The organism is Cellulomonas sp. Root485 (assembly GCF_001426705.1).
In the GTDB taxonomy this organism is placed as follows: domain Bacteria; phylum Actinomycetota; class Actinomycetes; order Actinomycetales; family Cellulomonadaceae; genus Cellulomonas.
The window spans coordinates 282,503-393,274 of the sequence record NZ_LMFC01000003.1; the positions used below are offsets into that span (position 1 = coordinate 282,503).

111 protein-coding genes, 1 tRNA gene, 2 pseudogenes and 1 other annotated feature (2 of these 115 only partly in view) are annotated in these 110,772 nt (G+C 72.0%); of the genes and pseudogenes, 64 read left to right on the forward strand and 50 right to left on the reverse strand.

Annotation, left to right across the window (positions count from 1 at the left end):
- From ASD16_RS15050 to ASD16_RS21500, 3 genes and pseudogenes are all read right to left on the reverse strand, one after another.
- Positions 1 to 2,378 carry the 5' portion of a DEAD/DEAH box helicase gene (locus ASD16_RS15050; protein WP_055920566.1) on the reverse strand. Its footprint begins 2,905 nt before the window's first position, so the window shows 2,378 of its 5,283 coding nt (coding positions 1–2,378); the start codon lies at positions 2,376 to 2,378; its stop codon lies beyond the left edge, outside the window.
- Between the two features lie 9 nt (positions 2,379 to 2,387).
- Positions 2,388 to 5,423 (reverse strand): hypothetical protein, encoded by a 3,036-nt coding sequence (locus ASD16_RS15055; protein ID WP_055919104.1) that lies wholly within the window; start codon positions 5,421 to 5,423, stop codon positions 2,388 to 2,390.
- A 366-nt stretch (positions 5,424 to 5,789) separates the two neighbouring features.
- Positions 5,790 to 6,970: pseudogene (locus ASD16_RS21500) on the reverse strand (IS3 family transposase); the annotation flags it as partial.
- Positions 6,578 to 6,691: a sequence feature (AL1L pseudoknot), on the reverse strand. Its footprint overlaps the pseudogene before it by 114 nt.
- Here ASD16_RS21500 and ASD16_RS21505 point away from each other — a divergent pair.
- On the forward strand, positions 6,969 to 7,523 hold the full coding sequence (locus ASD16_RS21505) for a site-specific integrase (protein ID WP_082570902.1): 555 nt from the start codon (positions 6,969 to 6,971) through the stop codon (positions 7,521 to 7,523). The pseudogene ASD16_RS21500 and the gene ASD16_RS21505 sit on opposite strands and share 2 nt — an antisense overlap.
- Positions 7,524 to 7,604: 81 nt before the next feature.
- On the opposite strand, the gene ASD16_RS15070 is transcribed toward ASD16_RS21505, so the two are convergent.
- A tRNA-Ser gene (locus ASD16_RS15070) sits at positions 7,605 to 7,694 on the reverse strand.
- A gap of 59 nt (positions 7,695 to 7,753) precedes the next feature.
- Here ASD16_RS15070 and ASD16_RS15075 point away from each other — a divergent pair.
- Positions 7,754 to 8,605: an NAD-dependent protein deacetylase gene (locus ASD16_RS15075; protein WP_055919110.1), complete on the forward strand. Its 852-nt coding sequence runs from the start codon at positions 7,754 to 7,756 to the stop codon at positions 8,603 to 8,605.
- Here the strand turns inward: ASD16_RS15075 and tadA are convergent.
- Positions 8,593 to 9,066 (reverse strand): tRNA adenosine(34) deaminase TadA, encoded by a 474-nt coding sequence (tadA, locus tag ASD16_RS15080; RefSeq protein ID WP_055919113.1) that lies wholly within the window; start codon positions 9,064 to 9,066, stop codon positions 8,593 to 8,595. The two genes, ASD16_RS15075 and tadA, sit on opposite strands and share 13 nt — an antisense overlap.
- A gap of 41 nt (positions 9,067 to 9,107) precedes the next feature.
- Between tadA and upp the strand changes: the two genes are divergently transcribed.
- The 3 genes from upp (at position 9,108) to ASD16_RS15095 (ending at position 10,995) form a co-directional block, all read left to right on the forward strand.
- Positions 9,108 to 9,743, forward strand: coding sequence for a uracil phosphoribosyltransferase (gene upp, locus ASD16_RS15085; RefSeq protein ID WP_055919117.1), 636 nt, complete (start codon positions 9,108 to 9,110; stop codon positions 9,741 to 9,743).
- Positions 9,744 to 10,011: 268 nt separating this feature from the next.
- Complete coding sequence (locus ASD16_RS15090) at positions 10,012 to 10,278, forward strand: hypothetical protein (protein WP_055919120.1); 267 nt, start codon at positions 10,012 to 10,014, stop codon at positions 10,276 to 10,278.
- A gap of 51 nt (positions 10,279 to 10,329) precedes the next feature.
- On the forward strand, positions 10,330 to 10,995 hold the full coding sequence (locus ASD16_RS15095; RefSeq protein ID WP_055919123.1) for an SDR family oxidoreductase: 666 nt from the start codon (positions 10,330 to 10,332) through the stop codon (positions 10,993 to 10,995).
- A 3-nt stretch (positions 10,996 to 10,998) separates the two neighbouring features.
- Here ASD16_RS15095 and ASD16_RS15100 read toward each other — a convergent pair whose 3' ends face one another.
- Positions 10,999 to 14,883 (reverse strand): sigma-70 family RNA polymerase sigma factor, encoded by a 3,885-nt coding sequence (locus ASD16_RS15100; protein ID WP_055919127.1) that lies wholly within the window; start codon positions 14,881 to 14,883, stop codon positions 10,999 to 11,001.
- A 146-nt stretch (positions 14,884 to 15,029) separates the two neighbouring features.
- On the opposite strand from ASD16_RS15100, the gene ASD16_RS15105 reads away from it, so the two are divergent.
- Positions 15,030 to 15,827: a hypothetical protein gene (locus ASD16_RS15105; protein WP_055919129.1), complete on the forward strand. Its 798-nt coding sequence runs from the start codon at positions 15,030 to 15,032 to the stop codon at positions 15,825 to 15,827.
- A gap of 98 nt (positions 15,828 to 15,925) precedes the next feature.
- On the forward strand, positions 15,926 to 16,804 hold the full coding sequence (locus ASD16_RS15110; protein WP_055919132.1) for an aminoglycoside phosphotransferase family protein: 879 nt from the start codon (positions 15,926 to 15,928) through the stop codon (positions 16,802 to 16,804).
- Between the two features lie 69 nt (positions 16,805 to 16,873).
- On the opposite strand, the gene ASD16_RS15115 is transcribed toward ASD16_RS15110, so the two are convergent.
- From ASD16_RS15115 to nrdH, 6 genes are all read right to left on the reverse strand, one after another.
- Complete coding sequence (locus ASD16_RS15115; protein WP_055919135.1) at positions 16,874 to 17,173, reverse strand: DUF1540 domain-containing protein; 300 nt, start codon at positions 17,171 to 17,173, stop codon at positions 16,874 to 16,876.
- A 148-nt stretch (positions 17,174 to 17,321) separates the two neighbouring features.
- Positions 17,322 to 18,191: a DUF3592 domain-containing protein gene (locus tag ASD16_RS21795; RefSeq protein ID WP_157453961.1), complete on the reverse strand. Its 870-nt coding sequence runs from the start codon at positions 18,189 to 18,191 to the stop codon at positions 17,322 to 17,324.
- Between the two features lie 157 nt (positions 18,192 to 18,348).
- The gene (nrdF, locus tag ASD16_RS15125; RefSeq protein WP_055919140.1) at positions 18,349 to 19,323 is read right to left on the reverse strand and encodes a class 1b ribonucleoside-diphosphate reductase subunit beta; all 975 of its coding nucleotides are present in this window, start codon (positions 19,321 to 19,323) and stop codon (positions 18,349 to 18,351) included.
- A gap of 40 nt (positions 19,324 to 19,363) precedes the next feature.
- The gene (gene nrdE, locus ASD16_RS15130; protein ID WP_055919144.1) at positions 19,364 to 21,511 is read right to left on the reverse strand and encodes a class 1b ribonucleoside-diphosphate reductase subunit alpha; all 2,148 of its coding nucleotides are present in this window, start codon (positions 21,509 to 21,511) and stop codon (positions 19,364 to 19,366) included.
- On the reverse strand, positions 21,481 to 21,897 hold the full coding sequence (gene nrdI / locus ASD16_RS15135; RefSeq protein WP_055919146.1) for a class Ib ribonucleoside-diphosphate reductase assembly flavoprotein NrdI: 417 nt from the start codon (positions 21,895 to 21,897) through the stop codon (positions 21,481 to 21,483). Before nrdI ends, nrdE begins: the two co-directional genes overlap by 31 nt.
- Before the next feature lie 104 nt (positions 21,898 to 22,001).
- Positions 22,002 to 22,247: a glutaredoxin-like protein NrdH gene (nrdH, locus tag ASD16_RS15140; protein WP_055919150.1), complete on the reverse strand. Its 246-nt coding sequence runs from the start codon at positions 22,245 to 22,247 to the stop codon at positions 22,002 to 22,004.
- A 489-nt stretch (positions 22,248 to 22,736) separates the two neighbouring features.
- Between nrdH and ASD16_RS15145 the strand changes: the two genes are divergently transcribed.
- Entirely contained in the window at positions 22,737 to 25,916 is a 3,180-nt protein-coding gene (locus ASD16_RS15145; RefSeq protein ID WP_055919167.1) for a BTAD domain-containing putative transcriptional regulator, read from the forward strand.
- 33 nt (positions 25,917 to 25,949) lie between these two features.
- Here the strand turns inward: ASD16_RS15145 and ASD16_RS15150 are convergent, their stop codons facing one another.
- The 7 genes from ASD16_RS15150 to dnaK all read right to left on the reverse strand — a co-directional run bounded on the left by ASD16_RS15150 (position 25,950) and on the right by dnaK (position 33,204).
- A complete protein-coding gene (locus ASD16_RS15150) occupies positions 25,950 to 26,777 on the reverse strand; it encodes an ABC transporter permease (RefSeq protein ID WP_055919169.1) in 828 nt (275 codons plus the stop codon).
- A complete protein-coding gene (locus tag ASD16_RS15155) occupies positions 26,777 to 27,763 on the reverse strand; it encodes an ATP-binding cassette domain-containing protein (protein ID WP_055919174.1) in 987 nt (328 codons plus the stop codon). The genes ASD16_RS15150 and ASD16_RS15155 overlap by 1 nt, the downstream gene beginning before the upstream one ends.
- Before the next feature lie 194 nt (positions 27,764 to 27,957).
- On the reverse strand, positions 27,958 to 29,124 hold the full coding sequence (locus tag ASD16_RS15160) for an aminotransferase class V-fold PLP-dependent enzyme (protein WP_055919176.1): 1,167 nt from the start codon (positions 29,122 to 29,124) through the stop codon (positions 27,958 to 27,960).
- Between the two features lie 189 nt (positions 29,125 to 29,313).
- Entirely contained in the window at positions 29,314 to 29,736 is a 423-nt protein-coding gene (locus ASD16_RS15165; protein ID WP_055919179.1) for a heat shock protein transcriptional repressor HspR, read from the reverse strand.
- A 2-nt stretch (positions 29,737 to 29,738) separates the two neighbouring features.
- Entirely contained in the window at positions 29,739 to 30,707 is a 969-nt protein-coding gene (locus tag ASD16_RS15170) for a DnaJ C-terminal domain-containing protein (protein WP_055919190.1), read from the reverse strand.
- Positions 30,708 to 30,784: 77 nt separating this feature from the next.
- Positions 30,785 to 31,345 carry a nucleotide exchange factor GrpE gene (gene grpE, locus ASD16_RS15175; protein ID WP_082570904.1) on the reverse strand — a complete coding sequence of 187 codons (561 nt, stop codon included), beginning with the start codon at positions 31,343 to 31,345 and terminating at the stop codon, positions 30,785 to 30,787.
- Positions 31,342 to 33,204 carry a molecular chaperone DnaK gene (gene dnaK, locus ASD16_RS15180; protein WP_055919199.1) on the reverse strand — a complete coding sequence of 621 codons (1,863 nt, stop codon included), beginning with the start codon at positions 33,202 to 33,204 and terminating at the stop codon, positions 31,342 to 31,344. Before dnaK ends, grpE begins: the two co-directional genes overlap by 4 nt.
- A 246-nt stretch (positions 33,205 to 33,450) precedes the next feature.
- Here dnaK and ASD16_RS15185 point away from each other — a divergent pair, with 246 nt between their 5' ends.
- The 6 genes from ASD16_RS15185 to ASD16_RS15205 all read left to right on the forward strand — a co-directional run bounded on the left by ASD16_RS15185 (position 33,451) and on the right by ASD16_RS15205 (position 37,851).
- Positions 33,451 to 33,849, forward strand: a complete 399-nt coding sequence (locus ASD16_RS15185) for an MmcQ/YjbR family DNA-binding protein (RefSeq protein ID WP_055920569.1) — start codon at positions 33,451 to 33,453, stop codon at positions 33,847 to 33,849.
- Between the two features lie 195 nt (positions 33,850 to 34,044).
- Complete coding sequence (locus tag ASD16_RS15190) at positions 34,045 to 34,719, forward strand: ATP-binding cassette domain-containing protein (protein WP_055919201.1); 675 nt, start codon at positions 34,045 to 34,047, stop codon at positions 34,717 to 34,719.
- Positions 34,719 to 35,405, forward strand: coding sequence for a hypothetical protein (locus tag ASD16_RS15195; RefSeq protein ID WP_055919204.1), 687 nt, complete (start codon positions 34,719 to 34,721; stop codon positions 35,403 to 35,405). The genes ASD16_RS15190 and ASD16_RS15195 overlap by 1 nt, the downstream gene beginning before the upstream one ends.
- 55 nt (positions 35,406 to 35,460) lie before the next feature.
- On the forward strand, positions 35,461 to 35,607 hold the full coding sequence (locus ASD16_RS21800; RefSeq protein WP_157453962.1) for a hypothetical protein: 147 nt from the start codon (positions 35,461 to 35,463) through the stop codon (positions 35,605 to 35,607).
- A 48-nt stretch (positions 35,608 to 35,655) separates the two neighbouring features.
- Complete coding sequence (locus ASD16_RS15200; RefSeq protein WP_200942966.1) at positions 35,656 to 36,216, forward strand: GNAT family N-acetyltransferase; 561 nt, start codon at positions 35,656 to 35,658, stop codon at positions 36,214 to 36,216.
- A 462-nt stretch (positions 36,217 to 36,678) separates the two neighbouring features.
- Positions 36,679 to 37,851: an RICIN domain-containing protein gene (locus ASD16_RS15205; RefSeq protein ID WP_055919207.1), complete on the forward strand. Its 1,173-nt coding sequence runs from the start codon at positions 36,679 to 36,681 to the stop codon at positions 37,849 to 37,851.
- A gap of 48 nt (positions 37,852 to 37,899) precedes the next feature.
- On the opposite strand, the gene ASD16_RS15210 is transcribed toward ASD16_RS15205, so the two are convergent.
- Positions 37,900 to 38,637 (reverse strand): SDR family NAD(P)-dependent oxidoreductase, encoded by a 738-nt coding sequence (locus ASD16_RS15210; protein ID WP_055919210.1) that lies wholly within the window; start codon positions 38,635 to 38,637, stop codon positions 37,900 to 37,902.
- Positions 38,638 to 38,738: 101 nt separating this feature from the next.
- On the opposite strand from ASD16_RS15210, the gene ASD16_RS15215 reads away from it, so the two are divergent.
- From ASD16_RS15215 to ASD16_RS15230, 4 genes are all read left to right on the forward strand, one after another.
- Positions 38,739 to 39,641 carry a LysR family transcriptional regulator gene (locus ASD16_RS15215; RefSeq protein WP_055919214.1) on the forward strand — a complete coding sequence of 301 codons (903 nt, stop codon included), beginning with the start codon at positions 38,739 to 38,741 and terminating at the stop codon, positions 39,639 to 39,641.
- A gap of 265 nt (positions 39,642 to 39,906) precedes the next feature.
- Positions 39,907 to 42,660, forward strand: coding sequence for a glycoside hydrolase family 9 protein (locus tag ASD16_RS15220; RefSeq protein WP_055919217.1), 2,754 nt, complete (start codon positions 39,907 to 39,909; stop codon positions 42,658 to 42,660).
- An 82-nt stretch (positions 42,661 to 42,742) separates the two neighbouring features.
- On the forward strand, positions 42,743 to 43,345 hold the full coding sequence (locus ASD16_RS15225) for an N-acetyltransferase (protein WP_235523337.1): 603 nt from the start codon (positions 42,743 to 42,745) through the stop codon (positions 43,343 to 43,345).
- Positions 43,346 to 43,486: 141 nt separating this feature from the next.
- Positions 43,487 to 45,094: a cellulase family glycosylhydrolase gene (locus ASD16_RS15230; RefSeq protein WP_235523338.1), complete on the forward strand. Its 1,608-nt coding sequence runs from the start codon at positions 43,487 to 43,489 to the stop codon at positions 45,092 to 45,094.
- Between the two features lie 25 nt (positions 45,095 to 45,119).
- Here the strand turns inward: ASD16_RS15230 and ASD16_RS15235 are convergent, their stop codons facing one another.
- Together ASD16_RS15235 and ASD16_RS15240 are read right to left on the reverse strand one after the other, a co-directional pair.
- The gene (locus ASD16_RS15235; RefSeq protein WP_055919220.1) at positions 45,120 to 46,040 is read right to left on the reverse strand and encodes a cold-shock protein; all 921 of its coding nucleotides are present in this window, start codon (positions 46,038 to 46,040) and stop codon (positions 45,120 to 45,122) included.
- A 130-nt stretch (positions 46,041 to 46,170) separates the two neighbouring features.
- Complete coding sequence (locus tag ASD16_RS15240; RefSeq protein WP_055919225.1) at positions 46,171 to 47,007, reverse strand: alpha/beta fold hydrolase; 837 nt, start codon at positions 47,005 to 47,007, stop codon at positions 46,171 to 46,173.
- A 130-nt stretch (positions 47,008 to 47,137) separates the two neighbouring features.
- Here ASD16_RS15240 and ASD16_RS15245 point away from each other — a divergent pair, with 130 nt between their 5' ends.
- From ASD16_RS15245 to ASD16_RS15255, 3 genes are all read left to right on the forward strand, one after another.
- A complete protein-coding gene (locus ASD16_RS15245; protein WP_055919231.1) occupies positions 47,138 to 47,707 on the forward strand; it encodes a TetR/AcrR family transcriptional regulator in 570 nt (189 codons plus the stop codon).
- Between the two features lie 106 nt (positions 47,708 to 47,813).
- A complete protein-coding gene (locus ASD16_RS15250) occupies positions 47,814 to 48,353 on the forward strand; it encodes an AAA family ATPase (RefSeq protein WP_055919235.1) in 540 nt (179 codons plus the stop codon).
- A 152-nt stretch (positions 48,354 to 48,505) separates the two neighbouring features.
- A complete protein-coding gene (locus ASD16_RS15255; protein ID WP_055919241.1) occupies positions 48,506 to 49,774 on the forward strand; it encodes a cellulose binding domain-containing protein in 1,269 nt (422 codons plus the stop codon).
- A gap of 66 nt (positions 49,775 to 49,840) precedes the next feature.
- On the opposite strand, the gene ASD16_RS15260 is transcribed toward ASD16_RS15255, so the two are convergent.
- Entirely contained in the window at positions 49,841 to 50,215 is a 375-nt protein-coding gene (locus ASD16_RS15260) for a PH domain-containing protein (RefSeq protein WP_055919246.1), read from the reverse strand.
- Between the two features lie 215 nt (positions 50,216 to 50,430).
- Between ASD16_RS15260 and ASD16_RS15265 the strand changes: the two genes are divergently transcribed.
- Positions 50,431 to 50,991 (forward strand): DUF2510 domain-containing protein, encoded by a 561-nt coding sequence (locus tag ASD16_RS15265; protein ID WP_055919249.1) that lies wholly within the window; start codon positions 50,431 to 50,433, stop codon positions 50,989 to 50,991.
- Here the strand turns inward: ASD16_RS15265 and ASD16_RS15270 are convergent.
- Complete coding sequence (locus ASD16_RS15270) at positions 50,988 to 51,872, reverse strand: AraC family transcriptional regulator (protein WP_055919250.1); 885 nt, start codon at positions 51,870 to 51,872, stop codon at positions 50,988 to 50,990. The two genes, ASD16_RS15265 and ASD16_RS15270, sit on opposite strands and share 4 nt — an antisense overlap.
- 94 nt (positions 51,873 to 51,966) lie before the next feature.
- Positions 51,967 to 54,429, reverse strand: coding sequence for a hypothetical protein (locus tag ASD16_RS15275; RefSeq protein ID WP_055919252.1), 2,463 nt, complete (start codon positions 54,427 to 54,429; stop codon positions 51,967 to 51,969).
- A 233-nt stretch (positions 54,430 to 54,662) separates the two neighbouring features.
- Between ASD16_RS15275 and ASD16_RS15280 the strand changes: the two genes are divergently transcribed.
- The gene (locus tag ASD16_RS15280; protein WP_055919256.1) at positions 54,663 to 55,100 is read left to right on the forward strand and encodes a hypothetical protein; all 438 of its coding nucleotides are present in this window, start codon (positions 54,663 to 54,665) and stop codon (positions 55,098 to 55,100) included.
- Positions 55,101 to 55,125: 25 nt separating this feature from the next.
- On the opposite strand, the gene yiaA is transcribed toward ASD16_RS15280, so the two are convergent.
- Positions 55,126 to 55,590, reverse strand: coding sequence for an inner membrane protein YiaA (gene yiaA, locus ASD16_RS15285; protein ID WP_055919258.1), 465 nt, complete (start codon positions 55,588 to 55,590; stop codon positions 55,126 to 55,128).
- Between the two features lie 231 nt (positions 55,591 to 55,821).
- On the opposite strand from yiaA, the gene ASD16_RS15290 reads away from it, so the two are divergent.
- A complete protein-coding gene (locus ASD16_RS15290; RefSeq protein ID WP_055919264.1) occupies positions 55,822 to 57,351 on the forward strand; it encodes a hypothetical protein in 1,530 nt (509 codons plus the stop codon).
- Between the two features lie 11 nt (positions 57,352 to 57,362).
- Complete coding sequence (locus ASD16_RS15295) at positions 57,363 to 57,767, forward strand: GNAT family N-acetyltransferase (protein WP_055919266.1); 405 nt, start codon at positions 57,363 to 57,365, stop codon at positions 57,765 to 57,767.
- Between the two features lie 6 nt (positions 57,768 to 57,773).
- On the opposite strand, the gene ASD16_RS15300 is transcribed toward ASD16_RS15295, so the two are convergent.
- Positions 57,774 to 58,268 (reverse strand): putative immunity protein, encoded by a 495-nt coding sequence (locus tag ASD16_RS15300; RefSeq protein ID WP_055919268.1) that lies wholly within the window; start codon positions 58,266 to 58,268, stop codon positions 57,774 to 57,776.
- Positions 58,269 to 58,350: 82 nt separating this feature from the next.
- On the opposite strand from ASD16_RS15300, the gene ASD16_RS22265 reads away from it, so the two are divergent.
- The 8 genes and pseudogenes from ASD16_RS22265 to ASD16_RS15340 all read left to right on the forward strand — a co-directional run bounded on the left by ASD16_RS22265 (position 58,351) and on the right by ASD16_RS15340 (position 65,760).
- On the forward strand, positions 58,351 to 59,385 hold the full coding sequence (locus tag ASD16_RS22265) for an LLM class flavin-dependent oxidoreductase (protein ID WP_055919270.1): 1,035 nt from the start codon (positions 58,351 to 58,353) through the stop codon (positions 59,383 to 59,385).
- Positions 59,367 to 60,026 (forward strand): annotated as a pseudogene (locus ASD16_RS15310) (NADPH-dependent F420 reductase); the annotation flags it as partial. The gene ASD16_RS22265 and the pseudogene ASD16_RS15310, both read left to right, overlap by 19 nt.
- 159 nt (positions 60,027 to 60,185) lie before the next feature.
- Positions 60,186 to 61,010, forward strand: a complete 825-nt coding sequence (locus tag ASD16_RS15315; protein WP_055919274.1) for an alpha/beta hydrolase — start codon at positions 60,186 to 60,188, stop codon at positions 61,008 to 61,010.
- 2 nt (positions 61,011 to 61,012) lie between these two features.
- Positions 61,013 to 61,795: an MBL fold metallo-hydrolase gene (locus ASD16_RS15320; protein WP_055919276.1), complete on the forward strand. Its 783-nt coding sequence runs from the start codon at positions 61,013 to 61,015 to the stop codon at positions 61,793 to 61,795.
- A 41-nt stretch (positions 61,796 to 61,836) separates the two neighbouring features.
- Positions 61,837 to 62,379, forward strand: coding sequence for a hypothetical protein (locus tag ASD16_RS15325; protein WP_157453963.1), 543 nt, complete (start codon positions 61,837 to 61,839; stop codon positions 62,377 to 62,379).
- Entirely contained in the window at positions 62,376 to 63,080 is a 705-nt protein-coding gene (locus ASD16_RS15330; protein ID WP_055919282.1) for a hypothetical protein, read from the forward strand. The genes ASD16_RS15325 and ASD16_RS15330 overlap by 4 nt, the downstream gene beginning before the upstream one ends.
- On the forward strand, positions 63,077 to 64,300 hold the full coding sequence (locus ASD16_RS15335) for a hypothetical protein (RefSeq protein ID WP_055919285.1): 1,224 nt from the start codon (positions 63,077 to 63,079) through the stop codon (positions 64,298 to 64,300). The genes ASD16_RS15330 and ASD16_RS15335 overlap by 4 nt, the downstream gene beginning before the upstream one ends.
- Positions 64,261 to 65,760: a hypothetical protein gene (locus ASD16_RS15340; protein WP_055919287.1), complete on the forward strand. Its 1,500-nt coding sequence runs from the start codon at positions 64,261 to 64,263 to the stop codon at positions 65,758 to 65,760. The genes ASD16_RS15335 and ASD16_RS15340 overlap by 40 nt, the downstream gene beginning before the upstream one ends.
- A gap of 8 nt (positions 65,761 to 65,768) precedes the next feature.
- Here ASD16_RS15340 and ASD16_RS15345 read toward each other — a convergent pair whose 3' ends face one another.
- Together ASD16_RS15345 and ASD16_RS15350 are read right to left on the reverse strand one after the other, a co-directional pair.
- Entirely contained in the window at positions 65,769 to 66,386 is a 618-nt protein-coding gene (locus ASD16_RS15345) for a uridine kinase (RefSeq protein ID WP_055919289.1), read from the reverse strand.
- The gene (locus ASD16_RS15350) at positions 66,383 to 66,733 is read right to left on the reverse strand and encodes a hypothetical protein (RefSeq protein ID WP_055919291.1); all 351 of its coding nucleotides are present in this window, start codon (positions 66,731 to 66,733) and stop codon (positions 66,383 to 66,385) included. Before ASD16_RS15350 ends, ASD16_RS15345 begins: the two co-directional genes overlap by 4 nt.
- Positions 66,734 to 66,831: 98 nt before the next feature.
- Here ASD16_RS15350 and ASD16_RS15355 point away from each other — a divergent pair, with 98 nt between their 5' ends.
- Genes ASD16_RS15355 through ASD16_RS15365 form a run of 3 tightly spaced genes read left to right on the forward strand, consistent with a single transcriptional unit; the run spans position 66,832 to position 70,081 of the window.
- Positions 66,832 to 67,272, forward strand: a complete 441-nt coding sequence (locus tag ASD16_RS15355) for a YciI family protein (RefSeq protein ID WP_055919294.1) — start codon at positions 66,832 to 66,834, stop codon at positions 67,270 to 67,272.
- Positions 67,269 to 68,453 carry an RNA polymerase sigma factor gene (locus tag ASD16_RS15360; RefSeq protein ID WP_055920578.1) on the forward strand — a complete coding sequence of 395 codons (1,185 nt, stop codon included), beginning with the start codon at positions 67,269 to 67,271 and terminating at the stop codon, positions 68,451 to 68,453. Before ASD16_RS15355 ends, ASD16_RS15360 begins: the two co-directional genes overlap by 4 nt.
- Positions 68,450 to 70,081, forward strand: a complete 1,632-nt coding sequence (locus tag ASD16_RS15365) for a glycoside hydrolase family 9 protein (RefSeq protein WP_055919299.1) — start codon at positions 68,450 to 68,452, stop codon at positions 70,079 to 70,081. Before ASD16_RS15360 ends, ASD16_RS15365 begins: the two co-directional genes overlap by 4 nt.
- Here the strand turns inward: ASD16_RS15365 and ASD16_RS15370 are convergent.
- Positions 70,071 to 70,883, reverse strand: a complete 813-nt coding sequence (locus ASD16_RS15370) for an SDR family oxidoreductase (protein WP_055919302.1) — start codon at positions 70,881 to 70,883, stop codon at positions 70,071 to 70,073. The genes ASD16_RS15365 and ASD16_RS15370 overlap by 11 nt on opposite strands.
- A gap of 213 nt (positions 70,884 to 71,096) precedes the next feature.
- Here ASD16_RS15370 and ASD16_RS15375 point away from each other — a divergent pair, with 213 nt between their 5' ends.
- The 3 genes from ASD16_RS15375 (at position 71,097) to ASD16_RS15385 (ending at position 72,704) form a co-directional block, all read left to right on the forward strand.
- Positions 71,097 to 71,927 (forward strand): CPBP family intramembrane glutamic endopeptidase, encoded by an 831-nt coding sequence (locus tag ASD16_RS15375; protein WP_055919305.1) that lies wholly within the window; start codon positions 71,097 to 71,099, stop codon positions 71,925 to 71,927.
- Positions 71,928 to 72,003: 76 nt separating this feature from the next.
- Positions 72,004 to 72,501, forward strand: a complete 498-nt coding sequence (locus tag ASD16_RS15380; protein WP_055919308.1) for a DUF2975 domain-containing protein — start codon at positions 72,004 to 72,006, stop codon at positions 72,499 to 72,501.
- Complete coding sequence (locus tag ASD16_RS15385; protein ID WP_055919313.1) at positions 72,501 to 72,704, forward strand: helix-turn-helix transcriptional regulator; 204 nt, start codon at positions 72,501 to 72,503, stop codon at positions 72,702 to 72,704. The genes ASD16_RS15380 and ASD16_RS15385 overlap by 1 nt, the downstream gene beginning before the upstream one ends.
- A 20-nt stretch (positions 72,705 to 72,724) precedes the next feature.
- Here ASD16_RS15385 and ASD16_RS15390 read toward each other — a convergent pair whose 3' ends face one another.
- The gene (locus tag ASD16_RS15390) at positions 72,725 to 73,246 is read right to left on the reverse strand and encodes a hypothetical protein (protein WP_055919316.1); all 522 of its coding nucleotides are present in this window, start codon (positions 73,244 to 73,246) and stop codon (positions 72,725 to 72,727) included.
- A gap of 181 nt (positions 73,247 to 73,427) precedes the next feature.
- Between ASD16_RS15390 and ASD16_RS15395 the strand changes: the two genes are divergently transcribed.
- The 3 genes from ASD16_RS15395 (at position 73,428) to ASD16_RS22390 (ending at position 78,303) form a co-directional block, all read left to right on the forward strand.
- A complete protein-coding gene (locus tag ASD16_RS15395; RefSeq protein ID WP_055919319.1) occupies positions 73,428 to 75,116 on the forward strand; it encodes a cellulase family glycosylhydrolase in 1,689 nt (562 codons plus the stop codon).
- A gap of 93 nt (positions 75,117 to 75,209) precedes the next feature.
- Positions 75,210 to 76,187 carry an NAD(P)-dependent alcohol dehydrogenase gene (locus ASD16_RS15400; protein ID WP_055919322.1) on the forward strand — a complete coding sequence of 326 codons (978 nt, stop codon included), beginning with the start codon at positions 75,210 to 75,212 and terminating at the stop codon, positions 76,185 to 76,187.
- A 190-nt stretch (positions 76,188 to 76,377) separates the two neighbouring features.
- A complete protein-coding gene (locus ASD16_RS22390; protein ID WP_055919325.1) occupies positions 76,378 to 78,303 on the forward strand; it encodes a glycoside hydrolase family 11 protein in 1,926 nt (641 codons plus the stop codon).
- A 95-nt stretch (positions 78,304 to 78,398) separates the two neighbouring features.
- Here ASD16_RS22390 and ASD16_RS15410 read toward each other — a convergent pair whose 3' ends face one another.
- Together ASD16_RS15410 and ASD16_RS15415 are read right to left on the reverse strand one after the other, a co-directional pair.
- A complete protein-coding gene (locus tag ASD16_RS15410; protein WP_055919328.1) occupies positions 78,399 to 78,659 on the reverse strand; it encodes a GlsB/YeaQ/YmgE family stress response membrane protein in 261 nt (86 codons plus the stop codon).
- 61 nt (positions 78,660 to 78,720) lie between these two features.
- Positions 78,721 to 79,491, reverse strand: a complete 771-nt coding sequence (locus ASD16_RS15415) for a TetR/AcrR family transcriptional regulator (protein ID WP_055919331.1) — start codon at positions 79,489 to 79,491, stop codon at positions 78,721 to 78,723.
- An 86-nt stretch (positions 79,492 to 79,577) separates the two neighbouring features.
- Here ASD16_RS15415 and ASD16_RS15420 point away from each other — a divergent pair, with 86 nt between their 5' ends.
- From ASD16_RS15420 to ASD16_RS15430, 3 genes are read left to right on the forward strand one after another with little or no spacing between them, the layout of a single operon-like run.
- Complete coding sequence (locus tag ASD16_RS15420) at positions 79,578 to 80,516, forward strand: ATP-binding cassette domain-containing protein (RefSeq protein WP_055919335.1); 939 nt, start codon at positions 79,578 to 79,580, stop codon at positions 80,514 to 80,516.
- Positions 80,513 to 81,289 carry an ABC transporter permease gene (locus tag ASD16_RS15425; protein WP_055919339.1) on the forward strand — a complete coding sequence of 259 codons (777 nt, stop codon included), beginning with the start codon at positions 80,513 to 80,515 and terminating at the stop codon, positions 81,287 to 81,289. Before ASD16_RS15420 ends, ASD16_RS15425 begins: the two co-directional genes overlap by 4 nt.
- Positions 81,286 to 83,589, forward strand: coding sequence for an excinuclease ABC subunit UvrA (locus ASD16_RS15430; protein ID WP_055919342.1), 2,304 nt, complete (start codon positions 81,286 to 81,288; stop codon positions 83,587 to 83,589). Before ASD16_RS15425 ends, ASD16_RS15430 begins: the two co-directional genes overlap by 4 nt.
- Positions 83,590 to 83,676: 87 nt before the next feature.
- On the opposite strand, the gene ASD16_RS15435 is transcribed toward ASD16_RS15430, so the two are convergent.
- The 5 genes from ASD16_RS15435 to ASD16_RS15455 form a co-directional block, all read right to left on the reverse strand.
- Entirely contained in the window at positions 83,677 to 84,672 is a 996-nt protein-coding gene (locus tag ASD16_RS15435; RefSeq protein WP_055919345.1) for an ABC transporter permease, read from the reverse strand.
- Positions 84,669 to 85,655 carry an ABC transporter ATP-binding protein gene (locus ASD16_RS15440; RefSeq protein WP_055919348.1) on the reverse strand — a complete coding sequence of 329 codons (987 nt, stop codon included), beginning with the start codon at positions 85,653 to 85,655 and terminating at the stop codon, positions 84,669 to 84,671. The genes ASD16_RS15435 and ASD16_RS15440 overlap by 4 nt, the downstream gene beginning before the upstream one ends.
- 99 nt (positions 85,656 to 85,754) lie before the next feature.
- Positions 85,755 to 86,399, reverse strand: coding sequence for a class I SAM-dependent methyltransferase (locus ASD16_RS15445; RefSeq protein WP_235523339.1), 645 nt, complete (start codon positions 86,397 to 86,399; stop codon positions 85,755 to 85,757).
- A gap of 34 nt (positions 86,400 to 86,433) precedes the next feature.
- The gene (locus ASD16_RS15450; protein ID WP_055919352.1) at positions 86,434 to 87,543 is read right to left on the reverse strand and encodes an AAA family ATPase; all 1,110 of its coding nucleotides are present in this window, start codon (positions 87,541 to 87,543) and stop codon (positions 86,434 to 86,436) included.
- Positions 87,544 to 87,572: 29 nt separating this feature from the next.
- A complete protein-coding gene (locus ASD16_RS15455; protein WP_055919355.1) occupies positions 87,573 to 88,001 on the reverse strand; it encodes a nitroreductase/quinone reductase family protein in 429 nt (142 codons plus the stop codon).
- A gap of 45 nt (positions 88,002 to 88,046) precedes the next feature.
- On the opposite strand from ASD16_RS15455, the gene ASD16_RS15460 reads away from it, so the two are divergent.
- Genes ASD16_RS15460 through ASD16_RS15470 form a run of 3 tightly spaced genes read left to right on the forward strand, consistent with a single transcriptional unit; the run spans position 88,047 to position 89,621 of the window.
- Positions 88,047 to 88,454: a type II toxin-antitoxin system VapC family toxin gene (locus tag ASD16_RS15460; RefSeq protein ID WP_055919358.1), complete on the forward strand. Its 408-nt coding sequence runs from the start codon at positions 88,047 to 88,049 to the stop codon at positions 88,452 to 88,454.
- A 9-nt stretch (positions 88,455 to 88,463) separates the two neighbouring features.
- Entirely contained in the window at positions 88,464 to 89,042 is a 579-nt protein-coding gene (locus ASD16_RS15465) for a DUF664 domain-containing protein (RefSeq protein ID WP_055919361.1), read from the forward strand.
- Between the two features lie 24 nt (positions 89,043 to 89,066).
- On the forward strand, positions 89,067 to 89,621 hold the full coding sequence (locus tag ASD16_RS15470) for a GNAT family N-acetyltransferase (protein WP_055919364.1): 555 nt from the start codon (positions 89,067 to 89,069) through the stop codon (positions 89,619 to 89,621).
- A 58-nt stretch (positions 89,622 to 89,679) separates the two neighbouring features.
- Here ASD16_RS15470 and ASD16_RS15475 read toward each other — a convergent pair whose 3' ends face one another.
- Positions 89,680 to 90,249, reverse strand: coding sequence for a hypothetical protein (locus tag ASD16_RS15475; protein ID WP_369817986.1), 570 nt, complete (start codon positions 90,247 to 90,249; stop codon positions 89,680 to 89,682).
- A 121-nt stretch (positions 90,250 to 90,370) separates the two neighbouring features.
- On the opposite strand from ASD16_RS15475, the gene ASD16_RS15480 reads away from it, so the two are divergent.
- From ASD16_RS15480 to ASD16_RS15515, 8 genes are all read left to right on the forward strand, one after another.
- Positions 90,371 to 91,147 (forward strand): SDR family oxidoreductase, encoded by a 777-nt coding sequence (locus ASD16_RS15480; protein WP_055919370.1) that lies wholly within the window; start codon positions 90,371 to 90,373, stop codon positions 91,145 to 91,147.
- 17 nt (positions 91,148 to 91,164) lie between these two features.
- On the forward strand, positions 91,165 to 91,584 hold the full coding sequence (locus tag ASD16_RS15485; RefSeq protein ID WP_235523340.1) for a type II toxin-antitoxin system PemK/MazF family toxin: 420 nt from the start codon (positions 91,165 to 91,167) through the stop codon (positions 91,582 to 91,584).
- 34 nt (positions 91,585 to 91,618) lie between these two features.
- A complete protein-coding gene (locus ASD16_RS15490) occupies positions 91,619 to 92,863 on the forward strand; it encodes an MFS transporter (RefSeq protein WP_055919373.1) in 1,245 nt (414 codons plus the stop codon).
- 46 nt (positions 92,864 to 92,909) lie between these two features.
- Positions 92,910 to 93,827, forward strand: a complete 918-nt coding sequence (locus tag ASD16_RS15495) for a metalloregulator ArsR/SmtB family transcription factor (RefSeq protein WP_235523387.1) — start codon at positions 92,910 to 92,912, stop codon at positions 93,825 to 93,827.
- Positions 93,824 to 94,237: an arsenate reductase ArsC gene (locus ASD16_RS15500; RefSeq protein WP_055919379.1), complete on the forward strand. Its 414-nt coding sequence runs from the start codon at positions 93,824 to 93,826 to the stop codon at positions 94,235 to 94,237. Before ASD16_RS15495 ends, ASD16_RS15500 begins: the two co-directional genes overlap by 4 nt.
- Entirely contained in the window at positions 94,234 to 95,463 is a 1,230-nt protein-coding gene (locus ASD16_RS15505) for an APC family permease (RefSeq protein ID WP_055919383.1), read from the forward strand. Before ASD16_RS15500 ends, ASD16_RS15505 begins: the two co-directional genes overlap by 4 nt.
- Before the next feature lie 175 nt (positions 95,464 to 95,638).
- Positions 95,639 to 95,818, forward strand: coding sequence for a hypothetical protein (locus tag ASD16_RS15510; protein WP_055920587.1), 180 nt, complete (start codon positions 95,639 to 95,641; stop codon positions 95,816 to 95,818).
- 110 nt (positions 95,819 to 95,928) lie between these two features.
- A complete protein-coding gene (locus ASD16_RS15515; RefSeq protein ID WP_055919386.1) occupies positions 95,929 to 96,270 on the forward strand; it encodes a YciI family protein in 342 nt (113 codons plus the stop codon).
- Positions 96,271 to 96,304: 34 nt separating this feature from the next.
- On the opposite strand, the gene ASD16_RS15520 is transcribed toward ASD16_RS15515, so the two are convergent.
- The 5 genes from ASD16_RS15520 to ASD16_RS15540 form a co-directional block, all read right to left on the reverse strand.
- A complete protein-coding gene (locus tag ASD16_RS15520) occupies positions 96,305 to 97,117 on the reverse strand; it encodes an alpha/beta fold hydrolase (protein WP_162250312.1) in 813 nt (270 codons plus the stop codon).
- A 75-nt stretch (positions 97,118 to 97,192) separates the two neighbouring features.
- Entirely contained in the window at positions 97,193 to 97,777 is a 585-nt protein-coding gene (locus ASD16_RS15525; RefSeq protein WP_055919392.1) for a TetR/AcrR family transcriptional regulator, read from the reverse strand.
- 25 nt (positions 97,778 to 97,802) lie between these two features.
- Positions 97,803 to 98,168, reverse strand: a complete 366-nt coding sequence (gene crcB / locus ASD16_RS15530) for a fluoride efflux transporter CrcB (protein ID WP_055919395.1) — start codon at positions 98,166 to 98,168, stop codon at positions 97,803 to 97,805.
- On the reverse strand, positions 98,165 to 98,587 hold the full coding sequence (locus ASD16_RS15535; protein ID WP_055919398.1) for a CrcB family protein: 423 nt from the start codon (positions 98,585 to 98,587) through the stop codon (positions 98,165 to 98,167). Before ASD16_RS15535 ends, crcB begins: the two co-directional genes overlap by 4 nt.
- On the reverse strand, positions 98,584 to 99,108 hold the full coding sequence (locus tag ASD16_RS15540) for a universal stress protein (RefSeq protein ID WP_055919402.1): 525 nt from the start codon (positions 99,106 to 99,108) through the stop codon (positions 98,584 to 98,586). Before ASD16_RS15540 ends, ASD16_RS15535 begins: the two co-directional genes overlap by 4 nt.
- A gap of 52 nt (positions 99,109 to 99,160) precedes the next feature.
- On the opposite strand from ASD16_RS15540, the gene ASD16_RS15545 reads away from it, so the two are divergent.
- Positions 99,161 to 99,808, forward strand: a complete 648-nt coding sequence (locus ASD16_RS15545) for an NADPH-dependent F420 reductase (protein WP_055919405.1) — start codon at positions 99,161 to 99,163, stop codon at positions 99,806 to 99,808.
- A 50-nt stretch (positions 99,809 to 99,858) separates the two neighbouring features.
- Here ASD16_RS15545 and ASD16_RS15550 read toward each other — a convergent pair whose 3' ends face one another.
- Both ASD16_RS15550 and ASD16_RS15555 read right to left on the reverse strand, forming a co-directional pair.
- Positions 99,859 to 100,653, reverse strand: coding sequence for a hypothetical protein (locus ASD16_RS15550; protein WP_055919408.1), 795 nt, complete (start codon positions 100,651 to 100,653; stop codon positions 99,859 to 99,861).
- Between the two features lie 29 nt (positions 100,654 to 100,682).
- The gene (locus ASD16_RS15555; RefSeq protein ID WP_055919411.1) at positions 100,683 to 101,471 is read right to left on the reverse strand and encodes a DUF6345 domain-containing protein; all 789 of its coding nucleotides are present in this window, start codon (positions 101,469 to 101,471) and stop codon (positions 100,683 to 100,685) included.
- Positions 101,472 to 101,593: 122 nt separating this feature from the next.
- On the opposite strand from ASD16_RS15555, the gene ASD16_RS15560 reads away from it, so the two are divergent.
- Positions 101,594 to 102,316: a cyclopropane-fatty-acyl-phospholipid synthase family protein gene (locus tag ASD16_RS15560; RefSeq protein WP_055919413.1), complete on the forward strand. Its 723-nt coding sequence runs from the start codon at positions 101,594 to 101,596 to the stop codon at positions 102,314 to 102,316.
- The gene (locus ASD16_RS15565; RefSeq protein WP_055919415.1) at positions 102,316 to 103,152 is read left to right on the forward strand and encodes a bifunctional 2-polyprenyl-6-hydroxyphenol methylase/3-demethylubiquinol 3-O-methyltransferase UbiG; all 837 of its coding nucleotides are present in this window, start codon (positions 102,316 to 102,318) and stop codon (positions 103,150 to 103,152) included. The genes ASD16_RS15560 and ASD16_RS15565 overlap by 1 nt, the downstream gene beginning before the upstream one ends.
- Here the strand turns inward: ASD16_RS15565 and ASD16_RS15570 are convergent.
- Together ASD16_RS15570 and ASD16_RS15575 are read right to left on the reverse strand one after the other, a co-directional pair.
- Positions 103,125 to 103,772 carry a response regulator transcription factor gene (locus ASD16_RS15570; RefSeq protein WP_055919417.1) on the reverse strand — a complete coding sequence of 216 codons (648 nt, stop codon included), beginning with the start codon at positions 103,770 to 103,772 and terminating at the stop codon, positions 103,125 to 103,127. The two genes, ASD16_RS15565 and ASD16_RS15570, sit on opposite strands and share 28 nt — an antisense overlap.
- Entirely contained in the window at positions 103,769 to 104,986 is a 1,218-nt protein-coding gene (locus ASD16_RS15575) for a sensor histidine kinase (RefSeq protein ID WP_055919420.1), read from the reverse strand. Before ASD16_RS15575 ends, ASD16_RS15570 begins: the two co-directional genes overlap by 4 nt.
- A 157-nt stretch (positions 104,987 to 105,143) precedes the next feature.
- On the opposite strand from ASD16_RS15575, the gene ASD16_RS15580 reads away from it, so the two are divergent.
- Together ASD16_RS15580 and ASD16_RS15585 are read left to right on the forward strand one after the other, a co-directional pair.
- The gene (locus ASD16_RS15580; protein ID WP_055919423.1) at positions 105,144 to 105,965 is read left to right on the forward strand and encodes an SDR family NAD(P)-dependent oxidoreductase; all 822 of its coding nucleotides are present in this window, start codon (positions 105,144 to 105,146) and stop codon (positions 105,963 to 105,965) included.
- Positions 105,966 to 106,004: 39 nt separating this feature from the next.
- On the forward strand, positions 106,005 to 107,057 hold the full coding sequence (locus ASD16_RS15585) for an NAD(P)-dependent alcohol dehydrogenase (protein WP_055919426.1): 1,053 nt from the start codon (positions 106,005 to 106,007) through the stop codon (positions 107,055 to 107,057).
- 160 nt (positions 107,058 to 107,217) lie between these two features.
- Here the strand turns inward: ASD16_RS15585 and ASD16_RS15590 are convergent, their stop codons facing one another.
- Positions 107,218 to 107,940 carry a TetR/AcrR family transcriptional regulator gene (locus tag ASD16_RS15590; protein ID WP_055919429.1) on the reverse strand — a complete coding sequence of 241 codons (723 nt, stop codon included), beginning with the start codon at positions 107,938 to 107,940 and terminating at the stop codon, positions 107,218 to 107,220.
- Positions 107,941 to 108,047: 107 nt separating this feature from the next.
- On the opposite strand from ASD16_RS15590, the gene ASD16_RS15595 reads away from it, so the two are divergent.
- The 3 genes from ASD16_RS15595 to ASD16_RS15605 all read left to right on the forward strand — a co-directional run bounded on the left by ASD16_RS15595 (position 108,048) and on the right by ASD16_RS15605 (position 110,450).
- Positions 108,048 to 108,782 (forward strand): DUF4386 family protein, encoded by a 735-nt coding sequence (locus ASD16_RS15595; RefSeq protein ID WP_055919432.1) that lies wholly within the window; start codon positions 108,048 to 108,050, stop codon positions 108,780 to 108,782.
- Positions 108,783 to 108,895: 113 nt separating this feature from the next.
- The gene (locus ASD16_RS15600; protein ID WP_200942967.1) at positions 108,896 to 109,612 is read left to right on the forward strand and encodes a YqjF family protein; all 717 of its coding nucleotides are present in this window, start codon (positions 108,896 to 108,898) and stop codon (positions 109,610 to 109,612) included.
- Positions 109,613 to 109,676: 64 nt separating this feature from the next.
- On the forward strand, positions 109,677 to 110,450 hold the full coding sequence (locus tag ASD16_RS15605; RefSeq protein ID WP_055919435.1) for a DivIVA domain-containing protein: 774 nt from the start codon (positions 109,677 to 109,679) through the stop codon (positions 110,448 to 110,450).
- A 57-nt stretch (positions 110,451 to 110,507) separates the two neighbouring features.
- Here ASD16_RS15605 and ASD16_RS15610 read toward each other — a convergent pair whose 3' ends face one another.
- Positions 110,508 to 110,772 carry the final stretch of a PadR family transcriptional regulator gene (locus ASD16_RS15610; protein WP_082570908.1) on the reverse strand. Its footprint extends 452 nt past the window's final position, so the window shows 265 of its 717 coding nt (coding positions 453–717); the start codon falls outside the window, past its right edge; its stop codon occupies positions 110,508 to 110,510.

Sequence of the window (110,772 nt, forward strand, 5' to 3'; positions counted from 1 at the left end):
TGGCGCTGCTCTTCACTGAGGTCTTGGCCGTACTCCTGGCTGGCTCTGGCGAGTTTCGCCAGTCCAAGGCCAGCGGCCTTCGCAACTTCTGGCGTCATAGCGTCGAGGAGGGCGGCCGGGTCAGGCGCGCGCCCCACCTCGCGGCGTAGGACCTGGCGGACGAGGTCCCGGTGATGGTTTCGGCTCACACCGGCGGCCGTCCGCGCTGCGTCGTCGCGACTGTCGGTGAAGACGATGGTCTTCGCATCGACGATCGCGTCGCGCCCTTCCCTTCCTTGCGCGAGCGACCGGATTAGTTGCGACAGGTACAGCTCCGTGGCGGCGGCGAGCCCCGACGTGTGCGCACGGATGGGCGAGCGCACCCTGCCCGAACGGAAGGCGGCGCCGTCCTGCTGCTTGGCGTCGAACCCGCAGGAGGGACAGCGCGTTGGCAGGGCGGGGACTCGGTCTCCTTCTCCGGCGTTGGCGACCGTGACGGCTACCCCACTGGGCGCTCCGCCGGCGGCGGCGTCGAGACAGCCGAGCGCGGGGTCCCACCCGACCGCTTGGAAGGCGAACTTCAGTCCCTGTGCGGTCCACTGCGTGCCCAACGGCAGGACGCCGGGGCGGTACCACGTGTAGTGCTCCCGAGGGCGGAGGAATACCGGCTTACCGCTCTGCCACTCATCGATCGGCCCAGGTCCGAGCAGCGTCTGCTGTCCTTGGCGATCGAGAACGTAGCCGCCGAGGCTGGCGTCTCCGCACTCGTAGCAGTAGAGCAGCTCGAGCACGCGACTGCCGCATGCCGAGCATGTGTTGACGGGTGCCGTGTAGAGCTTGCCGACGGTGCGGGTTCCGGATGCGCCCTCGACGCCGCTGCAGTGACGATTCGAGCAGGCCCACATGCCTCGGGGTGTGCGGACGAACGCGTGTGACCGGATGGGGACGAACGGGCCGGCCGTCGCCGTCGCGGCTGGGACGTGGGTCGCGAGCCCTTCCAAGACCTTGCGCATAAGCGCGTCCTTGTCGAGCTCGGCTGGAAAGAGCCGCTGAGCGAGGTCGCCGACTGGTGTGGCGCGGAGGCGCCCAGATGCGGGGTCGGCGCATGCTCGTGCAACGAGCTGTGAGACTTCTTCAGGGATACGTGTCCAGTGTTCGACCTCGTCGCGGGCGAGCGGCTTGGGCTCGGGTAGGTGAGCGGGCTCGCCGGGCTCGATCTGGAACCTCTCTCGGCGGACGCCGAAGAACTGCTCGAGGTACTCGAGGCCACCCTGCGAAACGTCGAGGGACGCTGACGTGCCGATGATCCGCAGTTGCGGGGAGTCGGGGTCAAGGCCGAGGCGGCGTAGCAGCGAGCGAACGACCATGGCCACTTCGCTTCCCTGCGTGCCGCGGTACAGGTGCAGCTCATCGACGACGAGTGTGAACACGTTGCCGGAGTCCGACTCGAGCCACTGACGCGTCTTGTCGAAGATGGGGGCCTCGAACGAGCGCATCATGATTGTGTTGAGCATCGAGTAGTTCGTAATCAGCACGTCCGGTGGACTCGCGATCATGTCCCAGCGGGTCAGCATCTCTCCACCGCGGGGATCTTGGAACTGACTGAGGTCGATGAGGTGGTCCGACCCCGTGCCCCCAGCGACCGCCTTATCGTTTGCCTCCTGCAGCGCCTCATACTCCTTCTCGAGGCCGCGCACACCGGCGGCGACCTCAGCCGCTGCACTCTTCGACGGTTTGACACCGGATCCTTCCGTGATCCCTGTGTATCGCCCAAACCAGACCGGCGCGTGAGGCGACTGCTCGCGTAGTATCCGCACAGCTCGTCGTAGGCGCGTCATCTGGTCCTCGACCAGTGCGTTTGTCGGATAGAGCACCAGCGTGCGGACGGCCGCTGGACGGCTCTCCGCGTGACGGATCGGTGTCCACTGAGGGTCCGCTGCAGACCACCACCAGTTCGCGCCGGCCTGGTGACCCCAGGACCGCGACTCCTCCACCAACCTGAGGAGGACAGGGAGCAGGAACGACTCCGTCTTGCCCGAGCCGGTTCCCGAGGTAACGACGACGTCGTGAGCGCCCAGGGCATGGCGGATTGCTTGGGCCTGGTGCTTCCGAAGCTTCAGGTCTGCCGGGTCAACGGCCGGGAAGACGGCCTTCGCCACGCGGCGCGCGGTGTCGGGGCTGACACCGACTTCTGGCGCCAGGTCCAGGAGAGGGACGACGTTCGGATACGGCAGCACGGGCTCGAGCAGCACCTCGCCCACGAGCGCGCCGGGCTCCTCCAGGAGCGCCCGCCGCTCGCGCATCAACGACTCGTCTGCGAGCCAGAACGCCGTGTCGAAGTACTTGAGGTACGCCTCGCGGAGGTCGTCCGCGAGGTGCAACGGGTTCGTCGGTTCCATGAAGGACACCTATCGCGAGAGGAGCGTGGTGAGCAGGTCGGCCTGCTCCGAGGTGATCTCTGGGTAGATGAGACAGCGGCGCTTGATGCCGCCTCCTGCGAGCGTGGTTACTCTCGGGAGGACACCGCTCGCCAGTACTGCGGCCCGCTCGTAGAGCCCTGGTAGGTCGGAGCCGAGCGGGACGGCGAGGTACCCGTGCTTGGACAGGTGCATGGCGAGCGATCGTCCGAGCGCGTTGGCTGCGAGGTGCTTGACGAGGTAGACGGAGGCTTGCAACGCTTCGCCGGCGGCGACATCGTCGTCGGAGCGGAAGACGTGCAGCCTCTCGAAGCCGCGGGCCAGTCGGTACGCGCCAGGCAGCGAGACATCGCTCGTTTCGACCCAGGACGCAGAGTCAACGACGAATCGCTCCGCCTGGCTAAAGCCAGGCATTGGCCGTCGAGGCAGTTCCGAGGCGACGGCGGACAGTGGCGGCAGTGCCCGGAGCATGTCGTCCGTTGCGTCCCAGACCACGCGCGCGACACCGGACTCCTCCGCGGCCGCAGTGACGGCCATCGCGTCGGCGCCGTCGACCAGGCGACGAGAGGGCTGGCCGTCAGCAGGTTCACGCCGGAGGCGATCTCGGCCCAGGCCGGCGGAGTCGAGCAGGTCGTCAATCAAGGAGTCGGGCCAGAACCCGACTAACTCGACGGAGTCGGAGCCTCGCGGCACGAGGCAGGAGGGCGAGACCTCCCATCGTTCGGGTGCGCCGTCTGCGGCACGCTCGATGGCGACGTGGCTCAGTGCCTCGAGGCGGCCCGGAAAGCCGTTCGTAAAGAGCGCGCTGCCGTCGATCTGGGATGCGATGGATGTCAAGCCAGCGGCTGTCCCCCCGCCGAGGTGCATGATCGCGTCGAGCGCGGCGTCCCAAAGGCGCGCCGGCGCGTGTTCGACGGGCGGCAGGTCGGCGACCTCGATGTGTCCGCCATCGGGTGCGGCAAGTCTCTTCTGGGCATGCCTAGGGATCCAGCCCGGCGATCGCTTGACCAGTCCGCAGTACTTGCAGACGCCGTCGATGTACTTCGGCTGCCAGCCGCCCATGAACGTCGGGTATTCGAGGTGGTGGGCGCCGGTCACGACGCACGACTTAGGGTCTGGCGTGCCGATGCGTACGACAGGGGCGGGCGACGACTCGCCCTTCGCCTTCCAAACCAACGACTTCGACGCCTTCAGAAGGGCAGCTGGACGCGCCGGGTTGTCGCCCTCGGCGGCAGCCCCGTCGATGAACACGTCAGGCACGACTCCGTCGAGTTCGCGTGCCGTCAGCATTGCTACGGGTCCGCCAGGGGTTGTCAGCCCGTAGACCAAGCGCGGGGCCAACTCCCAGCCCGGATCTGTCTCGTCCGCCGAGCGGAGCCTGACCGTTGCCTGCTGGAGTGGAGACTTCGCCTCTCCCGCGAACAGTGCGACTCCGTAGTCGCCAACCGGTAGGTCCGCATCAGCCAGAGCTACGACCAGTGCACCGCCCTCGGTCGTCCAACGGTGCAGTTCCTTCTTGCGGTCATCGCCATCACTGAGAACGATCGATAGGTGCGCTGCCGATTCCACGGACGCTCTGAGTTCTGGTGGTGCGACAGCAGACCACTTGCGGATCCGCGAAGGGATCCTCATGCCGCCCGCGATGGTGAGCTGGTCGCGGGCGAGCGGCACGAGCTCGTTGTACGGGGTCGCTGCGCCGGGTGAGCTGAACAGCTGGACGTCCGATACGAGCGTCCATCCCTCAGGTAGGCCGGCGAGATGCTCATGGACAACGAATCCAGGACGTGCGCACGTCTCAAGGATCTTGACGACACTCGCGGCGAGCGGTCGACCTCGCGCTGACGTGCGCACGAGCACCATGGTGTCGACGTTCAGCTGCAGACGCTCCGCCTCGACATATGCGGCCTGGAGCTCGTCGAGCACAAGTGGCACAACGCTCCGAGGGTGATGCAGCATCGGCCTGTCAACGGCGGCCGCAGTTCGGAGCCTGACTACGCCCTCAAGCACCGAGCTGACGTCGATGTCGCCTGAATAGCTCGTCCGCCAGACGTTCGCCGCTGCTGGCACGAAGCCCACGGGCATCCAATGGCCCTCGGCTGACTCCACCTCCACACCGGAGGCGATGTCGTCGTCGGCGGCCGCGCGGACTGTGAGCGCAAGGTCGAGGCTCTCTCCCATGAAGCCCCGCCGTAGCTGCGCCATCAGGGCAGTCCGTTGGACGGACGAGGCTTGCGGCGTCTGCCCGGCCTCGACCGTGCCGTCCCATCCAGCAAGCTCGACTGCGGCGACCGTGGCGATGCGTTCCCGAGCTGATCCCCTACCCCAGAGCTTCTTCAGCAACGCCGAGATGGGGCACGACTCGCTCGCGAACCAAGCGTCGAGATACCGCTCCAGCGCCTCCGGAGCCATCTCGCTCCCCGCGGGAAGGCCGTACTGCGCGAAGAAGACGGGGAACCTTCTTCGGTCCCCTTCGCGTACCAACGCCTGCGAGACCGGGAGACCCACGTAGCGGTAGGACAGGGAATACGCGGTGGGCGTCCCCCGCCGGCCTTCGAGTCGCTCCAACCACCGGTTGAGGTCGCCCCAGAGCTGCTCGGCACGAGCCATGTACTGCGAGCGGACGTCGTGCGAGTCGGCGGGCAGTCCGAGCAAGGTGCTCAACCGCGCATAGTACGCATTCTGGCTGAATCCGTCGTCAGCGGCGCCCATCTCCTCCGCTGCGAGCACGGTGACGGCGAGGAAGCCGAGGCCGGGTGGGGGGTCCTCGACCCCCCGCGCTTGGCGCCAAGCGTCCTCGTGCTGCATAAGGGGAGCCAGGGAGAACGAGCCGCCGGCAGACGTTACGCCGAGGACGGCGTCCCGAAGCCCATCTCGCGCGGCGCCTTGAAAGCCCACCTTGGCGGCTATCGCCGTAAGCACGTCCGCTTCGAGATCGAGGTACGCAGGCACCGCGTCGGCTGTCTCGGTATACACAACATCGGCGATTGCCTCCGTCCAACGTCCGTACTGCCGCCACGTCGCGTCCACTGCTACTCCTGCCTCATTGGCCTCCGATGTCAGGATGGTGGACCCGACCGCTGACACGGAAGGCCTCCAAACTGCCCTTTCATGGCCTACGTCCTCTCGTAAGCCTGCAAAGTCACCCGTTGCGCGTAGCGCTCGGGGCCGAGGACACGCTTGACTCTTGCGGGCCGGCATCGGAATCGATGCAGGCTCCGGTGTTCATCTCAGTGCGTACGCCACTGGGTGCGACGCCGGACCAGGACGGCGTGGCGACCGGACTGCCCGAGGACCTCGGTTTAGTCGGAGTCGGTACCCCTTCTCGCTGTCCCGCTCCGGGCTTAGTGGAGGCTCGGAACTGACGCGTCGACGGTAGTCGGCGGGGTTGTGTGCGTAGTTGTTCGTCTCGAGCTCGACGGGTGGGATGGTGCCGATCTCGCCGTGCAGGCGTCGGTGGTTGAACCAGTCGACATACTCGGCCGTCGCGATCTCGAGGTCGTCGATGGTCTTCCAGGGTCCGCGGTTGCGGACCAGTTCGGCCTTGAACAGTGAGTTGAAGCCCTCGGCGAGGGCGTTGTCGTAGGAGTCGCCGGTCGAGCCGACGGACGCGACCACGCCGGCCTCGGCGAGGCGCTGGGTGTAGCGGATGGCGAGGTACTGGACTCCCTTGTCGCTGTGGTGGACCAACCCGGTGACGTCGCGGCCCTCGCGCTGCCGGGTCCAGATGCCCATCTCGAGGGCGTCCAGGGCGACGTCGGTGCGCAAGCTCTTGGACAGCTGCCAGCCGACCACTCGTCGGGAGTGGACGTCGGTGACGAACGCCGCGTAGACCCAGCCGGAGAACGTTCGGCAGTAGGTGATGTCAGCGACCCACAGCTGGTCCGGTCCGGTCGCGGTGAACTGCCGCTCGACCAGGTCCGGGCGCAGGTCAGGGCCGGTTCCCGGGATCGTGGCGCTTGGCCCCTTGGCTCGGCTGATGCCGCGCAGCCCGGCCGCCCGCATCAACCGTTCGATCGTGCAACGGGCGACCTGGTGCCCGTCGCGGTGCGGCTGGGGTGTACCTTGCGGACCCCGTAGACGCCGTAGCTCTCGGCGCGGACTCGCTCGATCAGCGCGCCGGTCACCGCATCGCTGCGCATGCGTCGTGACGTTGCACGCGACTTGGCCGCGTAGTACGTGCCCGGGGCGACCTGCAGGTCTTGGCAGATCGGCTCGACCCCGAACTCCTCGCGGTGGGTGTCGATGAACGCGACTACCTGCTGTGTGGGCGGTCGGGCTCCGCCGCGAAGAAAGTCGACGCCGCCCGCAAGATCGCATTCGACCGACGCAGCTCACGGTTCTCCCGCTCCAGCTCAGCCAACCGCTGCGCGTCACTGCTCGACGTGCCGGATCACTCGCCGCCGTCGATCTCGGCCTGCATGACCCAGATCCGCAAACGTCTCGGGATTGATCCCCAACTGTTCACCGACCCGCCGCAACGCCCCCACACGCGTAGCCGGGTCACGCCGCAGATCGACCGCCATCCGGATCGCTCGCTCCCGAAGTTCCTCGGGGTACTTCCTCGGTGCCGCCATGACTCTCATCCTTCCGGCGAATAAGAGCCTCCATCAGACCCGGAGCGGGACAGAGTGCTTGGCGCTGCGCGTGGAGGACCTCGACCTCGATGCCATATCCCACGCTCACCGTGACCGGAACGGTCGAGAGGGCGGACGGCCGGCTGACGAGACAGCCCAAGCCCAAGTCGGACTCCTCCCGGCGCACCATCACGCTGCCGACGTTCATCGTGAGAGAGATCCGGACGGCGCTGGACCTTGGGCTCGACGGTGGCCGGACGATCTGGTCTTTCCCTCCACCAAGGGCTCGCCACGGTCACCGGGTCGAGTGCGCGACCAGCTGCGTGCGGCGCAGGAGAACCTTGGCACCGACGTCACACCGCACGACTTCCGCCGCACCGTTGCGACGCAAGTAGCCAGGGGCAGCACTCTCGCCCACGCGACAGCCCTGCTCGGCCATGCGGACGAGAGCACTACGGCACGGCACTACGTGCAGCGAATCCACCTCGCCCCGGACCTGCGCGTTGTCCCCGCCCAGCTCGTCGCTCAGGCGTCGGATGAGGCCTCGATTTGAGGCACTGTGGAGCCAAAGTCGAGCAGCGGGAACGACGAAGGACCCCACAGCCGCATGTTCATGCGGGTGGGGCCCTTCGACTGGCGGTAGCGGTGGGATTTGAACCCACGGTGGACTTTCACCCACACACGCTTTCGAGGCGTGCTCCTTAGGCCGCTCGGACACGCTACCTCGGCGAGAAGGGTACCTGGTCGGGACCCCGACTCACGAATCCGCCGTACCGTGGACGGATGGAGGCGCGCCCGATGACCGCAGGCTCGCTGGCGGACGTCGTCGAGGTGCTCGCCGGCCATCGCCTCGCGGCGCTCACGGGGGCGGGTGTCTCGACGGACTCCGGCATCCCCGACTACCGCGGGCCCGACTCGCCGCCACGCACGCCGATGACGTTCCAGCAGTTCACGGCCGACGAGGGGTTCCGCCGCCACTACTGGGCGCGCAACCACGTCGGGTGGCGGCACGTGCACCGGACGATGCCGAACGCGGGGCACCGCGCGCTGGCCGCCCTGGAGCACCGCGGGGTGGTCACGGGCCTGATCACGCAGAACGTCGACCTCCTGCACGAGGCGGCGGGCTCCCGGCACGTCATCGACCTGCACGGTCGCTACGACCGGGTGCGGTGCCTGTCCTGCGGGATCGTCATCTCCCGCGCCGAGCTGGCCGACCGCCTCGACACGCTGAACCCCGGGTTCAGCGCTGCGGTGGCGGACATCGAGATCGCGCCGGACGCCGACGCGGTCATCGAGCAGACCAGCCACTTCGTCGTCGCGGACTGCAGCGCGTGCGGCGGGATGCTCAAGCCGGACATCGTGTACTTCGGGGAGAACGTGCCGCGGGAGCGCGTGGAGCGGGCGTTCGCGATGGTCGACGCGGCGGATGCTGTGCTGGTCGCGGGGTCGTCGCTGACCGTCCAGTCGGGGTTGCGGTTCGTGCGGCACGCGGCCCAGACGGGCAAGCCGGTGGTCGTCGTGAACCGGGGTGCCACGCGTGGCGACAGGTACGCGGCGGTGACGCTGGACGCGGGGACGTCGGAGACGCTGACCGACCTGGCCGAGACCCTTCCGGCGGCCCGTCAGTCGCGCTGAGCCTCGAAGAACCTCTGCAGCAGCAGCCCGCACTCCTCCGCACGCACGCCGCCGACGACCTCGACGCGGTGGTTCAGCCGCCGGTCCCGCACGACGTCCCACTGCGACCCGCAGGCCCCCGCCTTCGGGTCCCATGCGCCGAGCACGAGGCGCGGGATGCGGGCCAGCACGGTGGCGCCGGCGCACATGAGACACGGCTCCAGGGTCACCACGAGGGTGCAGTCGTCCAGCCGCCACCGCCCGAGCCTGTCGGCGGCGGACCTCAGCGCCAGGATCTCCGCGTGACCGGTGGGATCGTCGTCGACCTCCCGACGGTTCCGCCCGCGGCCGACGACGTCACCGGTCGGGCCGACGACCACCGCGCCCACCGGGACGTCGCCCGTGAGCACCGCGCGACGGGCCTCGTCGAGCGCGAGCCCCATCGCCCACGCGTCGGCCGCCTGCCACGGACGGAGAGTCATGGGGGCATCATGGCGCACCCAGTGCCCGGTAGGTTGAGGCCATGCGCCTGCACGTCGCGGACCACCCCCTGGTCGCCCACAAGCTCACCGTCCTGCGCGACCAGAACACTGCGTCGCCGACCTTCCGGCTCCTGGTCGACGAGCTGGTCACGCTGCTCGCCTACGAGGCGACCCGGCACGTCCACGTCGAGTCCGTCGACATCGTCACCCCCGTCACCGCGACGACCGGCGTCAAGCTGGCCGACCCGCGCCCGCTCGTCGTGCCGATCCTGCGCGCCGGCCTCGGGATGCTGGACGGGATGACGCGCCTGCTGCCGACGGCCGAGGTCGGCTTCCTCGGGATGCAGCGCGACGAGGAGACCCTCGAGGCCATCACGTACGCGAACCGGCTCCCCGACGACCTGTCGGGCCGTCAGTGCTTCCTGCTGGACCCCATGCTGGCCACCGGCGGCACCCTGGTCGCCGCGATCGACTTCCTGCTGGCCCGCGGCGCTCGCGACGTCACCGCGGTCTGCCTCCTGGCCGCGCCCGAGGGCCTCGCGGTCGTCGAGCAGGCCGTGGGCGACCGGGCCGACGTGTCTGTCGTGGTCGCCGCCGTCGACGAGCGCCTCAACGACAAGGCGTACATCGTGCCGGGGCTCGGGGACGCCGGAGACCGGCTGTACGGGGTCGTCTGATCCTGCTTTCCGCCACGGGCGGGAGCAGCGCTTCGCGGCGCTCCCGCCCTTCGCTGCACCCCGGATCCGCTCGTCCCACGCCCTGGGACAGCGCCGATTCCCCCTTGGTCCGGGCGAGCTTGCGTGCGACAGTCGCCTCATGTCCACGTCTGCGCTGCGCCTCGCCGCCGCGTATCCGTGCGCGTGTCATCGGTCCTGATCCACCAGGCCCCGACCACACCGCCGCCCGTCCACCGGGCCCGCGGACCGCGCACACCCCGGAGACGTCATGGCACTTCCTGCACCGTTACCCGCCCCGCAGCCGGGCCTGCTCCTGTACGTGAGCCTGCCTGAGGGGACTGCCCGAGCGCCCGGCGACCTGGCCGAGGTCGCCGAGGTGCTGCGCGAGTTCGCCACCGAGATGCTGCCCGGCGCCGAGACGTACACCGCGCTGTCGCTCGCACCGGCCGGGTCCGACGACGTGCACCGGCTCGGCGACCGCATGAGCCATCTGCGGCTCCTCGACGTGCTCGCCGACCCGGGTGACGCCGGCTGACCCCCGCTCCCCCGCTCGCAGGTCCCGGTCGGCGTGCTTACCGTGGGTGCCATGCGCATCGCGATCGCCGGGGGCCACGGTCAGGTAGCGCGACACCTGTCCCGGGCGCTGACCGCGCGCGGTGACGTCCCCGTCGCGCTGGTGCGTCAGCTCCGGCACGTCGACGACGTCGTCGCGGACGGCGCCGAGGGGGTGGTCCTCGACCTGGAGCGCGCGAACGCGCGGGACGTCGCCGAGGCGATCGCCGGCGCCGACGCCGTCGTGTTCGCCGCGGGCGCCGGTCCGGGCAGCGGGATCGACCGCAAGGACACCGTGGACCGGGCGGCGGCAGGGTTGCTGGCCGACGGCGCCGAGCAGGCCGGGGTCCGGCGGTACGTGCTCGTCTCGTCGATGGGCGCCGGTGCACCCCCGCCCCCGGGGACCGACGAGGTGTTCGCCGCCTACCTCGTCGCCAAGCGCGCCGCGGAGCTCGACCTGCGGACCCGCGACCTCGACTGGACGATCCTGCGTCCCGGTGGCCTCACCGACGACGACCCGACGGGCTCGGTCCGGCTCGACGACTCGGTGCCGCGCGGCTCGATCCCCCGGGCCGACGTCGCCGCGGTCCTCGTCGCGCTGCTGCACGAGCCGCGCACGGCGGGGCTGGCCCTCGAGCTGATCGGCGGGGTCGTCCCCACCGACGCGGCGGTCGCCGCCGTCACGGAACGATCCGACTGACCGTCAGCCGCGCGGGGACTCGACCTCGGGGACCGGCTCGGACCGGAGCGTGATGGCTCCGATGAGGAACTGGTCCCCGGCGGTCACCGCGGTCAGCGAGCTCACGTCGCACGCGAGCCTGACCGGGCGGAAGCCCTTCGCGTCGGTGCCGAGGGAGTTGGTGGCCCGCCAGCCGGTCGCGGTGGAGTCGAAGGCGTTCGACGCGGAGCCGTCCGTCCCGCCCCATCGCGTCGGCACCAGCGCGCGCTGCACGGGGGCGGTCGGGGTGCCGAGGCACGTGTCGCCCAGCACGAGGCTGTCACCGGTCCCGGTGCGGTCACCCTCCCAGGCCACCACACCGATCCGGGCGAGCGTGCCCGCGTCGGCGGCGAACTCGAACGCGAGCGGCAGCACCGCGTGGCCGATCCACTGCCCGCCGTCGTAGACGGTCACGGACGCGTCCGACGTCGGGTCGGAGAACACGACGACGAGCGACCAGCCGGCGTAGTACGTCCGCTCCGAGTCGGTGGACGTGGCGCTCACTGCGATGTCGGCGACCGACCAGTCCCCAGCACCACCCGCAGCCACGAGCTCCGTGACGTCGGAGAAGGACTGGTAGTACCGCCGGCTGGCGTTGTCGGTGGGCTGCGCGAGCGTCGTGCCGGTCACCTCGGTGAAGGCGCCGCCGGGAGCCCGCAGCCGCGCCGTCGTGAGGGGCGCGCTCCACGTGTCCTTGGCTCCCGCGTTCGCCGACCAGTACAGCCCCGCGAACAGGATCTCGCGGCCGGCGGGGACGGCGAGCCGCGCCGTCGACGACACGGGGACCGAGCTGCGCGGCGCCTTCGGTGCCGGCGACGCCTCGTCGAGCGGCACCATGGCGAACGAGTTGTTGTCCCGGTCGCCCTTCTCGATCGCCGGGGCACAGGTGGTGACGGTCAGCGAGCAGGACAGCAGCGGAGCGCCGATCTCGGTGACGTCCGCCGCGGTGAAGCTGTCGCGCACGTCCAGGCCGGCCGACGACGTCTGCACCGAGCTCTGGCTCTGCGTCGTCGCGCCCACGGCCTCCACGGCGACGGAGGCGACACCCTTCGCGCTCCCGACCGACCGGACGCCCACCAGCACCTGCACGGTCGCGCCCGCGGTCACCGTCTTGAGGTCGCAGGTGACGGTGCGCAGGTCCGGCGACGCGGTGCACGCGTTCAGGGGCGACGCTCCGGCGTCGAGGTCGGCGCGCAGGTTGATGGGCAGGCTCAGCGTGGCGCGCGTGCTCTCCGCGTCGGCGCCGCTCGCGCGCAGGGTGAACGACGCGGTCCCCGTGCCGCCGGTGCCGATCCACACCTGCGGGTCGCCCTTGTCGAGGGTCAGCACGGGTGCCAGGGCGTCGACCACGATGCGGAGCTCGGTGGCGGGGTCGGCGTCGGGTGCCGCTGCGGTCGCGGTCACCGTGCCGACGGCACCGAAGGAGCCGGTGACGGCCTGCAGGGTGACGGGCAGGTCCAGCGTGGCGCCGGGGTCGATCACTCCGGTGGTGCACTCCACGGTCGACGCCGAGCCGTCGGAGCAGGTCCAGGCACCCGGGACGACCGCCGGCGACCCGAAGCCCACCCCCGCGGGCCGACCGAGCGTGACGGTGACACCCTGCGCGGGCAGGTCCCCGGTGTTCGAGACGCGCAGCTGCACGGTCGCGGGCGACCCGAGGGCGACGGTCGCGGCGTCCGGCCCGGTGACGGCCAGCGCGGCGGGGCGCTGCACGGTGAACGGGAAGGTGACGGTCTCCGAGGCGTTCCGTCCGCTCGGCGCCATCTCCACCGCCAGCAGACCGGCGGTCGGCACCCCGGTCGGTGCCGCGGACAGCACCAACGAGAGCGGGACGTCGGACCGGGCCGCGACGGCACCCGGGTTGCAGATCAGGGGGCTCGGTCCGGTACAGGTCCACGGCGAGCCCGCCACGGTGACGCCGGTGACGCCCGCCGGCAGGTGCACCGACACGGCCCCGGCTCCGGCGGGGAGCCCCGTCCCGCCCATGTTGGCGACGGGGAGGTCCAGCTGGCGCGTCCGTCCGTTGACCAGCGAGAGGCCGGTCGGCACGCTGCGCAGCCCGAGGCGGGCCGGCGACGGTGCGATCGCGACCCGGATGGGCGGCGCGACGTAGTTGATGCCGGTACCCGTGACGCGCAGGCCGATCTCGCCGTCCGCCCGGTCGAAGGACTCGTCGATCGAGACCCGCAGCACCAGCGTCGACGTCGACAGGGCAGGCAGGCGGTCGAGCGTGCACCGGGCGACGGTGACGCCGGTCCCAGCACCGTCGACGCAGATCCAGCCGGCAGAGCCCATGACCGCGAAGCGCCCAGCGGCGAGCCCTTCGATGGCGGCCGCCGCGACGCCGTCGAGCGCGACACCCTCCGGCAGAGTCACCTCCGCGACCAGGTTCGTCGCTGCGGTGCCGCCGCTGTTGAGCAACCCGACGACGAGCTCCTGGCCGCCCAGCCCCGCTTCGAGGGTGAGCCCGCCGGGGGGCACGTCGACCGACACCGAGGCGGGAGCCGGCGCAGGGGGCTCGGGCGGCACGACGGGGACTGCCGGGGTCGTCGCGGTGTCCGTGGGCCCGTCGGCCGTCACGTCACCGGTGACGTCGGCGTCGGCGTCCTCGTCGTCCAGGATCAGGCCGTCCGCCAGGAGGTCGCTGGGCTCGGGCGTCGGGACGTCGGTGGGCTGCGGCGTCGGGACCACCACCGCCGCGCTGGCCGTCGGCTCGGGCGAGGCACTCGGGGACTCGCTGACCGTCGGTTCGGGCTCGGCGGTCGCGTCGTCGGGAGAGCCCAGGAGGTTGACGATGGCGACCGCGGCCACCGCGGCGAGCGCCACGCCGCCCACGACCGCCGCGGCGACGCCGAGCGGGATCGCGGCCAGGAACGCCGCCACGCCGCCGGCGGCTGCCGCACCACCTGCGGCTCCGGCGCCGACGGCAGTGACCGTTCCGGTCGTCGCCGCGGCACCCGCTGCCGTCCCGCTCCCTGCTGCCACACCACCCGCACCGGCGCCGGCCCCCGCTGCACCCGCGGCTCCGGCCGCTGCTGCACCGGCCGCGAGCCCGCCGCCCACCGGCAGCGCGACGCCGAGTGCGCCGAGGCCGAGCAGACCGAGCACGAGGGGCGCGATGACGGCGCGCATGCCGTGGTTCACGTCGCCGAGCTCCAGCAGGAGGCCGCGGCACGTGCCGCAGTCCTCGAGGTGCGCCTCGACCTGCGCGGTCTCGCGGCTGCCCAGCCCACCGCGCACGTAGGCACCGAGCTTGCCGGCGACGCTGCGGCACGCGTCGTCGAGGGGGTCCTGCAGGTGCTGCTGGAGGTACGCCTGCCGCAGACCCTCGCGCGCCCGGTAGGCCAGGGCGGCCACGCCGTTGGCGGTGAGCCCGAGGATGGGCGCGATCTCGGCCGGCGTCAGACCCTCCACCTCGGTGTGCCACAGCACGGCCTGCCACCGCTCGGGCAGGGAGTGGAACGCGCGCGCGACGACCCCGCGCTCGAAGCCGGCGAGCGCTGGCTCCTCCGCGGTACCGGCCAGGGCGGTTCCCGCCTCGAGCACGGCGATGTCGTCCGTCGGCTGGACGCGTCGGTTCTTCTCACGCCGCAGCCCGGCCACCCGGCGCACGACGGTGAACAGGTACGCACGGAACGCCGACTCGGGTCCGTTCCCCCGCTCGATGGCACCGAAGACGGCGGTGAACGAGTCCGCGACGACGTCGTCGGCGTCCTCCGGGGAGTCCGAGTACTGCCGGGCGACCACCCAGGCAGCGCCCGCGTGCCGCTCGTAGAGCGCGCCGATGGCAGCAGTGTCTCCGGAGCGCGCGGAGCTGATCAGCTCCGCGTCCCCTGTGACACCGCCCTCCAGCTGCGTGCTTGCTGACACGAACGGCTCCCGTCGGCATTCCTCGTCCGACGGCACAGCCTGCCATATGCGGCGTTTCCATATAAGCAGGGTGAAAGTTCGCCGGGTGAAAAGCCGGCCGAGTGGCGTCACACCCGACAGGTGTTGGCCTCTCATCCAGCGTGACGATGAACTCAGGGTCAAACAGCGCGCCCGTCCCCACCGACGCGATGCCCGCGGCGCTCCGGGAGCGCTGGCGTGACGAGAGCGTCGGCTCGGTCTGGCTGCGCCCCTCGGACTGGTACCACCCGGCCGTCGACGCGCTGGCCGCCGCGCTGCTCTCCGCGGGCGACGCGACGGGTGCCGCCACGGAGCTGGGCCACGCCCGGGGCTACGACGGCGTCGGGATCGGCGAGACCTTGGACGACCTGGCCTGCCTGTACCGGACCCTCGGTGCCGCCGAGCCGCCGATGGCCGTCACCCGCGCGCTGTGCGAGGGCTGGGCCGACGCCCAGGCGGGCGCCGTCGTCATCGGTGCCGCGCTCGACCCCGAGTCGGGCCTGCCGAGCCGCCAGTACCTGGCGCTGCGGCTCGCGGAGACCTACCGCGACGCGATGCTGCCCACGCAGCGCGCACGCACCGTCGCCGAGCTCGGGCACCACCTGGTGGTCATCGACGTCGCCACCGGGGACGTCGACCCGTTCACCCGGGCCGCCCGGTCCGCCGCGGTGGGCGCCGCCATGACGCAGACCTACGGCGACGGGCACCCGATGGCGACCCTCGGCGGTGGCGTCTTCGCCGTCCTCGCGCGCGCCGACGAGGACCCGCACCCGCCGCTCGAGGCACTCCACCGGGAGATCGCCCGCCGGTGCGAGCTGCTCAAGGTCCGCGCGTCCACACGGCAGCCGGTCCGCGTCTGGATCGAGCCGCTGCCGACCACCCACGAGCAGGCGCTGCGCATGCTCGATCGCGTCGCGCGCGCCTGATCCCGTCGCCGACAGGTGTCCGGGAGGTAAAGCGCAGGTCAGGGACTTCTTGGTAGCCGGCGGGGGACATCTCGGGCGAATGCGTCTACCGTCGATCCATGAACACCGCCGGACTTGCTCCGAGCGACCCCACGACGCCTTCAGAACGAAGGGCCGCTGAGGTCGCTGAGTCGTACCCGCCCGACCTCCCGACCCAGCCCGACCGCCGGTCCTCGATCCCCGTCGACCAGCCCCTGCCTCCCGTCGACGAGGCCCTGGCCGCCTCCGCCGAACCCGGCCCGATCCTCGCCTCCGGGGCGACCGCCGACGTGTTCGCCCTCGATGACCTCCACGTCCTGCGCCGCTACCGCTCCGGAGCCGACGCGTCTCCTGAGGTCCACCTGCTGCGGCACGTCGTCGCGCACGGCTACCCCGCCCCGGCCGTCCACGAGGCCAGCGGGTCCGACCTGGTCATGGAACGCATGCACGGCCCGACCCTCCTGCAGGCGCTCGGCGCCGGCGAGGTCTCGCTGCCGGACGCGGCCGGCATCCTGCACGACCTGCACACCCGGCTGCACGCGATCCCGGCACCCGAGGGGTGGGGACCGTCCGAGCCCGCCGCCTGGCCCCTGGTCACGTCCGGCCCGTCGGTCGTCCACCTGGACCTGCACCCCGGCAACGTCATCCTCACCGAGAACCACGGGCCGGCCCTGGTGGACTGGGCGAACGCCCGCACCGGCACCGCAGAGCTCGACGTCTCGCTCACGGCGCTGATCATCGCCGAGGTCGCCGTCGACGCCGGCGGTGTGTACTCGCAGGCCGCCCGTGCGCTCCTCGCGGCGTTCCTGGCGGCCACCGACACCGACCCGCTCGCCGAGCTGGACGTCGCGGCCGCACTGCGCGCCCAGGATCCCTCGTTGGTCCCCGGCGAGCGCGAGCTGGTCCCGGCGGCGGCCGTGCTGGTCCGGGACCTGGTCCAGGTCGCAGCGCACCCCTGAGATCACCCTGCGCTGGTGACACGGCGACGGCCGCCCCGGTCAGCGGGGCGGCCGTCGTCGTGTCTGAGGTCAGCGGGCGCTGAACGTGAGGCAGTCCGCCTCTTCGTGGCCGGCGCCGACACGGATCGACTCCGCGGTGCACTCGAGCGACGTGTTGTGCACGCACTCGGCGCGCTGGCACGCCCCGACGTGGGTGATCACCTTGTCGAGACCGCCCTTGGTGCCGAGCGGGAAGAACGTGGTGCACTGCGCGTCGCCGGTCGCGCCACCGATGTTCACGGCGGCCGCGTGGCAGTGCGAGTGGTCGTTGTACGAGCAGCCGGCGACCGAACACTCGGCGACGGCGGGCATGTCCATCAGGGTGCTCATGTCGACCTCCGTTGGGGGCGGGGCGTGCGCTTCTCTCGACGGTAGACCCGTCCCGCACACCCTGCATAGGCAGCCAGGCCTGACTTACCCGCAGGTCAGAGCGGCAATTCAGGTGAGGCTAGCCTCACCAGCCACTCGCTGCGGGAGGTCACGAGCGCAGCCGTCGCAGGCCCGACGTGATCGACGACGAGCCCACGACGAGCCCACGGATCCCGAGGACGAGCAGCGCGACACCGATCACCGGGAAGATGCCCAGCAGCAGGAGGAACCCGACGGAGGTCGGGATGCGGGCGTCGGTCGGGTCCGCCGTCGGGTAGATGACGGTGATCGACGAGCCGATCGACGGGCAGCTGCTCGACGAGTACCCCGCCTGCGCGCCGTACGTCGCACCGTCCACCGAGAACGTCGCCTCCGGCGAGCACAGTCGTGAGCCCTCGTCGTCGGTCGACTCGTGGAGGTCGACCACCGTCCCGGAGATCGTCGTCTCGCCCGCACCTGCGCGTGCGCTCGTGATCTGGGGGACGACGAAGAAGCCGCTCAGGGCGAAGACGAGCCCGATGACGATCAGCTTGAGCCCGTTGCCGACACCGGCACCACGCCGGCCCCCGGCGATCCCCTCGAACACCTCGGCCATGCCCTGCACCTGGTCAGGGGCGCCGTCCGGGGACTCGACCACGGATCCGTAGGGCTGCAGCGTGCCTGCCGGGTCCGCCGCGGCGTGCGGCTGCGGGACGACACCGCCCCCGGCGTGCGTCGCGGGGGTCGCCTGCGCCAGCGCCGTCGAGAGGAACTGCTGCCCGAGCCCGCCGATCGCCCCCGCGAGCCCGCCGCGCTGCTGCAGGACGGCGGTCGCCTCGAATGCCGCCGCGTACTCCGACGGCATCGCCACGGTCGGCACGGGGGCGGGCGCGTCCGACATCGCGGTTCGCACGTGAGCCGTCCACCGCGTGCCGTCCCACCAGCGACGCATCCCGGCGGCGTCGGGGCTCGGGTACCAGCCAGGCGGTGGTGTGGTCACGTCGGCTCCCGTCGCACGAAGGTGGCGCAGGCACGACCGGCCCGCCCCGCGACCCAGATCGGCGGGTCGGTGCGCCGGGTTGAGCGGATGGGGCCCGGAACGACCGAACGGCCGACCCCGGAGAGGGCCGGCCGTTCGTGTGCGCTGGGCGACGGGGTCAGAAGTCCCAGTCGTCGTCCTCGGTGTTGACGGCCTTGCCGATCACGTACGAGGAGCCCGAGCCGGAGAAGAAGTCGTGGTTCTCGTCGGCGTTCGGGGACAGGGCCGACAGGATCGCCGGGTTGACGTCGGTCTCGTCGCGCGGGAAGAGCGACTCGTAGCCGAGGTTCATCAGGGCCTTGTTGGCGTTGTAGCGCAGGAACTTCTTGACGTCCTCGGTCAGGCCGACGCCGTCGTAGAGGTCCTGCGTGTACTCGACCTCGTTGTCGTACAGCTCGAAGAGGAGCTCGAACGTGTAGTCCTTGAGCTCCGCCTTCTCGGCCGCGGACAGCTTCTCCAGGCCCTTCTGGTACTTGTAACCGATGTAGTACCCGTGCACGGCCTCGTCGCGGATGATCAGGCGGATCAGGTCGGCCGTGTTGGTGAGCTTGGCGCGGCTGGACCAGTACATCGGCAGGTAGAAGCCCGAGTAGAAGAGGAACGACTCCAGCAGGGTGCTGGCGACCTTCCGCTTCAGGGGCGAGTCGCCGCGGTAGTAGTCCATGACGATCTCGGCCTTGCGCTGCAGGTTCGGGTTCTCCTCCGACCAGCGGAACGCCTCGTCGATCTCCTTGGTGGAGCACAGCGTCGAGAAGATCGAGCTGTAGGACTTGGCGTGCACCGACTCCATGAACGCGATGTTCGTGTAGACGGCCTCCTCGTGCGGCGTGATCGCGTCCGGGATCAGCGACACGGCGCCGACGGTGCCCTGGATGGTGTCCAGCAGCGTCAGGCCGGTGAAGACGCGCATCGTGAGCGTCTTCTCCTGCTCCGTCAGCGTGGCCCAGGACTGCACGTCGTTGGACACCGGGACCTTCTCCGGCAGCCAGAAGTTGCCGACGAGCCGGTCCCAGACGTCGGCGTCCTTGTCGTCCTCGAGCCGGTTCCAGTTGATCGCGGAGACGCGGCTGACGAGCTTGAGCTTCTCGCTCATCGGAGTGCTTCCTTCGTGTCGTTCAGGGTCGGCGGGGAGGTCAGAGCATGCACGAGACGCAGCCCTCGACCTCGGTGCCCTCGAGTGCCAGCTGGCGGAGGCGGATGTAGTAGATCGTCTTGATGCCCTTGCGCCAGGCGTAGATCTGCGCCTTGTTCAGGTCACGGGTGGTGGCCGTGTCCTTGAAGAACAGGGTCAGCGACAGGCCCTGGTCGACGTGCTGCGTCGCCTCGGCGTAGGTGTCGATGACCTTCTCGTAGCCGATCTCGTACGCGTCCTGGTAGTACTCCAGGTTGTCGTTCGTCATGAACGGCGCCGGGTAGTAGACGCGGCCGATCTTGCCTTCCTTGCGGATCTCGATCTTCGACGCGATCGGGTGGATCGAGCTCGTCGAGTGGTTGATGTACGAGATCGAGCCGGTCGGCGGCACGGCCTGGAGGTTCTGGTTGTAGATGCCGTGCTCCTTCACCAGCGCGGCCAGCTCGGCCCAGTCGTCCTGGGTCGGGATGTGCACGCCGGCGTCGGCGAACAGGGCCGCGATGCGTTCGGTCTTGGGCACCCACGGCTTCGACGTGTACTTCTCGAAGTACTCGCCCGTCGCGTACTTCGAGTCCGCGAAGCCGTCGAACGCGCGACCGCGCTCCTGGGCCAGCAGGTTCGAGGCACGGATCGCGTGGTACGCCACCGTGTAGAAGTAGATGTTGGTGAAGTCGAGGCCCTCGTCGGACCCGTAGAAGATGCGCTCGCGGGCCAGGTAGCCGTGCAGGTTCATCTGGCCGAGGCCGATGGCGTGGCCGCCGGCGTTCGCCTTCTTGATGGACGGGACGGACTCGATGTCGGTCTGGTCGGAGACGCCGGTCAGGGCACGGATGGCCACCTCGACGGACTTGCCGAAGTCGGGCGAGTCCATCGACAGCGCGATGTTCATCGACCCGAGGTTGCAGGAGATGTCGCGGCCGACCGTCTTGTACGAGAGGTCCTCGTTGTACTCCGACGGGGTCGAGACCTGCAGGATCTCCGAGCACAGGTTCGAGTGCGTGATCTTGCCGGCGATCGGGTTGGCCCGGTTCACCGTGTCCTCGAACATGACGTACGGGTAGCCGGACTCGAACTGCAGCTCGGCGAGCGTCTGGAAGAACTCGCGGGCGCTGATCCTGGTCTTCTTGATCCGCGCGTCGTCGACCATCTCGTAGTACTTCTCGGTGACGTTGATGTCCGCGAACGGCACCCCGTACACGCGCTCGACGTCGTACGGCGAGAACAGGTACATCGGCTCGTTCTTCTTCGCCAGCTCGAACGTGATGTCCGGGATGACGACGCCGAGCGAGAGCGTCTTGATGCGGATCTTCTCGTCGGCGTTCTCGCGCTTGGTGTCGAGGAACCGGTAGATGTCCGGGTGGTGCGCGTGCAGGTACACCGCACCGGCACCCTGGCGGGCACCCAGCTGGTTGGCGTACGAGAAGGAGTCTTCGAGCAGCTTCATCACAGGGATGACGCCGGAGCTCTGGTTCTCGATGTGCTTGATGGGCGCACCGTGCTCGCGGATGTTGCTCAGGAGCAGGGCCACGCCGCCGCCACGCTTGGACAGCTGCAGGGCGGAGTTGATGCCGCGCGCGATGGACTCCATGTTGTCCTCGATGCGCAGCAGGAAGCAGGAGACCGGCTCACCGCGCTGCGCCTTGCCGAGGTTGAGGAACGTGGGCGTCGCCGGCTGGAAGCGGCCGGAGACGATCTCGTCGACCAGGGAGATCGCGAAGTCCTGGTTCCCCTCCGCCAGCGCGAGGGCGACCATGCAGACGCGGTCCTCGAAGCGCTCCAGGTACCGCTTCCCGTCGAACGTCTTCAGCGTGTACGACGTGTAGTACTTGAACGCGCCGAGGAACGTCTGGAAGCGGAACTTCTTGGAGTACGCGTACTCGAAGAGCGTCTTGATGAACGCGCGGTCGTACTGCCCGAGGATCTCGGGGTCGTAGTACTTGTTCTCGACGAGGTAGTCGAGCTTCTCGTTGAGGTCGTGGAAGAAGACCGTGTTCTGGTTGACGTGCTGCAGGAAGTACGCGCGCGCCGCCTCACGGTCCTTGTCGAACTGGATCTCACCGTCCGCGCCATACAGGTTCAGCATGGCGTTGAGGGCGTGGTAATCCAGGCCCGACGTCTCTACGCGGGTATCTGCGACTGTCGTTGCCAAAATCTTCCCAATCCCTCGCGGACGTTGTGCACGTCCTCTGTCGTACCCATGAGCTCGAACCCGTACAGGAAGGGGACGCGACACTTGGTCGCGATGATGTCCCCTGCGATGCAGTAGGCCTCGCCGAAGTTCGTGTTGCCTGCCGCGATCACGCCGCGGATCAGCGCACGGTTGTCCTCGTCGTTGAGGAACTTGATGACCTGCTTCGGTACTGCGCCACCCTCGTTGCCCCCGCCGTACGTCGGCAGGACCAGCACGTACGGCTCGGAGGCGTGCAGGAACGGGTCTGTCGGACGCAACGGGATGCGCTGCGCCGGCAGACCGAGCTTCTGCACGAAGCGGTGGGTGTTGTCCGAGGCGGAGGAGAAGTAGACCAGGGAGCTCATCGACCAGATCCCCTCACCTCGGGTCGTGCGGTGGTGCTGGAGAGCGCAGAGAAGCCCGCCGGATCGGCGCGGTGTCGAGACCAGCGCCGATCCGGGGAGTTTCGTCAGGCGACTGCGGCGGCCAGTCGGTCGGCCAGCGCCTTGATGCGGTCCGGGCGGTAGCCCGACCAGTGCTCGCCGTCGACGATCACGACGGGGGCCTGCAGGTGACCGAGCGACATGACGTAGTCACGTGCGTCGGCGTCCTCGCTGATGTCCACCACGGTGTAGTCGGTGTCGAGCTTGTCGAGCGCGCGGTAGGTCGCGGTGCACTGCACGCACGCCGGCTTGCTGTAGACCGTGATCGTCATGGTGGCTCCCCGTGTCCTGTCTGCGGCACGCTCCCCCCGGAGCGTTCGCGAAGCTGTGTTTCTCTGAAGCTGAAGGGCCCGTCCTGCGGGCCTGGTTCACGCTGCGACTGCGCTGAGACCCTGATGAGCTCTCTGCACTGCGTCGTGACTAGACACTACACCTAGGGGTCCGGCTCGCAATGGACCACTAGGGGTTGTAGTGACAAGCGTGTCATTCTTCACCCTGTGGAGAAGTTCCAGGCTACCGCCGACCACTGACACAGCCCCCGACCAGCACCGATGCACGGCCGTGCACAGGCATCCACAGGGGGCCATCCGGCGCCCACAACGTGCTCCACAGGCAGTCCACACCCGCACTGTCCGGTTCGTCGCGAATGCCGCGCACGACACGCCAGAACGGATGTTCGCGACACGCCAGGACGGTGTCACGACGAGCACCCGAACGGCTGACGGGAGCCCCGTGTCACCCCGGTGCGGGATGCTGTCCCCGTGCAGATCACCACGCTCGGGGCGCTCGCCGTCGACGGCCGCCCCGTCCGCGGCGACCGCCTGGTGGCACTCGTGGGGGCGCTCCTCGACGCACGGGGGCGCGGCGTGTCGTCGGCTGCCCTCGTCGAGGACGTGTGGGAGGGCATCCCGCCCGACGACGCGGCCGGCGCCGTGCAGGCGCTCGTCTCGCGGGCGCGACGGCTGGGGTTCGCGATCGAGACCGCCCCGGGCGGGTACCGGCTCCCGACCGACGGCCTGCGGATCGACGTGGTCGACGCCGAGGCGCTGCTCTCCGACGGGCGGGACGCGCTGCGCTCGGGCGAGGCGGCCCGCGCCCAGGACCTCGGCCGCCAGGCCCGTGGGCTGCTGCCGGCCGTTCCCGACCTGGACCACCCGGCCACCGCGCACCTGCTCGCCGACGTCGTGACGCTGCAGGCCGAGGCCGGGCTCGCGCTCGGCCGGGTCGACGACCTCGTGGAGGACCTGCGACGTTTCGCGCTGCGGACGCCGCCGGACGAGCCGTTGGTCGCCCTGCTCGTCCGCGTTCTCGCCGCGCAGGGCAGGGACGCCGAGGCGCTCGAGGTCGTCGAGAAGCTGCGCGCCGAGCTCGCCGACCGGTACGGCACCGACCCGTCACCCGTCGTCGCCCAGGCCCACCTCGCCCTGCTGCGCGGGGAGCTGGCCACCGAGCACGCCGCCCCCGGCCGCGCCGTCGTCGCGCTGCCCGCCCCGTGGCGGAGGCCCGCGACCGCGCTGGTCGGCCGCGACGACGACGTCGCACGGGTCGAGTCGGCGCTCGGGCAGGACGCACTGGTGACGATCGTCGCGACGGGCGGCGCAGGCAAGACCCGGCTGGCCGGTGAGGTCGCCCGCCGCGCGGTCGCTGAGGGCCGCTCGGTGCGGGTCGTCGAGCTGGCCGGTCTGCGCGCCGCCACCGAGGTGCTGCCGACGGTGCTGGCCGCGATCGGCGGGTCGGACGTGTCCGCCGCACGCGCGGACCTGACGACCGAGCGCCGGCTGCTGACCCCCGAGGACCGGTTGCGGCTCGCCGCGCAGGACCTCGACGGGCTCCTGGTCCTGGACAACTGCGAGCACGTCCTCGACGCCGCCGCCGTGGTCGTCGGCGACCTGCTCTCCGTCGTCTCCCCCGACCTCGTCGTGCTGGCGACGAGCCGGGCACCGCTCGGCCTCGTCGGCGAGCACGTGCACCGGCTGCGCGCCCTGCCCGACGCCGACGCCCTCGAGCTGCTGGAGACGCGGGCCCGCGCCGGGCGGGCGAGCCTGGGCTGGCACCCGGAGCGGGCGCTCGAGCTGTGCCACCGCCTGGACAACCTTCCCCTCGCCCTCGAGCTCGCGGCCGCACGCCTGCGGTCCATGACCGTCGAGGACGTGCTGGAGGGCCTGTCCGACCGGTTCGCGCTGCTCGACGACGCGCTGCGCGGGCTGCCCGAGAGGCACGCCAGCCTGTGGGCGATGGTCGACTGGAGCCGGGAGCTGCTGGACCCGTCCGACCGCGCGCTGGTCCAGCGGCTGGCCGTCGTGCCCACGTCGTTCACCGCCGAGACGGCGGTCGCGGTGTCGGGCGCGCACCCCGCCACGGTCCGACGCGGGCTCGCCACCCTGGTCGAGCAGTCGCTGCTCACGCTCGACGAGGACGACGGCGGGCTGGCGCGCTACCGGATGCTCGAGACGGTCCGGGAGTACGGCGAGGTGCGGCTCGACGTCGCCGGTGAACGGCCGGCGGCCATGGCCGGGCTGGTCCGCTGGGCGGCGGAGACCGCCGTCCGGGTCGGTGCGGACTTCGTCGGAGCAGGGCAGCTGGTCGCGTTCGACCGCTGCGCCGCGGAGCAGGAGACGCTCGTCGCCGCCCTGCGCTGGGCCGTCGACCACGGGGACGAGGCGAGCGCCGTCGACATCGCGAGCGCCCTGTTCCACCTCTGGAGCATCCGCGGGCTGCACGTCGAGTGCGTCGAGTGGGCGATGCGGCTCCTGCACGCCGACGACCCGGCCGCACGACGGGTGTCGACTCTGTTCCAAGGCTCCGTACCCGGGCGGGCACTCCCCGACGCCGACCGCGTGACCACCGCGGGCGTCTTCGCGGCCGTCAACGCCGGCGTCGCCACCTCGCAGCGCCCCGTCGCGCTCGCGTGGCGCGCGATCCGTCGGGTGCTCGCCGACCGGCCGGCGGAGGTGTCGCCGCGGATGCGCGCGCTCGCCGCGACGCTGCCCGCGCTGGGCTCCCCCGACGTCGACGAGAGCCTGGCCGCGGCGGAGCGGATGATCGAGGCGGACGACGACTTCCTCCAGGGCCTCGGACTGTTCATGCGTGCCGCGGTCCGGGAGAACGCCGGCGACCCGTCGATGTCCAGCTCGGACGCGCGCGAGGCGTACCGCCGGTTCCAGGCCATCGGTGACCACTGGGGCATGGGGATGGCCGCGCAGGGCATCGGCCAGTGGGAGAGCGCGCGCAGCGGCAGCGACTCCGAGAGGTGGCTGAGCGAGAGCCTCGAGCACCTGGAGCTGGTCGGGGCCATGCAGGACGTGCGCAGCCTCCGGGTCCAGCTGGACATGCAGCGCGCCCTGGCAGGCGACGAACGGGCCACCGCACAGCTCCGGGAGGTGACGACCTCGACGCAGGCGGACGACGTGGACGCCGCCCAGGCCCACCTCGGCCTGGCGCAGGTCGCGTCGCAGGCGGGACGGGTGCAGGAGGCGCTCGACCACGCCGAGGCCGCGGCCGCGCTGGTCACCGCCACGCGCGTCCCCATGCACCAGGCACGCGTCGTGTTCCTCGTCGCCGTCGCGGTCACCCACCTGCACGTCGCGGCGCTGCCCGGCGAGCACACGACGGCCTCGGCGGAGCGGGCCGTCGAGGTGCTCCGGGCGGCGGCGGCCGATGCTGCCGTGACCAGCGACATGCCCGTGCTCGGGACCTACGCGCTGGGCTACGCGGAGCTGGCCGCGTACCGGGGCGAGGTCGACCGCGCACACGAGCTGTGGGCTCTCGGCACGCGGCTCGGCGCCAACCTGGTGCCGTACTTCCAGCTGGGCCTCGGCGGGTCGAAGGCCGAGCCGGTGGGCGACGGGACCGTCCGGGCGGCGCTGCTCGCGCGGTGGCAGGCTCAGCGCCCCGCGCAGGCCGCGGCACGGGTGCGAGAGCTGACGGCCGACGCCGGCTGAGACGGTCTCCCGTCCCAGCCGGCGACGTCGTCGTCAGACCTTGCGGCGGTACGCCCGCATGGCCAGCGGCAGGAACACCGCGACCAGCCCGACGCACCAGGCCAGCGTCCAGTAGACGCTGTCGCCCATCGGCGTGCCGAGGAACAGCCCGCGCATCGCGGCGACCAGGTGGGTGAGGGGGTTCCACTCCACGAAGGTCTGCATCCAGCTGGGCAGCGTGGTCGCCGGGACGAACACGTTCGACGCGAAGCTCAGCGGCATGATGATCAGGAACATGATCCCCTGCACGGCACCGGACGTCCGGACCTTCATCCCGACGAACACCGACACCCAGGACAGCGACAGGGCGAACACGACGGCGAGCAGGCAGCCGGCGAGCGCGCTGAACGGGTCCGTGAGGATCCGGAAGCCCATCAGGTAGCCGATGCCGAGCGTCATCACCGTGACGATGACGTAGCGGACGACGTCGCCGAGCACCGCACCGATCAGGGGTGACGATCGCGGGATGGGCAGCGACTTGAACCTGTCGAAGATGCCCTTCTCCAGGTCGGTGTTGAGGTTCACACCGATCGCGATGGCGCCCGTCGCGATGGTTTGCGCGAGGATGCCGGGGAGCAGGAACTGCAGGTAGGTGTGGGTGTCACCCGCCACCGCACCGCCGAAGATGTAGACGAAGATCACGAGGAAGATCGCCGGCTGCAGCGTGACGTCGATGAGCGCCTCAGGCGTGCGCCAGGTCTTGATCAGGCTGCGCTTGGCCAGCGACAGCGAGTGCCGGACCAGCGGAAACGGTTTGCGGGTGACCGCGGCGGCCGACGTGGGGACGGCGCGCGGGGAACGCTGCTCGGTGAGCGTGGTCATCAGGCCACCTCCTTCTGGGTCGTGACGGTGGTGTCGTCCTCCGAGGCCGTGCGGCCCGTGAGCGAGAAGAACACCTCGTCGAGGCTGGGCAGGTGCAGGGACAGCTCGGTGACGCCGATCCCGGCGCTCGCGAGGCGGGACACGGTCGCGGTGAGCGCGGAGTCGTCGGCGACGGGGACCGCGAGGACGCCCTTGCGGATCTCCTCCGGCCCGCCGGTGCCCGAGGACACCTGGCCGAGGATCGTCGCCGCCTCCTCCATGCGCGTCAGGTCCGACGGGCGGACCTCGAGCGTCTGACCGCCGACCACGCGCTTGAGGCCCTCGGGGGTGTCGTGCGCGATGACGCGACCGTGGTCGATGACCGTGATCTCGTCGGCCAGCGCGTCCGCCTCCTCCAGGTACTGCGTGGTGAGCAGGACGGTCGAGCCGTCCGTGACGAGCGAGCGGACGACGTCCCACATGTCCTCGCGCTTGGCGGGGTCCAGTCCGGTGGTCGGCTCGTCGAGGAAGATCACGTCGGGGCGGCCGACGAGGCTGGCCGCCAGGTCGAGCCGGCGGCGCATGCCGCCCGAGTACGTCTTGGCGGGGCGGTCGGCCGCCGCGGTCAGGTCGAACCACTCCAGCAGCTCGGCGGCGCGGGTGCGGGCGCCAGCCCTGCCGAGGTCCAGCAGCGTGCCGAACAGCACGAGGTTCTGCCGGCCGGAGAGGTCCTCGTCGACGGAGGCGTACTGGCCCGTGAGGCCGATCGACTGGCGGACGCGCTCGGCGTCCTTGACCACGTCGAACCCGCCGATGCGGGCGTGGCCGGCGTCGGGGACGAGGAGGGTGGACAGGATGCGGACGGCCGTCGTCTTGCCGGCTCCGTTGGGGCCGAGCACACCGAGGACGGTGCCGCGAGCGACGGCGAGGTCGACGCCCTGGAGGGCCTTCGTCTCGCCGAAGTGCTTGACGAGGCCGTGCGCCTCGATCACCAGGTCTTGTGTCATGGCTCCAGGCTGGGGGGACGCGCTGACAGCCCACCGACACGCGGCTGACACGGCCGGTGTCAGCGGATCCGACACCGATCACGCGGACGTCCGAGGAAGTGCGCGCTCGGGCAGCCACTTCCTCGGACGTTGCGCGCGCTCGACCTGGACGTCCGAGGAAGTGAGCGCTGGAGCGACTCCTTCCTCGGACGTCGTCAGCGCAGCGCGGCCAGCAGTCGGTCCAGCTCGTCGTCCGACGTGTAGTAGTGCGGGCTCGCGCGGACGACCTCCGTCAGGCCGCGCGCGCCGAAGTCGAGCTGGGCCGACGAGATGCGGGTGACGCTGACGTTGACGCCCGCGGCGGCGACCCGGGCGCGGACCTCGTCGGCACGCATCCCGTCGACCGTGAAGGTGACGATGCCCGACCTCCGGACACCCTTGTCGCGCACGGTGACGCCGAGGGTCTGCGACAGGTCCTCGCGCAGCCGTTCCGCGAGCCCGGTGACGCGCTCCTCGATCGCCGGCAGCCCGAACGACAGCGCGTAGTCGACGGCCGCGCCGAGGCCGAGGTTGTCCGCGATCGACCGCTCCCACGTCTCGAACCGCAGCGCGCCGGGGACCACCTGATACGTGGTCGGCGACGTCCAGGTGGCCGCGCCGAGCCCGAGGACCGGCGGGACCAGGGCGTCGGTGATCGCGCGGCTCGCATAGAGGAAGCCGGTGCCGCGGGGGCCACGCAGGAACTTGCGGCCCGTCGCGGCCAGCAGGTCGCAGCCGAGCGTCTCGACGTCCACGTCGAGCTGGCCGACCGACTGGCACGCGTCCAGCAGGAAAGGGACCCCGGCTCTGCGGGTCAGCACGCCGACCTCGGCCGCCGGGTTGACGACGCCTCCCCCGGTCGGGACGTGCGTGAGCGCGACGACGGCGACATCGCTGTCGAGCCGGCGTTCCAGCGCGTCGAGGTCGACCTGGCCGTGCTCGTCGTCCTCGATCACCTCGAGGCTGGCGCCGGAGCGCTCGCACGCCTGCAGGAGCGCGATCGCGTTGCTGATGTACTCGGTGCGGGCCGTGAGGATGCGCTGACCCGGCTTGAGCGGGATCGACGAGAACGCCACGTTCCAGGCGGCGGTCGCGCTCTGCACCAGCGCGATCTCGTCCGGCTGTGCACCGATCAGCCGCGCGACCGAGCCGTACACGTCGGCCACGCGCGCCTCGGACTCGGCCTCCGCCTCGTACGGACCGATCTCCGCCTCCCGGCGCAGGTGCGCGACGACCGTGTCGGTGACCACCTGCGGCCGCAGTGCTCCCCCGGCGTTGTTCAGGTGGGCGACATGCTCGATGCCGGGCGTGTCCCGGCGGGCGCGGTCAAGATCGATCGTCACGATCCCGGAGTCTAGGCAGGACCCCGCACCGGACGTCCGCACATCCGAGCGTCAGGACGACCGAACGCGCGGACGTCCGCACTCGTGCGGGGCTGAGCCCCATCGAGTGCGGACGTTGCAGAGGGTGGATACAGGACGTCCGCATTCGTGCGGGGCCCAGCCCCATCGAGTGCGGACGTTGCGGGGGGGTCAGCGGTTGCTCGGGTGCCAGAGGACGACGGCGGCGCGGTCGGCGGTGGTCGTCGGGCGGCGGCTGCGGCTGGCTGTGCGGTTGACCGCGACGACGTCGCCGCGGGGGTCGGCCGTGAAGATGCGGCGGCCCGGATCGACGAACGCGCGCAGGTACTCGACCTGCCGCTTGAGCTGCTCCAGCTCCGCCTCGAGCTCGAGGATCCGCTTGATGCCGGCCAGGTTGACGCCCTCGTCCTGCGACAGCCGCTGCACCTCGCGCAGGGTCGCGATGTCCCGCAGCGAGTACCGCCGGCCGCGGCCGCTCGCGCGGCTGGGGGTGACCAGGCCCAGGCGGTCGTACTGGCGCAGGGTCTGCGGGTGCATCCCGGCCAGCTCGGCGGCGACCGAGATGACGTAGACCTTGGCGTCCTCGCCCGGCACGGCTACTTCTTCGCCGCGTCGAGCAGGTCTGCGCGCACGTCCTGTCCGGACGTCGCGATGCCGAAGGCCTGGACAGCCTCCCGGGCGGCGGAGCTGAGGCGCTGCGGGACGACGACCTGGACGGTGATGAGCAGGTCGCCCTTGCCACCGGGGACGCCCTTGCCCTTGACGCGCAGGACACGGCCCGACGGGGTGCCCTCGGGCACCCGGACGCGGACGGTGGACCCGTCGAGCGTCGGCACCTCGATGGTGGCGCCCAGGGCGGCCTCGTCGAAGGCGACCGGGACCGTCATCCGCAGGTTGTCGCCGTCGATCGTGAACACGGGGTGCGGGGTGACGCGGACGGTGATGACGAGGTCGCCCGCAGGCCCGCCGGCGGCACCGGGCCGGCCCTTGCCGCGCAGCCGGATCTTCTGGCCGTCGCGGACCCCCGCGGGGATGCGCGCGTTGACGGTGCGGCCCTCGACGCTGAGCGAGACCGTCGACCCCTCGACCGCCTGCCGGAAGGGCAGGGTCGCGCTGGTGGCCAGGTCGGCACCCTGCTGCGGACCGAACCCGCCGGCACCGCCGCCGTTGCCGAACAGCCCGCCGAGCAGGTCCTCGAAGCCGGCCGCGCCACCGGGGGCGTTGGTGTACCGGACGCGACCGCCGCCGGGCTGTCCGCCGCCGAACATGCCGCCGAAGACGTCCTCGAACCCCGCGCCGCCGCGGCCGCCGGAGGTGAACCTCGGACCGCCCGCCATGGCGCGCAGCTGGTCGTACTGGCCGCGCTGCTCCGGGTCGGACAGGACCGCGTAGGCCTCGCCGACGTCCTTGAACCGCGCCTCCGCCTTGGCGTCCCCCGGGTTGTGGTCCGGGTGCTCCTGGCGCGCGAGCTTGCGGTACGCCTTCTTGATGGTGGCGGCGTCGGCATCCTTGGGGACGCCGAGGACCGAGTAGAAGTCCTTCTCGAGCCAGTCCTGACCGGTCACGCCGCTCCTTCCTTGATCTTCGTCCGAGGCCCCACGGGTCTGACAGACCCGCGGGACCTCGGACGCTACTGCGGTTCTTACGCCTCGGGGTCCACGACCGCGACGCGGGCCGCCCGGATGACCCGGTCGGGCGTGCGGTACCCCGGCTGGAGCACCATCTGCACGGTCGACTCCGTGACGTCCGCGGAGTGCGAGTGCATGAGCGCCTCGTGCACGGCGGGGTCGAACGTCTCCCCCGCCTCGCCGTAGCGGACCACGCCGAACCGCCCGAGGGTGCCCTCGAGCTTCTCCGCGATCGAGACGAACGGCCCGGTGAGGTCACCGTGCTGGCGGGCCAGCTCGATGTCGTCCAGCACCGGGATGAGCGCCTCCACGATGGTGTGGACCCCGCGCTCGTGGGCGGCGAGGGCGTCGGCCTTCGACCGCTTCACGAACCCGGAGTACTGCTGCTCGAGGTTGTAGTAGGCCGCCTGCGACCGCTGCAGCTCCTCGAGCCGCTCGGCCGCGAGCTTCTCGACCGTGACGAGCCCTTCGAGCACGACCTCCTCCTCGGCGGAGGCCGCGATGGACTCCGCGTCGGCGAGGATCTGCTCCTCGGGGGTCAGCTCCTCGTTCTGGTCGTCGGAACCCGTCGTCACTTGCGAGCCTCGTCCTCGTCGTCGACGATCTCGGCGTCCACGACGTCCTCGTCGGCCGTCGTGTCAGCCGCGGGCTGCTCGTCGGCCGGCGCGTTCGCCGCCATGTTGTCCGCCGAGTAGATCGCCTCGCCGATCTTCTGGCTCACCGCGAGCAGGGCCGAGTGCTTGGCCTTGACCTCGTCGATGTCGGTGCCCGCGAGCGCCGTCTTCAGCTCGGTGACGGCCGTCTTGACCTCGGTCGTGACGTCCTCGGGGAGCTTGTCCGCGTTGTCCGCCAGCAGCTTGTCGGTCGAGTAGGCCAGCTGCTCGGCGGTGTTGCGGGTCTCGGCCTCCTCGCGACGCGCCTTGTCCTCGGCGGCGTGCTCCTCGGCCTCGCGCACCATGCGCTCGATGTCCTCCTTGGGGAGGGCCGAGCCGCCGGTGATCGTCATCGACTGCTCCTTGTTGGTGCCGCGGTCCTTGGCGGACACGTGCACGATGCCGTTCGCGTCGATGTCGAACGTGACCTCGATCTGCGGCACACCACGCGGCGCCGGCGCGATCCCGGTGAGCTCGAACGTGCCGAGCGGCTTGTTGTCCCGCGCGAACTCACGCTCGCCCTGGAACACCTGGATCAGCACGGACGGCTGGTTGTCCTCGGCCGTGGAGAAGATCTCCGACCGCTTGGTGGGGATGGCCGTGTTGCGCTCGATGAGCTTGGTCATCACGCCGCCCTTGGTCTCGATGCCGAGGCTCAGCGGGGTGACGTCGATGAGCAGGACGTCCTTGCGGTCGCCCTTCATGACGCCCGCCTGCAGAGCGGCACCGACGGCGACGACCTCGTCCGGGTTGACGCCCTTGTTGGGCTCCTTGCCGCCCGTGAGCTCCTTGACGACCTCGGTGACCGCGGGCATGCGGGTCGAGCCGCCGACGAGCACGATGTGGTCGATCTCCGACAGCTTGATGCCCGCGTCGCGGATCACCGACTGGAACGGCGCCTTGGTGCGGTCGAGCAGGTCCTGCGTCATCTGCTGGAACTGCGCGCGCGTGAGCTTGGTGTCCAGGTGGACCGGGCCGTTCTCGCTCATCGACAGGTACTGCAGCGAGATGTTGGTGCTCGTCGCGGACGAGAGCTCCTTCTTGGCCTGCTCCGCCGCCTCGCGCAGACGCTGCACGGCGATCTTGTCCTTGGCCAGGTCGACGCCCGTGGAGTTCTTCACCTCGGAGACGAGGAAGTCGACGATCCGGTTGTCCCAGTCGTCGCCGCCGAGCCGGTTGTCACCGGACGTCGCGCGGACCTCGATCGTCGAGAAGCCGTCGTCGTCCTTGCCCACCTCGAGCAGGGACACGTCGAACGTGCCGCCACCGAGGTCGAAGACGAGGATGAGCTCGTCCTCCTTGCCGCGCTCCAGGCCGTAGGCGAGGGCGGCGGCGGTGGGCTCGTTGATGATGCGCAGGACGTTGAGGCCCGCGATGGCGCCCGCGTCCTTGGTGGCCTGGCGCTCGGCGTCGTTGAAGTACGCCGGGACCGTGATGACGGCCTCGGTGACGGGCTCGCCCAGGTAGGCCTCCGCGTCACGCTTCAGCTTGGAGAGCACCCGCGCGCTGATCTCCTGCGCGGTGTACTTCTTGTCGTCGACGGCCTGCGACCAGTCCGTACCCATGTGACGCTTGACCGACGTGATGGTCCGGTCGACGTTGGTGACGGCCTGGCGCTTGGCGATCTCGCCGACCAGCACCTCGCCCGTCTTGGAGAACGCGACCACCGACGGCGTCGTGCGCGACCCCTCGGCATTGGCGATGACCGTGGGCTCGCCGCCCTCGAGGACCGAGACCACCGAGTTGGTGGTACCGAGGTCGATGCCGACTGCTCGTGCCATGTGTGTGCCTTCTTTCGTGTCGTACTGGGGGTGTGTCGTCTCGCTCTTGAGTCCGGCTGGCTCAAGTCTGCGTCGGCTTGTCGCGCGACGCAAACCCGAGGTGGGCGAACTTGAGTCTGTTGGGCTCAACCTTGGGGAAGCGTCACGCATTCCCGACAGGGACACATGCCGCCTGCTGGCACCTGTGCGCGACGGGAGGCTCTACTGGTACCTAGCCGGCGGGCAGGATGGGCGCGGGAGGTGCAGGTGAGCGACATCGCGGACGTTCCACCCTCCGTTGTGAGCCGGCTCCGGATGATCTGCGGGGAGCTGCCCGAGTCGTATGAGGAGCCGGCGTGGATCGGCCTGCGGTGGCGGATTCGCCGGCGGACGTTCCTGCACGTCTACACCACCGACGGGAGGCGGTCGGCGTACATCGATACGGACGATCCGGCCATCCTGATGACCTTCCGGGCGCCGCCCGGGGAGTTGGCCGCGCTGACGCATGTCGGCCCTCCGTTCTTCCGGGCCGACTGGGGTGTGAATGTCGTGGGAATGGTGCTGGACGACGAGACGGACTGGGTCGAGGTTGCCGAGCTGGTGACGGACAGCTATCGAGTGCAGGCGCCCCGCCGCCTCGCGTTCCGGCTGAAGGCAGGTGGATGAACCGCCGGATACCTCCCCACGGTTCCGCTTATCCAGCACCCTGACCTGCGGCGGGACTTAGGCGTCCACACCGATGTCCACGTCCGTCACGTTGGACAACTCCTCGCCGTAGCGTCGGGGTGACCCAAGAGATGTACCTCACGGCGGGCGGCGAAGAGCAACTGTTCCCGGACGGCGCCTAGCTAGAGTCGCCACATGGCTTCCGACGACGCCGTCTTCCGGTCCGTGCCCGCGCCGGCGTCATCGCCGACCGTCCCCTCGCCCAAGGTCGGTGGCCTCGAGGTCCGCTCCGTGACCAAGTCATACGGGCGGCGCCGCGTCCTGACGGACATCTCGTTCCACGTCCCCGCAGGACGGTCGCTGGCCGTCGTGGGAGCGAACGGCTGCGGCAAGTCGACCCTCTTGAAGGTCTGCGCCGGCCTCGTCTCGCCCGACCGCGGCACGGTCCGCGTGCACGGCCGCCTCGGGTACTGCCCGCAGGAGATGGGGCTCGACGGGTTCCTCACCTCCGAGGACCACCTCGCGTGGTTCGGCCGCGGACGAGGGCTGTCCCGCCGGGCCGCGGTCGCCGAGGGCAGCAGGGTCGCGGCGGCGCTCGACTGGTCGGTCCCCCGCCGGCAGCAGGTCCGGCACCTGTCGGGCGGCACCCGGCAGAAGCTCAACGTCACGACGACGATGCTCTCCGACCCGGGCGTCGTGCTGCTCGACGAGCCCTATCAGGGCTTCGACCACGGCAGCTACCTGGACTTCTGGGGCCTCGTCGACCAGTGGTGCGACGAGGGCCGCGCGGTGGTCATCGTCACGCACATGCTGCACGAGCTGAACCGCGTCCACGACGTGCTCGACCTGTCCGGGACGGAGGTCGACTGATGCGTGGCCTCGCCGTGACCGCCCAGATGACCCTCCGTGACCTGCTCGGCCGTCGCACCGTGGTCCTGCTGCTCGTCCTCGTCCCGCTCGTCTTCTACGCCGCCCGCCGCGACGACTTCCAGGGGCAGGCCATCCGGTTCGCGAGCCTCGGCCTGGCGTGGGCAGTCAGCACCGTGGCGCTGTTCGCCACGAACAGCGTCCGCGCGCTCGAGCCGCGGCTCCGTCTCGCCGGGCACAGCAGCGTCGGGCTCTACCTGGGCAGGCTGACCTCCACCGTGGGGCTGGGCGCGTTCGTCGCGGCGCTGTATGCCGTACTCGTCACGCTCGACCAGGAGACCGTGAACCCCTGGTCCGCCGTGCTCGCGCTTGTCGCGTCCGGGACTATCGCCGCGGTCCTGGGCCTGCTCGTCGGCGCGGTCATCCCCCGGGAACTCGAGGGCATGCTCGTTCTGATCACGATCGTGGGCCTGCAGATGATCATCGACCCCACCAAAGCCGTCGCCGAGGCGCTCCCGCTGTGGTCCACTCGCGAGCTGGTCGGGCACGCCGTCGACGGTGTCGGGGACGTCGACGCCGCGATCGTGCACTGGGTCGCGTACGGCGTCGGCATGGCCGTCGTCGCCCTCGCGATCACCGCGGTGCGGCTGCGCCGGCGCCGGCACCTGGAGTACGTCGGCGCCGCGTGAGCACTGCACCGGAGCCTCTGGCACCGCGTCGCCCGGCACGGGTGGCAAACGGCCCGTGACCGCACGCCTGGCCACCGTCGTCGTCGATGCCGGCACCGGCAGCGGCACCGGTGTAGCGAGCGGTCGCCAGGTGTACCGCGTGCAGGTGCTCGGCCCGCGACTGCAGCTCCAGGCCATCAAGCATCAGGAGTCTCCGAGCTGAGGATTCGGACCCGTTGAGCCTGTTGCCGAGTTCGGTGAGAATTGCGCGATGGGGCTGACCACCCGGATGCTGACGCCAGACACCTGGGACGACTTCGCTGCGCTCGTCGAGTCGAACAACGGTGTGTGGGGTGGCTGCTGGTGCATGGGATTCCATCCAGGCGGTTCCACCGGGACACGCCAGGGCAACCACGACGCCAAGCAGCAGCTCGTGCAGCAGGGTGCGGTGCACCAGGTACTGGTCTACGACGAGGAGAGATGCGTCGGCTGGTGTCAGTTCGGCACCCCGCCGGAGCTCCCCAACATCAAGAGCCGCCGCGCCTACGACGCTGAAGCGCAGGATCCGCCCGACTGGCGGATCGGCTGCATCTTCACCAACTCGAAGGACCGCGGCAACGGGATCGCTGCGGCCGCCGTGCACGGGGCCCTGGAGGAGATCAAGCGCGCCGGCGGAGGGGTCGTCGAGGCGTATCCCGAACAGACGGCGGATCGACCCCCGCAGCGAGGCGCGTATCTCCACACCGGACCCGAAGAGCTGTATGCGCGGCATGGATTCGTGAGGGACCGGCGCATCGCCAAGTGGCGGTGGGTCATGCGCGCCACCCTCTGACTCATGAGCAGCCCGTCCGTCAGAGCGTGGCAGCCGGAACCCCTTGCCAGAACCCACCGCACATGGACTTGGAGCCGAGCCGCCGACGGCACGGTTCTCGGTCCTGCACGAGGAAGTGGACACGTAGGCGAGACGCCGCTCGTCCACGCTGACGAGCGTGGCTTGAGGGGCCGTTTCAGGCACCTCCGTCGCCGCGGCGCCTGGCTGTCTCCACCCCGCACCTAATCGTTTGTGCCGATCGCACGTCCCACGAGCCCCGTGCCAAACTGGGCAGATCCCGCCGTGTGAGCGCTCACATTGGCGGGACCTCATCGCCCAGGGACGTCACCGATCCCGAGCACGTCCGTACAGAGTGACCGCACGGCGCGCCGACCAGAGGTCGCAGGACGCGCTGACCACCGCAGTGCAGCGCCGCGCGCCCGGACGGTCGCGCCGCGCTGCCATCTCCAGGAGGCAGACGACATGCACCGAATTGCCCGACGGCTGCTGCTCGCCGTCACGCTCTGCGTCGCACTGGCTGGAGGTGTCGTGGCCCCGGTCGGGCCCGCCTCCGCCGAGAGCAACGGGGGCACCCGCGTGATGCCCCTGGGCGACTCGATCACGGACGGCGTCGGGGTCTCCGGAGGCGGCGGCTACCGCGTCGGGCTCTGGCAACGGCTGGCGCAGAACGGCTACACCACGGACTTCGTGGGGTCGGGCTACAACGGGCCGGCCAGTCTCGGGGACCACGACCACGAGGGGCACTCCGGCTGGCGGATCGACCAGGTCGACGCCAACATCGTCAACTGGGTGCGCACGTACCAGCCGCGCACCGTGCTGCTGCACATCGGCACCAACGACATCACCCAGAACCGCGACCTGGCGAACGCACCCGCCCGGCTCGCGGCGGTCGTCGACAAGATCACGAGCACGTCCCCGCAGACCGACGTCTTCGTCGCGACCCTGATCCCGGTGTCGTTCGCCGACGCCAAGGTCCGGGCCTACAACGCCGCCATCCCCGGCATCGTGTCGAGCAGAGCCGCCGCCGGGAAGAAGGTGCACCTCGTCGACATGTACCAGGCGGTGAGCACCGCCGACCTCCCCGACGGCGTGCACCCCAACGCGACGGGCTACGACAAGATGGCGGCCGCCTGGTTCGCCGCGCTGCGCGCCGTGCCGGGGAGCATCGGCAACCCGGCCGGGAACCCCGGGAACTCCGGTCCGGTGGACACCGCGGCCTGGTACTCGCTCGTCAACCGCAACAGCGGCAAGGCCATCGACGTGTACAACCTGTCCACCGCAGACGGCGCACGCATCACACAGTGGTCCCGCAACACCGGCACCCAGCAGCAGTGGCAGTTCGTCAGCTCCGGCGACGGCTACTACCGGCTGAAGTCGCGGCTGTCGGGCAAGGTCCTCGACGTGACCGCGAAGTCCACCGCCGACGGTGCGGCGATCATCCAGTGGAGCGACAACAACGGTGCCAACCAGCAGTTCAGCATCCAGACGATCGACGGGTACATCCAGCTGATCAGCCGCAACAGCGGGAAGGCGGTCGAGGTGCAGGGTGCCTCCACCACCGACGGCGGGAACATCGTCCAGTACTCCGACTGGAACGGCTCCAACCAGCAGTGGCAGCTGGTCCGGGTGGGCTGACACCGGATCCGCGTCACCGCGGGCGGCGGCCGCGCGCCATCGTCTACCTCACCAGGGCTGGGCGCTCGTGTCGTCGCGGAAGGTGCCGGTCGGCCCGCCGTCGGGCAACGTGGCGAGGTCGAGGAAGACGGCGGCGCCCTGTTCGGGCGTGCGCGTCCCGCGGTGGCCGTTCAGGTCGGTCGCCACGTACCCGGGGCAGCCGGCGTTGACCAGGATCCCGGTCGCGGCGAGCTCCTTGGCGTACTGGATCGTGACGGCGTTGAGGTAGGTCTTCGTCGGCGAGTACGCGCCGGAGATCGGGCCGACGGCCTCGGCCTGGGCCGTCTGCAGGGTGAGCGACCCGACCGTGCTGGACACGTTGACGATGCGTGGCGACTCGCCTCGACGCAGCAGGGGCAGCATCGCGTTGGTGACCCGGATGACGCCGACGACGTTCGTGTCGACGACCCTCAGGACCTGGTCGGCGCTGACCTTGCTCGGCTCCTGCGGCACGCCACCGGTGATGGCCGCGTTGTTGACGAGCACGTCGAGGCCGCCCGTCTCCTCCAGCTGGGCAGCGGCCGCGGCGACGCTCGCGTCGTCGGTCACGTCGAGCGCGACCCCGAAGACGTCGAGCCCTTCGGCCCGGAGCTTCTGCACGGCGTCGTCCCGGCGACCGGTGTCGCGCGCACCGACGCCGACGCGGAACCCGAGCCGGGCCAGCCCAGCGGCGATCTCGTAGCCGATGCCCTTGTTGGCGCCGGTGACGAGCGCTGTCTTCTTCTTCGCGGTGCTGTTCTCGGTCATGCGTCGATCGTGCTGTCGCCACGTCACGCTCTCCAACACCGATCAGGTGCGGCGCGATACCGCAACGGTATGACGCGAGGCCAACCGCGTACGCTGCCCGTGTGGAGACCCGCGAGCTGCGCTACTTCATCGCCGTCGCCGAGGAGTCGCACGTCGGCCGGGCGGCCCAGCGCCTCGGGATGGCCCAACCTCCGCTGTCGCGGGCCATCGCCCGGCTCGAACGCCGGATCGGGGCTCACCTGTTCATCCGCTCTCCCCGCGGCATGACCCTCACGAGCGCCGGCCAGACCCTCCTGCGCGAGGGTCGGGCAGCTCTCGCTGCGGTCGAGGCCGCCGAGCGGCGTACCCGCCGCACCATCGCGGCGGCCGGCCGGGCGTCCGTGGTGCTCACGGCCAAGGCGGGCGCGTCCAGCGAGCTGATGGCCGAGCTGCTCGACGCGTACGCCGCCGAACCGGATGCCGTCGACGTCGAGGTGGTGCTGAGCCCGCCGGGCCACCAAGGCCCCATGCTGCGCGACGGGCGCGCCGACGTCGCGATCCTACACCAGCCCTTCGACGACATCAGCGGCTTCGACGTGGACCGGCTGAACGTCGAGGGCCAGGTCCTGATCCTGCCCGCCGACCATCCCGTGAGCCGCGTGACGTCGCTGACCGTCGCTGAGGCGACGTCGATCCCCGACCTTCCTCTGCCGCGTTGGCCTCGGCTCGACGGCACCTATCCCGACGGGCCAGGTCCCGAGCTGCGCGACCTGACACAGGTGCTGCAGCTGGTGCGGCTCGGCCGCGCCGCGATCGTGATGCCGGAGTCGGCCCGCGTCAACGTGCGCGACGGACTGGCGGTCGTGCCGGTCTCCGACGCTGCGCGGGTCACGACGGTCATCGCCTGGCCGCCGCAGAGCGTCTCGTCCGGCGTGGCCGGGTTGGTGCGCACCGCGTCGCGTCTGTACGGCGCGCCGCACGATCGACCGACAGCAGCAGGCACGGAGCGTGGGCCCGGCACCTGACTGCCCCGCCCACCTGCGCGGAGACCCTGTCCCTCGGGCGTTCGCCCCCTCGACTGGTCGGTGCCCGTCGACGAGGTGCACGCGTTCTGGAACGAGCACGAACGACCGCGCTTAATCGATTCCGACGCCCGGCGCCGGCCGGACAGGCCCGCATCCGGCCCTAGCGTGGCCCGAGCGCTCCCGCGACGGCCCGTGTCCCAGCGCCGGGACGGTGCCGTGCGTGGTGATCGCCGCCCACCACGTCGCCGCCCAGCAGAGGACTGCCATGTCACCGAGTACCCACCGTCGCCGAGAGCTCCCCCGGCGGCGCACCGCCGGCCTGGCGGTCGCGGCTGCGCTGGCCGTCTCCGGCCTCGTCGCCGCGCCGCAGGTCGCCGCTGCGGCCACCGACCCCGGCTCTCCGGTCAAGGTCAACCAGGTCGCGTACGTCCCCGGGGTCGCCAAGGTCGCGACGCTCGTCAGCTCGTCGACCTCGCCGGTGGCGTGGACGCTGCGGAACGCGGCCGGCACGGTCGTCGCGTCGGGCCAGTCGACGGTCAAGGGCTCCGACGCCCTGTCCGGCGACTCGACGCACCTCATCGACTTCTCGACGTTCGACACCCCGGGCTCGGGCTACGTGCTGTCCGCGGCGAATGCCAGCAGCTACCCGTTCGACATCTCTGCCGACCCGGTGAAGCGGCTGCGGTACGACTCGCTGGCGTTCTTCTACCACCAGCGCAGCGGCATCGCGATCGACGCCCAGTACGTCGGCAACACCTACGCGCGCGCAGCCGGTCATCTGGGCGTGGCGCCGAACCAGGGCGACACGAGCGTCCCGTGCCGGCAGTCGTGCGGCTACAGCCTGGACGTGCGCGGCGGCTGGTACGACGCGGGCGACCAGGGCAAGTACGTCGTCAACGGCGGCATCGCCACGTGGCAGCTGCAGAACGCCTACGAGCGGACCCTCTACGTCGCGGGCGCTGACAAGTCGGCGCTGGCCGACGGCACCATGGCGATCCCGGAGCGCGCCAACGGTGCGCCCGACATCCTCGACGAGGCGCGGTGGGAGGTCGAGTTCCTGCTCCGGATGCAGGTGCCGGCCGGCCGCACGGACGCGGGGATGGTGCACCACAAGATCCACGACGAGAACTGGACCGGCCTGCCGATGATCCCCGCGCAGGACAGCCAGCGCCGGCTCCTGTCGCCGGTGAGCACCGCGGCGACGCTCAACATGGCGGCCGTGGCGGCGCAGACGTCGCGGCTGTGGAAGACGCTCGACCCGACGTTCTCCGCCAAGGCCCTCGCCGCGGCGCAGACCGCGTACACCGCCGCCAAGGCGAACCCGAACCGGATCGCGTCCGCGAACGACGGCACGGGTGGCGGCGCCTACGGCGACACGTCCGTGACGGACGAGTTCTACTGGGCGGCGGCCGAGCTCTACGCGACGACCGGCTCCAGCACCTACCGCGCGGATGTCACGGGGTCGTCGCTGTACAAGGGCGGCAGCTTCGCGCAGCGCGGGTACGACTGGGGCTGGACCGGTGGCCTCGGCGACACGACGCTCGCGCTGGTCCCGACCGGGCTCCCGTCGTCGGACGTGGCCGCCACGCGCGCGGCCATCGTGACGTTCGCCGACGCGGCTCTGGCCCGCGCCACGAGCCAGGCGTACCCGGCGCCCAACAACGCCGGGAGCGTCTACTACTGGGGCTCGAACGGCCAGGTCGCCAACAACGCGAACGCCCTCGCGCTCGCGTTCGACTTCACCGGGCAGGCGAAGTACCGCACCGGCGTGTACGCCGCGCTCGACTACTTCCAGGGCCGCAACCCGCTCAACCAGTCCTACATCGCCGGCTACGGCGAGAAGGCGGTCCAGAACGTGCACCACCGGTTCTGGGCGCACCAGGCGAACGCGTCCCTGCCGATCGCGCCGCCCGGCTCGTTCTCCGGCGGCCCGAACAGCGAGCTCCAGGACCCGATCGCCGCGGCGCAGGCCGCCGGCTGCGCAGCGATGAAGTGCTTCGTCGACCACATCGAGGCCTACTCGGTGAACGAGGTCGCCATCAACTGGAACTCCGCGCTGGCGTGGCTGGCCAGCTGGGCGGCCGAGCACGCGGGAAGCACCCCTGCGGTCGACACCACTCGGCCGAGCACGCCGGGAACGCCGACGGCGAGCGCCGTGGGTGACACGTCCGTGACGCTCACCTGGTCGCCGTCCACGGACGCGGAGAGCGGGATCGCCGGGTACGACGTCGTGCGCGTCGCCGGGGACTCGCTGCAGGTCATGGCGACGACCACCGCGACCTCTGCCACGGTCACCGGCCTGCGCGCGGGCACGGCGTACACGTTCGTCATCACGGCCCGCAACGGCGCCCAGCTGTCCTCGACGTCGTCGTCGATCACGGTGACGACCACCGGAGGCGACCCGGTCGACCAGCCGCCCACCACACCCGGCACGCCGGTGGTCTCGGGCATCACCCAGACGGGTGCGACGCTCACGTGGACGCCCTCGACCGACGACAAGGGCGTCGCGGGGTACGACGTCCTGCGCATCCAGAACGGCACGTCCACGGTGGTCGCGACGTCGACCAGCACCTCGACGACGCTCACCGGGCTGACCGCCGACACGGACCACGTGTTCGCGATCCGGGCCAAGGACACCGCGGGGCAGCTCTCGTCGGTCTCGACCACCGTCGCGTTCCGGACCCTGCCGACCGTCACCACGCCGCCCGGCGGCTGCAAGGTGACGTACTCGGCGAACTCGTGGGGCAACGGGTTCACCGCGAACGTCACCCTCACGAACACGGGGTCGACCGCGTGGACGTCATGGAAGCTGGCGTTCACCTTCCCGGGCAACCAGCTGGTCACGCAGGGCTGGAGCGCGACCTACAGCCAGACGGGCTCGGCCGTGACCGTGACGAACGCGGCGTGGAACGGCTCCGTGCCGGCCGGCGGCTCGACGAGCATCGGCTTCAACGGCTCGTACAGCGGCACGAACTCCGCGCCGACGGGATTCACGGTGAACGGGGCGCCCTGCGCCTGAGCGACAGTCACCTGAAGTGCGGCGAGGGCCGCCGGTCAGCTGACCGGCGGCCCTCGTCTGGGCCTGGTGACACGATGGCGCGGTGACGACGTCTGCGGATCCCGGCGACGTGCGGGTCGAGGCCGCCACCCCGGACCGCTGGTCCGACGTCGTCGCGGCGTTCGGCGCCCGCGCCTCCGCACCCGACTCGTGCTGGTGCCAGCGGTTCCGCACGCACGACCAGCCGAGCAACCGCGACGAGCTGCACCGCGAGATCGAGGCGGCGGAGGTCCCGGTAGGTCTGGTCGCCTACGTCGACGGCAGCCCGGCGGGGTGGTCCCGGGTCGTCCCGCGAGCGACCCTGCCGGGCGTCGTGGGGAACCGGGCGCTGCGACGCCTGCTCGACGACGATCCCGGGGCGTGGTGGGTGACCTGCTTCGCGGTCCGCCGGGAGCACCGGGGCGCAGGGGTGGGGACGGCGCTGCTGGTGGCCGCCGTCGAGCACGCCCGTGGCCACGGGGCGTCCGTCGTGGAGGGCCACCCGGTCGACGTCACGAGGCTCCGGGCCGCCACGGTCTCCGGCTCGGCCGTGTTCACCGGCACGCTCGCGATGTTCGAGGCGGCCGGCTTCCACGAGATCGGCCGCACCTACCCCAGCCGGCCGGTCATGCGTGTCGACCTCGCAGGCACGAGACCTCCCGGCTGACCACCCGCGCGACCGGGAGCGCCCCGACGTGAATCGCTTCACAAGGCTGCGCGGGCGACGTCCGTCTGGTGGGCTTGCGCCGTCGCTGACATGCGTCGCCGCGATCCGTGCGCGGACCCGTTCCTGAAAGGGCTCCCTTCCGTGCACTCACTTCGCAAGGTCCTGACCCTGGCCACCGCGGCCGTCGTCGCCATCACCGGATCGATCGCGGTCTCCGGCCAGGCGAGCGCCGCTGCGGGCTGCCGGGTCGACTACACGGTGACCAACCAGTGGCAGAGCGGCTTCGGCGCCAACGTGGTGGTGACCAACCTGGGCGATCCGATCACCGGGTGGGACCTCCGCTTCTCCTTCGGCGCCGGCCAGACCGTCAGCCAGCTCTGGAACGGCTCCGTCACCCAGTCCGGAGCGGCGGTGTCGGTGCGCAACGCCGGGTGGAACGGGACCGTCGCCACCAACGGCACTGCGTCGTTCGGCTTCAACGGCGCGTGGACCGGGAGCAACCCCGTACCGACCGCGTTCACGCTCAACGGTGTCGCGTGCACCGGGAGCCCGGTCACCCCGTCCAGCTCTCCCTCGACGTCGCCGTCCGCGACCCCGTCCCAGACCCCACGGCCCACGCCCACGCCCACGCCGACGCCCTCACCGACCCCCGGACCGGTCACGGGCAGCGCCGCTCAGCTCGTCGCCGGCCTGGGCAAGGGATGGAACCTCGGCAACCAGCTGGAAGCCAACATCAACGGGGTGCCCAGCGAGACGGCGTGGGGCAACCCGGTGGTGACGGGTGCACTGATCGACCGGGTCAAGGCCGCCGGCTTCACGACGATCCGGATCCCGGTCTCCTACCTCGGCAAGATCGGCTCCGCCCCGAGCTACACCGTCGACCCCGCCTGGCTCGGCCGGGTCAAGGAGGTCGTCGACCTCGCCTACGACCGCGGGCTGTACGTGGTCGTCAACATGCACGGTGACGGCTACAAGAGCGTCAGCGGCTCCTGGCTCATCTGCGACGCGTCCGGGCAGGACACGATCAAGGCCAAGTACCAGAAGGTCTGGCAGCAGGTGGCGTCGACGTTCCAGGGCTACGGCGGGCGCCTGATCCTCGAGTCGATGAACGAGAACTTCGACGGGCAGTACGGCGCTCCCACGCAGCCGTGCTACTCCAACATCAACGCGTACAACCAGGTCTTCGTCGACACCGTGCGCCAGACCGGCGGCAACAACACCTCCCGGTGGCTGCTCGTGCCCGGCTGGAACACCAACATCGACTACACGGCCGGCAGCTACGGCTTCGTCGTGCCGACCGACCAGTACCGGTCGTCAGCCGTGCCCAGCAACGAGAAGCGCCTCATGATCTCCGCGCACTACTACGACCCGTGGGACTTCACCGGGACCGAGAGCGGCGCCATCACGCAGTGGGGCCCCAACGCGACCAACGCCTCGAAGAAGTCGACGTGGGGTCAGCAGGACTTCATGGACGCTCAGCTGAAGAAGATGTACGACAAGTTCGTCGTCAACGGGTACCCGGTGTTCATCGGCGAGTACGGCTCGATCGACAAGACGGCGTTCGACTCGTCGAACAACAGGTACCGCGCCGACTACGCGCGCACCCTCGTCGCCACGGCGAAGAAGTACGGTGCGGCCACGGCCTACTGGGACAACGGCCACAACGGCCAGTACGGGTTCGCGCTGTTCGACCGGAGCTCGGCGACGGTGACCCAGCAGGGCATCATCGACGCCATCATGGGTTCCTGATTGAACCCGACGGGTGGTCCGCCTCTCAGACCCGCTCGACGCCGTCGGCCTGGGGTCCCCGGTCGCTCTGGCGCACCTGGTACCGGACCCGGTCGCCCTCCTGCAGCGCGTCGGCACCCCGCACGACCGACACGTGCACGAACAGGTCAGCACCCCCCGCGTCGGGGGTGATGAAGCCGAACCCGCGCTCCGCGTCGTAGCGCGCGACGACGCCCTCGCCGCCGCGCACCGGGCCGCCGGACTCCCTCGGGGGACCCGACCGTCCGCGGCCCGGCGCCGCGGGCGCGCCCTGGACGAGCCGGATGTTGCGGGCCTGGAGACCCTTCTCGCTGGTGCCCACGTCGAAGGTCACGCGATCGCCCTCGGACAGCTCGGTCACCCCCGAGGGCAGTGCGCGGACGTGGACGAAGAGGTCCTCGCCGCCCGAGTCGGGGGTGACGAACCCGAAGCCCTTCTCCCCGTCGTACCAGGACACGGTGCCGTCTGCTCCGTCGGACGCCCGCGGCCGCCCGGCGGCCTCCGCCCCGAGCGGCAGCAGGTGGTCCGCCTGCGGCCCCTTGTCCCCCTCGACGACGAGGAACGCCACGCGCTGCCCGTCCGAGATCACGCCGCCGCCCACGATGGCCGAGCTGTGCACGAAGATCTCCGCACCACCGCCGTCGGGCGTGACGAAGCCGTACCCCTTGCCCGGCTCGTACCAGGAGACCGTGCCGAGCACACCCAGGAGTGCGTCCGGGGCGTGGTCGCCCGTGATCCGGACACGGCGGGCCTGCGGGCCGCGGTCACCCTCGCCCATCTCGAACTCGACGACCTGCCCCTCGCGGAGCACGTCGGCGTCGCCCACGATCTCGGACGCGTGCACGAACAGGTCGTCGGCCCCGTCCCCGAGGTAGAGGAAGCCGAAGCCTCGCTCGGCGTCGAACCAGCGGACAGTTCCCTCGGGCACGGTGGACTCCTTCTCGACGAGCTCAGGTTGCTGTCACCCAGTGTCCCTGACAGAACCCGGGGTCGTGGCAGCGCCGTCGAGCGGACGAGGCGCCCGACCGGACGGTCGGGCGCCTCGGGGAGTGCGCAGGTCAGCGCGCGAGGAACGCGAGCAGTGCCTCGTTGACCTCGGCGGTGTGGGTGGTCAGCAGGCCGTGCGGCGCACCCTCGATCTCGACGTACTCGGCCGCCGGCAGCGCGGTGGTGAACCGGCGGGCCGTGGCGTCGATGGGCAGGATGCGGTCGGCCGTGCCGTGGAGGATGAGGGCCGGCACGTCGACCTGGGGGATGTCGGCGCGGAAGTCCGTGCCCCACGTGAGCGGTGCGGCGACCGAGGCGATCGAGCCCGAGCCCGCGGCGACGTCCCATGCGTGTCGGACCTGCTCCTCGCTGATGCGGGTGCCCAGGTTCTCGTCCAGGTTGAAGAAGTCCTGGTAGAAGCCCGTGAAGTAGGCGTACCGGTCCGCGCGGACGCTCGCCGAGATGCCCTCGAAGAACGAGGCCGGGACCGCGCCGTCGGGGTTGTCGTCCGTCTGGGTGAGGAAGGGCTCGAGGGACGCGAGGAACGCGGCCTTGGCGATGCGGGCGGAGCCATAGGTGCCGAGGTAGCGCGCCACCTCACCGGTGCCCATCGAGAAGCCGACGAGGACGGCGTCGTGCAGGTCCAGGGTCTCGAGGACGGTGTTGAGGTCGGCGGCGAACGTGTCGTAGTCGTAGCCGACGGACGGCTGGCTCGACTGGCCGAAGCCCCGGCGGTCGTAGGTGATGACGCGGTAGCCGGCGTCGAGGAGCGCGGCGGTCTGGCCCTCCCACGAGTTGCCGTCGAGCGGGAAGCCGTGGATGAGGACGACGGGCTGGCCGGTCCCCTTGTCCTCGTAGTGGAGCTCGATGTCGACCGAGTTCTCCGTACCGACCGTGATGCGACCCATGACGTCCCTCATCTCATCCGGGGAGAACGCTCGTTCTCCGTCGATGTCGCCTACACTAGAGAACGAGCGTTCTCGGCGCAAGTGCCCGGGCATGAACTCCGGGTGACGCCCCGGCGAAGGAGGGTGGGGCATGACGGAGACGGTGGGCGAGACGCGCGAGCGCATCGTTGCGGCGGCCGACGCGCTCTTCTACGCCCGCGGCATCCAGGCCGTCGGGATGGACGAGGTGCGCACCGCCGCGGGCGTCTCCCTCAAGCGCCTCTACGCCGAGTTCCCGAGCAAGGAACAGCTCGTCCTCGCGGTGCTCGCGTCGCGCCACCAGCAGTGGGAGGGCGGCCTGGCGCAGGCGGCGGCCGGGCTCGAGGACCCGCGTCAGCGCCTCCTCGCCGTGTTCGACTTCCTCGAGGCGTGGTTCCGGGACGACACCTTCCGCGGCTGCGGCTTCGTCAACGCCTTCGGCGAGCTCGGCGCGACGTCACCGGCCGTCGCGGGTGCGGTGCGCGAGCACAAGCAGTCCTTCCAGGACGACATCGCACGTCTCGCCGTCGAGGCAGGTGCCGACGAGTCGCTCGGGTCGCAGCTCGCGCTGCTCGCCGAGGGGGCTCAGACGACGGCGGCGATCGCCGGCCGCGCCGACGCTGCGGAGCAGGCGCGCCGCGCCGCCGACGTCCTGGTCGCCGCCGCGCTCGGCCCCCGCTGAGCGCGCTCGCATGCGCATGTCGACGGACGGCGCCATACGGGCTGCCTACTCGGCCAGACGCTGAATCACGTCGTCCGCGGAGGGGGTCTGCACGTACGGTTCCACGATGCCGCCCCTCGCCGAGCCGGCCGCCGTCCTCGTCGTGACGGGGGCGATGGCCTCCGGGAAGTCGACCGTCGCCGACGCGCTTGCCCGGTCCTTCGCGCTGGCCGCGCACGTGCGGGGCGACATCTTCCGACGCTTCGTCGTGAGCGGCCAGGCGTCCATGGCCCCACCGCTGTCTGCGGCCGGACGCGCCCAGCTCGACCTGAGGCACACCCTGGCGGCGCAGGCCGCGGACACCTACGCCGCCGCGGGGATCACCGCGGTGGTCCAGGACATCCTGCTCGGGCCTGATCTGGAGCGCTTCACGGAGCAGGTGCGCACCCGCCCCTGCTACGCGGTCGTGCTGACGCCCGACGCTGCGACGCTCGCCGCACGCGACGCCGCCCGGCACAAGCGCGGGTACGGCGCCTGGACCCCGGAGGAGTTCGCGACCGCCGCCCGCGAGACGCCCGGAGGGCTGCACGTCGACACCACGGGGTGGACGGTCGCGGAGACGGTGGGCTTCATCCGCGACCACCTGGACGAGGCTCGGATCCGCTGAGCCGACGGCACGCGCACGCCTCGGACGTGAACCGATTAGCACCCGTTCGGCGCGGCGCTTTTATCGATACATTCTCCGCAGTCAGCGAGCGTCGTCCCGCTGGTTCCATCCCCGGCAGCGCGGCCGGGGACCCTGCTGGAGGGAGCGACACCATGCGACACCCCACCCCGTCCCGAGGCCGGCGGCTCCTGCTGACGGCCGCCGCCGCCCTGCTCGCCCTCGGTGGTCTGACCGCACCCGCCTCCGCGACGCCGGGAGCCCTCGCGGCCGCGTCCACGGTCGGCTGCGGCCGGCCGGCGGGCCTGGCGACCGGTACACACACGCTCACCAGTGGCGGCGTGTCCCGGTCGTTCCGCCTCGACGTGCCCTCCGGCTACGACCCGAACCGTCCCTACCGCCTCGTCGTGGGGCTGCACTGGTGGCACGGCACAGCCGCGGACGTGGTGAACCAGGGCTTCTACGGCCTCAAGGCGCTCGCAGGTGGCAGCACGGTGTTCGTCGCCCCGCAGGGCATCGACAACGCCTGGCCCAACACCAACGGCCAGGACGTCACGTTCGTGGACGCCGTGCTGCGCTCCGTCGAGTCCGCCCTGTGCATCGACACGACGCAACGGTTCGCGACGGGCTTCAGCTACGGCGGCGGCATGAGCAACGCCCTGGCGTGCGCCCGGGCCGACGTGTTCCGTGCGGTCGCGGTCCTCAACGGTGCCCAGCTGTCCGGGTGCGCCGGTGGGACCCAGCCCATCGCGTACCTGGGTTCCCACGGGGTGGTGGACAGCGTCCTGAACATCTCGCAGGGCCGCGCGCTGCGGGACCGCGCCCTGCGGAACAACGGGTGCCAGGCCCAGCAGGCGCCCGAGCCGGCCGCGGGCAGCGGTACCCACACGCGGACGGCCTACACGTGCCGCGACGGGTTCCCGGTGGTCTGGCTCGCGTCCGACAGCGACCACCAGTGGGACGCGCGTGACCGTGGGCAGCAGCAGTCGTGGGTCCCCGGGGAGATCTGGCGGTTCTTCAGCTCGTTGACGTCGACGAGCCCGACCCCGACGCCCACCCCCACCGCCACCCCGACCCCGACACCCACGCCCACACCGACGCCCACGCCGACCGCCACCCCGACGCCGCCCCCCACCGGTGGCTGCTCGGCGACCTACCGCACGGTGAACTTCTGGCCCGGTGGGTTCCAGGGCGAGGTGACCGTCCGGGCCGGCGCCGCCGCGACGTCCTGGAGCGTGAGCTGGCGCCCGTCCGGCGAGCGTGTCGACCAGGTGTGGAACGGCACGGTGACGACCCAGGGCGACCTCGTCGTCGTCCGCAACGCGACCTGGAACGGCCAGCTGCCGACCGGCGGCACGACGACCTTCGGGCTGCTCGGCAGCGGCACCTCCCCGACGCCGACCCTGACGTGCACGAGCTCGTGAACATGCGGGGCAGCCGCTCGGGAGGGCGGTCGAGCCATCCCCGCGTCCGTCGGCTGAGCCGGGCAGTCAGAGGCAGCGCTCCGCGAGCAGCCGACCGAGCCCGCGGATGTCGACGCTGGCGCCGAACTCGAGCTTGACGCGACCGAGGCCGCTGAACCACAGCTCCAGCTCGGTGTCCCGGTCGAACGTGCCGGCGGTCTCGACGGAAAAGGCCTGGATGCGGCTGTACGGAAGCGACGTGTAGTCCTTCTTCTTCCCGGTCATGCCCTGCACGTTGAGCGCGAGGATCCGCTTCGACGTGAAAGTGACGGAGTCGCGCATACCGCGGAATGCGACGTACACCTGCTCGTCGTGGAGCAGTAGGTCCGCGAGCTCGGCGTGGGCTTCGGCCGAGTCCCGGAGGTGGAGCTTGACGAACGCGGCGTTGGCGAAGTCGATCATGGGTCTCTCCTGGATCGCGGTGGCGGTACGGGAGCACCGGACGATGGTCCAGGCGCGTGCGTCCAGGCTCGCGGCTCTACAGCGAGTCCTCCTGGGACCAAGGGCTCACACGAGCGACAGGTCGATCGGGGCTCGCCCCCGGCACCACCGCCGCGTCCGGGTGAATGGCCGCTGATCTCGCGGGGGCGACACACGCGCGCTGCGACCATTGACGGATGACATCGCTCCCCGCCGCAGGCTGGTACGACGACGGCGCGACCGCGGGGGTCCTGCGGTGGTTCGACGGCTCGGCGTGGACCGAGCACACCACGCCGACCGCCGTGCCGGTCCAGGTCCCGGTTCCGGTCGCCGCCACCGCGTCGACGTTCGGCAGCGTCCCCGCCGGCCGGCTCGGGCAGTCCCTCAACCTCGCCGACCGTGTCACCGAGGGCGCCGAGTACCGGCGCAACCGGCTCGACGACGCACTCAGGCTGCGTCGCCGGGGTGCCCTGCTGTTCGGTGGCGCCCTCGTGGCGCTCCTGGTGGCGGGGACGGTCGGCATCGCCATGGGCGGCACGGACACGATCTGGTTCGTCGGCACCGCAGGGGCCGGGTTCCTCTGCGTCCGGGCCTGGCGCGACTACCAGAACGCGACGTTCCGGGGCGCTCCTGCGCTCACGACGGCCGCCTGGGTCGGGGTGGGGACCGCGCTCGTCGTGGCGCTCGCCGTTCTCGCCATCGGTCCGGTCCTCGCGCTCACCGCTGTGTCGCACCTCGGGGACACCGTCAGCAGCTAGCGCTGGACCGTGCTGCCTCCCTCCACCGGGAGCCAGAGCTCGACCGTGGCGGTGCTGAAGTCGTCGGCGCGGTCGAGCACCGCGACGACCTCGGGCCCGGGACGCAGCTGCCAGGGGTTCGACGGGAACCACTCGGTCGCCGTCGCGGCCCACACGGCCTGCAGCGTGCTCGGGTACGGACCGGCCGCACGGAAGACGGCCCACGAGCCGGCCGCGACGGGGATGACGTCGAGGTCGTCGGGGACCTCCACCGCGTCCGTGACGGCGACGCCGTGCACGTACGTCAGCTCCGTGCCCTCACGCCGGTCGGGGTCGATGTCGGCGCTCACGGCGAGCAGACCGTGCGGCTCGGTGTCGCCCAGGCCCTTCAGCCGGACGTGCTCCTGCGGGGCCAGCGACGTGACGTGCTCCTGGATGGCGGTGTTGACCCCCTGGTGCACGAGCGGGACGCGCGTGGCGTGCCCCACGAGGCGGAAGGCGGGTCGGGTGACGATGCGGACGTCCATGGGGAGTGCTCCTTCGACGGTCAGGCGGAACCTGAGGCGTGGCTGGCTGCGGAGGGGGCCGCCATCGCGCCGGGCTCGTCCCGGGCTGACGCCGTGCACGGACAGGAACGCCCGGCCGAAGGCTTCTGCCGAGCCGTACCCGTACCGGACGGCGATGCCCAGCAGGTCCCCCGACCCGGTGACGACGTCGGCCGCCGCGACCGTCATCCGCCGGCGGCGCACGTACTCCGACAGCGGCATCCCGGCCAGCGTGGAGAACATGCGACGCAGGTGGTACTCGGTCGTCCCGAGCGACGTGGCGACGCGGACGACGTCGAGGTCCTCGGTGAGGCTCTCCTCCACGAGGTCCACGAGCCGGTTGAGCCAGGCGATCACGGTGCCCCCTTCCGGTGTCCACCCTGGCGTGCTCGCGCGCCGCCGCACCCGATCATCGCGGTCCGGTGCGATCAGGGCTCGCGCGGAGCCTGGGTCACCAGCAGGGGCTCGTGCCGTCGAGGGTGCTGGCGAGGCCGTTGGTGTCGACGGCGGTGATCCGCCAGGTTGTCGCCGAGCCCAGGAGTGCCTTGTCGACGACCTCGCGGTAGCCGTCCGGCGGCCCGATCAGATCCATGCTGTAGCTCGCCCCGTTGATCGAGAGGGTCACGCTGTCGATGGAGTCGTCCGACACCCGCGCGAAGAACGCCATGCCGAGATCTCCCATGTCGCGGCACACGTCGGCCGGGAAGGACATGTCCGGCGACCGGTTCGCCTGGACGGTGGCCCTGCCCTCCATCACGCCGAGGCTGCCCGAGCGGTAGGTGACGACGACGGCGTCCTGGTGGTCGCCGTCGCTGGGGGGCTGGCCGGTCGACCGCACGACGGTGATCGTGCCGGAGCCGCCCTGGGGCACCGTCACGCTCGCCGGCCCGGACAGCCACGGAGCGACGGCGACCTCGAACACGTTGGTCCCCACGCAGTCGGACGTGACCGTGACGACGGCCGACGTCGCGGCGCGCAGGTCGATCACGTCCGGCGAGAGGCTGGGCCCGCACACGTACTCGACCTTGAAGTCGGCCGAGCCGCTCGCGCTGCGGCCGTCGACGGTGATCGTGAGCGTCACGCGGTACAGCCCCGGCTCTCCCACCGACGTCGCGTACGGCACGCCGGGAGTCCCCGCGACCGGCCCCTCGAACGGCGCGCCGTCACGCGTGATCGACCACGCGAGGCTCCCGCCCGGTGGCACGTCGGAGTGCACGGCGGTGAAGGTCGCGTCGGTGTACGGGTAGTAGACGCTCTCGCTGGTGGTCACCGACGAGATCACGGGCACGGTCGACGGTGTCGCGGTGACCGCCAGCGGCGCGGCCGACTGCGCACCCGCGGCGGTGGTGACCGTGAGCGTCACGACGAACGCGAGGCCCTGGTCGGAGGGCAGCGTCGGTGTGAAGGACCCGGCGTCCGCGCCGGTGGCGAAGGGGGCGCCGGCACCGGCGGCGATCGACCACGCCCAGGTCGCGCCGTCAGCCTGGTCCGCCGTCGCCGTGAACGTCGCCGGCTCGCCGAGCATCGGGACGGCGGGCGTCACGGTGATCGGTCCGACCGTCGGCAGGACCGGTGGTGGCGGCGCCGTCGACGAGGCCGGGGCGGGCGCGGACCGACCGGTGGGCCGGCCGCCCGAGGCGGGCGGGGCGGCCTGTCGCGCGACGGGCGGCGTCGTCGTCGGCGGCGCCTGCGGGACGGCGGCGTCCGCCGGCGGCTGCTCGGCGGGCGGGGCGGCGTCGGGCGCGGGCTCCGACGGGGTCGGGGCGGGCGGCGGCTCCCCCGTCCCCGGGTCGAACTTCTGCAGCGCCTCCGACACGCTCCACACCCCGTCGGCGAGGCTCAGGACGCCCGCACGCTCACCGTCGCGGTCGTTGTAGAACACGAAGCCGCCCTCGGCGACCAGCTCGACGTCGTGCCCGGGGTCGACGAGGTCGATCGGCGTGACCTCCCCGTCGCGCGTGTCGACCACGGACGCGCGGCCGGACGCGCGGTCGGGCACGAAGACGAACGGTCCGGACTGCACGAGCTCCCCGAAGTCCGCCGCACCCGGCTCCGCGAGCTCGACGACCTGCTCGCAGTCGTCGCGGCCGACGGCTGCCGTCACGAACGAGCCGGTCGCCGACTGCGCGGCGTACAGCTCCGCACCCGTGGACGAGCCGAGCAGCCGCACGTCGTCGTCGCGCACGTCGAGGCAGGACTCCACCGCCGGCCGGCCGCCCGCGTCGAGCGTGTGCACGAGCGAGCGTGCGGTGTCGACGAGCACAGGCCTGCCCTGGACGAGCACGAGCCGGTCGTCCGGTCCGGCGACGTCGCGCAGCACGTGCTTGTGCGCGTCGAACCAGGTCAGGCCTCCGTTCACCTCGTCGATGAGCCACAGCCGCCCGGCGTCGTCGACGACGGACTGGCCCGGGCCCGGCGTGGCGGCGAGCGACAGGTCGGTGCGCACCTGGAGCGCGCGGGGGTCGACCAGCCGGGCGCGGGCCCCCGCCGGGTCGAGCACGTACAGCTCACCGCCACCGCTCAGCACCTGGACACCGCCGCCGGCCGAGGCGAACGGCACCGGGTCCGACACGTCGAACGTCGCCCCGTCGATGCGCGCGACCGCGCCGTCGGTGGAGTCGGTCACGTAGGCGTCGGTGCCCGCCTGGACGACCCCGAGGTCGTGCCCGGCTCCGCGGACCCGCGCGCTCGCGACCACCTCTTCCGACGCACCGTCGATCAGGGTCAGCAGCCCTTCCGCGGGCGAGGCGACCCACACGGACCCCGCTCCGAGCGCGAGGCGTTCCGCCGTCGATCCCCGCCCGAGCAGCGTCGTGCCCGCCAGCGCGGCCGTCGCGACGGCCAGCGTCGAGAGCCACGCGACCGCGCGCCGGCCGGGCACGATCGAGCGACCGCCGGACCTGCTGGAGTCCACGACCCCTCCTGGTGCGCTCCCGCACGGACCGTGCCGTCCGTGCGGTAGGCAGGAGGGGCGCCACGATCGGCTGATACCGACGACCTGCGCTTCACCCCCTCGGCGAGGCGACGGAGGGCCCGACTCCACCGATCGGGCGACAAAGGGACGAATCGGGCACGGACAGCCCCCGGTGCGGCGCACACTCGACCCCGGCGCGGAGCGCGTCGTCGTCGCACCAGGAGGAGCATCACGTGTTCGGCAGCCGCACCACCCTCGCTGACCCGCTCCCCGAGCACGACGACGACTGGTCCGCCGACCGGCTGGCGACGTTCCAGCGCAGGCTCACGGACGCGACGGCGGACCCGGCGCCGGACGGGCTCACGGCGTTGCTGGACCAGGTGCCGCACACGCCCCGGAACCTCGCCTCACTCATCGAGCACCTCGTCGAGGAGCACGCCCGGCGGGCTCGCAGCGAGGGCCGTGCACGCCAGGTCGTCACGGCGCCGCTCCCCGACGGCGCGGTTCCCGGGGTCGGGCACATCCTCGTCGTGCGCTGGCTGACCCGCCGCCACGCGACGGGCCGCCGGGTGATCCGGCGGGTGTCGTACGCCCCTGCCATCACCCCACCGTCGGAGCGGACCGGCCGGCTGGTCCTGCGCCACCTGGCCGACCAGCTCACGCCGGCCTGATCCCCTCAGGCGGTCCGCTGGGCACTCACTGCCAGACGGTCGCCTTGACGTCGGGCTCGACGGCCGGCTTCGGCGCTGCGGGTGCAGGCCCGGCTGCGGCCAGGTCGCGCACGTTCTTCTGGACGGCGACCACCGAGAACAGCGCCATCGTGAAGCTCAGCCCGAAGAAGCCCTTCTCCGACAGCTCCAGGGGCGCGTTGACCAGGGCCGTCGAGACGAGCACGAGGGACGTCAGGACCATCGCCCAGGACAGGCCCAGGAAGATCGACGTCACGGGGACGCCTTCGGCGCGGTCGCGGACCGACTTCTGCACGGCGATCGCGGAGAACAGACCGAGCAGCAGCAGCGTGCCGAGGAAGCCCTTCTCCGCCGGGTCCATCTCCGCGTTCCACAGTCCGACGCCGTAGGCGATGAGCGCGATGGCGAGGGCGACCCAGGACGCGCCGACGAAGGCCGCGGTCGGTCGGGCCGGGACGGGTTGCTGCGACATGTGAGGCTCCGGGGGTCGATGGGGTGGCGCCGTGCCAGCCGCGGGCCTGATGGTGCTGGTCCGGGACGGCCCACGGCAAGCATGTCGTCAGATGCCCCTCGGTCGGGCTAGTTCTCCACAACGACTGCGCATCGCTGCTGTCACGCCGCGGCAACGCTCCCGGACCTTCACCTGCACGCTTGCTCCTGGTTTCGGCCCCGCGCGCAGGACGCTGTGCCGTACTGTCCCGGCATGCAGCCTCGTCGGCGCCCGCTCGTCGCTCTCGCCCTCGCCGCCGCCCTCGGGCTGGCGCTCGTCGTCCCGGGGAGCGCGGCAACCGCCGTCGCAGCGCCCGAGGCGCCGTTCCTCAGTGTGGGCGTGGAGCGCGGGGCGATCACGATCGCTCGCGTGGACGCGGTGTGCTGCACGGTCTACCGCGTGTTCCGTGCCGTCGGCTCAGGGCCCGAGACCGAGGTCGCCCACGACGTCACGATGCCGTGGACGGACACGGACCTGACGCCCGGCGTCCGGTACAGCTACCGCGCCCGCGCCGTGTTCGGAGGCGTGCAGAGCGACTTCTCCGCGCCGGCACCGACGGTCATGGCACTGGCTCCGGCGGACGGGCACGACGGCGAGTTCACTCCGATCGACCCGTTCCGGGCGCTCGACACCAGGATCGGGCTCGGTGCACCGGTCGGCCCTGTCGGACCCGGGGGCGTCGTCTCGTTCGACCCCCGGCTCACCGACGCCCTCCCCGGCGACGGCGTGTCCGCGGTCCTCCTCAACGTGACGGGCACCGAGTCCACCCAGCCCACGCACGTGCGCGTGTGGCCGACCGGTGAGCCGCTGCCCGACACGTCCTCGCTGAACCTCGTCCCGGGGACGAGCCGGCCGAACCAGGTCGTCGTCCCGCTCGGTGCCGACGGCACGGTGTCGCTCCACAACAACGCCGGCTTCACCCAGCTCATCGCCGACGTCCAGGGCTTCTACTCGACCGCTGACGGCGTCGACGGCGTCGGCTACTACGCCGGACCCTCGCTCCGCTTGTTCGACACCCGCCTGCCCGAGCGCGGTCTGCAGCACGCCGCCGACGGCGACAGCCCGCTCGGAGAGGGTCCGCTCGGCCCTTTCACGGAGGTCTGGATCCCGCTCTACGCGCTCATGTCGGTCCCGGTGACCGCCGTCGAGGTGAACGTGACCGCGACCGAGCCGACCCAGCCGGGCCACCTCGTCGCCTGGCCGGGGCAGTCCCCCGCGCCCGGCGTCTCCAACGTCAACTTCGTCCCCGGCCAGACGGTGCCCAACCGCGCCGTCGTCCCCGTCACGTTCAACGCGATGGGCTGGCCCGGTATCGCGCTCAAGAACAACTCGGGCGGGCGGACGCACGTCATCATCGATCTCCAGGGCTTCTACGACGACGGCTCTCTGCCCGCCGGCCTGCGGTACCGGCCCACCGACACCCGACGCATCGCCGACACGCGGGTCGGCAACCATCCCCTCGCACCGGGGCAGACCCTCGTCGTCCCGCGCCCGACGGAGCAGGAGGAGGCAGCCGTCGCGCACGTGGTCAACGTGACCGCCACGCAGTCGACCGGCCCTGGGCACCTCATCGGCTGGTCTGGGGACGGTGTGGTGCCTGGGACGTCCGTCGTGAACTTCGCGCGCGGCGAGGACTCGCCCAACCTGGCGACCGTCACGGCCGGTGCGGACGGCCGGATCGCGGTGACCGGCGGCTCGTCGACCGTGCACGTCGTCGTCGACCACCTCGGCTACTTCTACTGACGGGACCGGACATGGATGCCGAGCTCGACCTGCAGGTGCGGGGTGAGCTGGCGGACGCCGAGCTCGAGGCGCTGCACGCCGTCGCGTTCGGCCACCCGCCCGGTGCGACCCCGTGGCGAGAGCGACTGGCGGAGCACAGCCTCACCTGGGTCACCGCTCGCGTGGGCGGTCGGCTCGTCGGGTTCGTCAACGTGATCGGCGACGGTGGCGCCCACGCGATCCTGCTGGACACCTGCGTCGCACCCGACGCGCAGGGGCGCGGTGTGGGACGGGCGCTCGTCGCCGCCGCGGCGGAGGAGTCGCGACGGGCGGGGTGCCACTGGCTGCACGCCGACTACGAGCCGCGCCTCGTCGACTTCTACGAGGGGGCGTGCGGGATGCAGCACAGCGAGGCCGGACTCCTGCAACTGGTGTGAGCCGCGTCAGTCGTCGAAGACGTGCCAGCAGATGGCGCTCCGGAGGCGCTGGTCGTCGAGGACGAGCTCCCGGACCGCGGCCGGGAGCTGCTCGCGCTGCCAGTCCCGCTCGGCGAGCCGCCTGTCGGCACCCACCGCCCTGATCGCGTACGCCGCCGCGCCGAGGTCGTGCGCGGCGACGTGGGCCACGGCGACCGCCTGGCCCGCGGCGAGTGCGGCGAACCTCGCCGGATCGGGCAGCCCGCGCGCCGCGGCGTTCGCCTGGAACGCGGCGTCGTGGGCGGTCTTCATGGGCACCTCTCCACGGATCCAGGCGCGCCCGATCGCGAGCGCGTCGCGCGGGCGGTGGTCGTCCGGATGGTCGTCCTCGAACAGGTGCAGCACGTGCTCCGCGCACAGCAGGGCCCAGCCGGCGAGCAGCCGGTGGTCCTCGTCCGTGAGCGTCCCGCCGCGTCGGAGCGTGATCAGCCGGGGGTCACGCGGGGTCGGGAGGATGGGCACACCCGTTCCTACCACCCGGCAGGAATCGATCGCGTCGGAGTACAGTTGAACTGTCAACTACTGACGCATCGAGGAGACGCCCATGACCACGCTCCAGCTCGGCCTGGACTCGTTCGGCGACCGCCCGCAGGGCACCGACGGCCAGCTCGTCTCGCACGCCGCCGCGATCCGGCAGGTCGTCGAGGAGGCGGTCCTGGCCGACCAGGTCGGCGTCGACGTCATCGCGCTGGGCGAGCACCACCGCCCCGAGTACTCCGTCTCGTCCCCGGAGACCGTCCTGGCCGCGATCGCCGCGCGGACGTCGCGCCTCCGGCTCGGCTCCGGGGTCACCGTGCTCAGCTCCGACGACCCGGTGCGCGTCTTCCAGCGCTTCGCCACCCTCGACGCGATCTCTGACGGCCGCGCGGAGGTCATCCTCGGCCGCGGCTCCTTCACCGAGTCGTTCCCGCTGTTCGGCTACGACCTGGCCGACTACGACGTCCTCTTCGAGGAGAAGATCGAGCTGTTCTCCCGGCTCCTCACCGAGCAGCCGGTCACCTGGTCCGGCACCACGCGCCCGGCGCTGACGAACGCCGACGTCTTCCCCAAGACCGAGTCCGGCCACCTGACCACGTGGGTCGGCGTCGGCGGCTCCCCGCAGTCCGTCGTCCGCACCGCCCAGTACGGCATGCCGCTCATGCTCGCCATCATCGGCGGAGATCCCCAGCGCTTCGCCCCGTACCTCGACCTGTACCGACGGGCGGCCGAGCAGTTCGGCACCACCGCGCACCCCGTCGGGATGCACTCGCCGGGGTTCGTCGCGGACACCGACGACGAGGCCGTCGAGGTCTTCTGGCCGCACTACCGCGTCCAGCGCGACCGGATCGGCGCGCTGCGCGGCTGGCCGCCGGTGCGTCGCGAGGAGTTCGATGCCGAGGTCGCACACGGCTCCCTGTACGTCGGATCGCCCCAGACCGTGGCGCAGAAGATCGCCCGCGCCGTCACCGCGCTCGGGGTCGGCCGGTTCGACCTCATCTACACCACCGGCGCCCAGCCGGCCGACGCGCGCCTGCGCAACGTCGAGCTGTACGGCACGAAGGTCATCCCGATGGTCCGCGACCTCGTGGCGGACGCGTGACCACCCTCGGCATCCTCGGCGCCGGCAAGGTCGGCACGGTCCTGGCTCGCCTGGCCGTCGCCGCCGGCTACCGCGTCCTCGTGGCGGGCTCGACCGACCCGGCGAAGATCGCCCTCACGGTCGAGGTCCTCGTCCCCGGCGCCACGGCCGTCACCGCCCTCGACGCGGCCACCGAGGCGGACGTCGTGATCCTCGCGCTGCCCCTCGGCAAGTACCGCACCATCCCCGTCGACGCCCTCGCCGGGAAGCTCGTCGTCGACGCGATGAACTACTGGTGGGAGATCGACGGCATCCGCGACGACCTCACCGACCCCCGGACGACCACCAGCGAGCTCGTCCAGGAGCACCTGCCCGGGTCGCGCGTCGTGAAGGCGTTCAACCACATGGGTTACCACGACCTGGACGGCGAGGCCCGGCCCGCCGGCACGCCCGGGCGCAAGGCGATCGCCGTCGCCGGAGACGACCCGGACGACACCGCGGCCGTCGCCGACCTCGTCGAGCGGCTCGGTTTCGACCCCGTCGTCGTCGGACCGCTCCGCACCGGCGCACGCCTGCAGCCCGGGACCCCCGCATTCGGCGCCAACGTCACCGCCTCCGCGCTCGCCGCCCTGGTCGACGGCGCGAGCCTCGACCCCGTCTGAGCGGACCATCGTCGGACGTCGATGGGATCCCTGAGCGCCGACTCTGCACTCCAGCGCCAGAACGGTGCACCCGTAGACCACTGCGCGCCGCGCGCCGGTGCCACAGTCTCCCCAACCGGCCGGACCAACCGGACAGGCGGCGACGAACGAGGTGGCGTCATGACTGCTCCTGACACGATCGTGCTCATCCACGGCTTCTGGGTCACTCCGCGCTCCTGGGAGGGCTGGAAGGCGTACTACGAGGCCAAGGGGTTCACGGTCCACACGCCCGGCTACCCGGGCTTCGAGGGGGAGGTCGAGGCGCTGCGGGCCGACCCGACGCCCATCGCCGACCTCACGGTCGAGGCCATCGCGAACCACCTGGACGAGTTCATCGGCTCGCTGGACACCCCCACCAAGCCGATCCTCATGGGGCACTCGGCGGGCGGGACGTTCCTGCAGCTGATGCTCGACCGTGGGCACGGCAGCGCGGCGGTCGCGCTGAACTCGGCGCCGGTCGAGGGGGTGCTGGTCACCCCGTGGTCGCAGCTCAAGTCGGTGTTCCCCGTCGTGAAGAACCCCGCGAACCACCACCGGGCGGTCGGTCTGTCGTTCGAGGAGTGGACGTACGCGTTCACCAACACGTACACCGAGGAGGAGTCGCGGCACTTCTACGACCGGTACCACATCCCGGCGTCGGGCCGCGTGCTCATCGACTCCGTGCTGGCGAACGTGCAGCCCGGTCACCAGGACGCCTGGGTGGACTTCAGCAACCCGAACCGGGTGCCGCTGCTGTTCCTGTCGGGCTCCGAGGACCACATCATGCCGCCGGCGGTGCAGGCGTCGAACGCGAAGCACTACAAGGGCGAGGGCACCGTCACCGAGCACGAGACCTACGACGGCCGGCCGCACCTCATGGTCGCCGGTCCCGGCTGGGAGGAGATCGCCGACCGCGCGCTGGAGTGGGCGCTCGCCCACGCCACCTCGAACGTCACGTCCGCCTGACGGTGTCGACGCTCACGTTCACGCACGTCGGCGGCCCGACGGCGCTCCTCGAGGTCGACGGCTGGCGCATCCTCACCGACCCCACGTTCGACGCCCCCGGCCGGACCTACAAGTTCGGCTGGGGGACGTCGTCGCGCAAGACGGCCGGCCCAGCGCTGTCGGCGGAGGAGGTCGGGGCGGTCGACGCGGTCCTGCTCAGCCACGACCACCACGCGGACAACCTCGACGACGCGGGCCGCGCGATGCTCGCCGGTGTCCCCACGGTGCTCACCACCGTGCCCGGCGCGCGTCGGCTGGGCGCGCCCGCCCGGGGCCTGCGCGCGTGGGAGACGACGACGCTGACCCATCCCGACCGTCCGACCCTGACGGTCACGGCGACCCCCGGGCGGCACGGACCCGTCGGCGCCCAGGTGCTCGTGGGGGCGGTCACCGGCTTCGGTCTCACGTGGGAGGGCCAGGAGCACGGCGCGGTGTGGGTGACCGGGGACACCGTGCTGACCTCGGAGGTGCGTCGGGTCGGGGAGCGGCTGCCGGTGGGCACGGTCGTCGTGCACCTCGGCGGGGTCCGGTTCCCCACGACCGGCCCGCTGCGCTACACGATGACGGTCGCCGACGGGCGCGAGCTGTGCCGGGAGCTGAAGCCGCGCACCGTGCTGCCCGTGCACCACGAGGGGTGGTCGCACTTCCTGGACAGCGCCGCGGCGCTGGAACGGCCGGAGCTCGCGCCCGACGGAGGGACCACCGTCTGGGCGGAGCCGGGGAAGCCGCGGGCTGTCGACGTGTAGGTGCCCTTCAGTCCCGGCCTGCTCCTGCCGATGGCCAGGGCGTGTCGTCTGCCCTCGTGACCTACCGGTACGGCAGCGCGTCGTCGCTGTCGGTCGACCCCGGGCGCGTCGCCCTCGGGCTGAGCACAACCGATCCCGGCACGTACCTCGACGCCTTCACCGAGCGGGCGGACGTCGTCGCTGCGGCGCTGCTGCTCGTCGGGCGGGTCGCGGCGACCCGCTTCTACGACCCGATGACGGCCGCGCAGCTGGCCGAGCTGGCGGACCCCATCATCACCACGGGCGACGGCACCGTGCGGTTCGAGAGCCTGTCGGCCTGCTGCGGTGTCGCCGCGCGGCTCGACCTGCTCGCCGACGGGCTGGACATCACGACGCAGCGCGCGGGGACGACGAACGTGGACCTCGGGGCGGGATCGCGCCGGTTGCTCGCAGGGGTGCTGCCGCGCGACCCGTTGCACCTGGCGGTCGGCGACACCGGTCTGCTCATGACGACGCTCGACGGGCAGTCGCACGAGCGGACCGTCGCGCTGCCGACCGCTGGATCCGGTCGCTGGCCGACCTGCAGGTCCTGGCGAGCCACATGACGCTCCGGGCGACCCTGGACCAGCGGCAGGCCCGAACGTTCCTGCGAGGGCTCCCGCCCAGCTCGCCACCGGGGTCCCGGTTCTGGGCGCAGCCCACGGCAGCCGGACTGCGCCTCGGCTCCATGCCGGCCCCCGGAGCGGTCCCGCTCGGCGGACCCGAACGGCTCCGCGTGCTCGAACCCCTGCTGCGCCACAGCCGCGGGGTCCGCGTGTACGCCGGCGCCGACGAGCGCCTCGCCGCGTCCTGGTGGGAGCTCGACCTGCCCCACGCCCGGCTCGGCATCGGCCTCAGCCCGGAGACGTCACGGGGGTTCTCGGGCGAGGGCGCGCTGCTGGAGTCGCTCGGGGACCGGTCCGCCGCCGCGGCCGACGCCGTGCGCGGGCGGCTCGGGTACGACCTCGCCGAGGGGCGGTACTTCGCGCGGCTCCTCCCGGTCGGCCTCGACCTCCTCGACCAGCAGCCGCGGCTGGTCAAGGCACGGGCCCTGCTGGACCAGGGCGGTGTCCGGCCCGAGAGCGACCACCACGTCGTGCGCGGGCGGTGGCGCGACTACGTCGTGCGGCTCGCCACCGGCGGCGACCGCTGCACGTGCCAGTGGTACGTCGACCACCAGGGCACGCGCGGGCCGTGCGCGCACGTCCTCGCCGTCCGCCTGCTGGTGGACGGCTCGCCCGGGCCGACCGAGGGGATGCCCCGATGACGGAGACGACGGACCTGATCCCGCCCGCACTGCGGGAGGCGATCCTGGCGGGGGACCGCCGCGGGGTGCTCGACCTGGTCCGTGGCGTCAAGGACGCGGAGCGCCTCGTGCTCGGCCCGGCCTTGATGAAGGAGTACGCGCTCAACGGCGACGACTGGACGAGCGTGGCCGGCCGGGACCGTCAGGCGGCGTACCAGCTCGCCCGTCTGGGGACCGCCGTGACGCCGCAGCACGCCGCCTGGTCCTTCGCGTCGATGGCACGTGCGTCGCTCGACGAGCAGATCGAGGCGCTCTCCCCGCGCCCGGTGGCGTGGAAGCGCCGGTTCGCCACCTCCGCCCTGTCCCGCGCCGGCGGGTGGCACCTCGTCCGTGCCTGGGTCAGCACGGGCGTCGTCGCGCCGCCGTCGTCGAACCAGTGGACCCTGGGCGTGCTCGACGCCTACCCGTGGGACCACCTGCCGCAGGTGGCACGCGAGGACGCGGTGGTCGCACCCCTGCTCGCGCGGCTGCTGGACACCGCGGGCGCGGGCCGGATCCTCGGCTACCGCGCGAAGTACGGGACGGGCGGTGCGTGGCGGTCCCTGGTCGAGGCGTGCGGCGGGTTCGACCCGCACCGTCGCGACGCGGTGATCGATGGCTGCCTGACCCAGCTCGCCCTCGCGCTGCCGACCGAGGCCCTGGGCTTCACGACGGTCCTCGACCACCTGGAGCTCACCGACGACGAGGTCAGCCGCCGGCAGGGTCGCTTCGCCGCGCTCCTGCTCGCAGCGTCGCCCCCGGCGCAGGCGCGCGCCGCCTCGACCGTGCGCCGGGTGCTGGACGACGGAGCTCTCGACCCTGACACCCTCCTCGACATCACGACCGAGGCGCTCCAGGGCCCGAAGAAGAACCGCATCCGTGACCACCTGCAGCTCCTCGACGACGCCATCGCGCGCGGTGTCGTCGACGTCGCCCCTGCCGCGGACGCCGTCGCGGACGCGCTCGACCCCGAGCGCTCCGACGTGGCGGAGGCGTTGGCCGCCGCGCTCGGCCGCTGGTCGTCGGACCTGGCACCGGAGCAGCGCGACACGCTGCGGGCGACGATCGACTCGTCGGTCCCCAGCCGTGGCCCGCGCTGCGTCGCGCGCTCGGACCCCTCGCCCCCGGACCGGTCGCCGCCGTCCGGCCCGTCGTCGCCGCCGTGCCCGACCCCGTGGACCTGGGCGTCCTCGACGCGGTGACGCCCGTCGCCGACCTGGACGAGCTGCTCGTGCTGATGGAGGAGGTCCTCCCGGTCCGCACCACGGCGGTGGAGCTCGAGCGCGTCCTGGACGGGATGGTCCGCTTCCGGCTCGACCACGTCCTGACCCCGGTGCGGCGCCGGGCGGAGCGGGCGGCGTCGAGCTGGTGGGCCAGCGACCCCGACCGCGACGCCCACCTGGTCGCCTCGGCGTGGCTCGGTCACGAGACGCCTCCCCTCGCGGCCGGGCGGACCGTGCACGGGACCACCCCGCTCGGCGAGGAGCTGCCGCCCGACGCGGTGGAGTACCCCAGTGGCTACGGGACACCGCCGTGGCGCACGTGGACGCGCGTGGTCCCGGCGCACGATCCCGGCTTCCTCACGTCCCGCCGCCTCGGTCTCGTGCGTCTCGCCCATCTCGCCGCAGGGCCCGGACCTCTCCTGTCGCTGCCGTCCTCGCAGGACGGGACCGTCGGCGCCGACGAGCTGCTCGCCCGGATCCGGGGTCGCGCGGCACACGGCCTGCCGCTCGAGCGGTTCGACCTCGCCTGGGCGGTGCTGCGGCTGCACCCCCGCGACCGTGACGGGCTCCTCGCCGCCGGCGACTCCCCCGAGCTGACCGCGTGGTTGCGGGCGGTCGCCCGCGCGCCGCACTGGGAGCAGAGCGTCGTCGCCGGTGGATACGTCGGCTACGACGCGAAGATCTGGCACGACCCGGGCGCCGTCGCCGGCTCGATGGACGATCCCGTCCACGCCTGGCTCGACCCGAGTGCGACGGTCGAGCCGCACAGAGCCAGGGGCGCCTGGGTGCCGCGCGGGTCCGGGCTCTCCTCCCCCGCCCAGTGGGCGGCGACTCTCCCCTCACATCCTGACGTCCTCGTGGCCCACCTCCAGCAGGCGGTGCGCCAGGCCCTGCATGACCCGGACACGACCAGCGTGGAGGTGCTCGTGCGCTCGCTGGGGACACTCCGGGCACCGTGGGGCCGGCCGAGCGCATGGGCGGTCGTCATGGGGCTGAGCGCCGAGCACCGGCCGACCCGCCTGGCCGCGAGCGAGGCGGTCGCCGCGGGAGCGTCGCGCGGGATGCTCGACCCCGCCACGCTCACAGATGCCGTTCTCGGCACCGTCGGCCCCGACGCGGGCCCGTTCGGGCACATCACCATCGGCCAGCTCAGGCCCGCCCATCCGATGCTGTCGAGGACGGCGGACGGCCTGGCCGATGCCGCAGGGATCGACGACCGCACCGCCGACGTCGTGCAGCGAGCCGTGCTCGCCGCGCTCCCGGAGCTGATGGGCCGCCCCGGGGGTCACGCGATCGTCGCGGTGGCGGCACAGCTGGCCGAGCGGCTGGGTCGCCGGGGCGACACCCCGGCCGCGGTCCTCGAGCTGGCGGCCGGCCGGTCACGGACCCGCACGGCGACGGAGGCCCGCCGCCTCGTCGCGGCGGTCGGAGGGAGCTGACCCGCCCGTCAACCGAGCCGAACGACGGCAGCGGCGTCGACGATCCGGGGTTCGCCCGGGTCACGGTTGTCGACGACGAGCGAGGCGCGCTCCCACGGCGCGGCGGCGTCGAAGTACAGGCGCTGGCCTCCGACGTAGCGGTCCATCGGTCTGTGCTCGCCGTCTCGGAGCGCCATGCGCCGGGTCGCCTCCTCGAACGGGACGTCGAGGTAGATCGAGTAGTCCCAGAACCTGTTGAGCTCGTCGCGGTGGAGGAACGTGCCCTCGACCAGGACGAGCGCGTCAGGTGGCGCCTGCCGCGTCCCGGTCTCCGCGACCGCGGGTCGGTAGCGGCCCGAGCCGCCGGGTCCCAGGGGTGCGAGCGTCAGGGCAACGAGTGCGTCGTAGTCGTAGGCGTCGAGCCAGAACCCCTCCGGTGAGTGCCGTCCCCTCGCATGCCGGACCTCCGAGGGGTGGAAGAAGTCGTCGACGTGCAGCACGATCACCGGGCGTGGGCCGGGGCGCTGGGCGAGCTGCGCGGCGAACGTCGTCTTCCCGCTGGCTCCGACGCCGTCGATCGCGACCAGGACCCGCCTGTCACCGGGCACCGCCGACCGGAGCCGGGCGACGATCGCGTCGAGGCTCACGCCCTGCGCCGGGGCCAGGCCAGCATGACGAACAGGTCCCGCTCGCCGCGGGCACCCTCGAGAACCGCGCGAGCCAGCGCCGGTTCGCCTGCCTGCTCGGCCGACCACAGCTCGAAGTCGACCACCTGAGACCACCCTTCGGGCAGGTAGCCGAGGACGGTGGAACCGTCGACGACCTTGACCACGTCGTGCTCGGTGCGCGCCAGCACCACGGCGAACCCGCGCTCCGAATGGCGCGCGCGCGGCGGTGCGGCGTCCTCGACGAACCCTCGGACGCGCACGGGCACGTGACCGCCACCGGCGGGCACCAGCCGGCCGGGCATCCGGGTCGAGGACGACGGGTCCATGCGCGGAACCTACTCCGGCGCGGCACGTAGAGAAACGGGAGCGGGCTCCGTTCTTCGAGTGAGAGTGCCAGTCTGGGCACGACGAAGGAGGAGCAGTCATGGCCAGGTACCTGCTGATCGTGGACTTCCAGAGCGGTCCCGACGAGTCGCCGATGTCCCAGTGGACGGACGACGAGGTCGCCGCTCACCTGAACTACTACGGCCGGCTGAACGCAGAGCTGGCCGCCAACGGTGAGCTCGTCGGCGGCGAGGTGCTCACCGGCCCCGACCTGGCCAAGGTCGTGCGGTCGGACGGGGTCACGCCGGTGATCACGGACGGTCCGTTCCAGGAGTTCAAGGAGTGGATCGCGGGCTACCAGATCGTCGACGTGGAGTCCGAGGAGCGTGCGCTGGAGATCGCCGGGCTCGTCTCCGCGGTGCCCGGCCGCGGCGGCGTCCCGACGCAGCAGCCCATCCAGGTGCGCCGGATCATGGACGACGGCCCGTCGGGCGTCGAGGAGATGAACGCCTACCTCGAGACGGCGAGCAACCCGCGCTGAACGTCTCCCGCGAGGTCGAGGACCTGCTGCGCGAGCTGGCGCCGCAGGTCCTCGGCACGCTCGCGCGCCGGTGGGGCGACTTCGACGCCGCGGAGGACGCGGTGCAGGAGGCGTTGATCGCTGCGGCGCGGCACTGGCCCGTGGACGGCGTGCCCGCGCAGCCGCGCGGCTGGCTGCTGCAGACCGCGTCGCGACGGATGGTCGACCAGTGGCGCAGCGACACCGCCCGCCGCGACCGGGAGGTCCGTGTCGCCATAGAACCGGACACCGGCACGGCCTCCGAGGTCGACGACACCCTGACCGTGCTGTTCCTGTGCTGCCACCCGGTGCTGTCCCCCACGTCCGCGATCGCGCTGACCCTGCGTGCCGTCGGCGGGCTGACCACCGCGGAGATCGCCCGGGCGTTCCTCGTCCCCGAGGCGACCATGGCGCAGCGCATCAGCCGCGCCAAGCAGCGGGTCGCGGGCGAGGAGCTCTCGATGCCGTCGCCCCAGGAACGCCCTGCCCGGCTGCGCAGCGTCCTGCGTGTCCTCTACCTGATGTTCAACGAGGGGTACACCGACCTCACGCGGGCAGACCTGTCCGACGAGGCGATCCGGCTCGCGCGGCACGTCCACGCGGCCGACGACGACGCCGAGGTCTCCGGCCTGCTCGCCCTGATGCTTCTCACGGACGCCCGACGGCCCGCCCGGACCGACGCGTCCGGCACCCCGGTGACCCTCGCCGACCAGGACCGCAGCCTGTGGGACCGCGCCCGGATCGCCGAGGGGACCGCGCTGCTCGACGGCGCGATCGGCCGGGGCGCCGTCGGCGAGTACCAGCTGCAGGCGGCGATCGCGGCGCTCCATGACCGTGCGGCCGACGCCGACGCGACCGACTGGCCGCAGATCCTCGCGCTGTACGAGCTCCTGGAGCGGATGACGGGCAGTCCCGTGGTGATGCTCAACCGGGCGGTCGCGTCCGCGATGGTGCACGGTCCGGCGGCGGGCCTGGCGGTCCTCGACGACGTCGACGGCACGCTCCCCCGCGTCGACCAGCTCCGCGCGCACCTGCACGAGCTCGCCGGCGACCGCGACCTGGCCCTCACCCACTACGTGCGGGCGTCCGGCCGTGCGACGAACGTGGCGGAGCGCCGGTACCTCGACGCGCAGGTGGCCCGGCTCTCCGGAGGGCCGGCGTGAGCGGAGCGGCACAGCGCCCGGCCGTGCGGGTCAACCAGCTCGGGTACCTGCCGGGCCGGCCGATGCACGCGACGCTCGTCTCGGCGGAGGTCGAGCCGGTCGCGTTCACCGTCGTGCGCGACGACGGTCTCGTCGTCCACCGGGGACGCTCCGCACCGTGGCCCGTCCGGCCCGAGCCCACCTCTGGCCTGCCCGTGCACGTGGTCGACCTCGGCATCCTGACCGAGGGGACCTTCCACGTCCGCACGTCGCCGTCCGGGAGCCATCCGTTCCGGGTCGACGCCGGGCTGTACGCCGACCTGCGCGACGACGCCCTGCGCTTCTTCTCGCTCATGCGGTCGGGCACCGAGATCGTCGTGCCCGGCTACGAACGCCCCGCAGGCCACCCGGACACCGCCGTCCGAGCAGCCACGGAGCTCTACCCCGGCTGGCACGACGACGGCACGTACGACGTGTCGGGCGGCTGGTACGACGCCGGCGACTACGGCAAGTACGTGACCAGCGGGGCGATCGCGGTGTGGCAGCTGCTGGGCACGCTCGACCTCCTTCCGGGCCGCGCCGACGTCCTGGACGAGTGCCGGTGGCAGCTCGACTGGCTGCTGCGGATGCAGGTGCCTGCCGGACGCCCGCTCGCCGGCCTGGCGTTCCACCGCGTGCACGGCACCACCTGGTCACCGCTGCCCGGGTGGCCGCACCTGGACCCGACCGAGCGCGTCCTGCACCGCCCGTCGACCACCGCGGCGCTGCACCTCGCTGCCGCGGCCGCGGCAGGCGCGCGCCACTTCCGGCCCGTCGACGCGGCCTACGCCCACCGGCTGGAGCTGGCGGCACGGTCCGCCTACGACGCGGCCCGTCGCCACCCCGACGTCCTCGCGCCCGACGACCACGCCCGCCACGGTGGCGGCCCGTACGACGACAGCGCGGTCGGCGACGACCTGTACTGGGCGGCCGCCGAGCTGTGGCTGGCGACCGGTGACCACGCCTACCAGGCCGAGGTCCTGCGCAGCCCCGAGCACGCCACCGATCCCTTCGACGCCGCGGGCTTCGACTTCGATGCCGTCAGCGCCACGGCCCGGCTCGACCTGGCGCTGCACGGCGACGGGCTCGCCGACCACGACCGGGTGGTCCAGAGCCTGCGCGCCGGCGCCGACCGGCTCCTCGCCCTGCAGGCGCAGCAGCCGTGGGGCCAGCCGTACGCGCCCGCCGACGGGTGGAGCTGGGGCTCGAACGGCCGGATCCTGAACAACCTCGTCGTGCTCGGCGTGGCCCACCGGGTCACCGGTGACACCGTCTACCGGGACGCCGTCGCCGCCGGGACGGACTACCTGCTGGGCCGCAACGCCCTCGGGCAGAGCTACGTCACCGGCTACGGCCCCGACCACAGCCACCACCAGCGCACCCGGCAGTTCGGCCACGACCTCGACCCGTCGCTGCCGCCGCCTCCGCCGGGCGCCCTGGCAGGCGGAGCGAACTCGGTCCCCGCGCCGGACTTCCCCTACGACCGGCGCCTCGTGGGGCTGCCGCCGCAGCTCTGCTACCTCGATGAACCCACGTCCGAGGTGACCAACGACGTGTGCATCCGCTGGAACGCCCCGCTCGTCTGGGTCGCCGCGTTCCTCACGTGCTGAGCAGCGCCTTCATCCTCGTGCGGACCAGGCGAGCCGCTCGCTCGGGCGCCAGGCGCGCGAGGACGTCCATGACGGCCGCATCCTTGCCGATGGTGACCCGGTAGGCGTCCCGCTCGACGGCGTCGAGGATGCGACGCGCGGCGGTCGACGCCGAGGTCATCGTCCTCTCCAGGCGCCGGGCCGCCGCGCCAGAGATCTCCGGCGGGCGCACCGCCGAGTTCTCGACGATCCCGGTGCGCGTCGCACCCGGGAACACGACCGTGACGGACACCGACGTGTCGGCCAGCTCGGCATGGAGCCCTTCCGTGAGGAGCTGGAGCGCGGCCTTCGACGCACCGTAGGCGGTCTGCCCGGGGACCGGCAGGAACGCGCCCATGCTCGACACGTTGACCAGGTGCGCCCGTGGCCGGGCGACGAGGTGCGGCAGGAACGCCTTCGTCGTGTGCACCGGTCCCCAGAAGTTCACGGCCATGACCCGCTCGATGTCGGCGTACTCCAGGTCGAGCAGGGGGACGAACGGCTGGATGATGCCTGCACAGTTGATCAGGCCGTCGACCTGGCCGTGCTCCGCGACGACGGCGGCGGGGAGCGCCTCGACGGCCTGTCGGTCGGCGACGTCGAGGGCGTGGACGGACACCCGGTCGGCCGCGCGGCCCGCACGCGTCGCCGTCTCCTGCAGGTGCTCCGCGGACCTGCTGACCGCCGCGACCCTGGCCCCTCTCGTGAGCAGCCCCAGCACCAGCTCGCGGCCGATGCCGTCGCCGGCCCCCGTCACGACGACCGTCGTCCCTGTCACCTTCATCGCCCGGCGCCCCCTGCCGATCCCGTGCGCCGACCGTACTGCCCCGGACCGGATCGGGGCCGTGCTTGCGCGGGGTTCGGCGCCGACCAGCTCAGGCGCCGCCGATCAGCGACCGCACGGACGGTCCGAGTGCGGCGTGGCGCGTCGTCGTTCAGGGTGGGTTCCAGTGGTGCGTGCCACGCCACGACGAGCCCCGAGACGAGGAGCCTGCCCGTGACCACTCCCTCACCGACCTCCGGATGGAGCTCGTTCTGGAACCGGGGCGGGTGGTGGCGAGCGGTACTCGTCGCCGTCGTGTACCTGGCCCTCTACCTGGCGGGCGGCCAGCTCGTCGGCGCCCTCTTCGGCGACCAGGTCGACTCCGAGGACCTGTTCGCGACCCCGCAGAGCGTCATCTTCGGCCTGTTCCTCCCGCTCGCCATCGGCGCTGTCGTGCTGATCGCGTTCGTCGCCTCGCTGCACTGGTTCCCGGCACTGTTCGCGCGCCAGCCGATCGGCGGCCGGTGGTGGATGTGGCTCGCGCCGGTCGCCGTCGTGGCAGCGATCGTGCTGCGGCTGCTCGGCATCGACTACGCCTCGTACGCGGCCGGCGTCGTCGCGATCACCTTCGTGTCCGGCCTGCTCGTGGGCTTCGTGGAGGAGATCCTCACGCGTGGCATCGCGGTGAAGATGCTGCGCGACGCGGGGAAGTCCGAGTGGGTGGTGATGGTGGTCTCGTCGCTGATCTTCGGCCTGCTGCACGCCTCGAACATCCTGTCCGGCCAGGAGATCGCCACGGTCGCGCTGACCGTCGTCTTCGCCTTCGGGTTCGGCATCTGCATGTACCTGACCCTGCGGGCGACGGGGAACCTGACCTGGCCGATGCTCATCCACGGCCTCTACGACCCCACGCTGTTCCTCGCGACCGGCGGGATCGACGAGGTCCACTCGGGCCCGCAGAGCGAGCTCCTGACGCTCGCCGGGCCGTCCAACATGATCTTCATCCTGATCGCGATCGTCGGGCTGATCTTCGTCCGCGGCCGCGTCCAGCGGAGCCAGACCTGATGCGCACCTTGCGATCCCTCTTGTGAAACGATAGTTTTCTATCGTTAATCAATAGATCGCATGAAGGAGCTCCACCATGGGTCGACTCGCCATCCTCGCCCTGCGGGCGGTGATCACGCTGATGTTCGCCGGCCTGCTGGTGGTGCAGGGCATGGTCATCCCCGCCATCGGCCGCGACATCGACGACGGCGGTGCCGAGGTCGGCCACCTGCGCTGGCCCGTCGTGATCGTGCTGTTCCTCGGCGTGCTCGCCGTGCAGGTCGCGCTCATCTGCATCTGGCAGCTGCTCACGATGGTCCGCCGGGACACGGTGTTCGGCGCCGCCGCGTTCCGGTACGTCGACGTCATCATCGGCGCAGCGGTCGCGGCGACCCTGCTCGCGGTGGTCCTGTCGTTCGTCCTCGCGCCCGGCGAGGCGGTGGCGCCCGGGATCGTGCTGCTCATCGTGATCGGCGGCATGGGCACCGCGGGCATCGCGCTGCTGGTGCTCGTGCTGCGGGTGCTGCTGGCCAAGGCCGTGGCCCTGGACACCACGGCGACCACCCTGCGCGCCGAGCTCGACGAGGTGATCTGATGCCGATCGTCGTCGACGTCGACGTCATGCTCGCGCGCCGCAAGATGTCCGTCGGGGAGCTGGCCGACCGCGTCGGCATCACGCCCGCCAACCTCGCGGTGCTGAAGAACGGGCGAGCGAAGGCCGTCCGGTTCACCACGCTCGAGGCCCTCTGCGAGGTGCTGGAGTGCCAGCCGGGGGACCTCCTGCGCCGGGAGGTCTGACTACCGACACCGCACGGACGTCATCGAGCGGCGGCCGCGGCGGCGAACAGCGCGAGGCTCCGGCCCCACGAGCGCGCCTCCTCCAGCTCGTCGGGCAGGAGACCGCTGGTGCGGCCGGTGACGGTGAACGACTCGGGCGGCATGACGAGCTCCGCCCCCGCCCGGGTGAGCCGCTTGCCGATCGCGTGCGCGGCCGACCCCGCGAGCCGCCCCGCGAGCGCGGTGTCGAAGACCGCGACGGCCTGGCCCGAGGCCTGTGCGACCAGCAGGTCCAGCCACTCGCGCACACCGTCACCGCGGGACACGGTCCGGGGAACGTCGCCGCGCGCCGCCTCCCGGGTGCGAGGGGTGGACAGGCCGCGCTGGTGGGTCGGTGCGCCCACGACGAGCAGGCTCGGACGGGTGGAGTACGTCGGGATCCCCGCCACACCCACCTCGCACATCGTGACCGGGATCCGCAGGTCGGCCAGCCCGGCCGCGACCGCCTCGGCGACCGCAGCAGTGCTTCCGTACATCGACTCGAAGACGAGGAGTGCAGCCATGGACCCACCGTCGCGCAGATCGCCTGCGCCGTCGCGGGCCGAACGTCCTATCCGTTTCGCCCCCTTCCTGCGCGGACGTCGTATCCCTACACTCCGGTCGAAGCGCTTCGATGACGAGCGCGACGCTCGACGGAGAGCCGGCCGCCCTGTCGAGCGTGACCATCCGACGAAGGGCACGCACGTGACACGACCCCTCTGGACCACCCTCACGGCACTCGCGGCGGCGGCAGCACTCACGGCCGGGCTCGCCGGCCCCGCGCAGGCAGTCGAGCGCGCTCCGCGGTCGGCCGCCAAGGTCGTCGCTGCGATGCAGCCCGGCTGGAACCTGGGCAACACCTTCGACGCCGTCGGTGCCGACGAGACCGCCTGGGGCAACCCGCGCGTCACCCAGGAGCTGCTGAGCGAGGTGCAGGAGAACGGCTTCCGCAGCGTGCGCATCCCCGTGACCCTCGGCCAGCACGAGGGCCCCGCCCCGGACTACGCGATCGACCCCGCCGTGCTGGACCGCGTCGAGGAGGTCGTGGACTGGGCCCTCGACGAGCACCTGTCCGTGCTGCTCGACCTGCACCACGACTCGTGGATGTGGACCAACGCGATGCCCGCGCGCCACGACGAGGTGCTCGCCCAGTTCACGGCCACGTGGGAGCAGCTCGCGGAGCGGTTCCGCGACCACCCGCGCACCCTGCTGTTCGAGAGCATCAACGAGCCGCAGTTCTCCGGGTCGACCGGGGAGGCGCAGGAGTACGCGCTGCTCGACGAGCTCAACGTCGCGTTCCACCAGGTGGTGCGTGCCTCGGGCGGGAAGAACGCCGACCGCGTCCTGGTGCTGCCGACGCTGCACACGGACTCCGGCCAGGCGCGGCTCGACTCCCTCGTCTCGACGTTCGACGCGCTCGACGACGCCAACCTCGCCGCGACCTTCCACTACTACGGCTACTGGCCGTTCAGCGTGAACGTGGCGGGCGGCACCCGGTTCGACGCGACCGCCCAGCAGGACGCCACGGACGCCTTCGCGCGGGTGCACGACACCCTCGTCGCGCGCGGCATCCCCGTGATCCTCGGCGAGTACGGGCTGCTGGGGTTCGACCGGCACACCGGCACCATCGAGCAGGGCGAGAAGCTGAAGTTCTTCGAGCACCTGGGGCACCAGGCGCGCACCACGGGTGTCACGACGATGCTCTGGGACAACGGCCAGCACCTCGACCGCACCGCGTTCACGTGGCGGGACCCGGAGCTGTTCGCGCAGATGTCGTCGAGCTGGAAGAAGCGCTCCGGCACGGCGTCGACCGACCAGGTGTTCGTGCACCCGGGTGCCGTGACCGAGCAGACCGTCACCCTGAACCTCAACGGCACCACGTTCCGGGACCTGTCGCTGGGGAGGCAGAAGCTCAGGAAGGGCAAGGACTACCAGCTCTCCGGCAGCACGCTGACCCTCCCGGCCGCGCTGCTGCAGCGCCTGTCCGGCACGGGTGCCTACGGGACCAGCGCGGAGCTGGTGGCACGGTTCTCGCAGGGCGTGCCGTGGTCCATCGAGGTCGTCAACGCGGACACCCCGGTCCTCTCCGACGCGACGGGGACGACCGACGCGTTCGCGGTCCCGACCGACTTCCGCGGCGACCGCCTGGCCACCATGGAGGCCCGCTACCTCGACGGCTCCAACGCCGGCCCGCACGGGTGGACGTCGTTCAAGGAGTTCGACGTGACCTTCGCCCCCGACGCCTCGACCGGCACGATCCTGCTGCGGCCGGCGTTCTTCGCCGAGGTCGCCGACGGCTCCCCCGTGGTGCTCACGTTCCACTTCTGGAGCGGCGCGACGGTCACGTACACCGTGGTCAGGACCGGGACGGCGGTGGTCGGCAGCATCGGCTGACCCGAGCAGCCCGGTGCGGTCGCCCGCACCGGGCTGCTACGTTCCGGCGATGCCGATCCGGACGAACGGCCCGCTCCCCGGCCAGGTGGTCCCGTGAAGGCCGCTGAGTACACCCGGTTCGGCCCGCCCGAGGTCCTCGAGGTGGTGGACCGGCCGCGGCCGACGCCACGCTCCGGCGAGGTGCTGATCCGGGTCCACGCCACCACCGTGACCGCCGCCGAGTGCCACATGCGGCGGGGCCGGCCGCTGTGGGGGCGCGTCATCCTCGGCTTCCTCCGGCCGCGGCGGCGGATGCGGCGGCTCGGGCTGGAGTTCGCGGGCCAGGTGGTCGAGGTCGGGTCGGACGTGACGCGCTGCGCGCCCGGCGACGAGGTCTTCGGGTTCACCGGCTTCCGGCTCGGCGCCGCGGCGGAGTACCTGTGCCTGCCGCAGTCCGCGTCGTTCGCGCCCAAGCCGGCCGGGGTGCCGTTCGCGCGAGCGGCGGCCGCGGTCGACGGCTCCACGACCGCGCTGTACTTCCTGCAGGGCAAGGCGCACGTCCGCGCGGGCCAGCGGGTCCTCGTCGTCGGGGCGTCGGGGAGCATCGGCACGTACGCCGTGCAGCTCGCGCACCGGTTCGGCGCCGAGGTCACCGGGGTGTGCAGCGGCCGGAACGCCGACCTCGTCCGGTCACTCGGAGCCGACCACGTCGTCGACCACACGCGTGAGGACTTCACGACGACCGGCGAGCGCTACGACGTCATCTTCGACACCGTGGGCCGCAGCTCGTTCGCGCGGTCCCGGGGGTCGCTCACCGAGCGCGGCTGCTACATGTCGACGGCGACCGGTCCGGTGAGCACGGTGCTGTCGCTCGTGACGCGGCTCGGTCGCGGACGACGGGTGCTGTCGGGCATGTCGGTCGACAAGAACGCGTCGATGGCGTTCGTGGCGGGACTGCTCGCCGACGACGCACTCGAGGTCGTGATCGACCGCACGGTCCCGCTGGCCGACATCGTGGCGGCGCACCAGTACGTGGAGAGCGGGCGCAAGCGCGGGAACGTCGTCGTCGGGATCACCCCGGACGCGCTCTGAGTTTCCGATACTTTCGAATGGCAGATCCTAAACGCTTCGTTCCTGCGCCCAGGTGTTCCCGGCGCACGGGTAGCGCTGCACACTGGCGTCGATAACGTTATCGACGCCTTGCTCCCGCCTGCGCGTCGGTACGGCGCCGGCGCCCTTCGAGGGCCGCCCGCGCAGCTCCCCACGCACAAAGGAGTGTCTGATGCTCGAAAGTATCGCCCACACGCGGGGGGCGCCCGACCGGCGGCGCCCCTTCCGCGCCCTGATGGCATTCATCGCGGCCGGCGCCATGGTCGCCGTCGGCCTCGCCGTCGCCGCCCCCGCCAGCGCCATCTCGACGAACGGGACCGGCACCAACAACGGGTACTTCTACTCGTTCTGGACCGACAGCCAGGGAACCGTCTCCATGGACATGGGCTCCGGCGGCCAGTACTCCACCCAGTGGAGCAACACCGGCAACTTCGTGGCGGGCAAGGGCTGGCAGACCGGCGGGCGCAAGACCGTCAACTACTCCGGCAGCTTCAACCCGTCGGGCAACGCCTACCTGACCCTCTACGGCTGGACCACCAACCCGCTCGTCGAGTACTACATCGTCGACAACTGGGGCACCTACCGACCCACGGGCACCTTCATGGGCACCGTGAACAGCGACGGCGGCACGTACGACATCTACCGCACCCAGCGCGTGAACAAGCCGTCCATCGAGGGCGACAACTCGACGTTCTACCAGTACTGGAGCGTGCGGCAGTCGAAGAAGACCGGCGGCACCATCACGTCGGGCAACCACTTCGACGCGTGGGCGTCCAAGGGCATGAACCTCGGCAACCACAACTACATGATCATGGCGACCGAGGGCTACCAGAGCAGCGGGAACTCGAACATCACCGTCAGCGAGGGCTCCGGCGGCCAGACCACCACGCCTCCCCCCACCGGCGGTGGCGGCAACACGGGCGGCTGCTCCATCACCGCCACGCGCGCCGAGGAGTGGTCCGACCGCTTCAACGTGAGCTACACCGTCAGCGGCGCCACCAGCTGGACCGCCACCCTCAACCTCAACGGCAGCCAGACCGTCCAGAACAGCTGGAACGCGAGCGTCAGCGGCCGGACGGTCACCTCGACCGGCTCCAACACGTTCGGCGTCACCATCATGAAGAACGGCAACAACACGACGCCGTCGGCCACCTGCGCGACGTCCGGGGGCGGAGGCTCGACGCCCACGCCGACCCCGACGACCTCCACACCGCCGCCGACCTCGTCGAGCTGCTCGGCCGGCTACGTCGGGCTGACGTTCGACGACGGTCCGAACACCGGCACCACCAACCAGCTCGTCTCCACGCTGCGCAACGCGGGCGCCACGGCGACCGTGTTCCCGACCGGGTCCAACGCCTCGTCGAACGCGTCGCTCATGCAGGCCTACAAGAACGCCGGCCTGCAGATCGGCAACCACAGCTGGGACCACCCGCACCTGGTGAACATGAGCCAGTCGGACATCCAGTCGCAGCTCTCCCGCACCCAGACCGCGATCCAGCAGACCGCCGGGGTCACCCCGACGCTCTTCCGGCCGCCGTACGGCGAGACCAACCAGACCCTCAAGAACGTCGAGTCCTCGCTCGGCCTGCGCGAGATCATCTGGGACATCGACTCGAACGACTGGAACAACGCCAGCGCCGACGCCATCCGACAGGCGGCCTCCCGCCTCACCAACGGCCAGATCATCCTCATGCACGACTGGCCCGCGGCGACCCTGCAGGCGCTGCCGAACATCCTGAACGACCTCAGGTCGCGCAACCTCTGCACGGGGCACATCTCGAGCAGCACGGGTCGCGCGGTCGCACCGTCCAGCTCCGGAGGCGGGTCGACGACGCCGCCGCCCTCGAGCGGGTCGTGCTCCGTCACGGCGACCCGGGCGGAGGAGTGGTCCGACCGGTTCAACGTGAGCTACACGGTCAGCGGCGCCAGCAGCTGGACGGTCACGCTCGGCCTCAACGGGAGCCAGAGCATCCAGAACAGCTGGAACGCGAGCGTCAGCGGCCGCACGGTCACCTCGACCGGCTCCAACACGTTCGGCGTCACCATCCTGAAGAACGGCAACAACACCACGCCGGGCGCCACCTGCGCGCCTCGCTGACGGCGGGGGTCCGGACGGACAGGGCCGGTCCGGACCGCTGAGGGAACGGCAGCCTCCCGCGAGGGGGGCTGCCGTTCTCGTTGCCCGGGCGGGCGTCAGGCCTTGGAGCGGTCGCCCACGAAGCGCCAGATCGCGGTCACGATGATCGCGCCGACGATGGAGCCGATGATGCCGCTGGGGCGCAGCTCGAGACCGTCGCCGTTCAGGAGGCTGGCCAGCAGGCCGCCGACGAAGGAGCCGACGAGCCCCGCGATGATCGCCATCGTCCAGTCGATCCGGCCGCGCTTGCGACCGAGGATCAGCTGCGCGAGCGCACCGATGAGCATGCCGAACAGGATCAGTCCGAGGATGAGCATGGGCCGAGACTAGGGCCACGCGGACTATTCGGGCAGCCCTTCCCGATCGGCGAGTTGGCGCCTACGGCGCGGCGTCGACCAGCACCGCGACGCCGTCGAGCAGCCGGGCCAGACCGAACTCGAACGCCCGGCGCGGGTCGTAGGCCGCCTGCTGCGCCTCGCCGGCGACGGGTCCGACGCGGGTGACCGTCGGGAACCGCTCCGGGTCGAACACGCGGTCGAGGATCGGAGCGGTGGCCTCCCACCACTCGGTCTCGGTGATCCCCGTGGCCTGCTCGGCGGCGACCTGGTCGACCACCCCCCGTGCGGTCCCGGCGACGAACCCTTCGATCAGCGTGAACACGGCGTCCATCGCGACCTCGTCGAGACCCGTTCCGTCCACCGCTCGGAGGCCGAGCTCGTACTTGGTGAGCACGCCGGGGCCGAGCGGCGGACGACCCGACGCGGCGACCTGCAGCAGCCACGGGTGCCGCTCGTACTGCGCCCAGCTCGCCCGAGCGACCGCCTCGAGGCGGGCACGCCAGTGGTCGGCCGCCGGGGTGTACAGCGACGGGAACTCGCCGAGCGCGGTGTCGACCATGAGGTCGAGCAGCTCGGCCTTCGCCGGGACGTAGGTGTAGAGAGTCATCGCGCCGACGCCGAGGTCGGCGGCCAGGCGTCGCATCGAGAGTGCGCCGAGGCCCTCGGCGTCCGCGAGCGCGATCGCGGCGTCCACCACGCGGTCGACGGAGAGCCCCGCCTCGGCACCGCGGCCGCGGGGGGACGGCTCCACCAGCCGCCACAGCAGGGACAGGCTGCGGGCCGGGTCGCCCGTGCCGGTGATCTCCGTCATGACCCTCATCCTGCCCCGTCGGGAACAACCGGGTGACCCTCGGCGTTCCTTGTCGTACACTGTACGACTAGCCTTCAGGAGGACACATGGCGATCAGGACGACAGGGCTCACCCGCCGGTACGGCGAGACGACGGTGCTCGACGGGCTCGACCTCCGGGTGGAGGCGGGCACGGTGCACGGGCTGCTCGGCCCGAACGGCGCCGGCAAGACAACCGCCGTGCGGATCCTGTCCACGCTGCTGGACCCGCACGGCGGCACGGCGACCGTCGCCGGGTACGACGTGGTCCGCCAGGCCGCGCAGGTGCGCCGGCACGTCGGCCTCGTCGGCCAGCACGCGGCGGTCGACGAGATCCTCGGCGGCCGGGACAACCTCGTGATGTTCGGGCGGCTGTCCCACCTGGGTACCCGGCAGGCGCGTCGACGGGCCGACGAGCTGCTGGATCGGTTCGACCTCGTCGACGCCGCCGACCGTCCCGTGTCCACCTACTCCGGCGGGATGCGACGCCGCCTCGACCTGGCGGCCGGGCTGGTGCTGGACCCGACCGTGCTGCTGCTCGACGAGCCGACCACCGGCCTGGACCCCGCCGGTCGGCGCGAGGTGTGGCAGGCGGTCCGGGCGCTCGTCGCGGGCGGCACCGCCGTGCTGCTCACCACGCAGTACCTGGAGGAGGTCGACCAGCTGGCCTCGCAGGTGACGGTGCTCAACCACGGACGGGTCGCCGCCGAGGGGACGCCCGACGCGCTCAAGGCGTCGATCGGGCAGGACCGGCTCGACGTCGTCGTCCGGGACGAGGCCGACCTGCCCGCCGCGCAGTCCGCGCTGCGGGCCGTCGCCGGCGACGCCGAGATCGACCTCGACGGCCGGCGGGTCACCGCGACCGTCACGGACCGCGTCGCCGCCCTCACGCACGTGGTCCGGACGCTCGACGACGCCGGGATCGCCGTCGACGACGTGATCCTGCGCCGGCCGACGCTCGACGAAGTGTTCCTGCACCTGACCGGCTCGATGAAGGAGGCCTCATGACCTGGGCGCTGCGTGACTCCTGGACCGTGACCCTGCGCGACCTCGGGCACTGGCGGCGGCAGCCGTGGGACCTGCTCATCGGCCTGGCGTTCCCGATCCTGCTGCTGCTGATGTTCGGCTTCCTGCTCGGCGGCGCGATCGACGTGCCCGGCGGCTACATCGAGTTCCTCTTCCCCGGGATGCTCGCCGTGACCATGGCGTTCGGGCTCGAGAGCACCATGACCTACGTGTCGCAGGACGTGCAGCGCGGGGTGACCGACCGGTTCCGGTCGCTGCCGATGTCCCGCGCGGCGGTCCTGCTGGGTCGGGCGACCGCGGACATGCTCGCCAGCGTCGTCGGCCTCGCCGTGCTGCTCGTCGCGGGTCTGGTGATCGGGTGGCGGATCCACGAGGGCATCGGCAACGCGCTGGCCGGCGTAGCCCTGCTGCTGCTCCTGCGGTTCGCGTTCCTCTGGGTCGGGATCTACCTCGGCCTGCTGTTCCGCGGGCAGGGCGGCGTGGTGGCGGTCCAGATCCTCGTGTGGCCGTTCGTCTTCCTGTCGAACGCGTTCGTGCCCCTCTCGACGATGCCCGGCTGGCTGCAGGCGGTGTCGGCGTGGAACCCGGTCACGGCGACCGTCGCCGCGACGCGCGAGCTGTTCGGGAACCCGACCGTGGCGGGCACGGGCTGGGCGTCGGAGAACGTGGTGCTGCTGGCGGTCGTCTGGCCGGTCGTCCTGTCGGCGGTCTTTGCGACACTGGCCGTGCGGCGCTGGGCGCGGCTGGGGCGATGACGATCTCGAAGGAGAACTCTGTGCACGACGCGATCCGGATCCGCGGTGGTCGGGAGAACAACCTCAAGGGTGTCGACGTCGACGTGCCCAAGCGCCAGATCACCGTCTTCACGGGGGTGTCCGGCTCGGGCAAGTCGTCGTTGGCGTTCGACACCATCGCGGCCGAGAGCCAGCGCCTGCTGAACGAGACGCACTCGGCGTTCATCCAGAACTTCCTGCCGCCGTCGCCGCAGCCCGAGGCCGACGAGCTCACCGGGCTGACCGCGTCGATCGTCGTCGACCAGCAGCCGATGGGTGGCTCGTCGCGCTCGACGGTCGGCACCGCGACCGACACCTACGCCGGGATGCGCCGGGTCTGGTCCCGGATGGGGGTCCCGAACCTGGGCACGCCCATCGCGTTCTCGTTCAACGACCCCCGCGGCATGTGTCCCGACTGCGAGGGCATCGGGAACGTGGCGGCCATCGACGAGGACGCCCTCGTCGACCCGGCCAAGTCGCTCCTGGAGGGGGCGATCGACTTCCCGAACTTCCAGGTCGACTCCTGGTACTGGAAGGTCTACGCGGAGTGCGGGTTCTACCCGGCAGACCAGCCGGTCGGGTCCTTCACGCCCGAGCAGCGCCAGCTGTTCCTCTACGGTCCCGACGAGGCGCCGAAGAAGGGCGCGAAGGTCGCCGTCTCGGGGATGTCGCTCACGTACGAGGCCCTCGTCCCGAAGCTGAAGCGGCTCTACCTGACCAAGAACCCCGAGCAGCTCCAGCCGCACATGCGGGCCGCGGTCGAGCGCATCTCCACCCGGGGCGCCTGCCCGGCCTGCGGAGGCTCACGCCTCAACGAGGCCGCGCGCGGTTCGCTGGTGGGCGGACGGTCGATCGCGGAGTGTGCGGACCTGCAGGTCAGCGACCTGGCGCCGTTCATCCGCGGCCTCGACGCCCCCGAGCACCGGCCGATGCTCGACGACCTGGCGGACCGGCTCGACGCCCTGGTGCACATCGGGCTCGGGTACCTCTCCCTCAGCCGCGAGTCCACCAGCCTGTCCGGCGGGGAGTCGCAGCGGGTCAAGATGGTCCGGCATCTGGGCTCCGCGCTGACCGACGTCACGTACGTGTTCGACGAGCCCTCCGTCGGGCTGCACCCGCACGACGTGCACCGCATGAACGAGCTCCTGGTCGCGCTGCGGGCCAAGGGCAACACCGTCCTGGTGGTCGAGCACAAGCCCGAGGTCATCGAGATCGCGGACCACATCATCGACATGGGTCCGGGAGCCGGTGGCGCCGGCGGTGAGGTCGTCTACGCGGGCGGCCTCGACGGGCTGCGGACGTCGGGCACCCTCACCGGCAACCACCTCACCAGCCACCAGCCGCTGAAGACTCAGGTGCGCTCGTCGGACGGTGCGCTCTCCCTCACGGGCGCGAGCCTGCACAACCTGCAGGACGTGTCCGTCGACATCCCGCGCGGCGTCCTCACCGTCGTCACGGGCGTGGCGGGCTCCGGCAAGAGCTCGCTGATCCGTGGCGTCCTGCCCAAGCGGTTCCCTGACATCGTCGTGGTCGACCAGGCCACCACCCGCGGCTCCCGCCGGTCCAACTCGGCCACCTACACGGGCATGCTCGACACCATCCGCAAGCTGTTCGCCAAGGCCAACGGCGTCAAGCCCGCCCTGTTCAGCGCCAACTCGGAGGGCGCCTGCCCCGAGTGCGGCGGGCTCGGGATCATCTACACCGACCTGGGCAACTTCGAGCCGATGAAGTCGACGTGCGAGGTGTGCGGCGGGCGCCGGTACACCGAGGAGGTGCTCGGCTACACGCTGCGCGGGCAGTCGATCGCGGACGTCCTGGAGATGTCGGTGGTGGAGGCCCGGGAGTTCTTCGTCGACCGCTCCGAGAAGGCCCTCGCCTCCACGCTCGCCGCCATGGACGACGTCGGCATCGGCTACCTGACCCTCGGCCAGCCGCTGTCCACCCTGTCCGGGGGCGAGCGGCAGCGGCTCAAGCTGGCCATCGAGCTGGCCTCACCCGCCGACGTCTACGTCCTCGACGAGCCGACCACCGGCCTGCACATGTCCGACGTCGACCGGCTCATCGGGCTCATCGACCGGTTCGTCGACGCCGGGTCCACGGTCATCGTCATCGAGCACAACCTCGACGTGATCTCCCGCGCCGACCACGTGCTCGACCTCGGCCCCGGCGCGGGTGCCGCCGGCGGACGCGTCGTCTTCGCCGGCCCCCCGGCCGACCTGGTGGCCGTCCAGGACTCCCTCACCGGCGAGCACCTGGCCCGCCGGCACGGCCTCCCGCGCTAGCGACGAGATCGTGGGTTCGACCCGAGATCGTGGGTGCGCACCGACGTTCTCGCGCCGGACCCACGATCTCGACCGGGTCCGGCGGGATCAGCCGACGTCGCGGCGGCGGAACACGAGCAGGGCGGCGCCTGCGATGACCGCCGCCACGGCGGCCAGGTAGATCCCGCCCTGCGTCTGCGAGACGACGTGGGAGACCCCGGTGCACGACGACCCGGCCGCGGTGGTCGCGCACTCGGTGAGGTAGTACGTGGCCGACCCTTGGACCCAGGCGGTCACGTTGGTGACCAGCGTCCACGGCTGCAGCTGCTCGACCTGGTTGGCGAGGATCACCTCGACGAGCACGAGCCAGCCCATCACGACCCCGAGCACCGCCGCCGTGTGCCGCGCCAGGAAGCCCAGGGCGGCACCGATCACGGCCACGACGGGCGCCAGGGCGACGATGCGCAGCGCGACGTCGACGGGCGAGCTCAATTCCGACGTCCCCGCGGCGTCCATCGTGTCGAAGTACCGGTAGGAGAGCCACGAGGCGCCGAGCATGATGCCCACCCCGACGGCAGCGACCGGGATGATCCCGAACGCGGCCGCGAGCACCTTGCTCAGGTAGACCCGCACGCGGCGCGGGGCGAACGTCAGCCAGTTGCCGATCGAGCCGGTCGAGAACTCGGCGGACACGAAGCTCCCGGCGAGCAGGAGGGGCGCCAGCACGAACACGACGGAGACCGACGTGAGCAGGCCGGAGGTGTCCCGGTCGAAGGACGGCTCCCCACCCAGCCAGTTCTCGAGCTTCGGCTCCATCTGGTCACAGGCCCAGTCGACGGCGTCGGGGTCCTCAGCGATCTCCTTCTCGGCCGCCTCCCCCTCCTCGCAGTCGGCGACCCACTGCTCGCCGTTCTCCTCGAAGTCCGCGAGCGCCTGCTCGTAGTACACCTGCGCCTGGTCGATCTCCGCCTGCGACGGAGGAGCGGCGGCCTGCCACGCCGCGAACGCCGCGAGGCAGCAGATGACCAGGACACCCGCGACCCCGAGCCGGATCAGCGTGCGCGACGCGAACCGGTCGAGCTCGACCCGCAGCAGCCGGCTCATGACGCCTCCTCGGCGTGGTGCGCGGGTCGGTGCTCGCCCGCCGGTGGAGGCGCGTGCGTCCCCGGTCCCCGGCCCGCGGTGAGCTCGAGGAAGACGGACTCGAGGTCGACGCGGACGGGCACCAGCTCGTCGACGAAAAGCTGCTGGCTCGCGAGCGCCTCGGTGATGCTCGCCGGCGGCACCCCGCCGTCGACCAGCAGGTACCGGCCCTCGGTCCGCACCGTCCACCCCTGCGCACCGAGGACGCGCTGGGCGCCCGGCACGTCGGCGATCCCCACCCGCACGGTGCCTGCGGCGCCCGCCCCGATGAGGTCGGCGACGCGGCCGCTGGCGATGAGCTCGCCGCGGGCGATGATCGACACCGTGTCCGCCACCTGCTCGACCTCGGCCAGGATGTGGCTGGACACCAGGACGGTCTTGCCACGCTCCGCGAGCCCGCGCATGGTGCCGCGGATCTCGCGGATGCCCGCCGGGTCCAGGCCGTTCGTCGGCTCGTCGAAGATGAGCAGGTCCGGATCCTTCAGCAGCGTGGCCGCGATGGCGAGCCGCTGCTTCATGCCCAGCGAGTAGCCCTTGTAGCGGTCGTCTGCCCGGTCCAGCAGCCCGACGTCCGAGAGGACCACGTCGACCAGCGTCGTCGGGGCGTCGATCGCCCGGGCGAGCATCGTGAGGTTCTTGCGGCCGGAGAAGCTGGGAAAGAACTTCGGCTGCTCGACGATCGCCCCGACCCGGCCGATGACGTCCGGCAGCCGCTCCGGCACTGTCTGGCCGAACAGCGTCATGGTCCCGGAGTCCGCGCGGATCAGGCCCAGCAGCATCCGGATCGTCGTCGTCTTGCCCGCCCCGTTCGGGCCGAGGAAGCCGTGCACGCCACCGATGGGCACGTCCAGGTCGAGCCCGCCGACGGCGACCGACCGCTGACCGCGGCGGTGGCGGTACGTCTTGCGCAGGCCCCGGGTGGAGATGGCGAGGTCCGTCGGCACGTCGCTGTGTCCCTTCGACGATCAGGCGGGAACGGACCGGGCGCCCGGTCGCGTGCACGGTACCGGGTCACCGCCAGGCCGCGGGCCGCAATCGACCCGTCAACCGCCCGCGTCCACCGTCCGCGTCGCGGCGAGCTGCTCGACCAGCCGCCAGCGGGACGCCGTCGTCTCGGCCAGCTGGAGGCCGGCGGCGTCCAGCAGCAGCAGGGGGCGTCGACGGTGGTGCTCCCCCGCCCGCTCGGGCGTCACGCGGTCGAGCACGCGCTGCACCCCTCGGCCCAGCCGGGCGGACGACTCGACGTGATCGGCCATGAGCAGCCGGCCGCCGGGACGCAGCACGCGCGCCAGCTCGCGCAGGACCGCGAGCTCGTCCGCCACGCAGCACATCGCGAACGTGGACACCACCGTGTCGAAGGAGTTGTCCGGCAGGTCCAGGTGGGCGGTGTCGGCCTCCAGGAGCCGGACCTGCACACCGACCTCTTTCGCTCGCGCCGCGGCCGCCCGCAGCATCGCGGGGCTGACGTCGGTCAGCGTCAGGTCGGTGACGCGGTCGGCGTAGTAGGGCAGGTTCGCGCCGGTGCCGACGCCGACCTCCAGGGTGCTGCCCGACACCCGCTCGGCGATCCAGCGCCGAGCCGGTGCGAACAGGCGCGGCTCGAGGAACCCCGTGGTCCGGTCGTAGTTCGGAGCCTGCCCGTCCCAGTACTCCGCCCGCGTCACGCCCATGGCGCCCCAGGCTGCCACCGGTCCCCCGTCCGGCACACCCCTCGGGAGGTCGTCAGCGCTTCGGCCACGTCCACGCCGGGCTGTCGAACATCCCCGCACCCTCCACGGACGTCGCGCCTGCGCCGCCCTTGGTGAGCTCGACGGTCGTGGCGTCCACGGTGCGCAGGGCACGGACCAGGTCCCCGGCGTGCGTGACGACGAGCACCTGCGACCGCTCGGCGGCCGACGCGACCAGGGCGCCGACGGCCGGCATGAGGCTCGGGTGCAGGCTCGACTCCGGCTCGTTGAGCACCAGCAGGTCCGGCGGGCGGGTCGCGTGGGCCGCGGCGACCAGCAGCAGGAACGTGAGCGTGCCGTCGGAGAGCTCGGCCGCCGAGAGCGGTCGCCGCAGGCCGGGCTGCGTCATCGCGACCCGGCACGCGCCGTCGTCGTCCTCGGTGATCACCACGCGCGAGCCGGGGAACGCGGCGTCGACCGACGCCTGGAGCGCGTCCGCGTCGCCCATGAGCTCGATCGTCATCAGCGCCGCGGCGAGGTCGTCTCCGGACGGGGACAGGACCGGGGTGTACGTCGCGACGCCCGGGCGCCGGACCGGGCTGTCCGCATCGGTGCGCAGGTGGTCGTAGAACCGCCACCGGCGGGCCTGCTCCCGCAGCGCGAACAGGTCGGGGGTGGCCGCGGGGTCCGCGAGGAGGGCCATCACCGACTCGTGCGCGTTCACCGTGAGCGGCACGGTGGTCCACGCGCCGTCGTCGTCACGGGTGCGGACGCGCGACCCGGTGCGCTCGGTCAGGACCGTCGACGGCCGCAGCACCGGGCCGGCCCACACGACCTCGGACTTGATCTCCGGGTCGAGCTTGAACGGACCCATCTGCGGAAGCCCGAGGTCGATCGCGTAGGACAGGTCCTCCGTCGCGACCCCCAACCGGACCGCGACGGGACCGTCCTGGCGCCGACCGGCGTGCATCGCGGAACGCATCCCGCCCTCGCGCGCGAGCGATGAGACGGCGCCGTCCCGTGCCACCTCGGCGAGCAGGCGCAGCGCGCGGTAGACGCTCGTCTTGCCGCTGCCGTTGGCGCCGGTGACGACGGTGAGGTTGCCGAGGCCGAGGGTCAGCGAACGCAGGCTGCGGTACCCCTCGACGGCGAGCGTCCGGATCATGGCGCGACCTTAGCGGCGGCCACCGACGCTCAGACCGGCTCCAGCAGCACGACGGGGATCACGCGCGTCGTCCGTGTCTGGTACTCCCCGTAGTTGGCCAGCGCCTCGACGATCCGAGGCCAGAGCTCGTCGCGCTCGTCGGGCGTCGTCACCCGCGCGACCATGTCGACCATCGGGCCGCCACCCACCGAGACCCGCACCTGCGGGTGGTCGCGCAGGTTGAGGAACCAGGACGGGTGCTCGTCGTTGCCCCCGGCGGACGCGACGACGACGAGCGTCTCCCCGAGAGTGAGGGGAGCGGTCAGCATCGACGACCGTGCCTTGCCCGACTTCCGCCCGACCGTCACCAGCTCCAGGGACGGCAGACCGACCAGCGTCGCCCCGAACCGGCCCCCGCTGACCTTCATGCCCGCGCGGTGGAGCCAGCTCAGCGTTCGCATCACGACGGTGCTGGTCATGCCTCGATGAGAACACGTGTCGGACCCCGGTGCGACGATGCCGGGATGACCAAGTTCGTCGTCGACGCGGGTGCCGCCCTCCGGTTCGCCGCGACCGGCACCCCGCTGCCCGACGCCCACGAGCTCCTCGCGCCCACCCTCCTGCGCTCCCAGGCCCTGTCCGCGATGCACGAGGCCGTGCACCAGGGCTCCTTGACCGCGGCCGAGGCGCGCGAGCGGCTGGCGCGGCTGAACCGGTTGAAGATCCGGCTCCTCGGCGACGGGGTCCTGCGCAAGGTGGCCTGGACGATCGCCGACGACCTCGGCTGGGAGTCCACGTACGCCGCCGAGTACGTCGCGCTCACCCGGCTCCAGGCGGACTACCTGGTGACGCTCGACGACGACCTCGCGCGAGCCGTGCAGGGCGTCGTGCCGACCGCACCGTTCGACGCTCTCCTCGATCCCCGGTCCTAGGGTGCAGAGATGGACGACTACTGGTGGGAGCCCCCGATGGCGGGCACCGAGCTGGAGCACCTGGTCGGCGCTCTCGAGCGGCTGCGCACCACGTTCCGCTGGAAGGCCGACGACCTCGATGCCGCCGCGCTGAGTGCCCGGATCGCTTCGTCGGAGCTGACCCTCGGCGGTCTGCTCAAGCACCTCGCGGCCGTCGAGGACATCCAGTTCACGGTCAAGCTGAGAGGCGGCCGGATCGGTGAGCCCTGGGAGTCCACGCCGTGGCGGGGCGGCAACGACTGGCTCTTCAGCACCGCCGCCGACGACACCCCGGAGCAGCTCTACGCGTACTGGGACGACGCCGTCCGCAGGTCCCGCGACCGCCTCGGGGCAGCGCTGACCGCCGGCGGGCTCGACCAGCGGGTCGACCTGGCCGCTCTCGACGGCACCCACGCGAACCTTCGCCGGATCATGTTCGACCTCGTCGAGGAGTACGGGCGGCACACCGGGCACGCCGACCTGCTCCGTGAGGCCGTCGACGGCCGCGTCGGCGAGGACCCGCCGGACGGCTGGCGTGCGGTGTCGGGCCGCTTCGGTCCGTCCGACTGACCGGCTCGTGCCACCATCCCCCACGTGAACATCACCCTCAGCCCGTGGTCGGTCGCCGACGCCGACGCGCTCGCCGCCGCTGTCGGGGAGAGCCCCGAGCTCGGTGTCCAGCTCGGTGAGGCGGTCGAGACGCCTGCCGCCGCCCGGGACTACATCACGCGGTACCTGACCGACGACGAGGGCACGGTCGCGTTCGCGATCCGCGTCGACGGCGTCGCGGTCGGCCACGTGGCCCTGAGCCACATCGAACGCCGCAACGACTCGGCCTGGGCGTCGTACTGGGTGACTGCGAGCCGGCGCCGCCACAAGCTGGCCTCCCGCGCACTGGCCACGATCGCCGCCCACGCGTTCGACACCCTGGGCCTGTTCCGGCTCGAGCTCGGGCACCGCGTGAACAACCCGGCGTCCTGCCGGGTGGCGACCGCCGCGGGGTTCGCCGCCGAGGGGATCGAGCGGGCCAAGCTGCGCTACGGCAGCGACCGGTACGACGTCGAGACGCACGCCCGGCTGTCCACCGACCCGCGACCGTCGATCGAGCTGATCCCGATCGTCGACGTGGCCCCGACCCCGGAGCGGTGACCGGCGGCGCCGCCGTCACGTCGCAGCGGGCTGGGGTCAGCCCGCGTCGTCCGGGCAGTCAGAAGTCGCCGCCGCCGAAGTCTCCCCCGAAGTCGCCGCCGAAGCCTCCGTCGAACCCCGCGTCCCCACCGGAGTCGGCCGCGACGTCGCCGCCACCGTCGGCTGCGGGATCCGCGCCGCCGCCGTCGGACAGGTCGAAGAAGCTGTCTGCGATCGCGGTGCCGACGAACGCACCGGCGACGCTGGCCAGGAGGCTGCCGGCGAGCATCCCGCCCATGCCGATGCCCCCACCGCCGCCGCCGCCGCCGAAGCGGTTCTCCAGCGTCCCGGGCGCGCGCAGCTCCGCCCTCGTGGCCATGCGTGCCAGCGCGCGAGGGTCGTCGGACTGAGCCCGCTCGGCCTCGGGCACGTCCTGCGAGAGCCCGTCGAGGACCTGCCGGCGCTGCTCGGGTGTCAGCTGCGCGAACGCCTCGGCGTGCGCCTGCTCGATCGCGTCGGGCGGCGCGGTGCGCAGCAGGTAGCGGTAGCGGTCGATGGCGGCCTCGTCAGAGGTTGCGGGCCGGCTGCCGTACGGCGCGGTCGGCTGCTCCTCACGACCCAGGAACCGGTCGAGGAATCCCATGCTCATCACCTCTCGTGTTCGGTTCCCCGTCCAACGCGGGGGTGACCTGACGGGTTCCGAGAATTACTCATGGCAGGCGCGCCCGCCTCCTGACAGAGTGACGCCGCCCGAGCCACTGGAGGTCACCATGCCCGCTCTCGACGGACGCGTCGTCCTGGTCACCGGCGCCAGCCGACGGATCGCGATCGGCGCCGGGGTCGCCCGCCGCCTGGTCGCCGACGGCGCGACGGTGCTGCTGCACTCCTGGTCGCCGCACGACGCCGAGCAGCCGTGGGGTGCCGACGAGGGCGGGGTCGACGCCCTGGTCGACGAGCTGCGCGCGGCCGGCGGGACCGTCGAGCACGTGTCGATGGACCTCGCCGACCCGGCGGCGCCGCACGCGCTGGTCGACGCCGCGCACGACGCGTTCGGGCGGCTCGACGCCGTCGTCGCCAACCACGCGCGCAGCTCGGGGCAGAACCTGGAGCAGCTGACCGCCGCGGAGATCGACCTGTCCTACGCGGTGAACACCCGCGCCACCCTGCTGCTCGTGCAGGCGTTCGCGGCCCGGCACGACGACGCCCCGGGCGGCCGCGTCATCGTCTTCACGTCCGGCCAGTACCGCGGCGCGATGCCCGACGAGCTGCCCTACATCGCGTCGAAGGCCGCCCTGCACGAGCTCACGGCAAGCCTCGCGGTGCACCTGATGCCCCGCGGCATCACGGTCAACTGCGTGAACCCCGGCCCGAACGACACCGGCTACGCCGACGAGGCCACACGTGCAGCGCTGAGCGCCCACAGCCCCGGCGGCCGGTGGAGCACGCCGGCGGACACGGCCAAGCTGATCGCCTGGCTGCTCAGCGACGAGGCCGACTGGGTGACCGGCCAGACCATCGCGTCGGACGGCGGCTTCTCGTCGCTCTGAGCATCTACGCTCCGCGGGTGACCGAGCTCGCCCAGCTGCCCCTCGACCACCCGTGGATGACTGTCGGCGTTCTCGCCGTGCTTCTCCTCGTCCTCGTCCTCCTCGGTCGGCGCAGGCCGCGTGCCGGAGGCCCGCAGGCGGGCGACGTGTGGTTCGCCGAGGTGCCGTTCGAGGACGGTTCCGGGAGCAAGGACCGGCCCGTGCTGGTGCTGTCGGCCAGCGGTCGCTCGTGCGAGGTGGCACGGTTCACGTCGCAGGACAAGAACGGTCGCCGCGACCACGTGCGGGTACCGCAGGGCGTCCCCGGGCTGCCGAAGGCCAGCTGGCTGAACCTGCGGCCGACGAGCCTGCCGCGCTCCGCGTTCCGTCGTCGCACCGGGCAGCCGGGCGAGGCGTTCGTCGCCTGGTACCGCGACGCGGCAGACAATCGGGTGTGATCCGCACCGTCCGACGGCGTACCGTCCCGTCCTCGTGAGCCGGATCCTCGACACCGTCGTCCCGCGCCGGCTGGGCACCCGGTTCCGGTGGCTGCTGGCGTCGTCGTGGAGCTCGAACCTCGGCGACGGGATCGTGCTGGCCGCGGGTCCGTTGCTCGTGGCGTCGCGGACGGACGACGCGTTCCTGGTCGCGCTGGCGGCGCTGCTCCAGTGGCTGCCACCGCTGCTGTTCGGGCTGTGGGCCGGGGCGGTGACGGACCGGCTGGACCGGCGACGGCTCATCATCGTCGTCGACTCGCTGCGGACCCTGGTCCTGCTGCTGCTCGCGACAGCGGTCGTGCTCGACGTCGCGACCATCTGGCTCGTGCTGGTGGCGATGTTCCTGCTGGGCACCGCGGAGACGTTCGCCGACAACGCGTCGAGCACGCTGGTGCCGATGCTGGTGCAGCGCGACGACCTCGCGCTGGCGAACAGCCGGATCATGGCCGGGTTCGTCACCGTCAACCAGCTGGTCGGGCCGCCGCTGGGGGCGTTCCTGTTCGCCGTCGGGCAGGCGCTGCCGTTCGCCGCCGAGGCGGTGCTCGTCGGCGCGGGCGCGGTGCTGATCTCCCGCATCGCGCTGCCGCCGCACCGGAGCGGGGAGCACACGACGCACATCCGGCACGACATCGCCGAGGGCGTCCGCTGGGTGCGGCACCACGCGGCGGTGCGGACGCTGGTGCTGACCATCCTCATCTTCAACGTGACGTTCGGGGCCGCCTGGTCGGTACTCGTCCTGTACGCGCGGGACCAGCTGGGGCTGGGGGCGATCGGGTTCGGGCTCATCACGACGGTCAGCGCGGTCGGCGGTCTCGTCGGCACCCTGACGTACGGGTGGATCACGCAGCGGGTCAGCCTGGCGAACCTCATGCGGATCGGCCTGATCATCGAGACCCTCACGCACCTGGCCCTCGCGCTGACGACGACCGCCTGGTTCGCGCTGTGCGTGTTCTTCGTGTTCGGCGCGCACGCGTTCGTGTGGGGGACGACATCCGTGACCATCCGGCAGCGGGCGGTGCCGACGCAGCTGCAGGGGCGGGTCGGCAGCGTGCACCTGGTGGGGGTGTTCGGCGGGCTGGTGGTCGGCGCCGCGATCGGCGGGCTGCTCGCGCAGCGGTACGGCGTGGCGGCACCGTTCTGGTTCGCGTTCGTCGGGTCGGCGATCTTCGTGGTGCTCATCTGGCACCAGCTGCGGCACGTCGCGCACACCGACGAGCTGGATGCGCCCGCCCAGGCTTGACGTCTGTATAGAAGATGTTCAATATAGCGGCGTGACGACGACAGCCATGGGCGCCCCCGCCGCCGAGGACGTCGCCCGTGCCCTGCGCGCTCTCGCCGACCCCCTCCGGCTGCGCGCCCTCTCGCTGATCACCGCCAGCCCGTCGGGCGAGGCGTGCGTGCTCGACATCAGCGAGCTCACGGCGGTGTCGCAGCCCACCGTGTCGCACCACCTCAAGGTCCTCCGGGACGCCGGCATCGTCACGTCCGAGCGTCGCGGGACGTGGGTCTGGTACCGGCTCGCGCCCGAGCACCAGGGGGCGGTCCGCGCGGTCCTGGGCGCGTTCGCAGCCGTCGACGGCCGGCCGGCCGGCACGGTCCCCGACCTCGACGGCCACCTCGACCGCGTCGCCGCCGACCTCGCCCCGCGGTACCCGACGATCGACGCGGCTCGCGTCCGGGACGTCGTGCGCGACTCCGCGACGGCGCTCGCCCGCACGTCCGGCGTGGGCGCACGGCTGGTCAACCTCACCGACCGGTTCGCCCGCCAGCGCCTCGACGACCTCGTGCGGATCGAGGGCGGCACCACCGTCCCGCGCGTCCTGTTCGTCTGCGTCGCCAACGCCGGGCGCTCGCAGCTGGCGGCCGCCCTGCTCCAGCACTACGCGGGCGACGCGGTCCTGGCCCGGTCGGCCGGGTCGGCGCCGGCCCCCGCGATCCACACCCACGTCCGGCCCGAGCTCGAGGCGCTCGGCGCGGACGGGTTCCCCAAGCCGCTCACCGACGACGCCGTCCGCGCCGCCGACGTCGTCGTGACGATGGGCTGCGGCGACGTCTGCCCGGTCTATCCCGGCACCCGCTACGAGGACTGGGCGGTCGGCGACCCCGCGCTCGCATCCCCCGAGGGCGTCACGGCGATCCGCACCGACATCGACACCCGCGTCCGCACCCTGCTCACCACACTCGACACCATCGGAGCACCATGACCAAGCCCAGCGTCCTGTTCGTCTGCGTCCACAACGCCGGCCGCTCCCAGATGGCCGCGGGGTTCCTCACCGCGCTGTCCGGCGGCGCCGTCGAGGTCCGGTCGGCAGGCTCGATGCCGGCCGACCAGGTCAACCCCGTCGCCGTCGACGCCATGGCGGAGGTGGGCGTCGACATCCGCGCCGAGCAGCCGAAGGTGCTGACCACCGAGGCCGTCCAGGCGTCCGACGTCGTCGTCACGATGGGCTGCGGCGACGCGTGCCCGTACTTCCCCGGCAAGCGCTACGAGGACTGGGTGCTCGAGGACCCGGCGGGTCAGGGCATCGACTCGGTGCGCCCGATCCGCGACGAGATCCGCGGCCGGATCCTCACCCTCCTCGACGAGCTGGGCGTGACCCCCGTGACCCTGTGACCGCCCTGGTCCGTCGACTCGGCGTCACGGACGCGGTGGTCGTCGGGCTCGGCGCCATGCTCGGCGCCGGGGTGTTCTCCGTCTTCTCCCCCGCGGCGGAGGCGGCGGGCGCGGGCCTGCTGGTCGGGCTACTGATCGCCGCGGTGGTGGCGTTCTGCAACGCGACGTCCTCGGCGCGGCTGGCGGCGCAGTACCCGCAGTCAGGCGGCACGTACGTCTACGCCCACCGTCGGCTCGGGCCGTTCTGGGGGTTCCAGGCAGGCTGGTCGTTCGTCGTGGGCAAGACCGCGAGCTGCGCGGCGATGGCGCTCACCTTCGCCTCCTACGCCGCACCCGGGCAGGTCCGCCTCGTCGGGATCCTCGCGGTCGTCGCCGTCACCGCCCTGAGCTACCGGGGTGTCCAGCGGTCGGCCCGGGTCAGCCTCGTGATCGTCGTGCTCACCCTGGCGACGCTCGCCGTGGTCGTCGTGGCGGCGCTCGCGGGCGGCACGGCATCGACCGCGCACCTGACCGGCGTCGTCCCCGGCGGGGTGCTGCAGTCCGCCGGCCTGCTCTTCTTCGCGTTCGCGGGGTATGCCCGGATCGCGACGCTCGGCGAGGAGGTGGTCGACCCGCGTCGCACGATCCCGCGCGCGATCCCGCTGGCACTCGGCCTGGTCCTCGTCGTGTACCTCGTGGTGGGGGTGAGCGCCCTGCTCGCCGTCGGCGCCGACGGGCTCGCCGCGACCGCCGCCCCGTTGCGCGCGGTGGTCGAGGCCGGGTCGTTCGCCGCCTTGAGCCCGGTCGTGCAGGTGGGCGCAGCGGTCGCGTCGCTCGGCGCCCTGCTGGCGCTGGTGCTCGGGGTGTCACGCACGACCTTGGCGATGGCGCGCCAGCGCGAGCTGCCGCCGTTCCTCGCCGCGGTCGACGCGCGGCACGGCGTGCCGTACCGGGCGGAGCTCGCCGTCGCGGCCGTCGTGATCGTGCTGGTCGCGACCCTCGACGTGCGCGGTGCGATCGGGTTCTCGTCGTTCGGGGTGCTCACCTACTACGCCCTGACCAACGCGTCCGCGCTGCGGCTGGCACCGGACGAAGGGCGCCCGCCGCGGTGGGTCGCGGTGCTGGGGCTGGTCGGCTGCACGGTCCTCGCCTGCACGCTGCCGCTGCCCTCGATCCTCGGCGGCCTGGCTGTCGCGCTCGCCGGCGCGATCACGTGGGCGGTCCGCCGCAACCGCACCCGGGACTGACGACCACCGGCCGAACTCGGTGGCTGCGGCCGAACTCGGTGGTTCCAGCTCACGAGTTCGGCGCGAAGTGCCGAGTTCGGCGTCGGGCGACGAGCTGGGCGACGAGCTCGGCGTCGGGCTCGGACGAAACATGTGGCGGCCCGTCGTGGTTGAGGGGCGTGAGAGGGGATTGCCGATGACTACCGACACCACCTGGACCGACCCGCGCGACCAGCTCGAAGCCGTCGTGATGATGGCCAACGGGCGGCTCGCGCCGCGGAGGTTCGCCGACCGCGCCGCCGCCGAGGCGTGGGCGCGGCCGGAGCTGGGCGACGAGGTGCTGGAACGCAACCTCGTCTGCTCCTGCGACAGCTAGGACGCGCCTCCGAAGGCCGCGGTCGCGTGGTGCTGCCTGTCGATTCCGGCGGGGCTCGTCCGTCACAGTGGTGGCAGGCCACACGGGGCTGCCGCACAGGAGGAGCCGACATGACGCAGTACGCCATCTACTTCCACCAGCAGTGGGTCGGAGACCACCCGGCCGAGTGGTTCCAGACCCGCGTGGAGCCCAGCACCGCGGTCGTCCGTGACATGGAGGCGGCCGGGGTCCTGGTCTTCGCCGGCGGGCTCGAAGAGAACATGGCCGACGCCTTCAGCGCCGACGCGACGAGCGGGACCGTCTCGATCACCGACGGTCCCTACACCGAGACCGCCGAGTACCTGGGCGGGATCACCGTCATCGACGTGCCCGACCTGGAGACGGCCAAGATGTGGGCGGGCAGGGTCGCCGAGGGGTGTGGCTGGCCCCAGGAGGTCCGGGTCATCAAGTAGGTCCCCGACGGAGCTTCTGCCATCGGCCGGCTCCCTAGCTCACGTGCGCGACGATCCGCTTGATCGTCTCCTCGTCGCGCAGGATCCGGCGGTGCCCGAGCCCGTCGCTGAGCACCAGCTCCGCCTCCGGCCAGGCGCGGGCGATGCGGGCGCCGTCGGCGTGGTCGGCCTCCTTGTCGTCCCGGTCGCTCAGCACGAGCGTGGCGGGCAGCGTCCGTCGCGTGTTGGCCGCGCGCAGCGGGATGTCGAGGTCCGCCAGTCGGCGGTCGGCGAGGACCTGCATGCGGACCTCGAACCGGTGCCGGGTCCGCTCGCTGAAGCCGAGGGTGTGCGCGAAGCCCTCGATGTAGGTGGTCGGGTCCGCCAGCGGGGTGACCATGACCAGGCGCTCCGTGGGGGTGCCGTCCAGGACGGCGAGCGCGCTCGCGGCGGCACCCATCGAGTGGCCGACGACGGCGCGGGCCGGACCGTGCTCGGCGATCACGGTGTCGAGAGCGGTCGACATCTCCGGCAGCGTCGTGCGTCGGCCCCCGAGCGCGCCGGGCCCGGAGTCGCCGTGGGCGGGCGCGTCGTAGGCGACGACCCGCAGGCCGGCACCGACGAGGGGCTCGACGAGCGACCGCAGCTGCCCGCGGTGGCCGCCCCAGCCGTGCACCAGGTAGACGGTCGGTCCGTCGCCCCAGACCTGGCCGACGATCGTGCCGGTGCGGAAGGTGGTGCCGCCGGGGATCGCCGCCCGGTCCTTGGGCCGGGCGGGCGTGCACCACAGCCGGAGCGCCCCGCGTGCCACGAGCTCCGGGGCGACGCGGTCCAGTACACCGACGGCCGACCGGACGACCGGCGGCACCGGGGGCAGTTGCGTACGAACGGTCGTGCTTTTTTCGGTCGATGCTGCGGTCATGGCAGGTTCCTCCAGATGGGGTCAGCGCAGGAGCGACTGCAGCAGCCGCTCGAAGGTGTAGCGGGTGTGGGCCTCGGCGGCCGGGTCGTGCAGCAGCCTGCACGCGTGGAAGTGCGCGAGCATCAGGCCGTGCAGGTCGTGGGCGAACTGCTCGGGTGCCAGGTCGTCGCGGAACGCCCCGTCCTTGGCCCCGGAGCGGTACACCTGCGCGAGCGAGTCCATGAGGTCCCAGTGGTCCTTGACCACCAGGTCGCGGACCGGTCCCGGCTGGTCGTCGAACTCCGTGGCCGCCGAGACGAACAGGCAGCCCGACGAGCCCGACGACGACGTGAGCAGCCACCGCTCGAACAGGGTGCGGACGCGTGGCTCCCCGCGCGGGGCCGCGAGCGCCGGCCGGAAGACCTGATCGACGAAGTGCTCGCGCGCGCTGCCCAGGACCGCGAGCTGGAGCGCCTCCTTGGAGCGGAAGTGCGCGTAGAGCCCGCTCTTCGACATGCCGCTCGCGCTGGCCAGGGTGCCGATGGTCAGACCGGCGACACCGAGGCGCCCGGCGATCTCGACCGCCTGGTCGATCACCGCCTGACGCGTGGCGTCACCTTTGCTCATCCGCAAGTAATAGCACGATCGTGCGCTACAGCGCCATCACCGCGACGCCCAGCGCTGCTGCGCCGAGACAGAGGAGGACGGAGCCGACCGCGTTGGCGGTCGCACGGCGGACCTCCCCCGCCTGGATCAGCCGGACCGTCTCGACCATCGCCGTCGAGAACGTCGTGTACCCGCCGCAGAAGCCGGTCGCGGCGACCGCCAGCCACGTCGGGCCCAGGCCGCGGTAGAGGTGGGCGCCGGCGAGCAGCCCGATGAGGAACGAACCCGTCACGTTCACCACGAAGGTGGCCAGCGGGAACACCCGGGTCCACCGGGCACGCACCGAGCCGTCGACGACGAACCGCGCGGCCGCTCCGACCCCGCCGAGCACGGCGATGAGCAGGACCGTCATCGGGCGCGCCAGCGATGGTGCCGGGACGCGAGCACGACACCCGCGATGCACGCCAGCAGTCCGAGGACCACGCTGAGCACCCCGTACAGCAGGCTCATCGTCACCTGGCCCGCCGCGATCAGCCGCTCCATCTCGAGGGCCAGGCTGCTGAAGGTGGTGAACCCGCCCAGCACGCCGGTGCCCGCACCGAGCCGGACCAGGCGCCCTCGTCGCGACTCGGAGCCCCTGCGCAGGAGCGCCTCCAGCAGGGCACCGAGCAGGAAGGACCCGAGCAGGTTCACGACGAAGGTCGCGGTCGGCCACCCCGACGGCGACGCCCCCACGGTCTCCGCGACCGCCCAGCGCGCGGTGGTCCCGACCGCACCCCCGACCGCGACGACCGCGACGAGGCGCAGGTCGAGGTGCGGCGGACGGGTCACGGGATCTCTTCGGGGGCCTGGGGCACGATCGTGACCGGCAGCGGCTGGGTGTGCGCGAGGTGCCCAGCCGTCGAGCCGCCGATCAGGTGGTTCATCCACCCGCCCAGCCCGGGTCGGCGGCTGCCGATGACGATCATCGTCGCACCCTCCTCGCGTCCCACGCGGGCCAGGGCACGCGACGCCTCCCCGACCGTGTAGACGAACCGCCAGGCGACGTCGTGCCCCTCGAGGTCCCGGACGAGCTCGTCGGCCATCGCGGTCTCGGCGACGCCGTCGCCCTCGCGGCTGTCGACGTGGTCCGGGTCGAGCGGGGTGGTCACGAGCGTCCCGTCCGGCTCCTGGGCGACGAACGTGCGGGCGGGGTCGGCCCACACGCAGACCAGCGAGCCTCCGAGGGCGCGGGCGAGGTCGGCCGCGCCGCGCACGACGACGGGTGCCTGCCGCGGGACCACACCGACCACGACCGTCGGCGCACCCGGCGTCGGCGAGCCGTGCCACGCGTGCGGGGCGGACCGGGTCACCTGCCGAGGCTACCGGGGAACACCCGTCGGGCCGCGGAGGTTGCTGTGACCCATGACCACCATCGGATTCATCGGCGCCGGACACATCGGTGGCGCCCTCGCCCAGCTCGCGATCGCGCAGGGCTACGACGTCGTCGTGAGCAACTCCCGCGGCCCCCAGACCCTCACCGACCTGGTGCAGCAGCTCGGCGACCGGGCGCGCGCCGCCACGTCCGCCGAGGCCGCCGCGGCGGGTGACGTGGTCGTCGTGACCATCCCGACCAAGAACGTGAAGGACGTGCCCGTCGAGCCCCTGGCCGGCAAGGTCGTCATCGACACCAACAACTACTACCCGCAGCGCGACGGCCAGATCCCGGCCCTGGACGACGAGTCGACCACCGTCTCGGAGCTCCTGCAGACCCACCTGCCGCAGTCGCACGTGGTCAAGGCGTTCAACCACATCGCGTCCGGCGACCTGGCGACGCAGGGCGCCCCCGCCGGCACGCCGGACCGTCGGGCGCTCGCGGTCGCGGGCGACTCGGACGAGGCTCGCGCCGCGGTGGCGGAGCTGATCGACGAGCTGGGCTTCGACACGGTCGACGTCGGCCCGCTCGCGGAGGGCTGGCGCTACCAGCGCGACACCGCGGCCTACGTGCAGCGGTTCGACGCCGACGGGCTCCGCGACGCGCTGACGAAGGCCGTGCGCTACCGCGACATGTGACACCGACCGGACGGCCTGCGCTCCCCTCCGGGCGCAGGCCGTCCGGTCCCTCAGCGGGTTGCTCCGACCCGGACCAGCTGCTTCGGGCCGTCGTTCCCGAACTCGTCGGACGGGTGCGCCAGCTCGATGAACCAGCTGGGCTCCAGCAGGTCGGCCCCGCCCTCGTACGGCGCGGCCCAGTAGGCCAGCACCGACGAGACGACCTGAAGGTCGGTGCCCCGGCGGTCCTTGCGGTGCCGCGCCGCCTCCAGCACCCTCTCCAGCGCCTCGCCCTCCTCGACGAGCTCCGCCTCGTGGTGCAGCTCGACGGCGTCCCAGGTGGTCGCCATGAGTCGCAGCGGCCGGTCGTCGTCGAGGAACGTGGCGTTCACGCCCGCCCGCGGACCCGTCACCGGGATGCCGTCGAGCGTCACGCGGCTGCGCACGTCGGTCTTCACCGCGAACCGCGTCCGCTCCTTGCCGTCGAACCGCACGGCGTGGACGACGGCAGCGTCGATGCTCGACTCGAGCCGCACACCGTCGGACCGGGCGACCGCCGGGCCCAGCCCGAAGCGCTCGGCGAGCTCCGCGGTGACGCCCAGCGCCTTCTCCGCGGGGAGCGGCTCGGGGTGGTCCTTCTCGGGGTCGGCGGCAGCGACTCCGCGGACCGTGTCCACCAGGGTGGTGACGCCGGCGAGCCGGTTGCCCGGTCCGCCGTGCACGAGGGTGGCCTCCTTGCCGACGAGCGCGAACGCCTCCTCGGTGCGGACGACGTCACCGTCGATGCGGAACGACTCCGCGAGCGCTCGCAGGCGGTCGTCGTCCAGGGCAGCAGGTCGCACGCGGGCGACCGAGATCGTGGTCATGACTGTTCCTTCCGGGAGTGTGCGGGCGCTCAGCAGGCGTGCGGGATCCAGGTCCAGGAGAACCAGGAGCCGCCGCGGTGCGGGTCGGAGCTGACGAAGCCGTGGTCGTGCAGGAAGTCCGCGCCGGTGTTGGTGCCTGCGCTGTTGGCGTACAGGACCGCCGACTCCACCCAGCTGGGCTGCGTGAACTCGGCCATCCAGAACCACGCGTCGACCACGCGCATCGGGTGCCGGCCGATGAGGAACTCCGGGATGCCGTACATGGCCGTCATCCAGCGGCCGTCGAGCGCGGACGCGAACGCCCGCCCCGGGTTGGCCAGGTCGAGGCTCGTCGTCGTGAAGCTCAGCAGGGCGTGCAGGCCCTCGAACGCGTCGGCCCACCGGTCGAACACGTCGCGGTTGGCACCCTGCTGGAACGCGTCCATCTGCAGGGTGTTGCACACCTCCAGGCCCAGCCACTCCAGGTCGCCGTGGCCCAGGCGCAGGTCGCCGTCGTCTCCCGCGGACGTCGAGGTGAAGTCGCCGCGTACCTGCGAGTCGTCGGGTACGTCGCTGCGGAAGTAGAAGCCGCTGGGGCTGCCGTGGCCGGTGAAGTAGACGATGTCCGCCTGCTCCACCCACTGGTCGGCGTGCCCGCCGCGGGCGTTCGCCTTGAAGTCGTCCTCGAACGCGTTCCCGTCGCCCCAGTTGAAGATCCCGGTGCCGCTGTCGTGGTTGCGGAGCTCGTCGTAGAACCCGCCTGCGTCCTCGTGCTCGTGGGTCAGCGCGTTGAGGTTGTTGTACGCGTTGATCCACTCGGTGCCGATGCCGTACGACATCGTCGTCCCCCTTCGCCGTCGGTCCTGTCACCGAGAACGAGTTGGCTCCTCCGGGCGGAGATACCGCGGCCGCGGGTCATATCTGCTCGCCCGGGTGCGCCGCCGGTCGTAACGTCCGGCACATGGACCTCCCCCGCCACCACACGATCCGTGAGAGCAGCCACCAGATCCTCGACCCGTTCACCGACGCGCAGCTGGCCACCCTCGGCCGCGCCCTGCACCTGACCCCCGGCACCACGCTGCTCGACCTCGCGTGCGGCAAGGGCGAGCTGCTGTGCACCTGGGCACGGGACCACGGGACGGTCGGGACGGGGGTCGACCTGAGCACGGTGTTCGTCGACGCGGCCCGGTCGCGGGCGGCGGAGCTCGGGGTCGACGTGACGTTCGTGCAGGGCGACGCCTCCGGCTACGTGTCGGGCACGCCCGTCGATGTGGCCTCCTGCGTCGGCGCGACGTGGATCGGCGGCGGTGTCGTCGGCACGCTCGACCTGCTCGCGCGGTCGCTGAAGCCGGGCGGCATCGCGCTCGTCGGTGAGCCGTTCTGGCGCACCGACCCCCCGGAGGCGGCCCGCGCGATCGGCGACTTCCTGACCCTGCCCGCCCTGGTGGAGCAGACCCGCGACGCCGGCTGGGACCTGGTGGAGATGGTGCTCGCCGACGAGCACAGCTGGGACCGGTACGTCGCCGCGCAGTGGCTGAACGTGCGCCGGTTCCTCGACGAGCACCCCGACGACGAGCTGGCACCGTCCCTGCGGCACGAGCTGTCGACGGCACCTCTGGAGTACGTCACCAACCAGCGGCCGTACCTCGGCTGGGGCGTCCTCGCGCTGGTGCGGCGGCCGTGATGGACCCGTCGGCCGTGCAGGCCTACTACGCCGCGAAGAGCCAGCACGAGCGCGACCGGCTGCTCTCCGCGGAGGGTCTCCTCGAGCGCGTCCTGACCACCCGGCTCCTGGAACCGCACCTCGGCGCCCCCGGCCGCGCGCTCGACCTGGGCGGCGGCACCGGGCCGTACTCGGTCTGGCTGGCCGAGCTCGGCTGGGACGTCACCCTGGCCGACCTGTCCCCCGAGCTGCTCGCCATCGCCGAGTCGTCGCTGCCCCCCGGGACCGTGCGCGAGGTGGTCCAGATCGACGCGCGCGACCTGTCCCGCTGGGGCGACGCCACGTTCGACGCGGTCCTCAGCCTCGGCCCGATGTACCACCTGACGACTGCCCCCGACCGTGCGCGCGCCGCGGTCGAGCTCGCGCGCGTCACCCGCCCCGGTGCCCTGGTCGCCGTCGCGCTCATGCCGCGGTACGTGTCCGTGCGCCGCCTCCTGTCGCTGCCCGACGAGCGGTGGCAGCTGGCCGATCCGGCGTTCCTGGACCGTCTGCTCGACGACGGCGTGTTCGAGAACGCCGTCCCCGACCGGTTCACGCACGTCTACGGCGTCGAGCCGGCCGACGTCGCGCCGTTCTTCGAGTCGCACGGGTTCTCGACGGTGTCGCTGGCCTCGACGCACGGGTTCCTCACGGGCGTCGAGGACGGGTTCGAGGCGCTCCGGGTCGAGCACCCGGCGGCGTACAGCACGCTGCTGGACCGGCTCGTCGCGACGGCGTCGGACCCCGGAACGCTCGCCACCGCCGGGCACCTGCTGTACGTCGGGCGCCGTCAGCCGCCGACGAGCCCCGACTCGTAGGCCGCGATCACCAGCTGCACCCGGTCGCGGCAGCCGAGCTTGCGCAGCGCCTCCGAGACGTGCGACTTCACGGTCGGCTCGGCGATCCAGAGCTCAGCGCCGATCTCCGCGTTCGACAGCCCGCGCGCGACCGCCCGCAGGATCTCGAGCTCGCGCGGCGTCAGGTCGTCGAGACCCTTCGCCCTCCTCGGGGCCGGCGACCTCGTGGTGAAGTCCTCCACCAGCCGACGCGTGACCGTCGGGCCCAGCAGCATCGAACCCTCCGCGACCATCCGCACCGCCTCGACCAGCCGGTCCGCCGTGACGTCCTTGAGCAGGAACCCGCTGGCACCCGCGCGCAGCGCGTCGTAGACGTACTCGTCCAGGTCGAAGGTGGTGAGGATCAGGACGCGGGTCGACGGGTGCTCCGCGCTGATCCGCTGCGTCGCCGCGATGCCGTCGAGCACCGGCATCCGCACGTCGACCACCGCGACGTCGGGGTGGTGCTGCGCCACCAGCCCGAGGAGCGCGCGCCCGTCTGCTGCTGCTCCGACCACCTCGAGGTCCGGTGCCGCCCCGATGATCGCGGCGAACCCCTGCAGGACGACCGGCTGGTCGTCGGCGACCACCACGCGGGTCACGCGGGCACCTCGACGTCCAGCACGAACTCCCCGTCGACGACCACGGCCGTCATCGTGCCACCCAGTGCCTCGACGCGTTCGCGCATCCCGATCAGGCCGCGCCCGGGTTCCGCAGTGCCGTCTGCCGCGTTGCCCATCCGGAAGCCCACGGCCGTCTCCGACTGCGTCCGGGTCACCGTGGTCAGGCTCCCCGCCGCGTGCCGTCGGGCATTGGTGAGCCCTTCCTGGACTGCTCGGTAGAGCACGTAGCCCGTGGCGGGGGCGACGTCGCGCCACTGTCCGTCCAGCGCGATCGGCTGCCCCGCCGCCGTCGCACCGGCCACCAGGTCGTCGACGTCGCACGCGGTCGGCTGCGGCGCGCGCTCGCTCTCGTCCGACGTCCGCTGGAGCACGACGAGCACCTGCCGCAGCTCCGTGAGGGCCTCGCGGGCGTCCGTCGCGATGGCCGCCAGGACCTCGCGGGCGTCGTCGTTCAGACCCGGGTGCAGGAACGGCGCCGACTCCGCGCGGACCGCGACCAGCGACACGTGGTGCGCGACGACGTCGTGCAGGTCCCGCGCGAGCCGGGCACGCTCGCCTGCCAGCGACTCGACCTCGAGGGCGTGCCGCTCCGTGACCTGGGCGGCGACGTGCCGGAACCTCGCCCGTCGCTCGGCGCCGACTGCGGCAGCGATACCGACGGCGGCGGTGAACATGACGACGTGCGCGATGAACACCACCCACTGGAAGCCCGGGCCGTTGCCCGTCCCGGAGTTCACCAGACCGATCGGGAGTACCGCCTCCGCACCCGATCCGCAGTAGTAGGCCGCGATGGCCACCGCCACGGCCCACGGCAGGACCGCCCTGCGCAGCCCGTCGACCGCGGCGACGACGGCGACCGCCATGGTGCCGAGCCACCACCCGTACACAAACCACCCGGTGAACGGCACGAGCACCCACGGGACGACCGTGAGGAGCGTCGCCCACCCCGGGGACCACCGCGCGAGCAGCACGCCGAGGACGACCGTCGCCCCCGCGGCGAGGGTGAGGCTCGACGCGACGACCACCCAGGCGATGTCGACCTGCTCCATGCCGAGGAAGCTGAGGCTGGGCGTGATCACCAGGAAGGCGCCCACGATCGTCGCGAAGACGGCCGGCGTGATCCATGCCCGCCACCCGAGGACGGGCGCCACCGGACGCGGGCGGTGCACCTGGTCGGGCGCGGCTGTGGTCATGGCGCCATGGTGACCTCTGCCCGGGCCGCGCCACCTCAGCCACGCGACGGAGATCGACGTCGTCCTCGGGTCGGCCATCACCCCACGACGCCTGGGCGGACCGACGAGTGCGGGCGGAGGATGGAACCGCACACCCGAGCCGTCCCCGGAGGTCCTCATGCCCACCGTCCTCATCACCGGCACCTCCACCGGCATCGGGTTGGAGACCGCGCTGGCCGCCGCGGACGCCGGCTGGACCACCGTCGCGACGATGCGGGACCTGTCCAAGGACTCGGTCCTCCGCGAGCGCGGCGCCGGGTTCCCGCTCGACGTCCGTGCGCTGGACGTGACCGACCACGCCGCCGTCGACGCCGTGGTCGCGTCCGTCGTCGCCGACCACGGATCCCTGGACGCGGTGGTCAACAACGCCGGCGCCGGGCAGGTCGGCACCGCCGAGACCCTCGGCATGGACGCGTTCCGCGCGAGCATGGAGCTGAACTTCTTCGGGGTCGTCGCCATGACCCAGGCGGCGCTGCCGCACCTGCGCGCGTCCGGCGGGCGGCTGCTGACGATCTCCAGCGTCGGGGGCGTCGTCGGCCAGCCGTTCAACGACGCGTACTGCGCCGCCAAGTTCGCCGTCGAGGGGTTCCTCGAGAGCCTCGCGCCCGTCGCCGCGGCGGTGGGTGTGCGGGTCGTGATCGTCGAGCCCGGCGCCGTGGCCAGCGAGTTCGTCGCGAACGTCGGGCGACCCCCGTCCGACGACGGGCCCTACGCGCCCCTGCTGGCCGCCTATCTCGAGCGGACCGCGGGCGCGTTCGCCCACGCCCAGTCCGGCGACGACGTCGCCGCCCTCCTGGTCGAGCTCCTCATGGACGAGGACCCGCCCGTCCGCGTGCAGACGTCGCCGACCGCGCGCGCGTTCGCGGGGACCAAGCTGGCCGACCTGGACGGGACCGCCGTGCAGACGATGACACGCGCCTGGATCGCCGCAGGCGCATGATGGGACCAGCCCACCCGTCGTGCCTCTGAGGAGATCACTGTGTCCTTGACCGTTCCCGCGCTGCTCACCCCGTCCGCCGGCGCCCCGTTCGAGCGCGGCACCGTCGAGCGCCGCGAGCTCGGCGAGCACGACGTCCTCATCGACATCGCCTTCGCCGGCATCTGCCACTCCGACATCCACCAGGCGCGCGAGGAGTGGGGCAGGGCGCGGTTCCCGATGGTCCCCGGCCACGAGATCGCCGGGACGATCTCCGCCGTCGGCTCCGCTGTCACCAAGCACGCCGTCGGTGACCGTGCCGGGGTCGGGTGCTTCGTCGACTCCTGCCGCGAGTGCGAGATGTGCCTCGCGGGCGAGGAGCAGTTCTGCCTGAAGGGCAACGTCGGCACCTACAACAGCAAGTCGTACGACGGGTCGCCGACCTACGGCGGCTACTCCACGCAGATCGTGGTCGACGAGAACTACGCGCTGCGCATCCCGTCGGGAATCGCCCTCGACGTCGCCGCGCCGCTGCTGTGCGCCGGGATCACGCTCTACTCGCCCCTGAGGCACTGGGGTGCGGGTCCGGGCAAGAAGGTCGCCATCGTCGGCATGGGCGGGCTCGGGCACATGGGCGTCCAGCTCGCGCACGCGCTCGGCGCCGAGGTCACCGTGCTCAGCCAGTCGCTGTCCAAGCAGGCCGACGGCCTCGCGCTGGGCGCCGACCACTACTACGCGACGAGCGACCGGCAGACGTTCCGGGACCTGCGCCGGTCCTTCGACCTGATCATCAGCACCGTCGGCGCGGACATCGACGTCGACGCGTACCTGTCGCTGCTCCGGTTCGAGGGGTCGCTGGTGTTCGTCGGGCTGCCCGAGAACAAGCAGTCGTTCCGCGTCTTCTCGCTCACCGCAGCGCGTCGGAACCTGTCCGGCTCCAACATCGGCGGCATCCGCGAGACCCAGGAGATGCTCGACTTCTGCGCCGAGCACGGGCTCGGCTCGGTCATCGAGACGATCACGGCCGACGACGTCGACAAGGCCTACGACCGCGTGGTGAACAGCGACGTCCGGTACCGCTTCGTCATCGACACGTCGACGATCCCGGCCGCCTGACTTCAGACGAGGACGCAGCCGACGAGGGCGCACTTGCAACTACCGCGCTCGTCGCACAGCGCCGCCTCGTGCCATCCCCCGCACGCGCGAGATCGTTGGTTCGACGCGAGATCGTGGGGGCGAACCAACGATCTCGTGCCGGAGCCACGGTCTCGCGCGGTCAGGACGCCCGGGACAGGCCCAGGGAGGCCACCAGTTCCGTGAGCAGCTGCTCGTAGTACGCGTCGGCCGGCATGACCAGCGGCCGGAGCTGGCCGAAGACCTCCATGACCGTGAACCCGTGCACACGGACGAACGCGTCGACCGCCAGCGCGATCGCCGGGGCGGGCAGCGGGTAGGACTGCCGGGCGGCCAGCGCGTCGAACCCGGCGGCGGTGCCGTCGTCGAGGGTCGCCGCCCGCGCGGTCAGCACCTCCTCGTCGACGAGGCCGCGCTCGTGGGCCGTCGCGAAGAGCCCCATGATCCGGCCGCCCGGCCGGACGGCGACCGCCATCGTGCGGCCCGCAGGTGCGTGGTACCCGGGCACCGGGGCGCCGAACGCGAGGCCGAACTGCGCCGGGTGCGCCACCGACCAGGCCCGGTAGGCGCGCAGCCCGGCGGCGATGGCGGCGGCGACGTCCTCGGCGTCGTCGGCGAGCGCCTCGTCGACGGCGGCGTCCACCGCGTCGGCGTGCTCGGTGAACGCCTCGACCAGCAGCTCGGTGAGCAGGTCGTCGCGACTGTCCACGTACCGGTAGAGCGCGGACACCGCGATGTCGAGGTCGCGAGCCACAGCGCGCAGCGTGACCCCCTCGACGCCGGCCTGCTCGAGGTGCGTGCGGGCGGAGCGCAGGATCGCGTCGGTCGTCTCCTGACGACGGCGCTCGCGGACGGTGGCAGCCATCCGCGCAGCATAAACGAGAACACTGTTCTTGACTTCCGGACGACTCGCGAGAACACTGTTCACACAAGAGAGAACAGTGTTCTCGTTTCATCCGTCAGGAGCCTCCCATGGTCAGCGACCGCCGCACCGCCGCCTTCTCCCTCATCGCCTCCGGCACCCTCGCCCTTCTCGCCAGCGTCGGCCTGAGCGTGCAGTTCGGCTGGCCCGACATCCTCGACGCCCCCGCCAGCGAGGTTCTCCCCGCGTTCGCGGAGATCGCCGGGACCGTCCAGACGCTCTTCCTGCTCCAGATGGCCGGCAGCCTCGTCCTCATCCCCGGCGTCATCGCGCTCCACCTGCTGCTCGCCCGCAGCCGCGGCACCGACGCCGTCCTCCTGACCGTCACCGCGTTCGGCGTCCTCGCACCGGTCATCCAGAGCCTCGGCTGGATCCGCTGGCCGCTCGTCGTACCCGGCCTCGCCGAGCGCTACCTCGACCCGACCGCCTCCGCCGCGACCACGGAGGCCACCGCCGCGACCTACGAGCTGATCAACGCCTACGCCGGAGGGGCGCTCGGCGAGAACCTCGGCTGGCTGCTGCAGGGGGTGTGGGCTGTCGGGCTCGCGATCCTCGCCTGGCGCGCCGCCGACGTCGCCCCCGCCTGGCTGCGTCGGACGCTGGCCGTCGTCGCGGTCGCCTGGACCGTCACGCTGGTCCCCGCCGGCTGGCTGGCCTCGGACCCGCTGACCGTGATCGGCTCGTCGATCTACTCCGTCTGGTACCTGGTCCTGCTGGTCCTCGGCGTGGCCCTGCTGCGCTCCCCGTCGCGCACGCCCGCCCCCCTCGTCGCCACCCCCGCCTGACCCGCCGCCCCTCCGACCGCCACCGCCTCCCCGCCCCGCCCCGCAGCCGAACTCGGTGGTTCGCGCCGGATGTGCTGGGTTCCGGGGCGGGTGCGGGCGCCTACGGTGGGCGGGTGGATCCGATCCAGACCGTCGCGCCCCCGCTGCGTGGGCGCGTGATCCTGTCGCAGGACTGGGTGCGGGTCAGCTTTCTGCACTGGCGGGTGCCGTCCGACGTCGTGGCGCCGCTGCTCCCGCCCGGCACCCGGCCCGACGAGTTCGACGGCAGCTCCTGGGTGGGACTCATCGCGTTCCGGATGGAGCGGTTCACGCTCGTCCCGGGCCCGGCGCTGCCGTACATCGGTGACTTCCCCGAGATCAACGTGCGGCTCTACACGGTCGACGACGAGGGCCGGCGCGGCGTGCTGTTCCGGTCGCTGGAGGCATCGCGGGTGCTGACGGTGCTCGGCGCGCGGACCGTCATGAACGTGCCGTACCAGTGGGCGACCATGTCGATCCGGCGTGCCGACGACGCCATCGACTACCGCTCGACCCGGCTCACGGGTGATCGCCCGTCGTCACGGATCGTGGTCCGGCCGACGCGCGAGGCGGTCGTCGACGATCCGCTGGCCGACTTCCTCACCGCGCGCTGGGGCATGCACACCGTCCTGCGCGGCCGGACCCGGTTCGTGCCGAACGAGCACGAGCCCTGGCCGTTGCGACGGGCCGCGCTGGTGTCGCTGGACGACGAGCTCGTCGCTGCGGGCGGGCTGCCCGGGGTGGCCTCGCGACCGCCCGACTCCGTGCTGTACTCGCCGGGCGTGCACGCACGATTCGCGATGCCGCTGTAGCGGAGGTCGGTCACGCCCACCCGTCTGGCACCGCTCATCGCGGGCATGCGGCACCATCGTCGCCATGCTCTCCATCGACGACGTGCTGCGCACGCGGTTCGCCTCCACGAGGCTCCGCCCCGGGTACGACCGCGTCGACGTCAGCACCCTGCTCGACCGCGTCGTCGACGCGCTGGAGACCGGCGGGGACGTCGACGTCGACGCGGCCCGGCTCCGGCAGACGCGGTGGCGCGAGGGCTACGACATGGCCGAGGTCGACGCGTTCCTCGACGAGGTGCGGGTGACGCTGGCGTCCCCGCGGACGGCCGAGGTGCTCGACGACGAGTCCGCGACCCCGGTGCCGTGGCACGAGATGGTCCGCCACGTGCTCGGGACGGTGCTCGTCGGGGAGCCGTACGACGGCGATCCCCGACCGGTCACGCCGCCACGAGCCGTGCGCGCCTCGGCCCGGCACGTCACGGTCGCTCGCGACGGCCTCACCTGGCGTTCCCGGTGGCTGCGTCCGGGCCGGCTCGCGGTCGCCGACATCGCCCAGGTGCTGACCGTCCGGCTCGAGTACAACGGCACCACCAGCAGCGTCGCCGACTTCGCCTTCGTCCTCGACCACGCAGGCAGCGTCCGCCTCCGGGTCCGGCTCAGGCGCTCGACGCCGCAGGATCTCTGGGAGCCGCTCGGTGTCCCGGTCACGCGCGACCGGTCCACGCTCGGTCGGCCCAAGGACGTGCGGCGGCGCTGGCCGGAGGCGATCTCGTGGGCGCACGCCTACCCGATCGTGGCGACCGTGCTGATCGCGGCGGCGTCGTTGCTCGTCGTGTCGGTGCTCGACCAGCTCGCGTGAACGCGACGAGGCACCCCACCGCCTGAGCGGTGGGGTGCCTCGTGGGAGATCCGGAGGTCAGGCCTCCGGGTTCGGGTCCGGGACCGACTGCGGGTCGCCGGCCAGGATGAGGTACAGGTCCCGGCGCGCGCGGTCGAGGACCTCGAGCGCCTGGGTCGCCTGCTGGTCGGTGCCCGTGCGGGCGACCTGGTGGGCCGCCGCGCCGAGTGCCTCGAGGGCCCCGCGCAGGGCGCGACCCGGCGAGGTCGGCCGGCTCGCGGCGTCCTCCCACGGGCTGCCCAGCTGCTCGGCGTTCTCGGTGACGTACGTGCCGCCCGCCTCG

What these genes read in the sequence shown, in the direction of transcription:
- ASD16_RS21505 (WP_082570902.1), top strand. Translation starts at nt 6,969, where the DNA reads ATGACTCTCATCCTTCCGGCGAATAAGAGCCTCCATCAGACCCGGAGC.
- ASD16_RS15075 (WP_055919110.1), top strand. Translation starts at nt 7,754, where the DNA reads ATGGAGGCGCGCCCGATGACCGCAGGCTCGCTGGCGGACGTCGTCGAG.
- tadA (WP_055919113.1), bottom strand. Translation starts at nt 9,066, where the DNA reads ATGACTCTCCGTCCGTGGCAGGCGGCCGACGCGTGGGCGATGGGGCTC.
- upp (WP_055919117.1), top strand. Translation starts at nt 9,108, where the DNA reads ATGCGCCTGCACGTCGCGGACCACCCCCTGGTCGCCCACAAGCTCACC.
- ASD16_RS15090 (WP_055919120.1), top strand. Translation starts at nt 10,012, where the DNA reads ATGGCACTTCCTGCACCGTTACCCGCCCCGCAGCCGGGCCTGCTCCTG.
- ASD16_RS15095 (WP_055919123.1), top strand. Translation starts at nt 10,330, where the DNA reads ATGCGCATCGCGATCGCCGGGGGCCACGGTCAGGTAGCGCGACACCTG.
- ASD16_RS15105 (WP_055919129.1), top strand. Translation starts at nt 15,030, where the DNA reads ATGAACTCAGGGTCAAACAGCGCGCCCGTCCCCACCGACGCGATGCCC.
- ASD16_RS15110 (WP_055919132.1), top strand. Translation starts at nt 15,926, where the DNA reads ATGAACACCGCCGGACTTGCTCCGAGCGACCCCACGACGCCTTCAGAA.
- ASD16_RS15115 (WP_055919135.1), bottom strand. Translation starts at nt 17,173, where the DNA reads ATGAGCACCCTGATGGACATGCCCGCCGTCGCCGAGTGTTCGGTCGCC.
- nrdF (WP_055919140.1), bottom strand. Translation starts at nt 19,323, where the DNA reads ATGAGCGAGAAGCTCAAGCTCGTCAGCCGCGTCTCCGCGATCAACTGG.
- nrdI (WP_055919146.1), bottom strand. Translation starts at nt 21,897, where the DNA reads ATGAGCTCCCTGGTCTACTTCTCCTCCGCCTCGGACAACACCCACCGC.
- nrdH (WP_055919150.1), bottom strand. Translation starts at nt 22,247, where the DNA reads ATGACGATCACGGTCTACAGCAAGCCGGCGTGCGTGCAGTGCACCGCG.
- ASD16_RS15150 (WP_055919169.1), bottom strand. Translation starts at nt 26,777, where the DNA reads ATGACCACGCTCACCGAGCAGCGTTCCCCGCGCGCCGTCCCCACGTCG.
- ASD16_RS15155 (WP_055919174.1), bottom strand. Translation starts at nt 27,763, where the DNA reads ATGACACAAGACCTGGTGATCGAGGCGCACGGCCTCGTCAAGCACTTC.
- dnaK (WP_055919199.1), bottom strand. Translation starts at nt 33,204, where the DNA reads ATGGCACGAGCAGTCGGCATCGACCTCGGTACCACCAACTCGGTGGTC.
- ASD16_RS15190 (WP_055919201.1), top strand. Translation starts at nt 34,045, where the DNA reads ATGGCTTCCGACGACGCCGTCTTCCGGTCCGTGCCCGCGCCGGCGTCA.
- ASD16_RS15195 (WP_055919204.1), top strand. Translation starts at nt 34,719, where the DNA reads ATGCGTGGCCTCGCCGTGACCGCCCAGATGACCCTCCGTGACCTGCTC.
- ASD16_RS15200 (WP_200942966.1), top strand. Translation starts at nt 35,656, where the DNA reads ATGGGGCTGACCACCCGGATGCTGACGCCAGACACCTGGGACGACTTC.
- ASD16_RS15205 (WP_055919207.1), top strand. Translation starts at nt 36,679, where the DNA reads ATGCACCGAATTGCCCGACGGCTGCTGCTCGCCGTCACGCTCTGCGTC.
- ASD16_RS15210 (WP_055919210.1), bottom strand. Translation starts at nt 38,637, where the DNA reads ATGACCGAGAACAGCACCGCGAAGAAGAAGACAGCGCTCGTCACCGGC.
- ASD16_RS15220 (WP_055919217.1), top strand. Translation starts at nt 39,907, where the DNA reads ATGTCACCGAGTACCCACCGTCGCCGAGAGCTCCCCCGGCGGCGCACC.
- ASD16_RS15240 (WP_055919225.1), bottom strand. Translation starts at nt 47,007, where the DNA reads ATGGGTCGCATCACGGTCGGTACGGAGAACTCGGTCGACATCGAGCTC.
- ASD16_RS15245 (WP_055919231.1), top strand. Translation starts at nt 47,138, where the DNA reads ATGACGGAGACGGTGGGCGAGACGCGCGAGCGCATCGTTGCGGCGGCC.
- ASD16_RS15250 (WP_055919235.1), top strand. Translation starts at nt 47,814, where the DNA reads ATGCCGCCCCTCGCCGAGCCGGCCGCCGTCCTCGTCGTGACGGGGGCG.
- ASD16_RS15255 (WP_055919241.1), top strand. Translation starts at nt 48,506, where the DNA reads ATGCGACACCCCACCCCGTCCCGAGGCCGGCGGCTCCTGCTGACGGCC.
- ASD16_RS15260 (WP_055919246.1), bottom strand. Translation starts at nt 50,215, where the DNA reads ATGATCGACTTCGCCAACGCCGCGTTCGTCAAGCTCCACCTCCGGGAC.
- ASD16_RS15265 (WP_055919249.1), top strand. Translation starts at nt 50,431, where the DNA reads ATGACATCGCTCCCCGCCGCAGGCTGGTACGACGACGGCGCGACCGCG.
- yiaA (WP_055919258.1), bottom strand. Translation starts at nt 55,590, where the DNA reads ATGTCGCAGCAACCCGTCCCGGCCCGACCGACCGCGGCCTTCGTCGGC.
- ASD16_RS15290 (WP_055919264.1), top strand. Translation starts at nt 55,822, where the DNA reads ATGCAGCCTCGTCGGCGCCCGCTCGTCGCTCTCGCCCTCGCCGCCGCC.
- ASD16_RS15295 (WP_055919266.1), top strand. Translation starts at nt 57,363, where the DNA reads ATGGATGCCGAGCTCGACCTGCAGGTGCGGGGTGAGCTGGCGGACGCC.
- ASD16_RS22265 (WP_055919270.1), top strand. Translation starts at nt 58,351, where the DNA reads ATGACCACGCTCCAGCTCGGCCTGGACTCGTTCGGCGACCGCCCGCAG.
- ASD16_RS15315 (WP_055919274.1), top strand. Translation starts at nt 60,186, where the DNA reads ATGACTGCTCCTGACACGATCGTGCTCATCCACGGCTTCTGGGTCACT.
- ASD16_RS15330 (WP_055919282.1), top strand. Translation starts at nt 62,376, where the DNA reads ATGACGCTCCGGGCGACCCTGGACCAGCGGCAGGCCCGAACGTTCCTG.
- ASD16_RS15335 (WP_055919285.1), top strand. Translation starts at nt 63,077, where the DNA reads ATGACGGAGACGACGGACCTGATCCCGCCCGCACTGCGGGAGGCGATC.
- ASD16_RS15350 (WP_055919291.1), bottom strand. Translation starts at nt 66,733, where the DNA reads ATGGACCCGTCGTCCTCGACCCGGATGCCCGGCCGGCTGGTGCCCGCC.
- ASD16_RS15355 (WP_055919294.1), top strand. Translation starts at nt 66,832, where the DNA reads ATGGCCAGGTACCTGCTGATCGTGGACTTCCAGAGCGGTCCCGACGAG.
- ASD16_RS15370 (WP_055919302.1), bottom strand. Translation starts at nt 70,883, where the DNA reads ATGAAGGTGACAGGGACGACGGTCGTCGTGACGGGGGCCGGCGACGGC.
- ASD16_RS15380 (WP_055919308.1), top strand. Translation starts at nt 72,004, where the DNA reads ATGGGTCGACTCGCCATCCTCGCCCTGCGGGCGGTGATCACGCTGATG.
- ASD16_RS15385 (WP_055919313.1), top strand. Translation starts at nt 72,501, where the DNA reads ATGCCGATCGTCGTCGACGTCGACGTCATGCTCGCGCGCCGCAAGATG.
- ASD16_RS15390 (WP_055919316.1), bottom strand. Translation starts at nt 73,246, where the DNA reads ATGGCTGCACTCCTCGTCTTCGAGTCGATGTACGGAAGCACTGCTGCG.
- ASD16_RS22390 (WP_055919325.1), top strand. Translation starts at nt 76,378, where the DNA reads ATGCTCGAAAGTATCGCCCACACGCGGGGGGCGCCCGACCGGCGGCGC.
- ASD16_RS15410 (WP_055919328.1), bottom strand. Translation starts at nt 78,659, where the DNA reads ATGCTCATCCTCGGACTGATCCTGTTCGGCATGCTCATCGGTGCGCTC.
- ASD16_RS15415 (WP_055919331.1), bottom strand. Translation starts at nt 79,491, where the DNA reads ATGACGGAGATCACCGGCACGGGCGACCCGGCCCGCAGCCTGTCCCTG.
- ASD16_RS15420 (WP_055919335.1), top strand. Translation starts at nt 79,578, where the DNA reads ATGGCGATCAGGACGACAGGGCTCACCCGCCGGTACGGCGAGACGACG.
- ASD16_RS15425 (WP_055919339.1), top strand. Translation starts at nt 80,513, where the DNA reads ATGACCTGGGCGCTGCGTGACTCCTGGACCGTGACCCTGCGCGACCTC.
- ASD16_RS15430 (WP_055919342.1), top strand. Translation starts at nt 81,286, where the DNA reads ATGACGATCTCGAAGGAGAACTCTGTGCACGACGCGATCCGGATCCGC.
- ASD16_RS15435 (WP_055919345.1), bottom strand. Translation starts at nt 84,672, where the DNA reads ATGAGCCGGCTGCTGCGGGTCGAGCTCGACCGGTTCGCGTCGCGCACG.
- ASD16_RS15450 (WP_055919352.1), bottom strand. Translation starts at nt 87,543, where the DNA reads ATGATCCGGACGCTCGCCGTCGAGGGGTACCGCAGCCTGCGTTCGCTG.
- ASD16_RS15455 (WP_055919355.1), bottom strand. Translation starts at nt 88,001, where the DNA reads ATGACCAGCACCGTCGTGATGCGAACGCTGAGCTGGCTCCACCGCGCG.
- ASD16_RS15460 (WP_055919358.1), top strand. Translation starts at nt 88,047, where the DNA reads ATGACCAAGTTCGTCGTCGACGCGGGTGCCGCCCTCCGGTTCGCCGCG.
- ASD16_RS15465 (WP_055919361.1), top strand. Translation starts at nt 88,464, where the DNA reads ATGGACGACTACTGGTGGGAGCCCCCGATGGCGGGCACCGAGCTGGAG.
- ASD16_RS15475 (WP_369817986.1), bottom strand. Translation starts at nt 90,249, where the DNA reads ATGAGCATGGGATTCCTCGACCGGTTCCTGGGTCGTGAGGAGCAGCCG.
- ASD16_RS15480 (WP_055919370.1), top strand. Translation starts at nt 90,371, where the DNA reads ATGCCCGCTCTCGACGGACGCGTCGTCCTGGTCACCGGCGCCAGCCGA.
- ASD16_RS15495 (WP_235523387.1), top strand. Translation starts at nt 92,910, where the DNA reads ATGGGCGCCCCCGCCGCCGAGGACGTCGCCCGTGCCCTGCGCGCTCTC.
- ASD16_RS15500 (WP_055919379.1), top strand. Translation starts at nt 93,824, where the DNA reads ATGACCAAGCCCAGCGTCCTGTTCGTCTGCGTCCACAACGCCGGCCGC.
- ASD16_RS15510 (WP_055920587.1), top strand. Translation starts at nt 95,639, where the DNA reads ATGACTACCGACACCACCTGGACCGACCCGCGCGACCAGCTCGAAGCC.
- ASD16_RS15515 (WP_055919386.1), top strand. Translation starts at nt 95,929, where the DNA reads ATGACGCAGTACGCCATCTACTTCCACCAGCAGTGGGTCGGAGACCAC.
- ASD16_RS15525 (WP_055919392.1), bottom strand. Translation starts at nt 97,777, where the DNA reads ATGAGCAAAGGTGACGCCACGCGTCAGGCGGTGATCGACCAGGCGGTC.
- crcB (WP_055919395.1), bottom strand. Translation starts at nt 98,168, where the DNA reads ATGACGGTCCTGCTCATCGCCGTGCTCGGCGGGGTCGGAGCGGCCGCG.
- ASD16_RS15545 (WP_055919405.1), top strand. Translation starts at nt 99,161, where the DNA reads ATGACCACCATCGGATTCATCGGCGCCGGACACATCGGTGGCGCCCTC.
- ASD16_RS15550 (WP_055919408.1), bottom strand. Translation starts at nt 100,653, where the DNA reads ATGACCACGATCTCGGTCGCCCGCGTGCGACCTGCTGCCCTGGACGAC.
- ASD16_RS15555 (WP_055919411.1), bottom strand. Translation starts at nt 101,471, where the DNA reads ATGTCGTACGGCATCGGCACCGAGTGGATCAACGCGTACAACAACCTC.
- ASD16_RS15560 (WP_055919413.1), top strand. Translation starts at nt 101,594, where the DNA reads ATGGACCTCCCCCGCCACCACACGATCCGTGAGAGCAGCCACCAGATC.
- ASD16_RS15565 (WP_055919415.1), top strand. Translation starts at nt 102,316, where the DNA reads ATGGACCCGTCGGCCGTGCAGGCCTACTACGCCGCGAAGAGCCAGCAC.
- ASD16_RS15575 (WP_055919420.1), bottom strand. Translation starts at nt 104,986, where the DNA reads ATGACCACAGCCGCGCCCGACCAGGTGCACCGCCCGCGTCCGGTGGCG.
- ASD16_RS15580 (WP_055919423.1), top strand. Translation starts at nt 105,144, where the DNA reads ATGCCCACCGTCCTCATCACCGGCACCTCCACCGGCATCGGGTTGGAG.
- ASD16_RS15590 (WP_055919429.1), bottom strand. Translation starts at nt 107,940, where the DNA reads ATGGCTGCCACCGTCCGCGAGCGCCGTCGTCAGGAGACGACCGACGCG.
- ASD16_RS15595 (WP_055919432.1), top strand. Translation starts at nt 108,048, where the DNA reads ATGGTCAGCGACCGCCGCACCGCCGCCTTCTCCCTCATCGCCTCCGGC.
- ASD16_RS15605 (WP_055919435.1), top strand. Translation starts at nt 109,677, where the DNA reads ATGCTCTCCATCGACGACGTGCTGCGCACGCGGTTCGCCTCCACGAGG.